Below are 113,385 nucleotides of genomic sequence, written 5' to 3'. Positions count from 1 at the left end.
GCCGTGACAACGGGCGAGGTTTTCGTCCTCTACTTTGCCGGCCGGAGCCTCAGCGGCCGAAAAAAGGCCCGGATGTCCTCGACCAGGAGTTCGGGTTGCTCAATCGCCGCGAAATGTCCTCCTTTCGGCATGTCGGTCCAGCGCTCGACACGGAAGACTCGTTCGACCCAGGAGCGAGGTGGCATAGGGAGCTCTCGGGGGAAGACTGCAACGCCGAGGGGCGGTGTTATTCGCTCCCTTGGCCCGAAGATCAGGGGGCAGAGCCGGTTCTCTTTGTAAATCCGGAGCGAGGCCTCGATCGTGTTACCGAACCAGTAGAGCGAGATGTCGGTAAGCAGCGTGTCTAGAGGGATGGCGCGTTCGAGTTCGCCTTCGCAGTCGCTCCAACTGCGGAACTTCTCGGCAATCCATGCGGCTAGCCCGATTGGGGAATCTGTCAGTGCAAAGGCTAGCGTCTGGGGCTTGGTCCCCTGCAGAAAAGCGTAGGCCCCCTCCGTCGCGACGAAATTCGCCGCACTGTCGAGGAATGCCTTCTCCTCCGGCGTGACAGGTGGGTCGCCGCGACCGAGGGTCGGGCGGAAACTGCCCGGAATGTAATTCAGGTGCAATCCGATAAGGTCCTCCGGGTAAAGCTGAGCGAGCCAGGTCGAGACGCCGGCGCCGATGTCGCCACCTTGTGCGGCGAAGCGATCATGTCCCAGTTCGCGCATCAGCCCCCGCCACAGCTTCGCGACATGCTTTGAGCTAACGCCGGCTTGACGCGGCGGGGACGAGAAGCCGAAACCCGGAAGCGACGGTGCTACGACATCGAAGGCGTCATCGGCATCCCCGCCGTATTTGGCAGGATCCGTGAGCAGCGGAATGACATGCTCGAACTCGGCGAAGGAGCCGGGCCAGCCATGAGTGAGGATCAACGGCAAGGGCGCTGACCCCTTTCCTTTCTGGTGAACGAAATGGATGTCGCACCCGTCTATCGTGACCCTAAACTGAGGCAACAGGTTCAGACGTTTTTCGTGATCGCGCCACCTGAAATCGTATCCCCAGTAACGTGAAAGCTTTCTGAGGAAATCAACGTCAGTACCGTCCTCCCATCCGTATGCGAAGATCGACGACGGCCATCTTGTCGCTTGGATACGACGCTGGAGGTACTCGATCTGTTCATCCGGGATGTGGATGTGGAAGGAATGCATGGCCACGGGTGTTGCTCCGATCAGCGGCGAAGAATTGTCCCATCAAGGCACAGAACGCAGGAAAACTCACTGAGCGACAGCTTTGTCCGCTACTTGCTGGTTCCCATCTACGAGACGAAGGTAACATTCCACCCTTGGTGGCAATTCGTTTAAGTTACCTGGCGTCAGATTTTCACCGCTACCAGCCAAGCGTCGACACGGAGCTTCCATCCCTCGACCATGTCCGCGAACGCGTCCTCCGTCAGTTCGGACAGATACGATGCTCCTGCCGGGCTCAAGGCCGTGAACGCATAGGCAATCGACGCCTCCGTGCCCCCGTTAGTGGTCGGTCGGCAGGCCACCTCGACAAATCCGAAACGCGAATCCGGCGTAACGCGAACATAACGGATGCGGTGCGCCAGCCGTCCACCCAGGCTCATGTCGCGATGCTCAGCCAAGGCCTTGAGCACCTTCACCAATCGTTTCCAGGCGCACCCGGTCTGCACGCGTTCTATGGTCATAGATCTTCGTGGTACATTGGTACACGCAATGACCAGAGATAAGACGGTTTCGGCATATCGCCGGGAGGGTTGCCAGCGACCCCCATTGCACTGCCAGAACAGCAATCCCATCTGCGCCGGGCGTATCAGGCCTTTTCCTGCCCGGAAAAACCGATTAGACAGCCCAAAACACATGCGGACAGATTCCGCCCGCAATCGAAGGAAAAGCCCTTGTCCACCACGTTCGACAAAGTCGCCAAGATCATCGCCGATACCAGCGAGATCGACATCGAGACGATCACGCCCGAAAGCCACACCATCGACGATCTCGGCATCGACAGCCTCGACTTCCTCGACATCGTCTTTGCCATCGACAAGGAATTCGGCATCAAGGTGCCGCTGGAAAAGTGGACGCAGGAGGTCAATGACGGCAAGGCGTCGACCGACGACTATTTCGTCATGAAGAACCTGTGCGCCAAGATCGACGCGCTCGTCGCCGCCAAGAACGCCACGTAAGCACAGCTCTTGACGCGCCTTCACCCGAACAGCCGCCCATGAACCCCCACGACGTCGTCATATCAGGCATCGGCCTAGTCTCGTCGCTGGGCGAGGGTCCGGATGCGCATTGGCAAAAGCTCGTCCAGCCGCGCCTTGAGCCGGTTCTGGAGGCCTCGCGCTTCTCGCCCTATACAGTCCACCCGCTGCCGGAGGTCGACTGGAACCTGCAGATCTCCAAGCGTGGCGACCAGCGGCAGATGGAGACCTGGCAGAGGCTCGGCACCTATGCAGCCGGCCTTGCTCTCGACGATGCCGGCATCAAGGGCAATGACGAACTCTGCGCGACCATGGACATGGTGGTGGCCGCCGGCGGCGGCGAGCGCGACGAGGCGGTTGACGCGGCCATTCTTGCGGCATCGGAAAGCCGCAATGACCGCGACGTGCTGCTCAACGAGAAGCTGACCACGGAATTGCGCCCGACGCTGTTTCTGGCACAGCTTTCCAACCTGCTCGCCGGCAACATCTCGATTGTCCACAAGGTGACGGGGTCGTCGCGCACCTTCATGGGCGAGGAAGGTGCGGGCGTCGCCGCCGTCGAGACCGCGGCCGCGCGCATCCGTTCCGGTCAGTCGACGCATATACTGGTCGGCGGCGCTTTCCAGACCGAACATTCCGACATGCTGCTCGGCTATGAACTGGCCGGCTACCTGCATCGCGGTCCGTGGCGGCCCGTCTGGCAGAGGCAAGGTGCCGAGGGCGGCGGCGTGGTGACCGGATCGGGCGGCGCGTTCCTCGTCCTGGAGCAGCGCGAGCACGCGACAAGCCGTGGCCGGAAGATCTATGCGGAACTTGGCCCAGTCCTGTCCGGTCGCGCCAGGCGCCGGCGGGGCGAACTCGATGATGAGATCGCCATGCTGCTGAAGCAGGCCGCATTGCCGGACGGCGAGTTGCTGGCGATCTCCGGCGCTTCGGGCGCCCATGACGCGACCGCCGCCGAGAAATCGGCGCTCGAGGCCAATCCGGCGATCGCCGCACGCGGCTTTTCGACGCTGACCGGCCACATGAAGGAAGCGCAGTTCCCCTTCGCCGTGGCGCTGGCGGCACTGGCTGTCGACCGCAAGGCCGCCTACCCTGTCTTCGACGCCACAGTCGAAAAACCGTTTGCCGGCGTCCCGAAGACCGTCCTTGCAACGGCGATCGGCTATCACCAATTCGAGGGCATGGCGCTGATCAAAGCCGCCTAGAGCATCGAACCGAAAAGCGTGACGCGGTTTTCGGGCGATCCGATGCTGCAAGAGAAACAGGTTTTTGGACAACAAATGGCCAATCTGAACGACCACATGGGCAGGCCGATCGTCGCGGTCACCGGCATCGGCGTGGTGACCTCGCTCGGTGTCGGCAAGGCCGATAATTGGGCGGCGCTGACATCCGGCAAGTCCGGCATCCATCCGATCACCCGCTTCCCGGTCGATCATCTCAACACCCGCATCTCCGGCATGGTCGATTTCCTGCCGTCGAGTTCCAAGGGCGCCAGTCTCCTCACCTATGACCTTGCCGAAACCGCGGCCCAGGAAGCGATGTCGGAGGCGGGCCTCGATGCCGGCGATTTCGGCGGACCGCTTTTCCTCGCTTCGCCGCCGGTCGAACTCGACTGGAGCGAGCGCTTTTCGCTCTACAATTCCGACACGCACAATACCGGTGCAGAGAGGCTCCTGCGGGTGGCGCGCGGCCTGAGGGAACTCGACATTTTCGAGACCACCCAGTTCGGTTCGATCGCCGACCGGCTTGCCGATCGTTTCGGCACGCGCGGCCTGCCGATCACGCTGTCGACCGCCTGCGCCTCGGGCGCCACGGCGATCCAGCTCGGCGTCGAGGCGATCCGCCGCGGCGAATGCGACCGGGCGCTGTCGATCGGCGCCGACGGATCGGCAACCGCGGAGGCGCTGATCCGCTTCTCGCTTCTGTCGGCGCTCTCCACCCATAACGACATCCCCGAAAAGGCATCCAAGCCGTTCTCCAAGGATCGCGACGGCTTCGTGCTGGCCGAAGGCTCGGGCGCCCTTGTGCTGGAATCGCTGGAGGCAGCACTTGCCCGCGGCGCCACCATTCTCGGCATATTGCGCGGCTGCGGCGAAAAGGCCGACGACTTCCATCGCACCCGCTCCAAGCCGGACGGTTCGCCGGCGATCGCGGCGGTGCGCGCCGCCCTTGCCGATGCCGGCCTGAGCGAGGACGGGATCGATTATGTCAACGCCCATGGCACCTCGACGCCCGAAAACGACAAGATGGAGCATTTGTCGCTGTCGACGGTGTTCGGCGAGCGTATCTCGTCAATGCCGGTCTCGTCGAACAAGTCGATGATCGGCCATACCCTATCGGCAGCCGGTGCCGTCGAGGCTGCATTTTCGCTGATGACGATGCGCGAAAGCGTCATTCCGCCGACCATCAACTACGACAATCCCGACCCGGCGATCGTGCTCGACGTGGTGCCGAACACCAAGCGCAACGCCGAGGTCGGCACGGTCCTGTCGAACTCCTTCGGCTTCGGCGGCCAGAACACCTGCCTTGTCATGGCGCGGGAACCGGTCTAAGCGACCGTTCCGCTCTAGCACTGTTGTCGTGCGCATGGTCCTTTCCGAAACGGTTCTCGGGTCATGCGCAACCTGGGATCTGGCATGCGCGCATTGCAACTTATCGAGGATCGCCGGCTTGAAACGGTGGACCTGCCACCACCGCCGCCGCCTTCGCTCGGCGAGGTGACGCTGCGCATCAAGGCCGTGGCGCTGAACCACATCGACGTCTGGGGCTGGCGCGGCATGGCTTTTGCCAAGCGCAAGCTGCCGCTGGTCGTCGGCGCCGAGGCTTCCGGCGAGGTCGAGGCGGTCGGCCCCGGCGTTTCCAGCCTTGTGCCCGGGCAATTGGTATCGATCTACGGTGCCCGCACCTGCGGTCTTTGCCGCGCCTGCCGCGAAGGCCGCGACAATCTCTGCGAGCATGTTTCGGGCGTGCACGGCTTCCATCTCGACGGCTTTGCGCAGGAAAAGATCAACCTGCCGGCGCGCCTTCTGGTCCCCGCCCCGCCAGGCGTGAGCGAGATCGGCGCGGCGGTGGCGCCGGTTACCTTCGGCACGGTCGAGCATATGCTGTTCGACAATGCCCGGCTGCAGCCCGGCGAGACGATACTGGTCCATGCCGGCGGCTCCGGCATCGGCTCAGCCGCCATTCAGCTGGCCAAGAAGATGGGCTGCACGGTCATCACCACCGTCGGCTCGAACGAAAAGATCGACAAGGCCAAGGCGCTCGGCGCCGACCACGTCATCAATTACCGCGACGACCGCTTCGAAGGCGTCGTGCGCAAGCTGACGAAGAAGAGGGGCGTTGACGTGGTGTTCGAGCATGTCGGCGCCGACACCTTTGCCGCTTCGATGCTGTGCCTGAAACGCGGCGGACGGCTCGTCACCTGCGGCTCGACCTCCGGCGTGTCGACGCAGATCAATTTGATGCAATTGTTCCAGCAGCAGCTGAAGCTGCTCGGCTCGTTCGGCTGCCGCATGGAAAACATGGCCGACGCCATGCAGAAGATGGCGGCAGGTCTGGTGGCGCCGGTGATCGACACCGAGGTCGGTTTCGACGGCATCGATGCCGCGCTGAAGCGCATGGAGGGCCGCGACGTGTTCGGCAAGATCATCCTGCGCGTCGGCTGAGAATGATCGGCAACGCTTTCAGGAAGATCCGCAGGGACCTGGGATTCCGCTATGGCAGGCGGCTTCGCCAGTTCAACTACTGGCTGGTCGCGCGGGTTGCGATGATCATCATCTCCGCGCTGCGGCTGCTGCCGCCCGACCGGGCGCTCAATTTCGCCGACCGCGCCGCCCGCCGCATCGGCCCTTGGGTGCAGCGCCATCAAGTTGCTGTCGACAATCTGCGCAAGGCCTATCCGGAAAAAAGCGATGCCGAGATCGAGGCGATCGCTTCCGATATGTGGGGCAACATGGCTCGCCTCGCCGCCGAATATATCTTCCTCGATGCCCTATTCGACTATGATCCCGCTGCGACAAAGCCGGGCCGCGTCGAGGTCAAGGGCGAGCAGCATTTCGTGCGCATCGCCGGCGAGGACAAGCCGCATATCGTCTTTACCGGGCATCTCGGCAATTTCGAGCTGCTGCCTGTCGCGGCCGCCACTTTCGGCATGAACATCACGGCACTGTTTCGCCCGCCCAACAATCCTTACCTAGCCGATTACATCCTCTCGACCCGCCGCTCGAGCATGGGATCGCTGCTGCCGTCTTCGACCGGCGCCTCGTTCGCGCTTGCGGCCGTCCTCGAGAAAGGCGGCAATATCGGCGTGCTGGTCGACCAGAAATTCACGGGCGGGCTCGAAACGACGTTCTTCGGCCGCCCCTGCGAGAGCAACCGGGTTCTCGGCACCCTGGCGCGGCACTATGACTGCGATGTCTATCCGGCGCGCTGCGTGCGCCTGCCGAACAATCGTTTCCGGCTCGAGATCGAGGACAAGCTCACCTTGCCGCGCACCGCAGGCGGCAATGTCGACGTCCCCGCCACCACTCAGCTTCTCAACGATGTGGTCGAGCGCTGGGTGCGCGAAGACCCTGGCCAGTGGATGTGGTTCCACAAGCGCTGGGAGATCAGCAAGCGCAGAAAGCGGCGGCCGTTGAAATTGCGCGACAAAGCCGCCTGAGCGGAAATCATAGCAAACATTTTCCGCTACTGACGTATTTTGTTCTTGCTTTGTGCCGGCAGCTATGCTACTAACTTCGGTATGGTGCTACTTGGCGCCGACGAACCTGCCGCTCCGGCGGGTTTTTTATTTTCGGGCCCAGTGACAGGCCTAATTCGTCACCAGGATCCGCGTGTTGCCGAAGCCGGCTTTGCGCACCATCGAATAGAAGGCCGCGGCGTTGCTGGGGTGGAGGCGCACACAGCCATGCGATGCCGGGCGCCCCAATTGCCGGACGGCACCGGTGCCGTGGATGGCATAGCCGCCGCGGAAGAACACCGAATAGGGCATCGGCGACATATCGTATTTGCGCGAATACCACATCCTGGCCGTCCGCTGCGGACGATAGCTGCCGCGCGGCGTGATGTAGCCTTTGCGGGCGGTGGAAACGCTCCACCGGTAATACGAAAGCCCGTATCTTACCGTCATCGTCTGTGAGGAAATATCAATGTTCGCGACCAGGCTGGCCGCCCGGCCCTCGAACGACGAACCGAACAGCATCGCTACCAATGCTGCTGCCATGAGAACAGTGTTTTTCATGCGATCAAACCCCTTTGATGCCCCTTGCCTGCCTGCCCTCACGCTGTTCTCCAGCATTTTGATGGCAAGCCAGCGAGCTAACACCTACTCCCTGACGATTTCACCAATCCAAAGCAGCGAATTTGAACGATTTCCCGCAATAGTTGCCGTAACGACACGCAATCGCCTCGCAATTCGCCATCGGGCTTGCAAAACCGCCTCATCCGCTGCTCAATTCGCCGAATGAACGAACCGAACGAACGGCTCCTCAAGGCGATCGATGACCGAGCCGATGATCTGGTTGCGCTGGCCGCGGATCTGATCCGCTTTCCGACCATCAACCCGCCCGGCGAAGCCTATCAGCCGTGTGCCGAATTTATCGGCGCGCGGCTGAAGAAGCGCGGTTTTGAGATCGAATTCATCCGTGCCGAAGGCACGCCCGGCGACACTGACCGTTATCCGCGCGTCAACGTCGTCGCCCGCTTCGATGGCCGCGCGCCGGGTGCTTGCGTGCACTTCAATTCGCATATCGACGTGGTCGAGCCCGGCGACGGCTGGAGCCTCGATCCGTTCGCCGGCATCGTCAGGGATGGCAAGGTCTATGGCCGCGGTGCCTGCGACATGAAAGGTGGGCTTGCCGCCTCGATCATCGCCGCTGAAGCCTTCATGGAGGTCTTTCCCGATTTTCCCGGCGCCATCGAGATTTCGGGGACGGTCGACGAGGAGTCCGGCGGCTTTGGCGGCGTCGCCCATCTGGCCAAGCTCGGCTATTTCTCCAGGCCGAAGGTCGACCACGTCATCATTCCCGAGCCGCTCAACAAGGACCGCATCTGCCTCGGCCATCGCGGCGTCTGGTGGGCGGAGATCGAGACCAAAGGCGAGATCGCGCACGGCTCGATGCCGTTCCTCGGCGACAATGCGGTACGCCATATGGGCGCCGTGCTGCGGGCCTTCGAGGACGAATTGTTTCCGGTGCTCGACCGCAAAATGACGCGCATGCCGGTCGTGCCCGAAGGCGCAAAACGCTCGACCATGAACATCAACTCGATCCATGGCGGCCAGACGGAGGATTTCCGGCCCGGCCTGCCCTCGCCCAACGTGCCTGATTCCTGCCGGCTGACCATCGACCGCCGTTTCCTGCTCGAAGAGGATCTCGGCACGGTCAAAAGCGAAGTGATCGATATCCTCGAGCGGCTGAAGCGCGAGCGCAAGAAATTCGATTACGAAATCCGCGATCTGATGGAAGTGCTGCCGCTGATGACCGAGCGCGACGCACCGGTGGTGAAGGCGGTCGCGCAAGGCATCATGGAGATATTCGACCGCGAGCCGGATTACGTGATCTCGCCCGGCACCTACGACCAGAAACACGTCGCCCGCATCGGCCACATCTATGACTGCATCGCTTATGGGCCGGGCATTCTCGACCTTGCCCACCGACCCGACGAATGGGTCGGCATTGCCGATATGTTGGACTCGGCAAAGGTGATGGCCATCGGCCTCGGCGTTCTGCTGAGGGGGGCCGGCCCGCAATGATCCGGCCATGGGCGGAAAAACATTCCTCCCGGCGGCGGCGGACGGTACGAAACGCAATTTACTCGGCGGCGAATTCACGCTTCTATCCGCCGGGTTTCAGCACGTGTTTTAGCATATGGGGAGTTGCACGATGAAATTGTGGAAAACCATTCTGGCCGCAGCGGCGCTGGCGTTGGCCGCCGGAACCTCGGCGATGGCCGCGCGAACTGACCTGGTCATCGGCATTCCGCTCGAACCCCCGCATCTCGATCCGACCGCGGGTGCCGCGGCTGCGATCGACGAGGTGCTCTACGCCAATGTCTTCGAGGGCCTGACCCGCATCGGACCGAACGGCGAAGTGCTGCCCGATCTCGCCGAAGGCTGGAGCATTTCCGACGACGGCAAGGTCTACACTTTCAAGCTGCATACAGGCGTGAAATTCCATGACGGCAGCGACTTCAACGCCGACGACGTGAAATTCTCGCTCGATCGTGCCCGCGCCGACAATTCCGTCAACGCGCAAAAGGGCCTGTTCGCCGCCATCGGCAAGGTCGAGGTCGTCGATCCCGCGACGGTGACGGTCACGCTGAAGAACCCGCAAGGCTCGTTCCTCTACAATATGGGCTGGGGCGACGCGGTGATCGTCGCGCCTGAGACAGCCGACACCAACAAGGAAAAACCGATCGGCACCGGCCCGTTCACGTTCCAGAACTGGGCCAAGGGCTCATCGATCACGCTGGTCAAGTCGGACAATTACTGGGGCGCCCCGGTGTTCCTCGACAAGGCCGAGTTCCGCATCGTTCCGGACGCCGCCGCCGCCGTTCCGGCGCTGCTTTCCGGCGACATCCAGGCCTTTCCGTTCTTCGATCCTGACAGTGTCGCCCAGGTCAAGGACGACCCGCGCTTCAAGGTGGTGATCGGCTCGACCGAGGGCGAAACCATCCTGTCGATCAACAACAAGAAGCCGCCCTTCGACAAGCTGCAGGTCAGGCAGGCGATTTCCTTTGCGCTCGATCGCAAGGCGATCATCGACGGCGCCTCGGCCGGCCTCGGCGTGCCGATCGGCTCGCACATGTCGCCCGCCAGCAAAGCCTATGTCGACCTCACCGGCCTCTATCCGCACAATGTGGAGAAGGCCAAGGAGTTGCTGAAGGAAGCCGGCCTGGAGAATGGCTTCAAGGCGACGCTGAAGCTGCCGCCGCCCTCCTATGCGCGGCTTGGCGGCGAGATCATCGCCTCCGAGCTTCGCGAAATCGGCATCGATCTCGAGATCATCCCGGTCGAATGGGCGCAGTGGCTGGACCAGGTCTTCACCAAGAAGGATTACGACCTGACCATCGTTTCCCATACCGAGCCCAACGACATCGATATCTATTCGCGCAAGGACTATTATTTCAACTACGACAACCCGGCCTTCGACAAGATCATCGAGGAGCTGAACCTTACCTCCGACGAGGCCAAGCGCATGACGCTGCTCGGCGAGGCGCAGAAGGTCCTGGCCGACGACGCCGTGGTCGGCTTCCTCTACGAATTGCCGAAGGTCGGCGTCTGGGACGCCAAACTGCAAGGCCTATGGGAAAACGCCCCCATCCAGGCCAACGACCTGACCAAGGTGAAGTGGACGGATTGAGCCGCTGACAGAAGGGCGAAAGTTGCACTCCGTCACACCCCCCTCTGTCCTGCCGGACATCTCCCCCTCAAGGGGGGAGATTGAGCCCTCATCGCGGCTTTCGCTAACCACTAGCGTTGCAAGGACAGTGTCAGCGTGGAAACTGCCAATCTTCCCCCTTGAGGGGGAGATGTCCGGCAGGACAGAGGGGGGTGGGCGGGAACGACACCCTAGCCCGATCTTTGCGTCCGCACTGGTCCCCTCATGACCGCCTATCTCCTCAAGCGCCTCGCCATCGCCGTCGTCACGCTGGTTCTGGCCTCGATGGTGGTCTTTGCCGTGCTGGAGATCATTCCCGGCGACCCGGCACGGCTGATGCTTGGCCTGAACGCCAGCGCCGACCAGATCGAATTGCTGCGCAACCAGATGGGCCTCAACGCTCCCGTCGTGCTGCGCTATCTGCATTGGGCCGGCGGGCTGCTGAGCCTCGATTTCGGCCGTTCCTATACCTATTCGGTGCCGGTCATCGATCTGGTCCGCGAGCGCCTCGTCGTGTCGCTGCCGCTAGCGTTGATGGCGCTGGCGCTGTCCACCGTCATTGCCATCCCGGTCGGGCTGTTTTCCGCCAGCCGTAGCGGCCGGGCCGGCGACACGATCGCTATGGGCGCCGCCCAGCTTGGCGTCGCCGTGCCCAATTTCTGGTTTGCGCTGATGCTGATCTATCTTTTCGCCGTCTGGCTGCGGCTGGTGCCTGGCGGCGGCTTTCCCGGCTGGAGCGCCGGCGTCTGGCCGGCGCTGAAATCGCTGCTCCTGCCGGCAATCGCACTCGCTCTGCCGCAGGCGGCGATCCTTGCCCGGGTCACCCGTTCAGCGCTGATCGAAGTGCTGAGCGAGGACTACATCCGCACCGCCCGCGCCAAGGGCCTGCCCTATCGTATTGTCTTGTGGCGGCACGCACTGCGCAACGCCATGCTCCCGGTGGTCACCATTCTAGGCCTGCAATTCGCCTTCCTGCTCGCCGGCACCATCATCATCGAGAACGTCTTCTACTTGCCCGGCCTCGGCCGGCTGGTGTTCCAGGCGATCAACCAGCGTGACTTGATCGTGGTCGAGAGCGTCGTCATGCTGCTGGTCGCCGCCGTCATCGTCGTCAATTTCGTTGTCGATCTCTCCTATGCGGTGGTCGATCCGCGCCTGAGAGGCCGGCAATGACGCTGCACATCGACATCCCCGACGAGAACCTTGCCGGCATCCTGGCCAAGGCGTTTCGAAACCGTTCGTTCCTCGCCGGCTTCGTCATCACCGCGCTGGTGGCTGCGGTCGCGATCCTCTCCTTCTTCTGGACGCCTTACGATGTCACCAGGCTGGTCATTTCCGACAAGACCCAGGCGCCATCGCTGGCGCACTGGTTCGGCACCGACCATTTCGGTCGCGACATCCTGTCGATGATCATGGTCGGCGCCCGCAACTCGATCGCCGTGGCGCTGGTGGCGGTCGGCATCGGCATGGGCATCGGCGTGCCGCTCGGCGCCTTTGCCGCGGCGCGCGGCGGCATCGCCGACGACGTGCTGATGCGGCTGAACGACCTGGTCTTCGCCTTTCCGGCGCTGCTTTCGGCAATCATGATCACCGCCATCTTCGGGCCGGGCGCGTTCAACGCCATCATCGCCATCGGCATCTTCAACGTCCCGGTGTTCGCGCGCGTCGCCCGGGCCGGCGCCCTGGCGATCTGGCCGCGCGAATTCATCCTCGCCGCCCGCGCCGCCGGCAAAAGCAGGACGCTGATCAGCATCGAACATGTGCTGCCCAACATCGCCACGCTGCTGCTGGTGCAAGGCACCATCCAGTTCGCGCTGGGCATATTGGCCGAAGCCGGGCTTTCCTATGTCGGGCTGGGCACCCAGCCGCCGATGCCGAGCTGGGGCCGCATGCTGTTCGACGCCCAAACCCGCATGGTGGTGGCGCCCTGGATGGCGATCTTTCCGGGCATGGCGATCGTCGTCACCGTGCTTGGCCTGAACCTGCTTGGCGACGGCATTGCCGACATTCTCGATCCGAAATCGCGGCGGCAGCGATGAGCCTGCTCGAAATCGACAAGCTGTCGCTGACCATCGGCAGCACCCGTATCCTCAGAGACATCGAACTTTCCGTCGCGCCGGGCGAAGTGATGGGGCTCGTTGGCGAATCCGGCTCCGGCAAGTCGATGACGGCGCTCACCGTCATGCAGCTTCTGCCCTGGGCGGCGCACACCAGCGGACGCATCACCTTCGACGGCATCGACATCCTTGCCGCCAGCGAGGACCAGATGTGCGCGCTGCGCGGCGACGATATCGGCATGGTGTTCCAGGAGCCGATGACGGCGCTCAATCCGGTCAAGACCATCGGCGAGCAGGTCGCCGAGGGTATTCGCTGGCACACCAGGACAAGCCGCGCCGACGCCGAGGAACGGGCGCGAAAAATGCTCGACCGGGTCGGCCTGCCGGCAGCACAATTCCCGCTGTCGCGTTATCCGCACGAACTCTCCGGCGGCCAGCGCCAACGCGTCGTCATTGCCATTGCCTGTGCGCTGAAACCCAAGCTGCTGATTGCCGACGAGCCGACGACCGCGCTCGACGTGGTGCTGCAGGCGCAGATCCTCGACCTTCTGCGCGACCTCGTAGCGGAAAACCGCATGGGTCTTCTGCTCATCTCGCACGACCTCGCCGTGGTGACGGAGATGGCGGACCGCATCACCATCCTGCGCCATGGCGAGGTGATGGAGGCCGGCGACACGGCCCGCACGCTATCCGAACAGCTTCACCCCTACACGCGCCAACTGGCGCAGGCCTCGATGCATTTGCCGGCGCGAGCCCGCACGCATGACAGCGGATCAGCCAAACCGCTGCTTCAGGTAGCGAACGTAACGCGGGACTATCCCGGACGGCGCATATCGCTGTTGAAACCGGCAGCTCCCATCCGCGCCGTCGACGATGTCTCCTTCTCGATGGCGCCCGGCCAGTCGGTGGCGCTCGTGGGGCGCTCCGGCTGCGGCAAGTCGACGCTCGCCCGCATGGTCCTGGCGCTGGACAAGCCGACGGCCGGTAGGATCCGCTTCCGTGGCGACACCCTCACCGGCAAGAGCGAGGCGGAGCTGAAGCCGGCGCGGCGCGACATGCAGGTCGTGTTCCAGGACCCGTATGGTTCGTTCGACCCACGCCAGAAGGTCGAGAGATTGGTGGCCGAGCCGCTGCATGTGCTGGAGAAGAAGCCGGCGCCCGCCGCGCGGCGCGAAATGGTGGCGCATGCGCTGCACGAGGTCGGCCTGTCGCCTAAAGACATGGACAAATATCCGCACGAGTTTTCGGGCGGCCAGCGCCAGCGCCTGTCGATCGCCCGCGCCATCATCACCCGGCCGAAGCTGATCGTCGCCGACGAGCCGGTCTCGGCGCTCGATGTCTCGATCCGCGCCCAGATCCTCGATCTGTTCGCCGAGCTCAACCAGAAGCTCGGCATCGCCTATCTGTTCATCACCCATGATCTGACCGTCGCCCGCGCCATCACCGACGAAGTGATGGTCATGCATGACGGCAAGATCGTCGAGCGCGGCAGGACGAGCGAAGTGCTCGACCACCCGCAATCCGAAGCCGCCAAGGCGTTGGTCGCCGCCGCTCCCGATTTGCATCGGGCAATTGCGAAACGGCTGCAAGAACAGGGGTGAGCAGCTTCGTGGCACGGCTAATTCGTTGGGCGCACGGGCGGGAGAACGGCTATTGACAGCCAACAGTTCTGAAACGCGCGAAGGGCCTGAGCCTCCTCCACTGGGCCTGGGCGGCTCTGCTGCGCTGTTCGGGGCGGGTGCTCTGCTGCTGTTCCTGGTCACGCGGGTAGCCGTCCCAGCGTTTGTCTCCGCTAGCGGGCTGAGACTGTGGTGATGTGGTTCTTGGCCGCAAGCATCATCCTTTTTGGCCCCCTGATTCTCACGGCTGCCCTGCTATTGCATCGAGAGCGGCGTCAAGGAAGGCTGGTGCCGTGGGGCGCGCGGCTGTGGCTTCGCACTATGAATGGCGGCGACTGGCTATGGGCTGTTGGAGGGCTGGCGGCCGTCGGCGTGCTGACCGGCGGCATCAGCGCCGCGCTCCGGATGCTGCAAGACGGGAAGACTCTTCATCCCTCGTTCATGGCTTTCGAGCCACTAGGTCCTGGGCGGTACTGGATTCTCGGCGCGTGGCTGCCGTTTTTTGCACTGAACATCGCTGGGGAAGAGTTTGTCTGGCGGGGTGTCGCACTGCCGCGGCAAGAGGTTGCCTTCGGGGGGTGGGCGTGGCTGGTCAACGGGATAATGTGGTTGCTGTTCCACGCTGCCTTCCCCTGGCAAGTCCTGTCGACCCTTGTGCCGATCACGTTGCTGCTGCCCTACATCGTCCAGCGGCGTCGCAGCACATGGGCCGGGATCGTCATCCACGCCGGGGTTCGGAGCGATGGGCTTCCTTGTCCTGGCATTCGGGCTTGCATGAATGCCGCACGAAGTGAAGCGCTTGACGCAACGCGGAGCAAAGCTGCCGGACCAAGGAAACGACGAATCTGAGAATGATGAACGCGACAAACCCGGGCAATTCAAGTCCTGCCAGACAATCTCGAACCCTTACACCGGGGCCAACTTTTGGTACCTCCCGGGGGGCGAGTTCAAGGGAACATCAATTCGCACATATTCCAAACTGAACGCGATAGGATAAACGTCATATGGACTACCTAAAGGAAAATCTCATTGGAAAAGAATTTCGATCCATTAAGTACCAAAACGGCAGTATCATGATCGCATTTGAGAGAGGTTCCATCGCAGTAAACACCAAAATTTCATGCTCTATCCGAGCATACATGGAGTCTATCAATATTATTGACGTTGTCACCGACTCCCAGTGGGTTTCCATTATATTCTCTGACAGATCTGAGATTCGCATATCAAGAGTAGTTGAGCACGGCCCTTCTCCGGAGAGCTTTGTCTATGATGGCGCGGACAACATAATCATAGTAGACAATGCTATAGAATAAGGTGATTAACTAATTGGCGCCGACGGTGTCAGAATAGTGGATAGTTTAACTTAAAACAAAAGATTGCGGGCGCATACCGGCTGTCGGCCCCGATCCTGACCTCGGCACCTCGTCCTATATCTATGACGGAGTAGCGGAATAGCAGTGACAGTGCACTTTTATCCTGTTCACTGTCCTCTTCGGCGAAGGGTTCGTCAACCAATGATGAAACCGGCCCCGCGCACAGACTCCTGACAGTCCCTTCCGGTAATCTTGAAACGGAGATAGGCGTCGATGCTGCGAGTGGGCAGCAGGATGCAACCATCGGCTCAGACAAAATGACGTTCAGAACGTCGGCAATCGTAGTCAGCCGATGCCTCAGCCTTGCGGCTTTACCACATCGGCAGGGCTGATTTCGAGCAGGTCGAGGGTGCGGCGTAACAGCTGCATCTCGCTCCCGGCAAGTTGCGAATCGGCCTTGGCGATCTCGGCCATATGGCGGGCGAGCAGCTTGCGCCGTTCGATGTCGAGGTCGCGAAACTGAGCGATGGCCTGCGAGCTGTTGGTCTCGTAGCCGAACTCGTTGAGATATTCGATAACGCTGTCGATGCTGGTTTCGGGAATGCCGAAGGCTTCCCGGCAGATACGCCTGAAGGCTGTCATTTCGCTTTCGCTGACCGATCCGTCGGCCAGGATCATGCGGAACAGCATCAGCAGTTCCGCCGACAGCACCGGATCGTCTGCGACCTTGCGCACGCCGGGATCGCCGTCGAAGATCGAGCGTATCTGGTCCAGCAATCCCATCGCCATCAGCCCCTTCCGATTCGTCGGGAAGGTAGCGCGGAATCGGCTTTGCGCAAACGGGGTGCGAAGGGTGGAACTGGGCAATCGCTTCAGGTTTTGAATTCGTCTCCTCACCCCTTTAGGGCGTTGGCGCTGCCCCTCACCTGCCTGCCGGCATCCTCTCCCCGTTTAGTGACGGGGAGAGGGCGCTCTCGTCACCGGTTTCGCCAATCGCAGACGCTGCAAGAAAAGGCGCCGACGTTGCGACCAGCCCTTTCTCCCCGTCACTATACGGGGAGAAATGCCCGGCAGGGCAATGAGGGGCGGCGGCGACATCGACAATTGGTGGTCTCCGCCACAATTTGGAAACTGTCATTCGTCTGAAGCGATTGCCCTTCGTGATCGAACTCGCGGCACCGTTCTGGCCACTCCCATAAAACTGCCGGCCAATCCGGCAAGCCCGCTGCGCTCATTGGTGTGTGACCGCGCGACTGATAGTATGCCGTTGTACGAATCATGTTGAGGAGGGACCGAACATGAATCTCAGTGCGCCTACCCAGCTTATTTTCATCATATCCCTTGTCATCGCCATCATCGGCGTTCTCGCCGCGCTTGGCGTTCTTGCGTTCATCCCTTTGAATGCCGCGTGGATTGTCGTCATCGCCTACATCGTGCTGGCCGCCGGCTGCCTGATGCGCGGCGCTTAAACACGTCCAGACAATTCAGAATCTCAGGCAACTCGGAGCGCCCGGCCACACGCGGGGCGCTTTTGATTCTGCAGGATGGTCTGTTAGAATTCCTGGACGAGGGAAAGCACATGCCCGCCAGCGAAGACGGCAGCCGCCACGACGGCCCAGGGCTCGATCGGTTCGAGATGGTGCGGCGCGCGCCCAGTCATCGGCTTCAGGGCGCCGTCACCGACATATGCGGCTTTCGCGAAACCATGCCAGGCCATTTCCGCGCCATCGAATATGCCTCGCTGACCGTGCCGCTGGTCATCAGCTTTGCCGAACCCTTTGCCATCGGGCTCGGCAGGGACCCCGGCGACAATGACCGCTTCGCCAGTTTTGCCGCCGGCCTCTACGCCGGGCCGGTGGTGATCGAATCCTTCGGCGGCGCCTGTTGTGTGCAGATCAATTTCACCCCGCTTGGCGCTCGTCGCTTCTTCGGCCGGCCGATGAGCGAACTGACCGACCGCATGGTCGGCCTGGATGACGTGCTCGGCGCTGGAGGCGTCGCGCTTCGCGAAAGGCTTGGCAATGCGCCGGATTGGAGCTCACGCTTTGCCATCGCCGAGGCCTTCGTCGCCGACCGGTTGGCAACCACAGACGGCACTCAAGCCGAAATTGTCTGGGCCTATGAGACGATCGTCTCGACGAGTGGTCGGACCCGCATCTCGACGCTGGCCGAAAAGCTTGGCTGGAGCCGCAAGCATCTCGCCGGAAAATTTTCGGACGCGGTCGGCGTTGGACCCAAGACGCTCTCGCGCATCGTCCGCTTCAACCACGCGCTTTGCCTGTCGAGAAAGGCCAACAGCGATTGGGCCGACATCGCCGCCGACTGCGGCTATGCCGACCAGGCGCATCTGGTGCGCGAGTTTCGCGACCTCGCAGGCGTCACGCCGACGACTGTCGCCGTGAGGTAACATTTCTTCAAGACGCGCGACCGGCCTTCGCCCAGACTGGGTTGATCGACCAACACAGCGAAGGAGATCAGCCATGCCGAACACCACCGAAGCACCGCGGCTTTACCCGGCGCTGCGCTACAGAAATGCCGGCAAAATGATCGACTGGCTATGCGAGGCCTTCGGCTTCAGCGTCCGCGCCCGCTATGGCGAAGGCGACGTGGTGCACCATGCCGAACTCGCATTCGGCTCCTCGATCATCATGCTCGGCACGGCCCGCGACGATGCCTATGGAAAGATGGTCGGCGCGCCCGGCTCGGGCGGCGGCAAGTCGATCTATGTCGCGGTCGCTGACGCCGACGCGGCATACGCTCGGGCAAAAACCGCCGGCGCCGAGATTCTGGAAGAGCTCACCGACCGCGACTATGGCAGCCGCGAATTCATCTGCCGCGATCCGGAAGGCAATGTCTGGTCGTTCGGCACCTACTGGCCGAAGGCTGACGAAGCCGCCAGCTAACGCGCCAGCCCGAAAATCGCGTCGCAGTCGAGGTGGGTTTCCAGTTCGGCTGCGATCTCGTCCAGTGCCCGTTCGACCTCGGCGCGGTAGTCGATGCCGCCGCCCTTGACGCCGAGGCTTTCGAGGAATTTCGCCCGGAAGGCGTCGGCGGAAAACAGCCCGTGCATGTAGGTGCCTGACACCTTGCCGTCGGCGGAGATGGCGCCGTCATCGACGCCGTTGATAACGGCGGATGGCCGCAGCGTGTCCGGACCGGTGGTGCGGCCGAGATGGATTTCATAGCCCTCGAGCGGCAGATCGAACGGCACCGAGCGCGCGCTGACATTGCGCACTGTCTTTTCCGGCTCCATCACCGTTTCGACGTTGAGCAGGCCGAGGCCTTGCGTCTCGGTAACGCTGCCCTCGATGCCGTCTGGATCGCGCACGCTATGGCCGAGCATCTGGAAGCCGCCGCAAATGCCGACGATGTGGCCACCGCGTTTCCTGTGCGCGGCAAGGTCGCGGTCCCAGCCGTTCTCGCGGAATTTCACGAGATCGCCGATCGTCGACTTCGAGCCGGGAATGACCACCAGACCCGCATCCTGCGGCCAGCGCTGGCCAGGCGGCACGAACACCACCTCGACCTGCGGTTCGGCCTTGAGCGGGTCGAGGTCGTCGAAATTGGCGATGCGCGAGAGCATCGGCACGGCGATCTTCAGCGCGCGCTTCTCGCCGGACGCCAACCGATCGAGCACGACGGAATCCTCCGACGGCAGCCGCGCCGCCGCCTTCAGCCACGGCACGACGCCAAAACAGCGCCAGCCGGTGAACTTTTCGATCGCCTCGATGCCGTCATCGAACAGCGAGACATCGCCACGGAACTTATTGATGAGATAGCCGACGATCATTCGCCGATCCTCGTCCGGCAGGATCAGATGGGTGCCGGCGATCGAGGCGATGACGCCGCCGCGATCGATATCGCCGACCAGGATCACCGGCACGCCGGCGCGCGTCGCAAAGCCCATATTGGCAATGTCACGGCTCCTGAGATTGATCTCGGCCGGCGAGCCGGCGCCCTCGACAATGACCAGATCGGCGCCCTCGCCGACCTTTGCCCAAGAGTCCAGCACCGCATCCATAAGCCGGCCCTTCAGCGCCTGGTAGTCGCGCGCCCGCGCCTCGCCGAACACCTTGCCCTGCACGACGATTTGAGCGCCGACATCGGTCTGCGGCTTGAGCAGCACCGGGTTCATGTGGATGGTGGGCGGCACGCCGCAGGCGATCGCCTGCAGCCATTGGGCGCGGCCGATCTCACCGCCACCTGAAACGCCTGGAATATCGGCGACAGCCGCGTTGTTCGACATGTTCTGCGGCTTGAACGGCCGCACTTTCAAGCCGCGCTTCTTCGCCGCGCGGCAAAGACCGGCGACGAGCACCGTCTTGCCGACATCCGAACCCGTGCCCTGCAGCATGATCGCCTTGGCCATATCAGTCCCTGCCCTGCGCAACGGTTCCGGTGATCGTCGACTTGGCTGCCAGTGGCCCGCCGCGCCAGAGATAGAGCGCCATCAGTGGCTCCTTGCCGGTGCGCATGGCGTGGCTGACGTCAGAGGCATGGTGGATCACCTCGCCCGCCGCTCGAAGGCGAAAACCGCCATCGCCCATGCGCCATTCGGTGCCGCCGGTAAGCGGGACGTAGATCTCCTCCGCGACATGGTGGTGATCGGGGTAGACGATGTCGGGCCCAAGGATCAGCAGGCCGGCCGCGACCTCTTCATTGACGAAATGACCGCGCGTGCCGAATACCTCCAGCCAGCCGTAGTTGTCGATGAATGTCTTGCCGAAATCCGCCTCGCTGTAGGTCTGGCCCCAGTGCAGATCGCCGCGACGCTCCGCAACCAGCCGAACCAGCGGCTTGGCCGCAGCGGGAGCGAGTTCGACGATACGGTCGAGCAGGACGAGACAAGGCAGTGCATGCGGTTCGAGCGGCCGGCTTGGCATGTCCCAGCCGATTCGGGCCACGGCGTCGCGCACCAGCGCATCATCGAACGTCTGGAGATAGGCATGGAAGCGTCCAAGCAGTTCGTCGAAATTTGTCGTCACACTTTGCTCCAAAGCGCATTCGCACACAGCGGCTGCCCAGATAGTTGGATCGAGACGGTCGGGTTGCGCGGCGGCATCATTGGTCTAGATTGGACGGCGCGCAAAGCCAAAAACGACAGGCCAGCAGGCCGGAAACATCAGGGAGCACGCCATGGACGCCGCTGTCGATGCGGGCACCAGCCAGTTCGAACTCAACGAGGACCAGCGCGCCATCCAAGAGATGGCCGAGGCCTTCGCCGCCGATCGTGTGGCGCCGAACGCACTCGACTGGGATCGCAACAAATATTTCCCCGCCGACGTGATCCGCGAGACCGGCCCGCTCGGCCTTGGCGGCATCTATGTCCGCGACGATGTCGGCGGCTCGGGGCTCGGCCGGCTCGACGCCGTGCTGATCTTCGAGGCGCTTTCGCGTGCCGATCCGGCGTTTTCCGCCTTCATCTCGATCCACAACATGGCAGCATCGATGATCGACCGCTTCGGCAGCGACGAGCAGCGCCGGCGCTTCCTGCCCAAACTGACCTCGATGGAATGGCTGGCAAGCTACTGCCTGACCGAGCCGGGCTCGGGCTCGGATGCGGCGGCGCTGAAGACGCGCGCGGTCAAAAGCGGCAGTGACTATGTGCTGAACGGCGCCAAGCAGTTCATCTCCGGTGCCGGCGACAGCGACCTCTATGTCGTCATGGCGCGCACCGGCGCCGACGGGCCGAAAGGCATTTCCACCTTCGTCGTGTCGAACGATGCGCCCGGCCTTTCCTTCGGCGCCAACGAACACAAGATGGGCTGGCACATGCAGTCGACCCGCCAGGTCGTCTTCGAGGACTGCAAGGTGCCGGCGGAAAACCTTTTGTCGGCAGAAGGCGCCGGCTTCGGCATCGCCATGGCCGGGCTCGACGGCGGCCGCTTGAACATCGCCGCCTGTTCGCTCGGCGGCGCGCAATCGGCGCTCGACAAGGCTCTCGCCTACACCGCCGAGCGCAAGGCCTTCGGCTCGAAGATCAACCAATTCCAGGCGCTGCAGTTCAAACTCGCCGACATGGAGACCGAACTGCAGGCAGCGCGCATCTTCCTCTACACCGCCGCCTCGAAGCTCGACCGCAAGGCGCCGGATGCCGGAAAATGGTCGGCAATGGCCAAGCGCTTCGTCACCGACACCGGCTTCAACGTCGCCAATGACGCCCTGCAGTTGCATGGCGGCTATGGCTATCTGCACGATTACGGCATCGAGAAGCTGGTACGGGATCTGCGCGTCCACCAGATCCTCGAAGGCACCAACGAGATCATGCGCGTCATCATCGCTCGCGCGCTGATCGTACGGTAAGGCAGTAGGCAGTAGGCAGTAGGCAGTAGGCAGGAAGATGACCGGCAAGATCAATTCGTACAAGGATCTTATCGTATGGCAGCAGGCGATGGATCTGGCCGTCACCACCTACTCCTTGACCAAGGCATGGCCAAAAGAAGAATTGTATGGGTTGACCAGCCAAATTCGCCGCTCAGCAACCTCTATTCCTGCAAACATCGCGGAAGGTCATGGTCGAGACAACAGAGGCTCCTATCAGCAATTTCTCAGGATAGCCCAAGGATCGTTGAAGGAGTTCGAGACACACCTTGAGATCGCTGAACGCATTGGCCTTGCCACGCATGACCAAGCTTATCACGTACTGTTAGCGACCGAGGGCATCGGAAAAATGCTTCGCCAACTTATTAGCAAACTTGCGCCCGAGTAGGTCGCCTACTGCCTACTGCCTACTGCCTGCCTTACCCAAACCGCGGAGTGCCATTATGACCACCATCGCCTTCATCGGCCTCGGCAATATGGGAAATCCGATGGCCGCCAACCTGGTCAAGGCCGGGTATGCCGTGCACGGCTTCGACCTGGTGCCGGAAAACCTCGTCATCGCCAGGGAGCACGGCGTCGTCATCATGGCCAATGCCGTTGCGGCGGTAAAGGATGCCGATGCGGTCATCACCATGCTGCCGGCCGGCAAGCATGTGCTGTCGGTTTACGCAGACATCGCGGCCAAGGCGAAAAAAGGCGCGTTGTTCATCGATTCCTCGACCATCGACGTCGAGTCGGCGCGAAAGGCCCATGCCACCGCGGCCAAGCACGGATTGCTGACGATCGACGCGCCGGTCTCCGGCGGGACGGGCGGTGCGGCGGCCGGCACGCTGACCTTCATGGCCGGCGGTTCGAAGGACGCCTTCGCCAAGGCCGAACCGATCCTCAAGCCAATGGCCGGCCGCATCGTTCATTGCGGCGACGACGGCGCCGGGCAGGCGGCGAAGATCTGCAACAACATGATTTTGGGCATTTCGATGATCGGCGTTGCCGAGGCCTTCGTGCTGGCGGAAAAGCTCGGCCTGTCGCACCAGGCGCTGTTCGACGTCGCCTCGACCTCGTCCGGCCAGTGCTGGTCGCTGACCACTTACTGCCCGGTGCCCGGCCCTGTGCCGACATCGCCCGCCAACAATGGCTATAAGCCCGGGTTTGCAGCGGCACTGATGCTGAAGGACCTGAAACTGTCGCAGGAGGCCGCACAGAGCGTCGGTGCGGCAACGCCGCTCGGCGCCGAGGCAGCCCAGCTTTATGCGCTGTTCAACGCACAAGGCAATGCCGGCGCGGATTTTTCCGGCATCATCAATTTCCTGCGCGGTGACCCTGCGTAAGGTCAAATTTCATAGTTTTCGATCTGCCCAAAGCGGAAAGTCGGCAAATTTAGGTTTGCTTAAGCTCTTGCTAACCCTGCAGTAACGATGTGCGTTTAAAACGGATTGCGAGGCGGACATCCGCCCGGCGCTCCGGATCAGGTCTCGCGTACCGGAGCCCGTAAGTTTCGCCGTAAGTTTCGCAAGTGTATTGTTGGCGAAGCACCATGCGTATCTGGCAAAGCCGCGTTCCGATGGAGCGCGGTTTTTGCGTTTTCGCCATGTCGTCGGAGCTATATTCCGATTGCCGCGTCGCTGATGCGGCCCTTCGGTGCTGTCTCAGTTTGAATTTCCGCTCACGACCCCCACATGAATTTCGGCTCGCTACCATTTCCACCGAGCGGGCTCGAAAGCTTGAAGGCAACCCAGTTGCAGACATAGTCGCGAAGACTATTTCATTAGAGGCTATACGGCCGCACGAATCTCTTCACATATTGAGGTCCCGCAATGGCGCACGAGCCTCGAAAAAGACCATTATTCCGCAAGCTCGATAATCATCTATTGCGGGTGAGCGACCTCGATGCAGCCGTATCGTTCTATGGGGATCGTCTCGGTCATGCGCTCGTTTGGCGGGACGATGAAGCCGCCGGCTTTGCGCTGCCTGAAACCGATGCGGAGCTGGTTGTCCATCTTCATATCGGTCCCGAGACCGACATCCTGGTCGATAACGTGGACGACGCGTTTGAGGAATTCTTGGCCGCCGGCGGTGAGGCTGTGCAACCGCCATTCGAGATCGCGGTCGGGCGGTGCGCCCGTGTCCGCGATCCTTTCGGCAACATTGTTGTGATCTTGGACCAATCGAAAGGGATGTTGGTCACTGACGCGAAGGGGCACGTCATCGGTGTCAAGGCGGGCCAGTGATCACGCGTGGTCGTCGATACTGCCAACAGCCTCGCCTGGCGAACTCTTCGCCATAAAGCGGCATTCAAACTCCGGGCGCCCGATTACCGGACGCCCGGCGATCGTTCCATCTTACCGCTTGCGCAAATCTGCTTCGGCCAGGTCGAGCGCCCTGGCGATGCGGTCGCAGGCCATGTCGATCGTCTCGCGCGTCCAGATCAGCGGCGGCGACAGGATCATCGTGTCGCCGGTGGCGCGCAGCATCATGCCTTGGGCAAGGGCGTGGTCGCGAACCATCACCGCCGCGCTGCCGGCCGGCAGGAAGCGCTCCTTGGTCACCTTGTCCTTGACGATCTCGATCGCCCCCATCAGCCCGAACGAGCGCACCTCGCCAACCAGATCATGCCCACCGAAACGTTCCTGCAGCGCCCTGGCGAAGTAAGGCCCGGTGTCGTTCCTGACGCGCTCGACCAGGCCCTCGCGCTCGATGATCTCGAGGTTCTTCAGTGCCACCGCGCAGGCCACCGGATGCCCGGCATAGGTGTAGCCGTGATAGAATTCGCCGCCCTTTTCGACCAGCGTCGCCGCGATGCGGTCGCCGACAAGCAGCGCCGACAGCGGCTGATAGCCGGAGGTCAGCGCCTTGGCCGTGGTGATGGTGTCGGGCTCGACACCGAAGGCTTGTGCGGCGAACCACTCGCCGGTGCGGCCATAGCCGGTGATAACCTCGTCCAGCATCAGCAGGACATCGTATTTGCGGCAAATGCGCTGCACCTCCGGCCAGTAGCTCATCGGCGGGATCTTCACCCCGCCTGCCCCCATCACCGGCTCGCCGATGAAGGCGGCGACCTTATCGGCGCCAGCTTCGAGGATCGCGTCCTCGACCGCTTTTGCCGCGCGCAGGCCGAAATCATGGTCGCTTTCGCCGGGCAGTGCGAGCTCGTACGCATAGGGCATCATCACGTGGACGATGTTGGGCACGGCGCCGCCGAGCTGGTTGTGCATCAAATCCATGCCGCCGAGCGAGGCACCGGCTATGGTCGAGCCGTGGTAGCCCATCTTGCGCGAGATGATGCGGTTCTTCTCGGGGCTGCCTTCCAGCACCCAATAGTGGCGGACGAGGCGCAGCGCCGTGTCGTTGGCCTCCGAACCGGATGAGCCGTAGAACACCTGGTTGATGTGCCTTGGCGCGATCTCCGCCAGCTTTTTCGACAGCAGAACCGGCGTCGGCGTCGAGCATTTGAAGAAGGAGTTGTAGTAGGGCAATTCCTTCATCTGGGCGTAGGCGGCGTCGGCAAGCTCGTCGCGGCCGTAGCCGACATTGACGCACCATAGCCCGGCCATGCCGTCGAGGATTTCCGTCCCTTCGGCATCGTAGATGAACGGACCGTTGGCGTGAGTGATGATGCGCGAGCCGGTCTCGCGCATCTCCTTGTGGTCGGTGAACGGATGAAGGTGATGCGCGGCATCGATCTGCTGAAGCTGCTTCAGCGAATAATTCTGGTAGGTCATGTCTGGTCTTTCCTCTTGAACCAATCCGGCAGCTTTCGCGCCGGGGCGGATTCGTTAGAGGACAGCGGGCGGCGAATAGCCGATACGGGCGCACAGCCGCAACAGCTCGGCGCGAAGCGTGCGCGGCGACGGCGTCACCGCCACCCCAAATGCGCACCCCGATTTCGCCAGCCGAGCCATGCATGTACCTTAGGCTGCCTCCAGCCCTCAGTTCAAGCCGTACCGGTCAAGCGATGTCGGTCAATTGGTGCCAGTCAGGGCCCGCTGCAGGAAGACGTACTTCATCGCCGCCTGTGCGGCCTGCGGCCGCCGATCGCCGCGCCCGCCATGCCCGCCCTCGGTCTCTTCGAAGAACAGCGTCTTGCCATGGCCCGCCGCCTGCAGCCGCGCCGCCATCTTGCGGGCATGGCCGGGATGGACGCGGTCGTCGGCAGTCGAGGTCGTCAGCAGTACCGGCGGATAGGCTGCATCCGTGTCTACATGCTGGTAGGGCGAATAGGAGGCGAGCCAAGCTGCCTCTTCCGGCTTCGCCGGATCGCCATACTCGGCCATCCATGACGCGCCGGGCGGCAGCTCGGTGTAACGCAGCATGTCGAGCAGCGGCACGTCGATGATCACCGCGCCGAACAATTCCGGGCGTTGCGTCAGCGAGACGCCAGTCAGCAAGCCCCCGTTCGAACCGCCCTGGATGCCCAGCGTGGCCGGTGTGGCGATGCCGCGTTTGACCAGATCTTGCGCCACCGCTGCGAAATCGTCGAATGCATTCTGGCGATTGGCCTTGAGCGCCGCCTGGTGCCAGTTCGGGCCGAACTCGCCGCCGCCGCGGATGTTGGCCTGCACATAGGCATTGCCCTTCTCCAGCCACAGCCTGCCGCGCACGCCGGCATAGCCGGGCAGCAGCGGCACTTCGAAGCCGCCATAGCCGTAAAGCAATGTCGGCACCGGCCCGTCCTGGTCGCGCCGCCTGACGACGAAGTACGGGATCATCGTGCCGTCCTTCGAGCGCGCCTCGAACTGTTCGGAGACCAGGGACGACGCATCGAAGCGCGCCGGCTGCGACTTCACCGTTGCCAGCGCCGCGGCATTGTCGTCCGACCAGATGATCGAGCTCGGCGTCAGGAAATCGGTGAAGGAGAAGGAGACGCTGGAGCCGAAATGCTCGGCATGGCTGATGCCGACATTGCCGTTTTCGGGCAATGCAACGGGCTTGAACTCCCAGCCGCTGTCGCTGCGCTCGCCGGCGATGACCTTGCCGCGCACATTGTCCATCAAATTGATGAACAGCCGGGCCTGCGTGCGGGCGATGCCGGCGATCGAGACACGGTGCGCCGGCTCGAGCACGATATCGATGGATCCGAACAGACCGGTTTCGATCCAGCGCTCGAAATCGAGTGAATAGAGCCCGTCGGGCTTGCACAGCGTGCCGTCCGGCGCCGTCCACGGGGTACGCACGCCGAAGACAAGCTGGCCCTTGAACAGCGCCGTATCGGTGACGTCGTCCGGCAACGGGATGCGCCGGTTCTCGCCAGAAGGCAGCCGCAGGAAACTGTGCGAGGCGAAGAAGTCGAGCGTCCGGGCCAGGAAGACGTGGCGCCTGTCACCGTCGAATTCGACGGATCCGCCGGCGGCGAGATCCTGCTTCAGCGCCTCGAAGATCGGCATCGCCGCTTCCAGTGGCGTGCCGCGCCGCCAGAGCTTGACCACGCGCGGATAGCCGGACTGGGTCTTGTCGTCCTCCTCGAAGGCGGCGGAAACGATGACCGTGTCCTCGTCCAGCCAGCTGAAGTTCGATTTCGAGGCGGGAGCACGAAAGCCACCCTCGACGAAGGACCTGCTTTCGATATCGAATTCGCGCATCTCGCTGGCATCGCCGCCATCCGGCGACAGGCTGAGCAGGCAGCGGCTGAAATCGGGGTAAAGCCGGCTGGCGCCGCTGAACACCCATTTCACCCCCTCTTCCGCCGCCAGACTGTCGAAGTCAATGATCGTCTGCCAATCCGGCTTGTCGGTCTTGTAGGACGCGACGGTGGTGCGCCGCCAGAGGCCGAGTACGTTCGTGCGGTCCTGCCAGAAATTATAGACATGGCCGTTGATAGCGGCCCCGACGGCGATGTTATCCTCGGCCGTCATCAGGTCGAGCGCGGTCTGGAACGTTGCCTGGTAGGACGGGTCACCCTGCAATTCGGCGACAGTGATTTCATTCTGGCGATGAACCCAGTCGAGCGCTCGCTGGTCAGTCCTGCCCTCCAGCCAGAGGAAGGGATCTTCGGCCGCCGGATCCGGTTGGGCCTGGCTGTTCAATTTGGTCATGAGGTCTCCGGTTGAGTCGGGCGTCGGCATCGCCAAGATCGACACGGGGCCGCTAATATTCAAGTCATTGCGTCAGAACGGCGACTTCAGGCATTCACACCATCCGCCTTCGAATGACCGTTACAAGCGCCAGCGCCAGGCAAATGGCGCCAAGCGTGAGCGGCAGGCCGCCTGCGCCAACAACATCCATGGCGCCGCCCGCCAGCGGCGGCACGGCGATGCCGCCGACGCCCCACATCAGCGAAAAGGCGGCGTTGCCGGCGACCAGCGCCGAGCCGGTGAACCGCTCGCCGAGCTCGATGATCGACATCGTGTAGATGCCGTAGGAAACCGCACCCCAGATGAAGACGCATGGCCATATGAGCGGCGTCTCGATGAGAACCGGCAACAGCACGCATCCGAGCACCGTCACCGCCACACAGATGAACCGCACCAGCCGCGCCGTCAGTCGTTCCGCCAACAGGCCGAGCGGCACCTGCATAGCGATGTTGCCGGCGATCATCACCGACAGCAGCGCCGACATGCGCGCTTCGGCGATGCCGTAATGCGTTCCGTAGACCGGCAGCAAGGCGAGCACTGCCTGTTCGAAACCAGCGGCCACCACGACCGCCGACAACAGCAGCCACGCCTGCGGCACGAATCCCAGCACCGAAACCCGGTGCCCGCTCTCGTCGACCCTCGGCAGCCGTGCCAGCACCGAGGCAAGGCAGGCGCCGCAAAACAGGAATGCGCCGATGCCGACCAGAAACGGCGGCCATCCCACGGTGCCGACCGCAAGCAGGCACAGCGGCCCCGCCGCAAAGCCCGCCGAAATGATCGTCGAATAGATGCCCATGACGCGGCCGCGGCGTGCTGGCGGCGCCAGTGCGATCACCCAGACTTCGCTCAGCACGTAGAGCGGGTTGGTGACCCCACCGATCAAAAAGCGCAGCGGAAACCACAGATAGACATTTTGCGTCCAGCCGATCAGCGCCAGCACCAGCGCGGAAAGTGCCGCGCAAGTAAGCGCGGTGCGCCCGGCCCCGAAACGGCGCGACAGAGCCGGGACCAGCGGCGAGGAGACGATGAAGCCGATCGGCGTCATTGCCGCCGACAGGCCTATCATGGCCGGCGAGACGCCCTGGCGCTGCAGGATGAAGCTCAACAGCGGATAGCTCAGCCCTTGCGCAATGGCGAACACCGAGACGGTTGCGATCACGCCGGTGATGGCCGCCCATTGCACTGTCTCGCCGCTGTTCTGTTCCGCCCGGTCCATGATGCAGGATTAGCGTTTCGGTTCCGTCGCAGTAAGCACCGGCAACGAAAACCGCTTGCGCCAGCCGGAACGCGATCAAGAGGCTGACGATCCCGCCGGCTGCCCCCAGGGCATGTCGCTTCCCTCGTCCTAGTGGTCGCCGCCTCCGCAATGGCCGGAGGGCCGGCAGTCCATTATGCCGCCGCATTGCCGCAGCGTACGAGGACTATCATGACCGCCGCCCTTCAGCCCGCCGAACCGGCACTGGCAAACGACCGCGCCCGTCGCGGCGGCCGCGCGGGGAAGCGTGCCGGCGGATCGGCGGCGTTCGACCAGCCGCCGTTTCGCCAGTTGAAGAACCCGCTGACGCCGACCCGGCTGGTTTCCGAGGACGAGCTGGAATCCATCCACCTCGCCTCTCTGCGCGTGCTGCGGGAAATCGGCGTCGACGTGCTGCATGACGAAGCGCGGCGCATCATGAAGGCGCATGGCGCCAATGTCCGCGAAGGCAGCGAGCGGGTGCGCTTCGACAGCGACATGATCCTGGAACTGGTTGCGCACTGCCCGCCGGAATTCACCATCCACGCCCGCAACCCGGCGCACAATGTGCGCTTCGGTGGCGATAATCTGATCATCTCGATGATGGCGTCGGCACCCAATTGCTCCGACGTCGACCGCGGCCGCCGGCCGGGCAACCAGCAGGACTATCGCAACTTTCTCAAGCTTGCGCAGATGCACAACATATTGAATTGCACGGGCGGTTATCCGGTGGAGCCGATCGACATCCATCCGTCCGTGCGCCACCTCGAATGCATCCGTGACCTCGCCACGCTGACCGACAAGATGTTCCACATCTATTCGCTCGGCAAAGAGCGCAACGTCGACGGCATCGAGATCACCAGAATCGCACGTGGCATCAGCCACGAGCAGTTGCTTGCGGAGCCGTCGGTGTTCACCATCATCAACACCAATTCGCCGCTCAAGCTCGACGTGCCGATGATGGAAGGCATCATCCAGATGTCGAGCAAGGGCCAGGTGGTCATCGTGACGCCGTTCACCCTGTCGGGCGCCATGGCGCCGGTGACGATTGCCGGCGCGCTGGTGCAACAGAATGCCGAGGCGCTGTCCGGCATCGCCTTCGCACAGATGGTGCGCAAGGGCGCGCCTGTCGGCTACGGCGGCTTCACCTCGAATGTCGACATGAAGTCCGGCGCGCCGGCCTTCGGCACGCCGGAATATATGAAGGCGCAGCTGGTCGGCGGCCAGCTCGCCCGCCGCTACAACATCCCCTACCGCACCTCCAACACCTGCGCCGCCAACACCGTCGACGCGCAAGCCGCCTATGAAAGCGTGTTCTCGCTGTGGGGTGCCATCCAGGGCGGCGGTAATCTGATGATGCATGCCGCCGGCTGGCTCGAAGGCGGCCTGCGCTGCTCCTATGAGAAGACCATCCTCGACATAGACCTGTTGCAGATGGTCGCCGAGTTCCTGACGCCGCTCGATCTTTCCGACGAGGCGCTCGGTTTCGACGCCATCCAGTCGGTCGGCCCCGGCGGCCATTTCTTCGGCACCCAGCACACGCAGGACCGCTACAAGACCGCCTTCTATGCGCCGATCATTTCGGACTGGCGCAATTTCGAGAGTTGGGCGGAGGCTGGGTCACCGACCGCGCTCGAAAAAGCCAATCGCGTCTGGAAGGAGCGGCTGGCCTCCTATGAAGAGCCTTATATGGACCCGGCGATCCGCGAGGAGCTCAATGCTTTCGTCGACAAGCGCCGGGCCGAAGGCGGCGCCCCGACCGATTTCTGATCATCTGATGAGTAGTCGACCCCCACTCCGTCGAGCTTCGCTCGACACCTCTCCCCCGATCGACGGGGTAGAGGAAGGGCGCGAAACGATTCCAGTTGGCGCCCTTCCTTTCCCCCCGGAGGGGGGAGAGGTGGCGCCGCGAAGCGGCGACGGAGTGGGGGAAGCCGTTCATGAAACGCGCAGCCGCCGCAAAACAGGCACAACCCAGCGAGCGCGTAGCCTGCGGCAAGCAGGCAATCAGGCCGAAGCACTGCTTTGGCCTGAACTAAAGGCGCGCAAGCTTGGCGGCTATCGCTTTACGCGTCAGTTCTCCATCGGCGCCTTTTTTGCAGACTTTGTCTGCCGCGAAAAATGGCTTGTTGTTGAAGTCGACGGACAACAGCACGCCGGCAGTTCATATGACCGCCGCCGCGATGATTTCATGCGCGCCCAAGGCTACTCGATCCTGCGTCTTTGGAGCCATGACGTCCTGAAACATCGTACTTCCGTCCGTGAAACCATTCTTGCCGCGCTTGATGGCAGGCTGGCCGAAAACATCGCTGTATTCGATCTCCGCTTTGTTTTCGCGCCCCGCTCACTCGATTCAATCTCTTCAAAAACGGAACTATCTTCATGAAATCTCATGCAAAAGCGGTTGTTATCGGCGGCGGCGTCGTTGGCTGCTCGGTGCTCTATCATCTGGCCAAGGCCGGCTGGACCGACATCATGCTGATCGAGCGTTCGGAGCTCACCTCCGGCTCGTCCTGGCATGCGGCGGGCGGCTTTCATACGCTGAACGGCGATCCCAACGTCGCCAAGCTGCAGGCCTATACGGTGCAGCTTTACAAGGAGATCGAGGAGATTTCCGGCCAATCCTGCTCGCTGCACCTGACCGGCGGCGTCATGATGGCCGACACGCCAGAGCGCATGGACTTCCTTCGCCTCGCCCATGCCAAGGGCCGCTATCTCGGCATGGACACCGAACTGATCACGCCGTCCGAAGCCAAGGCGATGTTCCCGCTGATGGACGAGACGAATTTCGTCGGCGCTATGTGGGATCCAGTCGAGGGCCACCTCGACCCTTCCGGCACCACCCACGCCTATGCCAAAGCCGCCCGGAAGCTCGGCGCCGAGATCGTGCTGCGCAACCGCGTCGTCGAACTGACGCAGGAGGTCGACGGCACCTGGAACGTCGTCACCGAGCAAGGCACGATCAAAGCCGAGCATGTCGTCAACTGCGGCGGCCTTTGGGCGCGCGAGATCGGTCGCATGGTCGGCGTCGAGCTGCCGGTGCTGGCGATGGAGCACATGTATCTCCTGACCGAGCCGATGCCGGAGGTCGAGGAATTCAACAAGTCGACCGGGCGCGAGATGATCGGCGTGCTCGACTTCAAGGGCGAGATCTATACCCGCCAGGAACGCAACGGCATCCTGCTCGGCACCTATGAAAAAGCCTGCAAGCCGTGGTCGCCGGTCAACACGCCATGGGATTTCGGCCACGAGCTGCTGCAGCCCGACATCGACCGCATCGCGCCGTCGCTCGAGATCGGCTTCAAGCATTTTCCCGGCATCGAGAAAGCCGGCATCAAGCAGATCATCAACGGCCCCTTCACCTTCGCGCTCGACGGCAACCCGCTCGTTGGCCCTGTGCAGGGCCTGACCAATTTCTGGTGCGCCTGCGCCGTCATGGCCGGCTTCAGCCAAGGCGGCGGCGTCGGCTTGGCGCTGTCGAACTGGATGGTCCATGGCGACCCCGGCTTCGACGTCTGGGGCATGGACGTTGCGCGCTTCGGCGAATGGGCAACGCTGCGCTATACCAACGCAAAGGTGCGCGAAAATTATTCGCGCCGTTTCTCCATCCGCTTTCCCAACGAGGAATTGCCGGCGGCAAGACCGGCGCAGACGACCCCGCTTTACGACACCATGCTCGCCAACAACGCCGTCATGGGCGACAGCTGGGGTCTCGAAACCCCGCTCTGGTTCGCGCCGAAAGGCTCGGAGCCGAAGGACATCGTGTCCTTCCACCGCTCGAATGATTTCGGCGCGATCGGCGAGGAAGTGTGCGCCACCCGCGAGAGGGTCGGCGTCACCGAGATCGCCAACTTCGCCAAATACGAAGTCTCCGGACCTGGGGCCGAGGATTTCCTCAACCGGCTGATGACCAACCGCATGCCGAAGACCGGCCGCATCGTGCTGACGCCGATGCTGAACGAGTTCGGCAGACTGATCGGCGACTTCACCATCGCCAAGGCGGGCGAAGAACGCTTCATGATCTGGGGTTCTTCGGCCGCGCAAAAATATCACATGCGCTGGTTCGAGAAGCATCTGCCGAAGGACGGTCCAAGGGCGTCGGAGGTGCGCATCCACCGCTTCGACCAGACGCTGGTTGGCCTCTCCATCGCCGGGCCGAAATCGCGCGACCTGCTGCAGAAACTGGTCGACGTCGACATCTCGACCAAGGCCTTCCGCTTCATGGATTTCCGCGAGATGGCGGTCGGCGGCGCGCCCTGCATGGTCAACCGCATCACCTACACCGGCGATCTCGGCTATGAGATCTGGATGGCGCCGGCCTATCAGCGTCTGGTCTACAAGGCGATCAAGGAGGCCGGCGAAGAGTTCGGACTTGTTGATTTCGGCATGCGCGCCCTGCTCTCGATGCGGCTTGAAAAGAACTTTCCGACCTGGTTCCGCGAGCTACGTCCGATCTACGGACCGTTCGAAGGTTCGATGGACCGCTTTATCAAGCTGGAGAAGAACGATTTCATCGGCCGCGAGGCAGCGGCCAAGGAACAGGCGGCAGGGCCGAAGCTGCGCCGCGTTTCCTTTATCGTCGATGCTGCGGATGCCGACGTCATGGGCGACGAGCCGATCTGGGCCAAGGTCGGCGACAAGGATTTCGGCACGGTAGAAAAGCCGCATGGCTATGGCGCGCCGCGCTTCGACGCGGGCGGCAAGGAAGTGCGCGGCTCGAACGCCGCTGAAGGCGCGTCTGCCGTGCGCGGTATTGTCGACGGCAACTGGCGCGTGGTCGGCTGGGTCACCTCCGGCGGCTATGCGCATTATGTCGAGAAGTCGATGGCGCAAGGCTACGTACCGGCAGTGCTTGCCGAAAACGAGAGCGCCGGGCTGTTCGAGATCGAGATCCTTGGACACCGGCGGTCGGCGCGCATCAACGTCGAGCCGCCCTTCGATCCGAGTGGCGAAAAGATGCGAACGTAGGTGCAGCCAGCCGGTCGCATTGTGCGGAGCACGCTCTTCATGCTAGCCCAGCCGGCAACTGTGCCGGCAGGGGCGATGAGACTTCCTTGAAGTACGACATGAAATGGGCCGAGTGGCTGGCCGAGGGACGGATCGGCCCCTTCCCGGCGGCGATCGTCATGGTCGCGGCTTATTTTGCCTTGCAGACCATCATACTGTCCCTGTTGAGCTCTTGGGCGGGAACCGGCGTCGGCATCGACGATGCGGAGCAGCTGATCTATGTACCGTATCTCTGGGCTGGATATGGCGGCTCGCAACCACCTCTCTACACCTGGATCAATTGGCTGGCCGCGCATGTTTTCGGCACCAGTATCTTCACGCTGAAGCTCGTCAAATACTCAGTGCTGTTCCTCGCCGCCTGCAGCGTGTTCGCCGCCATGCGGCGGTTCGGCTACACCAAGGCGACAGCGGCGGCGGCCATGTTCGGCCTGTTTACGATCCCGCAGGTCGTCTGGGAATCGCAGCGCGCTTTGTCGCATTCCGTCGCCGTCGTCGGCTTCTGCTCGCTGCTCCTGCTCACCATGGCCTATCTTCTCGAGCGGCGTAGCATGATTGCCTATGCGGCGTTTGGCCTGGCCACGGCGGCGGCAATTCTTGCCAAGTATAACGACGTCTTCCTCGTGGTGGCCCTTGTTGCGGCAGCGCTGTCGCTGCGCGAATTGCGCAGCGCCATCCTTGATCCAAAGTTCGCAATCAGCATAGCGGTCGCGATATTGGTGCTGGCACCAACCACCTATTGGAGCCTCATGCATCCCGCCGATTTATTGTCGAGAGGCGAGAAGTTCGGAATAGACCCGCAACAAGGGCGCATCGCGGCGGCCTTTGTCGGCGCCGGCAAGTTTGTCATGGGGACCTTCAATTTCGCGGTCTTGCCGGTGCTCGTTTCCGCGCTGGCCTTCGGGGTGGCGAAGTTCCGTTTCTCCGAGCGGCACCCGAAACGTCCGGCCAGGGAAATTCTGTTGTGGCGTAGCTTGGCGCTCGGCTTGGCTATGCTGGCAATACTTGTGCTGGCCACCGGCGTGACGGTTGTCAAGGACCGCTGGCTGCTGCCGGTCCTGTTCATGTTGCCGCTGGCCATCGTCGCCACTATGGAACGGCTGGCGCCGCGCGGCAGGAATGCGCAGCTCCTGGTGATCGCGGCTGGAGCGATCATCGCCGTGTTGCTCGCGCCCGCCACTTGGTACGTCCAGATAAACGGGACCAGTGGCCTCTCCCGCATGATCCGCTTGGATTACCCGGCCCTCTATCGCCAACTGACCGCGGACGGACCGGTGAAAACTGCAATATCCGACGGTGCATGGGTCGGCAACCTGCGGCTGGTCGACGAAAAACTGGTCGCACTTGACCAGGAAGTGCCTAATTTCGAAACGCTGATGCGGGGGCCGGCCGTACTCGTCTGGCTTGATCACGACGATCCGCGGCCGGTCATTTTGGACCAGCTCAAAGCGGCCGGCTATGAGCCGGACGGCCAACCGCGGCAAATCATGGTTCCGCTGTTGCGTGGCACCGACAAGTCCGCCCGGCCCGGCGCATTCGTCCGACTGAAGAGAATGGAAGGAGCCATGGCGCCCAAGGAAGGCGCTGGCGAAGGAGTCGAGGGTGGACAGGAATCCGACTGACCGGCCCCGTCATCATCGCAAGATCATGCCGTTCGAGCCGGAGGACTCGATCGATGCGCTGCGCAAAAAATCGCGCCTGAAGGCCGCTGAACTCAACCAGCATCTGCTGGGCTATGGTGCGCTGGCGGAAGCCGAGTGGCAGGCGGCGGGTATTGACGCTCCTGACTTGCCCGCCATGCGCCGATACCGGCTCGAGCGCATCCGCGCCGAGCTGAAGCGCCGCGACTATGCGGGAGCCCTGCTCTACGATCCGGTCAACATCCGCTACGCGACCGATGCGACCAACATGCAGCTCTGGGTCGCGCACAATCCGACCAGGCATTGTTTCGTCGCCACCGATGGGCCGGTGGTACTGTTCGACTATTTTTCCTGTGAGCACCTTTCCGACCATTCCGGCGTCGTCGACGAGGTGCGGCCGGCGGTGTCGTGGGCGTATCTCTACAGCGGCGAGTTGACCGGGCAAAAAGTCCGCCGCTGGGCAGCCGGCATCGCCGAGCTGGTACTGGAACATGGCGGCGGCAATCGCCGTATCGCGGTCGATCACATCAATCCCGAGGGCATCGAGGAACTCGCCCGTCTCGGCATTTCGACCGGCAATGGCGAGGCGGTGATGGAAAATGCGCGGCTGATCAAATCGCCCGACGAGATCCTTGCCATGCGCCGGGCGATCGTCGCTTGCGAGGCGGCGATGGGCGAGATGGAGCAGGCGCTGAGACCTGGTATTTCCGAGAACGAATTGTGGGCCGAACTCCATCGCGGCAACATCGCGCGCGGCGGCGAATGGATCGAAACCCGGCTCCTGTCGTCGGGTCCGCGCACCAATCCGTGGTTCCAGGAGTGTTCGTCGCGGACGATCGAGGCCGGCGATCTCGTCGCCTTCGACACCGACCTGATCGGTCCTTACGGCTTCTGCGCCGACCTGTCGCGCACCTGGCTTTGCGGTGACGCGCCGCCGTCGCAGGAACAGCGTGACCTGTTTCAGATCGCTGCCGACCAGATCGCCCACAACACCGAACTGATGCGGCCGGGCATATCCTTCCGCGATCTCGTCGAGGGCTCGTCGGTGCCGCCGGGAGACTGCTTCCCGGCGCGCTACGGGGTGCTCTATCACGGCGTCGGCCTGGCCGACGAATACCCGACATTGCCGCATGCCGGCGACTGGACCGACGACACGCCGGACGGCGTGCTTGTGTCAGGCATGGTGCTGTGCGTCGAGAGCTACATCGGCAGGCTTGGCGCCTACGAAGGCGTCAAGATCGAGGAACAGATCCTGATCACCGACACCGGCAACGAGAAGCTTTCGACCTATCCGCTCGACAATCGGCTGCTTGGGGGCTGAGCGAACCTAATGCATGTCGCGCAAAAGTGTGCAGCGGTTTTGCGATAACGACATGCGTAAAACAAGAATTTAAAGCGTCGCATGAGGCCGACCGGACGCGACGCGCTTTATGTGAGCGCCTCGATCGCCTCGCGCATCATGGCGACGATCGTTTCCGGCGTCCTGCTGGCCGTGATGAACGGCAATCCTTTGCGCCGCCTTGTCCAGCCGACGACCGTCATCTTCTGCGCTGCAGGCTCGAAACGCTGCGCCAGCGCCCAGCTCTCGCAGTCGATCGCCGCGACGTCGGCCCTGCCCTCGGCAACAGCAACAATCGAAGCGCGGTGCCCCCAGCTTTCGCTCAGCGCGGAAAAGATATCCAAACTCTCGCCCAGTGCTTGCAGGTCGCGTGTCGGCGCGATGATGCCCGACATGGAATCGAGGCTGTTGAAGGTGAAACGTTTGCCGCGAAGCTGATCGAGCGGAATGACGGCGCCGCCGTCGGCCGGCGACCTTGCCGGCGGTGCCTCGCCCGCCCTCATGACGATGGCGCTCGAATAGAGTTCGCCCTGTCCGCCCTCAAAGGCGTCGTAGCGCGGCTGGCCGACGAGGTGGACACGCTGCGACAGGCCGAGTTCCATCGGTCCCCAGCAGGTTTGCGCAAAGAGCAGCGCCGGGTGCAGCCAGAGCCGGTGAAAATCCAGTTCGTCCAGCGGCAATGTCGCCGGATCGGGCGCGATGAGTTTTCCCTTATCGTCGCGAATACCGCCAGGCACCGGGGGCAAATCGCCATTGCGGCGGATAATCGTCTCCGGCGCATCGATGCCTTTTTGTCTGAAAGCATCGCGCAGCCGCGCCCATTCTGCGTCGACCTCGTCCCGCGCTTCCGGCCAGTCGTACATCGGCAAAGCCGCAATGAATTCGCTCATGCCGGGATTTGACCGTTATGCAGGGAAATTGACAAGGTCAGGAAAGCGTTGCCCGCGCGGCAGCGCCTGCAATGCCGCGAGGATCATTCCTTCGGCGGCTCGGCGGGTACCGGTGCGCTGCCAAGCCCATTGAGGCTGCGTGCCCTGACGCGCGGCTTGAACGCGCGTCCTGGTTCCGGCATGCGCCGCAGCACGGGATGGACGATCGGTTCCTTCGCCTTGAAGGCATAGGCCTTGAGCAGCGCGAAATAGTTCGGATAGGCGTAGCCATTGTTCATCCGCAGCCACTCGTCGCGGCGGTCGCGAAACAGCTTCGGCAGCCTGTACCAGGCCACCGTCGGGCTCTTGTGATGGACGAAATGCAGATTGTTGTTGAGGAACAGGAAGGACAGCGGCGAGCGCTCGACGATGATCGTGCGGCCTTCCGGATGTTCAGACCATTGATGCTCGGCGTAGGTGCGGATCGAAATCAGCGACTGCCCAAGCCACACCGGCACCAGTATGTAGAGCCACAACGGCATGCCGAAGCCGAACTGCACGACAGGCAACACTACGGCGAGGCCGATCGCATGCAGCAGCCATGCCTTGCAGATGGAATTGTCGCCCGCGGCAACCTGCCTGGCGTCGTCGATGAAGAAGCCGATGCAGGAGAGCCACGGACCGAGCACCAAACGCCCGAGCATCGTGTTGTTGACCTTCAGCAGGAACTTCATAGCCGACGGCAGCTCTTCGTGCTGCCAGAGCGCCTTGTAATAGCTTTCGGGATCGTCGAGCGGATCGGTCAGGCGCTCGTCTGCATGGTGGCGCAGATGAATGGTCTTGAACCGGCGAAACGGCCAGACAAGGCCAATCGGCAGGAACACAACGGCTTCGTTGAGCCGCGCGTTCCGGGTTGGGTGGCCGTGCAGGGCCTCGTGCATCAGCGAGGATTGCAGCGCCGCAATCAGGGCCAGAAGGGCGAGCGCCAACAGCGGGTAGGATGGCCAGAGCAGAAAGCCGGTAGCGAGCCAGCCGCCGTAGCAGAAAAGTGCGAGAAACACCGTCGGCCATTCGATGGTCGCCGCGCCATGTCGCCTGTTGCCCATGCTCGTCATGCTATCGACCACTGCCTTCCAGTCGCCGGAACCCGTTTGATCCCTGACAGCGTTGTGTCAGGAGCGTTGCATTGCTGCAACGCGATAAAGCGCACAAACTGTTGCGATTGCGCATTTTCAGCTGCATATGTTATGCATTGTAAACAACGCACCGGATTCATTTACGCCTGAAGCTCCGCGTTCGCGGCTTCAGCGCAAATTTTTCCTCCTATCGGGTGGGGTGGCGATTTGGACAAGCGCGACCTGTCGACGATCTTTCGCGAGCGCCTGAAAATGCTCTTGACAAGGTCCGATCTGAACCAGTCGGCCTTCGCCGCCGCGGTTGGCATCGACCGTTCGGCGCTGTCGCAGCTGCTCTCCGGCGCCTCGACCCGCCTTCCCCGCGCCGAAACGCTGCTCAACATCGCCGCCGAATTCAAAGTCTCGCTCGACTGGCTGCTCGGCCTCAGCCAGGACGAGGGCGTCACCGGTGAAATCCGCGAGAGCCTTGAGATCGAGGAGGCGCCGGACGGCTTCGACCGCACGCTGCTGGCTCGCTGGCATGCCGAGGCGGCGGGAACGAAAATCCGCTACGTCCCGGCCGGCATTCCCGATCTTCTGCGCACCGAGGCGCTTGTCGACTATGAAGCCGTCATCGCCAACAAGAGCCGCGAGGCACAGGCCGGCGAAACGCAGTACCGCATCGACTACAACCGACGGCCCGAAACCGACATGGAAGTCTGTATGCCGCGCCACACGCTGGAGATCTTCGCGCGCGGGCTGGGCGTGTGGGACCGCTTTCCGGAGGCCGACCGCCACCAGCAGCTCCTGCACATGGCGACGCTACTCGACGACCTCTATCCCACCTTCCGCCTGTTTCTCTATGACGGGCGGATGCGCTATTCGATCCCGTACACCATCTTCGGGCCCTATCGCGCAGCCATTTACGTCGGCGACATGTATCTGGTGCTGAACGCCACGCAGCCGATCCGCATCCTGACCAGCCATTTCGACAATCTGATCCGTGCCGCGGACGTCAACGCGCATGAAGCGGCCAGCTTCACACGAAAGCTGGCGGAGATGCGATTTTGACCGGTTGCTCTCCGTGTCGACATTGACGGCACATAAAGAATTCTTTATATCCTTATCTCAGTTATTCTTCCGGGAAGGCGTATTTCACATGACCAATCCGATCGACGCTCTGCTTGCCGAAAAGGGCGTCCTGCTCGCCGATGGCGCCACCGGCACCAATCTGTTCGCGATGGGCCTTGAGGCCGGAGAGGCTCCTGAGCTCTTGAACGAGACCGCGCCCGACACCATCACCAGCCTGCACCAGAACTTTGTCGATGCCGGCGCCGACATCATCCTGACCAACTCTTTTGGCGGGACCCGCCATCGGCTCAAGCTGCACCATGCGCAGGACCGCGTCCACGCACTGAACAAGCGCGCCGCCGAGATCGCAAGCGCCGTCGCCGGCAAGGCCGGCCGCAAGGTGATCGTGGCCGGCTCAGTCGGCCCGACCGGCGAATTGCTGGTGCCGCTCGGCGCCATGACCTATGACGAGGCGGTCGAGGCCTTTGCCGAGCAGATCGAGGGCCTGAAGGCCGGCGGCGCCGAAGTCGCCTGGATCGAAACCATGTCGGCGCCGGACGAGATCCGTGCCGCCGCCGAAGCCGCCATCCGCGTCGGCTTGCCCTATACCTATACCGGCTCCTTCGACACCGCCGGCCGCACCATGATGGGGCTGCTGCCGAAGGACATCCACGGTGTCGTCGACGGCCTGTCGCAGACGCCGCTCGGTGTCGGCGCAAATTGCGGTGTCGGCGCCTCCGATATTCTCGCTTCGCTGCTCGACATGACCGAGGCGAAGCCCGAGGCAACGGTGATCGTCAAGGGCAATTGCGGCATCCCCGAATTTCGCGGTGCCGAGATCTACTATTCGGGCACGCCCGAGCTGATGGCCGATTATGTGCGCCTGGCCGTCGATGCCGGCGCCAAGATCGTCGGCGGCTGCTGCGGTACCTCGTTCCAGCACCTTGCCGCCATGCGCAAGGCGCTCGATGCGCACACCAGGTCGGATCGCCCGACCGTCGAGCAGATCGTCGAACGCATCGGCCCGATGCGCAACAAGCAGGCGACGGTCAACGTCGCCGAGACCAGCGAAGCCCGCCGCGAACGGCGCCGCGGACGCGCCTGACGCTTTCGGCTGCGACGCGGTCCGCGAAGCGGTGCAGCCACGAAAAAAGGCCGGCAAGGTTTCCCTCGCCGGCCTGCCTCACCCGCCCGTAGGCCGGTTCCCCCTGTCAGAACGATCCGATCTGAAAGAAACCGGCCATCATTGCCACTACCGGTTACCGCCGAGCGCCGAGGCAAGGCGCACAAGCGAGAGGAACTCGGACCGGTACCCAAACGGGTCGGCTCCTCTGGCGGCGGTGGCAATCTCCATGATCTTGTCGTAGCCGAACTTCGCGGTCGCATCCTCGTCGCGCAGCTTCTGGCCGAAGGCAGCGACGGCAACGGAGAAACGCTGGTCGGTGCTGGCCTGGTCGAACGACGCCACCTCGTTGGCTGACGTCACCGGCGTGGTGATCAGCTTCGAAGTGTCCTCGTTCGGCAGCTTGTAGCGGATTTTGACGAAGGCATATTCGTCGGCATTGGCGACACCGCCATTGTTCACCGAGGCCTGGCCATAGCGCAGCTGATCGATCTGTTCGCCGCCGCTGCCCTTAGGCGTGATCTCGTAGATCGCGGTGACCGAATGGCCTGAGCCGATCTCGCCGGCGTCGACGCGGTCGTTGTTGAAATCCTCGCGGTTCAAGGCGCGGGTCTCGTAGCCGATCAGCCGGTATTCCGAGACCTTGTTCGGGTTGAACTCGACCTGGATCTTCACGTCCTTGGCAATGGTGAACAGTGTCGAGGAGGCATCCTCGACCAGCACCTTCTCGGCCTCCGCCAAAGTGTCGATATAGGCGGCGGTGCCGTTGCCGTTCTGGGCGATGGTCTGCATCATCTGGTCGTTCAGGTTGCCGCGGCCGAAGCCGAACACCGACAGGAACACACCTGTCTTGCGCTCCTTTTCGATCAGCCGCTTCAGGTCGTCGTCGTCGGTCTGGCCGACATTGAAATCACCATCGGTGGCGAGCATCACCCGGTTGATACCGTCCTTGACGAAGGATTTCTGCGCCAGCCTGTAGGCTTCCTTGATGCCCGCCTCGCCTGCCGTCGAGCCGCCGGATGTCAGGTTGTCGATGGCAGCGAGGATCTTGTCCTTTTCCGAAGCCTTGGTGGGCTCCAGCACGGTACCGGCATCGCCCGCATAGGTGACGATCGAGACGGTATCGTCGGGTCTCAGCTTGTTGACCAGCAGCCGAAAGGCCGACTGCAGGAGCGGCAGCTTGTCCTGCTCGTTCATCGAGCCCGACACATCGATCAGAAAGACCAGATTGGCCTTGGGCTGCTCGGCCGGCTTCACGTCGAAACCCTTGATGGCGACATGCATCAGCCTGGTGTGCTCGTTCCACGGAGTCGGCATGACGCTGACGGTCGAGTTGAACGGCGTCGAGGCGGAGTCCGGGCCTTTCCAGTCATAGGGGAAGTAGTTGACCATCTCCTCGACGCGCACCGTATCGGCCTGCGGGATAAAACCTTCCTTCAGCGAGCGCCGGACGAAGGAATAGGAAGCGGTGTCGACATCGATAGAGAACGTCGAGACCGGGTCTTCGAGTGCGGCATGCACCGGATTGGTCTTGAAATCCTCGACCCGGTCACGGTTTTCCTCTCGCGGCAGCATCTGGTCGGCCGGCGCAGCGGCAGGCTGCTGTGCCATCAGCTTGGACTCGGCAACCGTGCCAGGCATGCGTCCGACCCGCGCGCCACCATCGACTGCCGGAGCCACGGAGTTTGCACCGCCATCCAGCGCAAACTCGCCGCTCTGCGCCGGTTCGGGTGCATTGCGGGTGAGCACATCCTGCTGCGTCAACCCGCCGACCGCGGTCGATTCCGCTTTCGGCGGCGATGTCGGCGCCACAAGCGCCTCGCCGGCGTCGCGGCTTTCGCTGTCGGCGTCCGCCTTCTTCTGCTTATCTGCTTCGGCAACAACCGGCGGTTTGACGGTCGCCGGCTTGTCAGCCAGCGTTTCGGTGATCTTATCGTCGCCGCCGAATTCGGGCCCGCCGAATTTGGATTCCCCAAGCATATAGATGGTGGCGTATCCGGCGATCGGCAGGGCAACGAGCCCGGCAATGGCCGGCGTGGCGAAGAGTTTCTTTTGCATGATTTCGCTCCAGAGCCTTTGTGCTCGCTCTGTGAGACGAAGCCCGCCTGCCGATCCTTGGGCGGCCGGTAAAGTTTTTTCTTCCATGTCATAGGCGCGCAGCGCGGCCTGGAGGGCACGCGCCTTTGCATCCGCGTCAGGCGCCGGTGCTGCGATATCGCGCAGCCTGTTCAGTTGCTTGTCGTCGACCATGGTCACACTTCCCCGGCTGAACGCATCAGCGTCTTCAACCGTTTCTTCGCCTCATGGATGTGCCAGGAAACCGTCGTCTCCGAGATCGCCATCGCCTCGGCGGCGGCTGCGTGGCTCAGCCCTTCGCCATAGACCAGCAGCACCGCGTCGCGCTGCTTGTCCGGCAGCTTGCGCACCGCTGCCCAGAGCGCCTCGACCGGGTCTTCCGCCTCGGACGAGGTTTCCCCCGAAATCAGCGCATAGGCGCCATAGGCCTCGGTCTTGGCCGTATCGCGGGCGGTCTTGCGCATCATGTCGCGCGCCGCATTCAGCGTCATGGTGTAGAGCCACGTCGTGAAGGCGCCGCTGCCGTGATAGTCGCGGATCGCCCGGCCGAGCCGAACGCACACTTCCTGGGCGATATCCTCGGCGTCGGCCTTTTTCCCGCACCAGCGATAGGCGGCGCGATAGACGAAACCGTAGTGCCTTTCGAGCAACTTGCCGAAAGCACCCCTGTCTCCGCCCTTCGCCCGCCCGATCAGTTCGGCGTCGGAGGCTTCGCTTTCGTCCAGCATCATCGCCATCATTTGCCTGTTGGACGAAGGCTAATGGCGATTCCTTGGGTGATGGGAAGAATTTTTTGGCGGGCAGTCACGTCGTAATGGTTGGCGCGCCTTGGCCGAGCGTCTCCGCAAACAGCATCGTCAGCCGCTCCCAGTGGCGTTCGGCGCCGGCTGCATCGAAGGCACTATGTGGAGCCGCCACGTTCACAAATGCGTATCGGGGTTGCTTTACGCTGGCTTTGTGCACAATTTCGCCGACTGCCTGCCATGCTATGGCGGCCTGAAGTGAACGGCGCGCTTCAATTTGCCAAGGGACGGAGCTCATATGTGGCTGACGGCATTCCTTGCTTTTTTCGCGGGTGTTTTTGGCGCCAATGGCGTCCCACATTTCGTGAGTGGGATAACCAAGGGTTCCTACCCGTGCGTCTTCGGTAACTCCGCCGTGCCCAATCTGATAGCCGGCTGGGCGAGCTTCGTGGTGGCCCTCTTCGCGTACGGGGCCAACTTCGCACAGTATCCCATCGTCTCGTTGGTCTCTGGTGCCATCGGGGTGCTGCTGATGGGTCTCTTTCACGCGGCGGGGCTGGCTTTCGGCCAAAAATCCTGAGATCGGAACGGTCGACGTCTTTGCGTGCAGCGGGGTCTTGTCTGGCTAGCGCGCGAATGCTGCCATGTGAAAGGCCTGAACCTCGGCCGGATAGCGATAATCGATGCCGTAAGGACAGGCGTTGCGATCAAGGCAGCCGCCGGTCCGGCAAGGTCCGCCGTTTTGCCCACGCACATGCGCCAGACAGGTTTCATGCACAAAACCATCCGCAGAATAAGCCGCGACCGGACAGGATTTCAGGCAAGGTTTTTCCAAACATGTGTCGCAAAGGTGAATCACGTCGCGACGTTCGTGGAGCGCAATCTCGTTCTCGAACAACAGCGCGCCGCGATAGGCATGCCAGAGCCCGTATTGCGGATGCATGAGGATGCCGAGCGGCGACGGCTTCAGCCCCTCCGCCTGCATCGCCCATTGCTGGAACGGCAGATAAGGCCTGTCGGACGGTGACACCGCGCGTGCCCCGAATTTTTCGGCCACAGCGCCGATCACTCCGCGCGACCATCTGTCGAGCGAATCGTCGATCGGCTGTGACTGTTTCTCCAACCAGCGCAGGAAGTGCGGCCAAGGTGCGGCGCCTGCCTGCCCCACCAGCAGGACGGATCTGGCGGCGGCGCCGGAGAGACCGGAAGGTGTCCCCTCACCGCCCGCAAAATTGAAGCCGCCGCGCGGGATGAGGCCGTGGGCGGAAAGCGCGGCCGCGATGGTTTCGACCATGCCGCGCTCGAGAATCATCCCTTCTTGTCCGGGTCGGAGAAGGCGCTCCGCCAGACTTCCTTGTGGATGATGTTGGCGACTTTAGCCCCGCCTGATTCGGGCTCCTTTCAGGTGAAGGCGTCGGCCATCGACGCCTTCTTCCTGGCGATGAAGTCCTTCAGCCCGTCGTCGATGCCCTGGTCGAGATAAGGCGCCTCGTAGCTCTCCAGCCAGCGGCGGGCGAGCTCGTTGGCGCGCTGCGGCGCGGTTTTTTCGCCTTCGGCCAGCCACTGCTCGTAGGAATTGTTATCGGCGATGTTGGAGCGGTAGAACGCGGTCTGGAAATTGGCCTGGGTGTGATCGCAGCCGAGGTAATGGCTGCCCGGACCCACCTGGCGGATGGCATCCATCGCCTGACCGTTTTCCGACAGGTCGACACCCTCGGAGAACTTCTGCGTCATGCCGAGTTGGTCGATATCCATCATGAACTTTTCGTAGCAGGAGGCGAGCCCGCCCTCGAGCCAGCCGGCCGAATGCAGCACGAAATTGGTGCCGGCGAGGATCGTCGAATTCAGCGTGTTGGCGCTCTCATAGGCCGCCTGCGCATCGGGGATTTTCGAAGCACAAAGCGAGCCGCCGGTGCGGAACGGCAGCCCGAGCCTGCGAGCAAGCTGGGCGGCGCCATAGGAGACCAGCGACGGCTCCGGCGTGCCGAAGGTCGGCGCGCCCGACTGCATTGAGATCGACGAGGCGAAGGTGCCGAACAGTACCGGCGCACCCGGCCGGATCAGCTGTGTGAACGACGCCCCGGCCAGAACCTCGGCCAAAACCTGGGTCAGTGTGCCGGCGACCGTCACCGGGCTCATCGCCCCGGCAAGGATGAACGGCGTGACGATGCACGCCTGGTTATGGCGCGAGTAAACTTTCAGCGCTCCCAGCATGGTCTCGTCGAAGACCATCGGCGAGTTGGCGTTGATCAGGCTGGTCAACACCGTGTTGTTCTCGACGAAATCGTCACCAAACACGATCTTGGCCATCGCCACCGTATCTTCGGCGCGCTCGGGCGCGGTCACCGAGCCCATGAACGGCTTGTCCGAATATTTGATATGGCTGTAGACCATGTCGAGATGGCGCTTGTTGACCGGCACGTCGACCGGCTCGCAAACCGTGCCGCCCGAATGGTGGATCGATGGCGCCATATAGGCAAGTTTTACGAAATTCCGGAAATCCTCGATCGTCGCGTAGCGCCTGACGCCGTCGAGATCGCGCACGAAGGGCGGTCCATAGACCGGCGCGAACACGGTCGCGTTGCCGCCGATCTGCACCGAGCGCTCGCCGTTGCGGGCGTGCTGGGTATAGACGGACGGAGCGGTCTTCAACAGCGAGCGGCAGAGGCCCTTGGGGAAATGCACCCGCTCGCCCTTGACGTCGGCGCCCGCCTCTTTCCAAAGCTGCAGTGCCTCGGCGTCGTCGCGGAAGATGATGCCGATCTCTTCCAGCACCGTGTCGGTGTTCTTTTCGATCAGCGCCAGGCCTTCCTCGTCCAGCACTTCATAGACGTTGATCTTGCGCTTGATATAGGTGAGCTGTGTACCGGGGCCGCCGCCCGAACGTGCAGCCCGGCGCGCTGCGGCGCCACCGCTGGCAGCGCGCCCGCGCCGTGCGTTTGACGCTTCCTGATCGACCGGCGCGTTCTCACTCATAATCGTTCTTCCCTGGCTTTCGTTCTGGCCTGATTTGCTTTGGCCGGGCTCTTGTTCCGGCCTGAAATCCATTTGCAGCCGCATATTGCGGTCTCTGGCCGGATCGTAGCCATGCACCTTATTCGAAACGGCCCGCCAGCGCCAACGCCTGTCGCAAAATCGACAAGAATTCCAAGAGATTTACGGTCGCTTTCGTTTTGCGGGAAGTCGCAAATCAGCTATGGACAACCGGCCCGCGCGGGTTAGGTAATGGCGCGATATTTTTAAGCTGCCGCGATAGTTGTAGCCGGCAAGGAGCCTGAGAAAAAATGGCCGACGACGAGATCATCCTTTCGGAACTCTCCGACGACGAGTTGGTGCAGCAGATGCACGACGACCTTTATGATGGGTTGAAGGAAGAAATCGAGGAAGGCACCAACATCCTTCTCGAGCGCGGCTGGGCGCCTTACAAGGTGCTGACCGAGGCTCTGGTCGAAGGCATGCGCATCGTCGGCGAGGATTTTCGCGACGGCATTCTGTTCGTTCCGGAAGTGCTGCTGTCGGCCAACGCGATGAAGGCCGGCATGTTCATCCTGCGTCCGTTGCTTGTCGCCACCGGCGCGCCGAAGCAGGGCAAGATGGTGATCGGCACCGTTAAGGGCGACATCCACGACATCGGCAAGAACCTCGTCGGCATGATGATGGAAGGCGCCGGCTTCGATGTCATCGACCTCGGCATCAACAATGCGGTCGAAAAATATCTCGATGCCATCGAAAAGCATCAGCCCGACATCATCGGCATGTCGGCCCTGCTGACGACGACCATGCCTTACATGAAGGTCGTCATCGATACGATGAAGGAAAAAGGCATTCGCGATGATTATGTCGTGCTGGTCGGCGGCGCGCCGCTCAACGAGGAATTCGGCAAAGCCGTCGGCGCCGACGCCTATTGCCGCGACGCCGCGGTGGCGGTCGAGACCGCCAAGGACTTCATGAAGCGCAAGCACAACGTCCGCGCTTCGGCCTGAGTCAATAAATTCGGCACCGACGAGAAAAGCCGCGCCTTGCAGTGCGGCTTTTTTATTCCCAAATGTTTGAAATCGTGCAGATCAGGGTTTCTTGACGGTATCGTCAACCGCCTTCGCAGTGGATTTGATATCCTTACCGACGCCGCGCACCGTGTTGGCGCAGGCCGAAACAGCCAGGGCGCAGGCGAGAATAGCGATTGGCGCAACGCGGAACAATTTCATGATTGGTGTCTCCCTCAGAATATAAATTCGCTGGACAGCAACGAAGATGGATTAGACTGGTTCCATGACTACCGCGCGAAAACAACAATCCGATCAAGGCGACAGGCTGCTCGTCATCGCCTGCGGGATGATTGCGCGCGAAGTTCTGGCGGTCAAGGAGCAGCTCGGGCTCGACCATCTCGACCTGACCTGCCTCCCGGCGGAGTTCCATTTCTATCCGGACCGCATTGCGCCGGCCATGGACAAGGCAATCGCCAAGGCCAGGGCTGACGGCTACAAACACATCTTCGTCGGCTATGCCGATTGCGGCACGGGTGGCCTGCTCGACCGGATCTGCGAGAAGCATGGCGTCGAGCGCATGGCCGGGCCGCATTGCTTTGCCTTCTACCAAGGCATGGATGCCTATGCGAAGGTTGCCGATGACGACATGATGTCGTTCTACATGACCGATTTCCTCTGCCGGCAATTCGATGCCTTCTTCATGAAGCCGCTCGGCCTCGACAAGCACCCGGAGCTGATCAAGGACTATTTCGGCAATTACGAGAAGCTGATCTACATCGCCCAGACCGACGACCCGGAACTCGACAAGGTCGCCGAAAAGGCGGCGAAAATGCTCGGCCTCGCCTATGAGCGCCGCTCGACCGGCTACGGCGACCTGACGAAGGAACTGGCTGGGGCCTCAGCCCTGGCCTGACACTTTAGGCACCGTTTTCTTCAGCTTCGAGCCCAGCGAGCACATCGGCAAAGCTCGTCTTGCAGACGAAATCCAGCCGGTCCCTCGCCCGGGACGCATCGTAGACCCGGTTGATCGACGAAAACATCGTCCAGCCTTTCTTCAAGTAGAGTGCCGGATAATCCGGAAAATAGCGCGCGACGATCGACGGTGCGTCGGCGATCAATGCCGCGCAATCGTCGGGCTGGAAAGGTGTCGGTGCCGAGATGATGAAGGTGTCGAAGCCCAATTGCGGCGCTTTCTCCAAGGCAGCGATGTGGGCGTCGGCAGCATCCTCCACCGTCAGCCGGCGAAACAACAGCTCATTGGCCTTGGTGTTGGCGTCCGACTGTTCGATCACATGCGCCATATCGTCTGCTTCGGGAAAGAAGCGGGCGGTGCGCAGTACGATCACCGGCAGGCCGAACTGGATATGGTAGAGCCGACAAAGATGTTCCGCCGCAAGCTTTGTCACGCCGTAGATGTTGCGCGGTTCAGGCGACATGTCTTCCGTTAGCCAAGCCGCCCTGCCGGGCAAGCCGGCGCGGATGGCCTGGGTAATCATCAGCGATGTCGTCGACGTGAAGATGAAGCGCTGAACGCCGAAAGTTGCCGCCGCATCGAGCAGGTTGAGCGTGCCGCGCACATTCGTCTCGACGAAATTCTCGTTGCGATGATGTTCGATGTCAGGCTTGTGCAGCGCGCCACTATGGATGATGGCCTCGATGCGGTTCTCCTCGACCGCCCTCATGACCAGGTCGCGATCGGCGACTGAGCCGACGATTCGCGTTTCCGAGGATGGGACGGGATCGAGGCCAGTGACGTCATGGCCGAGAGTCCGCAGGCGTGGCGCCAAGGCCCTGCCCAGCCAACCCGACGATCCCGTCAGCAAGATCCGCATTCTTTCCACCTCGTTTCTGCTGTCGATGCTCAAGCAAGGATGACAGAGCGCGGCGAAACATTAAGGTATGCGCCAGACAAGAAAACAGGCTGCTCCAGTCATCAAAAGGGAAACGCCACCAATGATCGCTCGCCTTATGTTTGCCGTAGCAGCTGTCCTCTGCTTGACGTTGCCCGCGTTCGCCGATGGCGAAGTGCAGAAGCTGATCACCGCTGCCGACAAGGCGCGCCTCGACAAATATGGCGAGACGCGCAAGGCAGCGCTTGACGAGGCGAAGGCCGGCGATCCCGCCGAGGTCAAGCAGCTCGACGCCTTGCTGGCAAAGCCGCTGGTTTCCTTCTCCGACAAGGACCTGACCGGCAATTGGCAATGCCGCACCATCAAGGCCGGCGGATTGAGCCCGCTCGTCATCTATGGCTGGTTCAAATGCAAGGTGAGCGACGACGGTTCCGGCTGGAGACTGGAAAAGATCACCGGTTCGCAGCGCACCAAGGGCCGCTTCTTCGACGATGGCGAGAAACGCGCGATCTATCTAGGTTCCTTCTACGTCAACGACGATCCGGCAAAGCCCTACGGCAGCGGCCCGGAAAGCGATCAGGTCGGCTATGCCTTCCGCCACAGCGCCAGCGAATGGCGCATCGAGTTCCCGGCGCCCCACTACGAATCGAAGCTCGACATCCTCGAATTCAAGCGCTGAGCCCGCCCCCGATCACCAAGGGTTAACCCGGTCAACCTAGCATTCGCGCACAAAGAACAGCTCTTTGCGGGGGTCGCGAAGCATGGCACGGTCGAAAACAAACCAACGGCCGATCGTCGTCGTCACCGAAGGCGGCCCGCATATCTGGGCGATCGTCAACGCCATCGCCGACCACCTCGCGCCTGTCAGCGTCATCCTCGAAACCCCTGAATCCAAAAGGCAATTGCTTCTCGGGCGGGCGCGGCGGCAAGGCTGGACCTCGGCCATCGGTCAACTCGGCACGATGATGCTGACCCGGCTCGGCAAGCGCTTCTTCGCCGGCCACGCAGCACGGCTCGCCGCCGAGCAAAAGCTGCAAACCGAACCGAAGCCTGGGCAAAAGATCGTCCAGGTCTCGTCGGCCAACGCGCCGGAGTGCCTGCAGGCGATCGAGAAAATCCAGCCGGGTGTCGTGCTGCTCGCCGGCTGCCGCTTGCTGTCGCGGCAGACGCTGGCGAAAATCCCTTGCCCGGTCCTCAACTACCATGCCGGCATCGCCCCGAAATATCGTGGCATGAACGGCGGCTATTGGGCGCTGGCTTCAGGCGATGCGGAAAACTTCGGCACCACCGTGCATCTGGTCGACGCCGGCGTCGACACTGGCGGGGTGTTGCGGCAGGCACGCGGCAAACCCCAACCTAGCGACACTATTTCAAGCTACGCGTTGCGGCAGGCGGCATTCTCGCGCGACATCTGCGTCGAGGCGGTCAGGGATGCGCTGGCCGGCAAGCTCGGCACGGTCGATCCCGGTCTGCCTTCGAGACAATGGTATCATCCGACGGTCTGGTTCTATCTCTGGACCGGGATAAGAAACGGCGTCTGGTGACACGCGCGCCGATTTACCCGACAGCCACCCGCCGCTAACATTGCATCATGAGCGACATCGACCACCGCACCATCATTGCCGGTCTTTCGGTTGAGGAACGTCGCGACCTCACCGCCCGGGTCGACGGGCCAGGCATTGTCCGGCTGGCCGTCCATGGCGGGCTGGTTGTCGTGCTGGGCGCACTGATCGCCGCCCGCATCCCGTTCTGGCCGCTTCTCGTCTTGCCGCAGGGGATCCTGATCGTCTTCTTCTTCACGCTGTTGCACGAGACCATCCATGAAACGGCGTTCAGAACGGCGTGGCTCAATCGCGCTGTTGCCGCCGTGGCCGGCTTCTTGATCCTGCTGCCGCCCGCATGGTTCCGCTATTTCCATTTCGCCCATCACCGCCACACCCACGACCCGGACAACGACCCCGAACTGATGGCGCCGAAGCCGGAGACCATCAGCCAATATCTGCGCTATCTGTCCGGCGGCCCCTATTGGATAGGCATGGCTCGTGTGATCGCAACCAATGCGGCGGGCCGCAACCGCGACGGCTTTGTGCCGGAAAAGGGCCGCGGCAAGGTGGTTATTGAAGCGCGGCTGTTCCTGATCGGCTATGCGGTGTTGCTGGCCGCATCGCTCGCCGCACAGTCGGCGCTGCTGTTGTGGGTCTGGATCGTGCCGGTGCTGGTCGCACAGCCGTTTTTGCGGGCCTACCTGCTGGCCGAGCACGCATTGTGCCCGCATGTCGCCAACATGCTCGAGAACACCCGCACCACCTTCACCACAAGGCTGGTGCGCTTCGTGGCTTGGAACATGCCGTACCATTCCGAGCACCATTCCTATCCGGCCGTTCCCTTCCATCGCCTGCCGCGCTTCCATGAGATCATCGCGGAGCATTTACGCACGACCGAACGAGGTTACGTGCGCTTCCACAGGAAACTGGTCGGCAGCTTCGATGGCCGCGCCGGCTGACCAGTGCTGGAAGAGACTCCGCTTTCAGCCGCAGCCGTCGATTGCGTCGCTTTTGAAGGCCCCCGCGTCGTCCCATAACAAGCAGCCCAACAGCGCTTCCGGCAATGCTCGAAACCACTGCATCGGCCCAAAGGATCGGAATCGATCTTCGGAGGGCACGATGCAGCGGAGTTAGGTGGTAGAGCATCGTTTGTGCGTTCGATTGGACGCGCGGCGCTCTCCAGGAGCAGGAATTCATGGCCGATCTGATCGTCGTCTACTGGCGCGACATCCCCGCCCAGGTCATCATCAAGAAGGGCCGGCAGAACGCCAAGCGCGAACTGCCGCTGCGCTTCACCGAGGCGATCGACATGTGCGCCATGCGCACCGGCGCCGGCGGCACCGACGACTATCTTGCCGAATGGCGCAAGGCAGAGCCCGTCCCAGTCAGTGACGATCTTGAAGTCGAGGCCGAGAAGGCTCTTCAGGAGCTCGATGCGAAATACGACCGTGAGCGGCTGGTCGCTCTGGTCAAGGCGGGCGGCAAAGAAAATGTCTGATCCCCAATCAATGCCGGCGACGACGGCTCAAGGCGGCGTGACCCAGGCGACAATCGTCAAGAAGGCGGCGCCGAAATCCGACTACAAGCCGGCTGACGTGTCGCCGCAGCGGCGCGTGCAGCGCTCGTTTGCGGTGCGGCTTTGGTCGGTGCGGCATTCGCGGCTGCTCGAGTGGTTCTACGCCAAATTCGCCGACATGTTCCTGACTCTCCACCCGCTATGGAAAGGCATCGGCTACAGCCGTGTCGAAGGGCCGGTGAAATTCGTCGAGAAGCGCGTCAAGGGCTTCATGTTCGACTGCCGCATGTGCGGTCAGTGCATTCTTTCCTCGACCGGCATGTCGTGCCCGATGAACTGCCCTAAGCAATTGCGCAACGGCCCTTGCGGCGGTGTGCGCGCCAACGGCAATTGCGAGGTCGAGCCTGATATGCCTTGCGTCTGGGTCAAGGCCTGGGAAGGCTCGCAGAACATGGTGCATGGCGACAAGATTTTGGACGTGCAGAAGCCGGTGGATCAGTCCTTGCGCGAAACCTCCGCCTGGCTGCGGGTGACCGCGCAGGCCGCGGCCGCCCGCAATGCGGCCCAGAATACTACGAACACCGGAGCGTCGGCATGATCGGCCGTCAGCCAGACGAGAATCCGGCCGGCATCCATTTGCCGCTCGATCCCCTGCCCGGTCACACCTCGCGCGGCCGGCTTGAGCGGGTCCTGCGGCGCGGCGAGTTCGCAGTGACGACCGAGCTCAATCCGCCCGACAGCGCCGATCCGGAAGACGTCTACAACCGCGCCAGGATTTTCGACGGCTGGGTCGACGCGATCAATGCCGTCGACGCTTCCGGGGCCAACTGCCACATGTCGTCGGTCGGTATTTGCGCGCTGCTGACCCGCATGGGTTATGCCCCGATCATGCAAATCGCCTGCCGCGACCGGAACCGCATCGCCATCCAGGGCGACGTGCTGGGGGGTGCCGCGATGGGTGTTGCCAACATGCTGTGCCTGACTGGCGACGGCGTGCAGGCCGGCGACCAGCCCGGCGCCAAGCCGGTGTTCGATCTCGACTGCATGTCGCTGCTCGAAACCTGCCGCATCATGCGCGATAACGGCAAATTCCTGTCCGGCCGCAAACTCACCACGCCGCCGCAGCTTTTCCTTGGCGCGGCCATCAACCCGTTCGCGCCGCCGATCGATTTCCGGCCGTATCGGCTGGGCAAGAAGATCGCCGCCGGCGCGCAGTTCGTGCAGAGCCAGTACTGCTTCGACGTACCGATGTTCCGCACCTACATGCAGAAGGTCCGCGACCTCGGTTATACCGAGAAATGCTTCATCCTGTGCGGAGTCGGGCCGCTGGCCTCGGCCAAGACGGCCAGATGGGTCCGCTCCAACGTGCCGGGCATTCACATTCCCGATCAGATCGTCAAGCGCCTGGAAGGCGCTCAGGATCAGAAGAAGGAAGGCAAGCAGCTCTGCATCGACATCATCAATGAGGTGAAGGAAATTCCAGGTGTGTCCGGCGTCCATGTGATGGCCTATCGCCAGGAAGAGTATGTCGCCGAGATCGTCGACGAGTCCGGCGTGCTGAAGGGCCGCCGGCCGTGGAAGCGCGAAATCCGCCGCGACGACCAGCTCGTTGCCGACCGGCTCGACCACATACTGCATGACGACCTCACCGAAACCCAGGTCGACATGGTCAAGACCGCGCATTGACAGCGCGAATCGTCAGCATTCGCTTGATCAGAAACAGATAACGATATAAAGAACTCTTTATATCACGATGGAGAGATTTCATGACCCGGACCATCGTCGCCTCGGCGACACGAGAAATCATCATCGGCTTCGATCAGCCCTTCTGCGTGATCGGCGAGCGCATCAACCCGACCGGCCGCAAAAAGCTGGCCGCCGAAATGATCGCGGGCAATTTTGAGACCGTCATCAGGGATGCGCTGGAACAGGCCGCCTGCGGCGCAACCATGCTCGACGTCAATGCCGGCGTCACCTCGGTCAACCCGAACGAGACCGAACCCGGCCTGCTGGTGCAGACCCTGGAGATCGTGCAGGGCCTGGTCGACCTGCCGCTGTCGATCGACTCCTCGGTGACCGCGGCGATCGAAGCGGCGCTGAAAGTCGCCAAGGGCCGACCGCTGGTCAACTCCGTCACTGGTGAGGAGGAAAAGCTCGAGGCCATCCTGCCTCTGGTCAAGAAATACAACGTTCCGGTCGTCGCCATTTCCAACGACGAGACCGGTATTTCGATGGACCCCGACGTGCGCTTTGCCGTCGCCAAGAAGATCGTTCAGCGCTGCGCAGACTTCGGTATTCCGGCGCATGACGTGGTCGTCGACCCGCTGGTCATGCCGATCGGCGCGTTGGGCGATGCCGGCCGCCAGGTGTTTGCACTGCTACGCCGCCTGCGCGAGGAGCTCAAGGTCAACACCACCTGCGGCCTCTCTAACATCTCGTTCGGCCTGCCGCACCGTCATGGCATCAACGCCGCCTTCATTCCGATGGTGATCGGCGCCGGCATGACCTCGGCGATCATGAACCCGGTGCGGCCGCAGGAAATGGAAGCGGTGCGTGGCGCCAATGTGCTGAACGGCACCGATGAGAACTGCACCAACTGGATCAGGACCTACAAGGATTACAAGCCTGCCGAAGGCGGCCAGGCCGTTGCCGCCCGGACGCAGGTCAACGCGCCGGGCGATGGCAATGGCAATGGCGGACGCAGGCGCGGCGGCCGCGAAGCGCGGATGGCCCGGGGTTGAGCCATGGCTTGGCCGACACGATATGGGGCTTAGGACTGGGGAGGAACCGAAACACTGCGGCATCGCTGCCGCGGCCAAGACCTGAGCAGCGTAGAAAGTAAAGTCTGGAACGTATGAACTCTCCCGTCAACATCACCGATCCGCTCGTGCTGTTCATGCCGTCTGGCAAGCGGGGGCGGTTTCCGGTCGGCACGCCGGTGCTGGATGCCGCGCGCCAGCTCGGTGTCTATGTCGAGAGCGTGTGCGGCGGGCGTGCCACTTGTGGGCGTTGCCAGATTGAGGTGCAGGAAGGCAATTTCGCCAAGCACAAGATCGTTTCCTCCAACGACCACATCTCGCCCAAGGGCGCAAAGGAAGAGCGCTACGAGCGCGTTCGTGGGCTGCCCGAACGCCGCCGCCTGTCCTGCTCGGCGCAGATTCTCGGCGATCTCGTCGTCGACGTGCCGCAGGACACCGTCATCAACGCGCAAACCATCCGCAAAGACGCCGACACCAGGGTCATCGCCCGCGATGCGGCAATCCGCATGTGCTATGTCGAGATCGAAGAACCCGACATGCACAAGCCGCTCGGCGACCTCGACCGCCTGAAAATCGCGCTGATGAAGGACTGGGGCCTCAAGAGCCTCGATTTCGATTTCCATCTGTTGCCGCAGGTGCAAGGCATTTTGCGCAAAGGCAACTGGGCAGCGACCGCCGCCATCCACAAGGACACCGACAGCGAGACCGCACGGGTCATCGCCTTGTGGCCAGGCCTCAAGAACGAGGCGTACGGGCTTGCCTGCGATATCGGCTCGACCACGATCGCCATGCATCTGGTGTCGTTGCTATCGGGCCGCGTCGCCGCCTCGTCGGGTACATCCAATCCGCAGATCCGCTTCGGCGAGGATCTGATGAGCCGCGTCTCTTACGTGATGATGAACCCGGACGGCCGCGAAGGCATGACAGTCGCCGTGCGCGAGGCCATTTCGGGCCTCGTCGACAAGGTCTGCGCCGAAGGCAGCGTCCAGCGCAACGACATACTGGATTCCATTTTCGTCGGTAATCCGATCATGCACCATCTGTTCCTCGGCATCGATCCGACCGAGCTCGGCGGCGCTCCCTTCGCGCTAGCGATCTCCGGCGCCGTCCACATCAAGGCATCGGATATCGGCCTGAAGCTCAACCAGGGCGCCAGGCTTTATATGCTGCCTTGCATTGCCGGCCATGTCGGCGCCGATGCGGCGGCGGTGACGCTGTCGGAGGGGCCGCACCGCCAGGACGAAATGATGCTGATCGTCGATGTCGGCACTAATGCCGAGATCGTGCTCGGCAATCGCCAGCGGGTCGTGGCGGCATCCTCGCCGACCGGCCCGGCCTTTGAGGGCGCGGAAATCTCCGGCGGCCAGCGCGCCGCACCGGGTGCCATCGAGCGCGTCCGTATCGATCCCGAAACGCTGGAGCCCAAATATCGCGTCATCGGCTCGGAACTCTGGTCCGACGAGCCGGGCTTCCTCGACAGCGTGCAGGCGACCGGCGTCACCGGCATCTGCGGCTCCGGCATCATCGAGGTAGTCGCCGAGATGTATCTCGCCGGCGTCATCTCCGAGGACGGTGTCGTCGACGGATCGCTGAGCGCCCGCTCGCCGCGCGTCGTCGCCAACGGCCGCACCTTCTCCTATGTGCTGAAGGAAGGCGGGCCCAAGATCACCATCACCCAGACCGACGTGCGCGCTATCCAGCTTGCCAAGGCCGCCCTTTATGCCGGCACCAAGCTTTTGATGGAAAAGCAGCACACTGATCATGTCGACCGCATCCACTTCGCCGGTGCATTCGGCTCGTTCATCGACCCGAAATACGCAATGGTGCTGGGCCTGATCCCGGATTGCGACCTCGACAAGGTCTCGGCCGTTGGCAATGCGGCCGGCGCCGGTGCCCGCATGGCGCTGTTGAACCGCGGCTATCGCCGCGAGATCGAGGAAACCGTCAGCAGGATCGAGAAGATTGAGACGGCCCTGGAGCCGAAATTCCAGGAGCATTTCGTCTACGCCATGGCGCTGCCGAACAAGATCGACCCGTTCCCCAAGCTTTCGGCGGCGGTCAAACTGCCGCCGCGCAAGACGGTGAGCGAAGACGGCATTGCCGGCGACGCCGCCCCGCGGCGGCGTTCGCGCGAAGGCCACGCCGCGCGGCGCGGGCGGGGATGACTCGCCCCCGCTAGGCCTGTCATACCTTCCATTTTCATTTGTATGCAAATGTTTCCAGATCGCGCCGATCTGGAAACGAAATCGCGTTTTCGTGAAATCCGCCAGATACATAGGCGGTGCATTTAACCGGCATCGAACGGCAGGCAGAACCAGTTTCCGGCCACCGCAACGCTCCAAAGGAGATCAAGATGTCGATGTTCGAAAGCCTCGGCCGCTATGGTGCGGCCTTCAAGAAAGCACGCGAAGCGCGCAAGTCACTGCGCATCCTGAACAGCCTGCCGCCTGAGATCCAGAAGGACATTGGCTGGCCGGTGTCGCCGCGATCGAGCAAAAAGCAGCTTTCGGTCGGCTGGGGCATGCAGCGCGGATGAAATTCACCGACAAATGCAAGCTGCTCGGTATTCGCCGGGGCCGCAATGCGGCTCCGGCTGCACCCAGCAATTGGCTGCGCGCCGCATTACTGCCCCGGCGTTGAGCTGCGCCGCTGGGCCAGGGACTCCATAGGCCGGACACTTTGTCGCCGGCCGGGATCAAACCACCGTGTTGAGATCGCATAAATCTTGACTTTTTTGGTGGCGACACAATCTTCGAAATAGTCGGGGGTTCTCTTAGTCGGCTCAGCCGAAGTCCGTGTATCTGTATGCCCAGCCTCAAAAGCCACGTCGTGTCGTTCGTCCTCAGGTACAGCCGCAAGAAGGCGTTTTCCAGCCCGGAGAACCTGCAGCGCTGGATCGCCTATGCGCGCAAGACTGAAAACCATCAGCCGCCTGCGTCGCTGCAGTCGCGCCTGGAGATCACAACCCGCACGATCAGCGGCTTCCCCGTCTACGAGATCGCGCCCAAGGCTGGCGAGCGGAGGCGGATTCTCTACCTGCACGGCGGCGCTTACGTCTTTGAAATCACACCCTATCATTGGCGGCTGATCGCGGACATGGCCGACCGTCTCGGGTTCGGCATCACTGTGCCGATCTATCCCATTGCTCCCGAACACGATTTCCACGCCATGTTCGGCATGGTCGGCGCCGTCTACCGCCAGATGTTCGGCGAAACCGGGGCGAATGACATCATCTTCATGGGCGATTCCGCCGGCGGAAACATGGCCGTCGTGCTGACCATGATGGCTGCGCAAGACGGCCTGCCCTTGCCATCACGCCACGTGCTGATTTCGCCCGGCCTCGACGTGTCGCTCGCCAACCCAGAAATGTATGAGGCTGAACGCAACGATCCGTGGCTGGGCATTGCTGGCGGCCGCGAGGCGATCCGGCTTTACAGCGCCGGTATAGATCCCACCGACTGGCGCATCAGCCCGGTTTACGGCGACCTGTCGGTGCTGCCCAAAACGTTGCTGCTGACCGGTTCACGCGATCTGCTCACCCCCGACAATCTGATCTTCGCTGAAAAGGCACGCGCGGCCGGCGTCGAAATTGAGGTCGTCCACGAGCAAGGCATGTTCCATGTCTGGCCGTTGATCGACATGCCGGAGGCGCGACGCGCGCGGGACAGTATAGTGGCCTTCTTGACCAACGAAACTGACAGTTATCATGCCACGGCAGGCGTGTTGTCGCTGCAGAGGACAGACCGCGACGGAACCCCTCGCGATCTGGTTGCGCCGCTCAGGTCGTAGTTTGGGTCAGAACTTCCCAGTTTCCCTGAACATCTCAAACGTCGCGCGGATATGGTCGGCGACTGCCTTCACCGGCGCGCTGGCGTCTGGCGTCACCACCATGGCGAGATTGTAGGTGCCGATGTCAGGCATACCGTCCTTCGGGCACAACTCGACCATGTCACTGCCGAGGAACGATTTCGGCAGCGGCGCGACTGCAAGATCCGCCATGATCGCGGCGCGCTGGCCGGCCGTGTGTGCGCTCATATAGGCGATGCGGTAGTTGCGGCCCTCGCGGCCAAGCGCCTCCAATGCCCCTGCCCGCCAGGCACAGCCCTCTTCCCACAATGAGACCGGCAGCGGCTCGCGCAGATGCGCGCAACCGCCCTTGGCACCGGCCCAGACGATCGGCTCTGTGAGCAGCACTTCGGCGCCGATCGCGCTGGTCTTGTAGGAGTTGGTGAGCAGCGTGATGTCGAGCGCCCGGTCGTCCATGCGCCGGCGCAAATTGACGCTCTGGTCGATGGTGACGTCGACTGCGATCGATGGATGCGATTGTGCGAACCGCTTCAGCACATGCGGCAGCACACGTTCGCCGTAATCGTCCGGCGAGCCGAGCCGCACCACCCCGACAATGTCTGGAATGATGAACTTCGACACCACCTCGCGATTGATCGACAGCAGCCGGCGCGCATAGCCGAGCAGCATCTCGCCATCGGTGGTCAGCGTCACCGAACGGGCGTCGCGCGCGAACACCGAGCGGCCGAGAATGTCCTCCAGCTTCTTGATCTGCATGGAGACGGCCGACGGCGTGCGGAAGACCGCATTGGCCGCAGTGGTGAAACTGCCGGTCTCGGCGATTGCGACGAAAGTGCGCAGAACATCGAGATCGAGCAGCGGCAGTGGATGATTGAGTGGGGCGTTCATGGGGAGCGACCTTCAATTTTTCTGATGCAAACCATCATTCCATTTCGTTTGATTGAACATCAGTTTGGGAGGATAGTCAACTCCATCGAAGGCAAGACACGTAGAAGTGGTCCCGAAACAACCATGACACGGACCTGCAATCGACACGAAATGAAGCTGAAACAAACCCGGTGTACCGCCTGACGCTGCAAGCGCCGGGACAATCCCGGCCCAACGCGAAGGAGAATGAGATGTCTATCCTGTCATCCATCGGTCGGATCGCGACCGAGTTCAGCGAGGCCCGTGCCCGCTACCAGACGGAACGCGCCATCCGCGCGCTGCCGATTGAACTGCAGAAGGATATCGGCTGGCCCGAAGCTGCCGATGCCAAGACTGGCACTCGCCATGGTGTGGGATCTTGGGCCGGAGCAAAGTAACCGTGTGTATCAACAGCTGAAGGCCTGCCGCGCAGATCAGCCCGGCAGGCCTTTTTGTTTGTATTCAAATGATTTCCCCGAGCCATGTCGCCGCCGCATGACGCATATGAGCAAGTCGCATAGCAGCCCGCGCCGGCAATCAACACGTTGTAAATAATCGTAAATCCTGGGCAGAATGCCCAAATTTGTCGCATTCCGTGTCGCTTTTCATATCAAGTGCTTCGCTTTTGCGATTTAGTTTCCCCTCACCTAAGCCTATATCATCATCAACAAACGAGCTGCCCCACTCCATCAAGCGAAGGCGACCCGTCTGAGCAACCGAATGGAGATGATCATGAAGCTTTTTGCCCGCCTCTTTGCCCGCCGCGAAATGAACCTGACGACCGCGCTCGAGCGCCAGCGCCTGGCTAACACCATGCCTGGCCAGACCGGTGCCATGGCCGCCGCGCGCCTCGGCTTTGTCGCCTGAAACAGCAAATCTTGGCAGAAGCAGCCTAGCGCTGCTTCGAAGTCGATCCAGCGCCGCTTCGGCTTTGCCGAGGCGGCGTTTTCGTGTGCGCAGACTGTTCGGCTCGTTTGGACAATCCGGCGGCACGTTGTGCCCTTCGCCGCATAGCGATTGCCCATTTGCGACCCATGTCGCAAATAAAGTCTTTCCGTTGCCATCTAGCCAATTGACAGGAAACGTTTTTCCTGATGTCGCTATGCTGATCGCGACATCCTGTTCGCGCCATTGCAGCGTGAGGATCTACCCGTGAACGTCGTAAAGCACCCGATCCGGCGATCGTTTGTATTCTTCCTGATCCCCGATTTCACCATGATCGCCTTCGCGACGGCGCTTGATCCGTTGCGTTCGGCCAACCGCATGCTCGGCTATGAAGCCTATCGCTGGCGGCTCGCCAGCATCGACGGCAAGCCGGTGCGCGCCTCGAATGGCGTCGAATGCGCCGTCAACACCTCGCTGGAGGAAGAGCGCAAGAAAATGTCCGGACCGGACCGGCCGAACATGGCCATCGTCTGCAGCGGCATCAATGTCGAGCGCTACCAGAACAAATCGGCCTTTGCCTGGCTGCGCGAGGAGTACAATCGCGGCGTTGCCGTCGGTGGCCTGTGCACCGGCGCGCATATCCTGGCCGCCGCCGGCCTGCTGTCCAACAAGCGCTGCGCCATCCATTGGGAGAACCTGCCGGGCTTTTCCGAGGCGTTCCCCAAGGCCAATGTCTTCGCCGACCTCTTCGAGATCGACCAGAACATCTACACCTGCGCCGGCGGCACCGCCGCGCTCGACATGATGCTGAAGCTGATCGGCGACGATTTCGACGAGAGCCTCGTCAACCGCGTCTGCGAGCAGGTGCTGACCGATCGCGTGCGCAGCCCGACCGACCGCCAGCGCCTGCCGCTACGCGCCCGTCTCGGCGTGCAGAATTCCAAGGTTCTGACCATTATCGAGCTGATGGAGGCCAATCTCTCCGAGCCGCTCTCGCTGATCGAGATCGCTGACCATGTCGACCTGTCGCGCCGGCAGATCGAGCGCCTGTTCCGCACCGAGATGGGGCGCTCCCCTGCCCGTTACTATCTGGAAATCCGCCTCGACCGCGCCCGGCACCTGCTGATCCAGTCGTCGTTGCCGGTGGTCGAAGTGGCAGTCGCCTGCGGCTTTGTTTCCGCCTCGCATTTCTCCAAATGCTATCGCGAACTCTATGCCCGCTCGCCGCAACAAGAACGCGTCGACCGCAAGCAGCTTCTGGCGGCTTGATCCGAGCCATCAGCTGAAGAAAGCCCACTGAGTTAATGCGCTTCGGCCGTGCGCATTGCCTCGACGCGGATGTCTTCCGTCAGCCGCGCCTTCAGTGCCGAAAACTCCGGGCTGGTCTTCAGCGTATAGTGGCGCGGATGCGGCAGGTCGACGGCAACGTCCGACTTGATGCGGCCGGGCCGCGCCGTCATCACCACCACGCGCGACGCCATGAAGATCGCCTCCTCGATGTCGTGGGTGACGAACAGCACCGTCTTTTGCCGGCGCTCCCAGATGCCGAGAAGCAGTTCCTGCATCAGCCCGCGGGTCTGGTTGTCGAGTGCGCCGAACGGCTCGTCGAGCAGCAGGATCTCCGGATCGTTGGCCAGTGCCCGGGCAATCGCCGTGCGTTGCTGCATGCCGCCGGAAAGCTGCTTCGGCCAATGGTTCTCAAAACCTTTCAGACCGACCAGATCGACATAGGACGCGACGATGTCGCTGCGCTCGCGCTCGGCCATTCCACGTTCGCGCAGGCCGAAGGCGATGTTCTCGGCGACCGTCAGCCACGGGAACAGCGTATAGGACTGGAAAACCATGCCACGGTCTGGACCCGGCCGGTCCACCGCCTTGCCGTCGAGCAACACGCGGCCCTCACTCGGCGCTTCGAGGCCGGCGACGATCCTGAGCAGCGTCGATTTTCCACAGCCGGACGGCCCGAGGATGGTGATGAAGTCGTTGGCGGCGACCGCCAGATCGATCGGCATCAGCGCCTGGGCCGGTTGCCCGCCGCCGACACCGGCAAACGTGCGCGAGACGCCTTCAATAAGAAGCTTGCTCACGCCAGGCTCCATGGAAACAGCCAACGGTTGAGCGCCTTGAAGGCGAAATCGGACAACAGCCCAATCAGGCCGATGACGATGATGCCGAAGATGATCTGCCCCGTCGCCAGCCGCGATTGGCTGTTGATGATCATGTAACCGATGCCCGACGACGAGCCGATCAGCTCGGCGACGATGACATAGGTCCAGGCCCAGCCGAGCACCAGGCGCAGGGTCTCGGCAATCTCCGGCGCATTGGCCGGCATGATCACGCGCCGCACGATGCCGTTGTCGGACGAGCCCAGCGTGTAGGCCGCCTCGACCAGGTCGCGCCGTGTGCCGCCGACCTTGACCGCGATGATCAGAATGATCTGGAACACCGAGCCGACGAAGATCACCAGCAGTTTTTCGAGTTCGCCGACGCCCGCCCACAGGATGAGCAGCGGGATGAAGGCCGATGCCGGCAGATAGCGGGCGAAGGAGACGAACGGCTCCAGGAACGCCTCCACGGGCTTCCAGGCGCCCATCACGATGCCGAGCGGGACGGCAACGATGGCTGCCATCAGAAACCCGCCGAAGACGCGCCAGATGGTGATGAGGATGTCGAGCCAGAAGCGGTCCTCGACCAGCAGCCGCCAGCCGTCTCTCAGCATCGAAAGCGGATCGGCAAGGAAGATGCGATTGACGTGGCCGCCAAGCGTGATCCACGCCCAGAACGCCACGAACAGCACGAAGAACGAGATGCCGAGCACGGTTCGAATGCCGGGCGAGACCGGATGCAAGGGGCGCGGCATCGTCAACCGTCCTTTGATCTGAATGAAAAAGCGGCGGCGCAGGGCACCGCCGCCGGGCGACAATCCTGCCGGTCAGTCGGCGACGGCGCTGGTGTCGGCCAATGTCGAGACGTCGGGCGCTTCCTTGATCAGGCCCATCTGCAGCAGAAGCTCGCCGGCGGTCTTGGAAAAGTCCTGGAACTCCTTGGTGAAGAACTGCTTGTTTTCAGCCTTGTCGGCCCATTTCAGGTATTTGGCCGACTCTTCGAACTCCTTGGCCGACTGCTTCACGTCGGCGCCCATCGTCTCATAGGATTTCGCCGGATCGCTCTTGATCAGGTCGAGCGCCTCGAAATAGCTGTCGGCAAGCGCCTTGGCCGCATCCGGATTGGCCTTGAGGAACTCCGGCGTGCAGCCGACGGTGTCGAGCACCATCGGATAGTCGAGAGTGGTCACGAGGATATGCCCCTGCTCGGATTTTTCGCGCACCGCCGAGATGAACGGCTCATAGGTGACTGCCGCATCGTTCTGTCCGGCAAGAAACGCCTGCGCCGCGGCATCCGGCTCCAGATTGACGACCGTCACGTCCTTGGTCGACATGCCATTCTTGTTGAGCACCCAGGCCAGCATGAAATAGGGTGACGTGCCCGGCGCCGAAGACGCGACCGACTTACCCTTGAGATCGGCAACGGTCTTGATGTCGTTGCGGGCGACGATGCCGTCGGCGCCGTAGGATTTGTCGAGCTGGAATATCTGCTTGGTCGTCACGCCGTTGGCGTTCCAGACCAGCCAGGTCTCGACCGTGGTGGCGGCGCATTGCAAGTCGCCGCTGGCGATGGCGAGCGGCCGGCTGGCTTGCGGCACCTTCTTCAAGGTGACGTCGAGGCCATGCTTTTCGAAGATGCCGGCCTGCTTGGCGAGCGTCAGCGGCGCAAAGCCCGTCCATCCGCTGATGCCGATGCTGACCGATGTGGCGGCCATCGCCGGCGCGCACAACCCAGCGACAAGCGTCAAGCCTGTGGCAAGAATTCCGATCCTGTTCATGTCGGTTCCCCTTTTTTGTTCGGATCGGAATTGTGTCACAGACGCCCGCAGGCTTGTCAATGAAGCCGATGCTGCACTGCGGTATCTCACCGCCGGCAGCAAACTTCGCCATTAGCGCGTGTTGTACATCCAGCTGCGGTCGCGCCACATTTTTTCGCCGACCAGGCAGTCGGTGACGGGGCTGTCCTGTGCCAAGACCAATGGCGGATGCGCCGCCTCTTCCGCCGCTCGCTGCGGCGAGGCCGGACCGGCAAGCTCAAGCACCAGCTTGCGGCGGATGGCCTCCGGAAACTGCGTCCAGTCATTGACCGGGATCATGAAGGAACCCGGCCCACCGATGACGCAATCGCTGTAGTAACGGTCGAGATTGTTGACATCGTAAGCGCTGCTGAACCCGCCGCCCTTGGTCATCAGCGGCAGGCCGTTGACAGTGATGCCCTGCTTGATCACGGCGTCGCGGGTGATGTCGACAGGTGCGCCCTGGTTGTTGGGGCCGTCGCCCGAAATGTCGATCACCCGCTTGACGCCCTGGAAGCCGCTTTCGGCGAACAGATCGCTGGCGAATTCCAGCGCGCCGGAGATGGAGGTGCGCCTGGCACTGGCCGGCGGATGAGCGGAAAGCTGCGCTGCCAGCCGCTCGGCGTCGGCACGGTTGGCGATTACCGTCCACGGCACAACGACCTGCTGCCAGGTCGCGCCTGCCCATTCGACGTAGGTGACGGCAATCTTGCCGTGAGCGCCGTCGCCGATTGCCTGCAGCACGTCGTCGTGCGTCAGCGCCGCCGCATAGCCGTGGCGCTGGATTTCGAGCTCGTCGGGCGACATGGACAAGGACACGTCGACTGCCAGCACCAGTTCGACGTCAACCGGCTCGGCGGCGCGGGAGATTGCCGCCGGCCATAGCACCGACGCCAGCGCGGCGGCACCCGAGACGAGATGTCTTGCACAGGCAAAAGCAGACATGCCGCACGGTAAGCTAAAATCGACGACCGACAAAGAGGAAAGCCCGGCCGAGAGCGCGGCTGTTCCAGTCACGTTTTTGCGAGCACGTCTCTAAGTTCAGCTGCGCGGATTGAGGTTCTCCGGGTCGTAGAGCGGCCTGTAGCCGACGGCGGCCACTTCGACCGGGTATTTCTCGCCGAAATATTCGACGCTCAACTTGCGGCTCTCCTGGCAATAAGCCCAGGGCAGGTAGGCGAGCGCGATATTCTTGCCGAGGGTCGGACCATAGGCCACCGAGGTCGTGAACGACCGACGGCCGAGCTCGTCGACCAGCGTCTCACCGGTTTGCGGGTCCATCACCGGCATCGTGCCGACCGGATAGCGGGGAACGCCGTTGGAATCGGTATTGTCCGTCATCACAAGGGTGCAAAGCATGGCCGGCTGATGCGCCCGGGCGCGATATTCCAGATGCTTTGCCTTGCCGCAGAAATCGGCCTCCTTGACCTTCGGCCGGGCAAGATCAGCCTCCAGCAGATTGTACTCGGTCAAGAGATCCGCGTTCTGCAGGCGCAGGCTCTTCTCCATGCGGCGGCTGTTGGCATAGGTCTCGACGCCAAAGGCCATTACGCCGGTCGACCGCAGGGCGTCCCAGACGGCCAGGCCGTCCTCGTAGCGCATATGCAGTTCCCAGCCTTGCTCGCCGACATAGGAGATGCGGAAGGCGGTCACGTCCTTGCCGGCGATCCTGACAGGCTTGATGGCGGCAAAGGGAAAATTCTCCGGCGTCAGTCCGTCGGGATTTTCCACGACCTTGCTCAATGCCGCCCGCGCATTCGGACCCCAGATGCCGACGGTCACGTACTTCTCGGTCACGTCGGTGACGGTAACGTCGAAGCCTTTGTCTTCTGCCGTCCGGCGCATGTACTGGAAGTCGCGCGGTCCGGCATCGGCGCCGTCGATCACGCGGCAGCGGTCGGCCATGCGGATGACGGTCAGGTCGGCGCGCACCATGCCTTCCTCATCGAGGAAATGGGTATAGATGCCCTTGCCGATATTGCCGTCGCCGCCGATCTTTGCCGCGCACAGCCATTCCATCAGCGCGACGTGATCGGGGCCTTCGACGTCGTACATGGCGAAATGCGACAGGTTGACGATGCCGCAATCCTCGCTCATGGCGAGATGCTCGGCATTCGAGACGCGCCAGAAATGGCGGTTGTCCCACTCGTTTTGACGCATCGGCACCCGGTTGCCGTATTTCTCGAGCAAATGCTCGTTGGCGGCGTAGCCATGGGCGCGTTCCCAGCCGCCGAGCTCCATGAAATAGCCGCCGAGTTCCTTCTCGCGCTCCCAGAAGGGCGAGCGGCGGACATTGCGGGCCTTGGAGAAGGGTTCGCGCGGATGCACCGCCGGGTTGTAGACCTTCATCGCCGTTTCGGTGCAGCGGTCCCAGATGAACTGCTCTTTCGTCTGGTGCGGATAGAAGCGCGAATAGTCGATGGCGTGGTGGTCGATCGCCGTGCGGCCGTCCGTCATCCAGTCGGCGATGAGCTTGCCCATGCCCGGGCCATCCTTGACCCAGATGGCAACGGCATACCAGAGGCCCCTGACCTTCTGGCTTTCGCCCATCGACGGGCCGCCGTCCGCCGTCACCTGCAGCAGGCCGTTGAAGGAATGGCTCTCATTGTAGCCCAACTCGCCCAGGATCGGCGTCAGTTCCATGGCGCGCTCGAGCGGCGCCATGATCTGCTCCATGTCGAGATCGCGCTGCGACGGCGAAAGCCGTGCCTCGTTTTTCTCGAGAATGTCGCGCGGATGGCAAAGGCGCGGATTGGTCTCTTCGTAGTAGCCCCACTCGATCTGCCCGCCTTCGGCCGTCTTGGGATCGCCGGTATCGCGCATGTAAGCCGAGTTGCCCTGGTCGCGCAGCAGCGGCCAGCCGATCTCCTTGCCGGTGCCGGCGAACTCGGTGTACGGCCCGAAGAAGGTAAGCGGATGGTCGATCGGCATCACGGGCAGGTCCTCGCCCGCCATTTCCGCAATAAGCCGTCCCCAGATTCCGGTGCAGACCACGACATAGTCGGCTTCGATAGTGCCGCGGTCGGTCACCACGGCCTTGATGCGGCCGTTCTCGATGACGAGCGACTTGGCGGAGGTATTGGCAAACGCCCTGACTTTGCCGGAGGCTTCCGCCTGGTCGACCAGCTTGCCGGCGACCGTCTGCGAGCGCGGGATGACGAGGCCGGCGTCGGGATCCCACAGGCCGCCCTGTACCATCTGTTCTTCGATCAGCGGGAATTTTTCCTTGATCTCGGCGGGATCGATCAGGCGGGCGCGTGTGCCGAAGGCCTTCGCCGAGGCGATCTTGCGCTTGATCTCCGCCATGCGGGCGTCGTCGCCGACGCGGGCGACCTCGAGGCCGCCGATGCGCGCGTAATGGCCCATCTTTTCGTAGAAATCGATGGAATAGAGCGTCGTCCAGCACGACAGGAAATCGTGGCTGGTCGTGTAGCAGAAGTCGGAGGCATGCGCCGTCGAGCCGATATCCGTCGGGATGCCTGATTTGTCGATGCCGACAATATCGTCCCATCCGCGCTCGATCAGGTGATGGGCGACCGATGCGCCGACGATGCCGCCAAGCCCGACGATGACGACCTTCGCCTTTTCCGGAAACCCTGCCATTGCCCGCGACTCCAAGATGCTATTGCGCCAGACTATAGGGCGGCGCCGCGCCGCGCTTGCAGCCTGTTTGCGACATCGCCAAAAAAGCCCGCGCCACCAGCCCGTCGAATGCAGTTAGACCTACGCCTTCGCCCTGCTCAGTACGAAGGCGCTGCTAGAGCCCGTCCTGCGCAGCTTCGAAGAAAAGTGCATACCTTCATCGCCGATTACCGGAAGCAAATAAAAGGCCGGGCGTTTGCCCGGCCTTCAAAAAATCATGGCGTCGACTTTACTTGATGCGCGCGACGCCGCCCGAGATCTCAATGGTCTCCGAACCGGTCAGCGCCTCGAGGTCGCCATTCGGCAAGGTAACAAAACAGCCGCTCGGGCAAAATTCCACGGTTTCGCCGGCGGCCAGCGCCAGCTCGGTCTTGCCGCCGCCTTCGGTCACGATCAGCGTGCGGGTCTCAGCGTCCTTGTTGACCGCGCTGGCGGCATGGGCCGAACCGCCCACGGCCAGAAAAGCGATGGCGGCGACGAGAGACTTCCACATTTTGCAGTATCGGTGTTGCCACCGCCTCTGTTGCATTTTGCAAGGCATTCTCGCCGTTTGCAGGTGAGCTTATATGCAATGCAAGCTGAACGGCAACTGAATGCCGCATTCATGCCGCAATTGGTTTCCGAAGGCTTGAAGGCAAGCTCCAAACAGCTAGTCAGGATCAGGCTTCCGCACCTTGCGTCCCGACTTGGCGAGACGTTTCGCCTCCGCCACTGCCAGTGCTTTTGCTTGCTCTCGCTCGGCGAATTCGACTTCGATCTTGTCGTCGTCGATCGGCCACGCCTCGTGCTTTTTGGTCTCGACGACGGCGCGCGGCGCCGACGGAATTTCGATATGCTGGTCGGCGAACACATCGAAGATTGCAAAGCGGATGTCGTTCTGGACGATATTGCCACTAAGAACGTCTGCCAGGAACACGCGAATCTCGAATTCGAGCGCGGCCGGGCCGAAATTGGAAAACAGCACAAAGGGTTCCGGGTTCTTCAGCACCAGCGGATGGCTGCGTGCGATCTCCAAAAGGACGCCATGCACGTGCTTGACGTCGCTACCATAGGCAACGCCGACCTTGATGTCGACGCGGCCGAGCTTGTTGCGGTGCGTCCAGTTGCCGACCGCATTGTTGATCAGGTTTGAATTGGGCAGGATCACCGATTGCCGTTGGAACGTCTCGATCTCGGTGGCGCGCACGCTGATCTTCTTGACAGTGCCGCTGATGTCGCCGGCGACGATCCAGTCGCCGACCTTGAACGGCCGCTCGGCCAACAGGATCAGGCCCGAGACGAAGTTCGAGACGACATTCTGCAGGCCGAAGCCGATGCCGAGGGACAGCGCACCGGCGACCAGCGCGAGGCTGGAGAGGTCGATGCCGGCGGCCGAGATGCCGACCAGTGCCGCGACGGCGACGCCGGCATAGCCGACCGCCAGCCGGATCGAATTGCGCACGCCGGTGTCGACGCGGCCGCGCGCCATCACCGAGCCGTCCAGCCATCCCTGGAACCAGCGCGTCAGGAAATAGCCGATGATGAAGACAACGACGCCTGAGAGGATGCCGGTGATCGAGATCGTCACCGAGCCGATGGTCAGCCCCGTTGCCAGCTTGTAGGCCCAAGCCTGGATGTCGCCGGGCTGGAAGCCCCACGTCAACAGGATCAGCGGCAGGAACACCAGCACGATCATCACGTTGATGGCGACGCTGACGACCAGGCCGAGCTGGTCGAGCGCGGTCGGCTCATAGCTTGAATTGGCGGATAGCCAACGGCCGATCGAGCTATTGGCGAAGCCGCCTTCCTCGCCGATCGCCCGCGCCGACAGGAAGCCGATATAGGCGGTGACCAGGATGGTGCCGGTGATCACGACCTGCACCGAGACGAACATGGCAAGGCCGATATAGCCGAACAGCGCCGACGCGATGGTGAACAGCCCCAGCGCCACGGCGGTGTAACGCAGCCACGCCGGCCACGGCCGCCAGATCCCGTCGGCGGCCTTGAACGGCTTCAGCAGGCCCATCAGGATCAGGATGACGCCGACGATGATGGTGGCGACAAAGCTTCTGGCGATGGTCAGCGACAGCGGCGAGCCCATCTTGTCGTTCACGACCGACAGGAAATAATTGATGCCGATGGCGACGGCCATGGCCGTCGTCAGCCGCACCAGCCAGCGCGCCGGGCCGGTTTCGACAGGGATCAGACGCCAGTTCGGCAGTCGCGGCTCAAGCGCCGCATTGGTCAGCCGGTTGACGCAGAACACACCCGCGACAACGGCAGCCAGCGCATTCAGGAAGATGCCGATATCGCCGCGCAAGACGTTGTAATAATTGAAAAAGAAAATGGTCGAGGCAAGGAAGACGCCGACTGCCAGCGTCGGCAGCAATGTCGACCAGAACGCCACCGACAGCCGGCTGAGATAGGAGGGATCCTCCACCGAGGGGTCCGCTTCGAACACACGGCCGAACAGGCGCCGCCCGCCGACGAAAAGCACGGCGGCCAAGGCAAGCGCCATCAAGGCCGCGGCAAGAACGGCCTGGAACTTGAACTTGAAGGCAAAGCTCAGCCAGGACGACACCGCCTTGTAGAAACTGGTAAATTCGTTGTTGGCATCGGAAATGACCTCCGGGCTCAATGCATCGGACAGCACGTAGCGCTTGGTGAGCTGGTTGCGGAAAAGCTCGCTGCGCATATTGCCGATCTTCTCGATCAGCCCGCTGATGCGGATCGACAGGTTTTGCGCCGTGGCGATGACGGCATTGATCTCGGCTTTTTCGGAGGCCAGCGCCTGGCGTTCGCCGGTCACGATATCGGGCTCGGCCGGCTGGCCCGCGGCCGGCGGCGGGCCTAGCTGCTCTAGCCGGCTGTTGATCTCGCTCAGCCGCGGCCGGAAAGCGAGCGCGCTGTTGAGCGAGGCACGCGACATTTCTTCCAGCTGCAGCCGAATATCGACAAGGCTGGCGTCATCGTCGCCGTCCTGCTGGAACTTCGTTTCGAGATTGTCGGTCTTCGTCGTCAGGTCCTGGAGGATTTTCTGCTGATCACTGACCAGTCCCGCGGGCGCCTGGCCAAGCCCTTGCGCCACCGCTCGCAACGAAAGCGGCGCCGAGGCGACAAGCATCAGGACCAGAACGAAGCGGAGCAGTCGGAAAAACATGATTGTCTGGCGACTCACGGGCGATAAGGCGTTCTAAAGGCCCGCTCTTGATAAAGACCGACATATCTGGGGGCAAGCCGTCCCTGACGGCCCGCTTTCGAAGTCGGCCATATCCAATCGAAGTCGGGGAGTCGAAAAGCGATGGCGCAATCTTGGCTTTGCGTTGGCCGCCTGCTCTATAGTCTGCCGCCAAGCCTGAAATGGATGACAATAAGAATGGCGGAATATTCGGCCTTTTCGCTTCTCAAGAACGCGCTGACCGGAAACAAGGACTGGAGGCCGGCCTGGCGCAAGCCCGACCCGAAGGCGTCCTACGATGTCATCGTCATCGGCGGCGGCGGCCATGGCCTGTCGACCGCTTACTATCTCGCCAAGGAGCACGGCATCACCAATGTCGCGGTGCTGGAGAAGGGCTGGCTCGGTTCCGGCAATGTCGGCCGCAACACGACGGCCGTCCGCTCCAACTACCTGCTGCCCGCCAACACGCGCTTCTACGAACATTCGATGAAGCTGTGGGAGAACCTGTCGCATGACCTCAACTATAACGTCATGTTCTCGCAGCGCGGCTGCCTGAACCTCGCCCACACACCTGCTCAGCTCGACGACTATGCCCGGCGCGGCAACGCCATGCGCCATCTCGGCGTCGACGCGGAACTGATGACCACGGCGGAGATCGCCCGCCTGGTGCCGGCGCTGGACGTCTCCGCCACGGCGCGTTTCCCGATCGTCGGCGGCCTGATGCAGCGACGCGCCGGCACCGCCCGCCACGATGCGGTCGCCTGGGGATATGCGCGTGGCGCAGATCGCCGCGGCGTCGACATCGTCGAAAACTGCGAGGTCACCGGCTTCCTGCGCGACGGCGACCGCATCACCGGCGTCACGACGACCCGCGGCGAAATCCGCGCTAAAAAGGTAGCGGTCGCGGTGGCCGGCAGCACCGGGCGGGTCATGCGGCTTGCCGGCATCGAGACAATGCCGATCGAGAGCCACGTGCTGCAGGCCTTCGTTACGGAATCGCTGAAACCGTTTATCGATACGGTCCTGACCTTCGGCATGGGCCATTTCTATATGTCGCAATCGGACAAGGGCGGCCTTGTCTATGGCGGCGACCTCGACGGCTACAACAGCTACGCCCAGCGCGGCAGCCTGCCGATCGTCGATGAGGTGATGAGCGAGATGCTGGCGCTGTTCCCGGGGCTCGCCCGCGTCCGCATGCTGCGCTCATGGGGCGGCGTCTGCGACATGTCGATGGACGGCTCGCCAATCATCACCACCGGTCCGCTGCCGGGCATGTATCTCAACTGCGGCTGGTGCTATGGCGGCTTCAAGGCGACGCCGGCTTCCGGCTGGTGCTTTGCCTGGACCATTGCCAAGGACGAGCCGCACGATCTCAACGCGGCCTTCACGCTCGACCGCTTTTACCGTGGCATGGTGATCGACGACAAGGGCCAGGGCGCCACGCCCCGGCTGCATTAGGCCATGATCCCGAACCGCAGGTCCGCGTCAGCGAAAAGTGGAAACCGGTTTTCGGACAAGATCATGGTCAAACGAGAAGTTTAAGAGATCCATGCTCATCACCTGCCCCTATTGCGGCCCGCGCGACGTTATCGAATTCACCTATCAGGGCGACGGCAATCGCCAGCGCCCACAGCCCGCGTCGCAAAACCTCGACGCCTGGAACGCTTATGTCTACGACCGGCTGAACCCCGCCGGCGACCACAATGAGATCTGGCAGCATTCCGGCGGCTGCCGCGCTCATCTCAGGGTGGTGCGCAACACGCTGACGCACGAGATCTCCAGCACTGCCTTCGCGCGCGGCGACCACAACTCGGTTGCGCGGCACAGGGCCGAGGACAAGTCATGAGCCCGCGCCGTACCGAGACCGGCGGCCGCATCGACCGGCTGCGGACCATCCGCTTCACCTTCGACGGCGCGCCTTATACCGGCCATGCCGGCGACACGCTGGCTTCGGCGCTGCTGGCCAACGGCGTCACCCTGTTTGGGCGTTCGTTCAAATATCACCGCCCGCGCGGCGTGCTGACTGCCGGCGTCGAGGAGCCAAACGCGCTCGTGACTGTGTTGAGGGGCGAGGTTCGCGAGCCGAACATTCCCGCCACCATGGTCGAGATCTATGACGGGCTGGCCGCAATGAGCCAGAACCGCTTCCCCTCGCTTGCCTGGGACGTCAATGCCATCAACCAGCTCGGCGGCAAGCTTTTGTCGGCCGGCTTCTACTACAAGACCTTCATGGGACCGGTGGTCGGTCCGCTGAAGGGCACGCGCTTCTGGATGTTCTGCGAGCATTTCATCCGCCGTGCCGCCGGCCTGGGCAAGGCAGGCACGGCTCCCGATACGGCGCGCTACGAACGCATGAACGCGTTTTGCGACGTGCTGGTGGTCGGTTCCGGCCCGGCCGGGCTGATGGCCGCCAGGGCGGCCGCCGATCAGGGTGCACGCGTCATCCTGGCCGAGCTCGAGCCGCATTTCGGCGGCTCGGCCAATTGGTCGGGCGAGACGATCGATGGCATGCCGGCCGCCGATTGGGCGGCGCGCGCCGCCGGCCAGCTTGAAGGCCATGACAATGTTCGCCTGCTGCCGCGCACCACCGTCTGGGGCTATTACGACGGCAACACGCTTGCCGCGATCGAACGCGTCACCGACCATAAGGAAACGCCGGACAAAGGCGAGCCGCGCCATCGCTACTGGACCATCCGCGCCAAATCGGTGGTGCTGGCCACCGGCTCCCTGGAGCGTCCCTTGGTCTTTCCTGGCAATGATCGGCCAGGCGTGATGCTGGCGCATGCGGCCGAGCGCTATGCCAATGAATATGGCGTGCTGCCGGGTCACAGGGTCGCGCTGTTCACCAACAATGACAGCGCCTATCGCGCAGCACTGGCGTTGAAGAAGGCCGGTGCCGCGGTCGTCGCCATCGTCGACGCGCGCCCGGAGCTTTCGAGCGAAATGCGCAAGCTGGCCGGCGAGACCGAAGCCGAGATCTTTTCTGGCCACGCGGTGATAGCCACCGAGGGCGGCAAGGCGCTTTCCGGCTTCAAGGTGCAGCGCTTCGACATGGCCAGTGGTGCGCTTTCCGGCGATGCGCGCAGCATCCACGCCGATTGCCTGCTGATGTCGGGCGGCTGGTCGCCGACCATCCATCTGGCCAGCCAGGCCGGAGCCAAAGCGGAATGGAACGAAGCGTTACAAGCGTTCCTGCCGCCGAAACCGACAACACGGCAATGGATCGGCGCCGGCGCCTTCACCGGCAGTTTCTCCACCGCCGAGGCGATCGCCGAAGGTCGCGCCGCCGGCCTTTCCGCTGCGGGCGCAACAGCCACGCCGGCGGCCTTGCCTGCCGTCGGGGCAGCACCTGGCGATCCCGATCCGGCACCGGTGTTCGAGATCAAGGCCGCAGGAAAAAGCTTCGTCGACTTCCAGCATGACGTGACGGCCGACGACGTGCGGCTGGCGCATCGCGAAGGCTTCGTCTCGGTCGAGCATCTGAAGCGCTACACCACGCTCGGCATGGCGACCGACCAGGGCAAGAGTTCCAACATACCAGGCCTCGCCATCATGGCCGAGGCGCTGGGCAAGCCGATCCCGCAGGTCGGCACGACGCGCTTTCGTCCGCCTTTTTCGGCGGTGTCGATCGGCTCGCTTGCCGCCGAACGCTTCGGCGATCTGAAGCCCGAGCGGCTGACGCCGATGCATGACTGGCACGTCGCCAACGGCGCCACCATGTATTCGGCCGGCCTCTGGTACCGGCCGATGATCTACGGCCATCCCGGTGAAACGATCGAGCAGGCCTATGTGCGCGAGGCGAGAGCCACGCGCGAGAGCGCCGGCATTGTCGACGTCTCGACACTGGGCAAGATCGCGGTGCAAGGCCCGGACGCGGCGGAATTCCTCGACCGCGTCTACACCAACATGTTTTCGACGCTGGCCGTCGGCAAGGCGCGTTATGGGCTAATGCTGCGCGAGGACGGCCTCGCCTTCGACGACGGCACCACCTGGCGGCTTGGCGAGCAGGATTTCCTGATGACCACCACCACCGCCAATGCCGGCAAGGTAATGCAGCATCTGGAGTATTTTCTCGACGTGATCTGGCCGGAGCTGAAGGTCCACGTCACCTCGGTCACCGACCAATGGGCCGGTGCCGCCATCGGCGGGCCGAACGCCAGGCAGATATTGGCTGCTTGCGTCAGCGGCACCGCTGTCGACAATGCCGCCCTGCCCTTCATGGGCATCGTCCACGGCGAAATCGCCGGCGTGCCGGTGATGATCTGCCGGCTGTCCTTCTCCGGCGAAATGGCCTTCGAGGTCTATTCCGGCGCCGGTTACGGCACCCATGTCTGGGAGGCGCTGATCGAAGCCGGCAAGCCGTTCGGGCTGGTGACCTACGGACTGGAGGCGCTGGGCACCCTGCGCATCGAGAAGGGCCACGTCACCGGCGCCGAGATCGACGGTCGTACCACGGGGCGCGACCTGCATCTCGACTGGATGCTGTCGAAGAAGAAGCCGTTTATCGGTTCGGCGATGATGGATCGCGAGGGGCTGATCGCGCCCGACCGCCTGGAACTCGTCGGTATTGTTTCGCTCGACAACCAGCCGCTAAACGGCGGCGCACACATCGTCGAGGAGCTTGACGAAGCCAATCCGCACGGCTCGCTCGGTCACATCACCGCTTGCTGCTATTCGCCGGCGCTCGGCAAATATATAGCGCTTGCCTTGGTCAAGGGCGGCAAGGCGCGGCGCGGCACGCGCGCTTATGTCTCCGACCCGTTGCGCAACCGGTTCGGGCCGGTCGAGATCGTCTCCAACCATTTCTTCGATCCGGACGGGAGCCGCATGCATGGTTGAGCGCCAATCACCGCTTGAGCCGGTGCTGCATCCAGGCTCGCATGGCAATTTCGAGCACGGTGTCGAAATCATCCTCTCCGAAACCAGGCCGGGTTCGATCCTGCAGCTCGCCGCCTGGCCCGGCCAGGAGAAGGCGTTGATGGCCGGCATCCGCACTGTTACCGGCCTGGCTTTGCCCGACGGCGCCGGCGGCGGTGTCACGGACGGCGTCAGGTCGGTGTTCGGCTTTGCGCCGGGAAAGTTCACAATGGTCGATGAGGCCGAGGGATTGGCATCGGCCTTTGCCGACGTCGTCACTCCGTCCATCGGTACGGTGACCGACCTTTCGCACGGCCGCACCGCGATCCGTATCGCCGGGCCAAAGGCCGAGTGGGTCCTGGCAAAATTCTTCGCCATCGACTTCGCGCTGCCGGCCTTCCCGATCGGCGCCGGCCGCTCAACCATGCATCACGACGTCTTCGCCCAGATCCAGCGCACCGGCGCCGATCAGTTCGACATCTATGTGTTCCGCTCGTTCGCACGCTCGTTCTGGAAGGCACTCTGCCACGCCAGCGAGGAAGTCGGCTACGAAGTGCAGTAGCTAGACGGCGCGTCGTCACCTTACTCGGCGAACGTCACCCACTCTTCCAGCGGCGCGCGATCGGTGCGGAAGGCATTTTCAGGCTTGGACGTATCCTCGTGGCCGAGCGCCATGCCGCACACGACGATCTCCTCGTCGGGAATGTCGAGCACGGGCCTGATCTGCCGGTGATAGGGCGCGAAGGCGGCCTGCGGGCAGGTGTGTAGGCCCCTGCCCCGCGCCGCGACCATGATGTTCTGCAGGAACATGCCGTAGTCGATCCACGACCCCTTGTTCAGCCGCCGGTCGACGGTGAAGATCAAGCCGACCGGCGCATCGAAGAAGACGAAATTGCGGTCGTGTTGCGCACGCATCCTGTCGACCTCGCGCCGGCCGATGCCGAGCACGCCGTAGAGGCCGAAGCCGTTGGCCCGCCGTCGCGTCAGATAGGGTTCGAAGAACTGGTCAGGATAGTAGCGGTACTCGTCCCACTCCGCCTTTTCGGCGCGGATGCCCGAACTGAGAATGGCGTCGGTGATGCGCTGCTTGACCTCGCCCTTGGTCACATAGACCTTCCAGGGTTGCATGTTGGTGCCTGAAGGCGCGCGCGCGGCAACGGCGAGAATATCGCGGATGGTGTCGTCATCGACCATGTCAGGCAAGAAGGCGCGTACGGACCGGCGCGAGGTGATCGCGTCATCGACGATCGCCGCCGCAATCCGGGAGTTGTTTTCCAGCATGGGCCGTCCCTTTGCGCATAATCCTGGAACCCGGCTTTTCCGGAAAGGATCATGCGCCGACTAGAAGTGATGGAGCATCCTTGCGAGTTTCTATGAACGCTCGACGCCCTATCCGCCTCGACCGGACGCCCCACTCGCCGCTCGTGTGCCGAGCCTTTGCCTGAACCGTCAAAATGGCGCAAGTAAATCTTGTGGGTTCATGAAAATCATCTTGATTTTTTCACAGACCTGCGGTCACATGAAATTTGCTGGGAATTTTTCATCGAGACAGGGATGGCTTTGCCCTCAACCGCCGCAACACCGGAACAAGATAACGGCGAACGGCTGCTGGCCGGCGACATTCGCGCGTTGCGCAAGGCGCGCGGCCTGACGCTTGCCGAAATCGGGCTGAAGCTCGGCCGTTCCGTCGGCTGGGTCAGTCAGGTCGAGCGCGGCCTGTCGATCCCGTCGCTCGGCGATCTCAGGGCCTTCGCCGAATTGTTCGGCGTGCCGGTCAGCCTGTTCTTCAGCCATGACGTGCCTGTCGAGACCGAACGCGGCGTGGTCGTGCGCGCCGGCAACCGGCGCACCCTTGGCACAAGCGATTCCGGCCTGGTGGAGGAGCTTCTGTCGCCGGATCTCGGCGGTAGCTTCGAGATGCTGCGTTCGGTCTTCGCCCCCGGTGCCGAGCTGAAGACCGAGGCCCGCCGGCCGACCGAGGAAGCCGGCTACGTCGCGTCCGGCAGCTTCGACATCGAAATTGCCGGCGTCTGGCACCGGCTTGGAGCAGGCGACTCCTTCCGCTTTGACGGCAAGCCGTTCCGCTGGCGCAATCCTGGAGCGGAACCGGCTGTGGTGATCTGGGTGGTTTCGCCGCCCGTCTATTGATCTGGAGAAGAACATGGCCAGTTTGCCGACCACGGCACGCGTGGTGATCATCGGAGGCGGTGCCGTCGGCGCCTCCTCGCTCTATCATCTCGCCAAGGCGGGCTGGACCGACTGCGTGCTTCTGGAGAAGAACGAGCTGACTTCCGGCTCGACCTGGCATGCCGCCGGCAACGTGCCGACGTTCTCCTCGTCATGGTCGCTGATGAACATGCAGCGCTATTCGACCGAGCTCTATCGCCGGTTGGCCAACGAGGTCGGCTATCCCATGAACTATCATGCCACCGGCTCGCTCAGGCTCGCCCATACGATCGAGCGTATGCAGGAATTCCAGCGCGCCAAGGGCATGGGCCGCTATCAGGGCATGGACATCAATGTCGTCGGCCCCGACGAGATCAAGCGCCGCTACCCCTTCATCGAAACGCATGAGCTGAAGGGCGCGCTCTACGATCCGAGCGACGGCGACATCGACCCGGCGCAATTGACCCAGGCGCTGGCCAAGGGCGCGCGCGACATGGGTGCGAAGATCATCCGCTTCTGCCCGGTCACCGGCGTGCGCCGCGAGAACGACGAGTGGGTGGTCGAGACGCCGCAAGGCGAGATTCGCTGCGAGATTGTCGTCAACGCCGCCGGCTACCGCGCCGCCGAAGTCGGCAGGATGTTCGGCCGCGAGGTGCCGATGATGGTGATGAGCCATCAATACATCCTGTTTGAGGAAATCCCCGAACTGGCGGCGTGGTCGAAGGAACAAGGCAAGAAGCTGCCGCTGCTGCGCGACGTCGATACGTCCTATTATCTGCGCCAGGAAAAGAACGGCATGAACCTCGGCCCCTATGAGCGCAATTGCCGCGCCCATTGGGTCGGCCACAACGACCCGATGCCGGACGACTTTTCGTTCCAGCTGTTTCCCGACGACCTCGACCGGCTGGAACATTACCTGGCCGATGCCGTCGCCCGCGTGCCGATCCTCGGCACCGCCGGGCTGTCCAAGGTCATCAACGGGCCGATCCCCTATGCGCCGGACGGCAACCCGCTGATCGGCCCGATGCCTGGCGTGCCCAACGCCTTCGAGGCCTGCGTCTTCACCTTCGGCATCGCCCAGGGCGGCGGCGCCGGCAAGGTGCTGGCCGAATGGGTGACCGAGGGCCAGACTGAATGGGACATGTGGTCGTGCGATCCACGCCGTTTCACCGCCTTTGCGTCGGCGCCGGATTACTGCGTCGCCAAGGGCATGGAGATCTACGGCAACGAGTATGCCATCCAATTCCCGCGCCACGCCTGGCCGGCTGGGCGCGACCGCAAGCTGTCGCCGCTCCACGGCCGCATCAAGGCGCTCGGCGCCCAGTTCGACGCCTATAATGGCTGGGAACGCGCCACCTGGTATGCGAAGCCAGGCGACGACATCTCCGAACAATCCACGCTGACCTTCCGCCGTGACGGCCCCTGGCAGCATCGTGTGCGCGAGGAATGCCTCGCCGTCCGCGATGCCGCCGGCATTCTGGACCTGCCGGGATTTTCCCGGTTCAATCTAGACGGTCCGGGTGCCGCCGAATGGCTGAGCCTCCAGGTGACAGGCCTGGTGCCGAAACCCGGCCGCATCGGCCTCGTCTACTTTGCCGACGACAAGGGCCGCGTCGTCACCGAGATGTCGGTGGTGCGTCACGACGAAGATCACATGACGCTGATCACCGCCGCGGTGGCGCAGTGGCACGATTTCGAATGGCTGAAATCGCGCATGCCGAAGGACGCGACGTTCAAGTTGACTGACCGGACAGAAGAGTATTCGACCCAGATCCTCGCCGGACCCAACTCGCGAAACATCCTCGCCGAACTCTGCGCGGCCGACCTCACCCTGCCCTGGCTGACGCATCAGGAAACATCGATCGCCGGGCGCTGGGCCAAGCTGGTGCGCGTATCCTTCGCTGGCGAGCTCGGCTGGGAAATCCACAGCAAGGTCGACGATACCGCAGTCATCTTCGACGCTGTCTGGGCGGCCGGCCAGAGGCACGGCCTGAAACCATTCGGCATGTACGCGCTGGATTCGCTGCGGCTCGAAAAAGGCTACCGTACGTGGAAGGGCGATCTGTCGACCGACTACTCGATCCTGCAGGGCGGGCTGGAGCGCTTCGTCAGATGGGACAAGCCCGACTTCCGCGGTAAGGCGGCGTTGCAGAGCGAAAAGCAGCAAGGCGTCAAGAAACGCTTCGTCACGCTGGTCGTCGAAAATCCCGGCGACTGCGACACACCTTACATGTCGACGCTTTGGCATGACGGCCGGATCGTCGGCGAGACGACATCCGGCGGCTGGGGTCATCGCATCGACAAGTCGATCGCGCTCGGCATGCTGCGCGCCGACCTCACCGAGCCGGGAACCGCGGTCGAGGTCGATATCTTCGGCGAACGTTTTCGGGCGATCGTGCAGAAGGATGAGCCGTTATGGGATCCGAAGAACGAGAGGCTCAAAGCATGAAGAAAGTCATCCTCACCGATGGCGGCATGGGCCAGGAGCTGGTCCGCCGCAGCAGCTCCGAGCCGACGCCGCTCTGGTCGGCCAGGGTGCTGATCGACGAACCGGATCTGGTGCGCGACCTGCATGCGGAATTCATCCGCGCCGGAGCCCGCGTCATCACCATCAACACTTATTCCGCAACGCCGGAGCGGCTGGCGCGCGAGGGCGCGGAAGAGCTGTTCAAGCCTTTGCAGAAGCGCGGCATCGAACTGGCAAGGCAAGCACGCGACCAGACCGGCGACGCGGCGATCGCCGGCTGCCTATCGCCGCTGTTCGGCAGCTATGCGCCGGCGCTGACGATATCCTTCCAGGATACGCTCGACATCTATCGCCGTATAGTTGCCGAGCAGGCGGACGGCGTCGATCTGTTTCTGTGCGAAACCATGGCGTCGGCCGAAGAGGCGCGCGCCGCCGTCACCGCGGCATCGGAAAGCGGCAAGCCTGTCTGGGTGTCGTGGACGCTCGCGGATCACGGCATGCCGCGCCTGCGCAGCGGCGAAGCCATTGCGGCGGCGTCGGGCGCTCTTGACGGCCTACCCGTCGCGGCCCGGCTGATCAATTGCTGTCGGCCCGAAGCGATCGCTGCAGCGCTGCCCGGACTGATCGCTCTCGGCGGTGCGGTCGGCGCCTATGCCAATGGCTTCACCTCGGTCGAGGCGCTCAAGCATGGCGGCACCGTCGAAGTGCTGCACGCCCGCCACGACCTCGATCCGGACGCCTATGCCGGCCAGGCGATCGGCTGGGTCGAGGCCGGCGCCGGCATCGTCGGCGGCTGCTGCGAAGTCGGACCGGCCCACATCGCCGCCTTGCGCGACCGGCTCGAACAGGCCGGCTACGAATTTCGGGAGTAGCATAATGCCCAGGCCATCATCGCGCATTTCCGGCATCGTGCCTTCGGGCAAGGATGGCTGGGAGGTTCATTCCGCTGCCTGGGCGCGCAAGCAGGCCGGCGAGGACATCATCATGCTGTCGGTCGGCGACCATGATTTCGACACGCCGAGCGAGACGATCGAAGCCTGCGTGACGGCGGTCCGCGCCAGCAATCACCACTACACCCCACTTGCCGGCGTTCCGCGGCTGCGCAAGGCGATGGCGGCGGCCTCGACGCTCTGCACCGGTGTTGCGACCAGCCCCGACCAGGTCATCGCCACGCCGGGCGGGCAGGCCGCGCTTTACGCAGCTATTCAAGCTGTTCTCGACCAGGGCGACCATGCCATCGTCGTCGCGCCCTATTACGCCACCTATCCCAATACCTTCAGCGCGGCGGGCGCCGCGTTCAGCGTCGTCGAGACACCCGCCGAGGATGGCTTTCAGCCGCGCGCCGCCGAGATCCGCGCCGCCCTACGGCCGAACACCCGCGCCATTCTGATCAACACGCCGAACAACCCGACCGGTGCCGTCTATTTGCGCGAGCGCCTGGAAGAGCTGGCGCAGATCTGCCGCGAGCATGACCTATGGCTGCTGTCGGACGAGGTCTACTGGACGCTGGGTGGCGGCGAGCACGTCTCACCACGCTCGCTGCCCGGCATGGCCGAACGTACGCTGGTCATCAATTCGATGTCCAAGAGCCACGGCATGACCGGCTGGCGCATGGGCTGGCTGACCGGGCCCGAACCAATGGTCTCGCTGCTGACCGACCTCAATCTGGTGATGACCTACGGCCTGCCGGCCTTCATCAGCCTCGCCTGCGCCGAGGCGCTCGAAAACGGCTACGGCGTCAAGGAGATCGCCGAGCGCTATGCCGCAAGGCGCGCCGTCGTTCTCGATGCCATGCGCGGCATGAACAACATCACCGTGCGCGGCTCCGAGGGCGGCATGTACGTGATGCTCGACATATCGGCGATCGAGCCGGACGATGAGAAATTCGCCTGGGCGTTCCTCGACCAGGAGAAGGTCGGCGTCATGCCCGGCTCGAGCTTCGGCGAAGCTGCAGCCGGCCACATCCGCTTCAGCCTCTGCCAGCCTGAGCCGGTGCTGATGGAGGCTGCCACGCGCCTGCGCCGCTTCGCCTCCAGCTACCGCCGCGAAGCCGCATGAACTCGCCGCCCGCCAAAACCATACCGACCAAGGCCATTCCTCCCAAAGCAAGGGCGGTCATCATCGGTGGCGGCGTCTCCGGCTGCTCGGTCGCCTATCATCTGGCCAAGCTCGGCTGGACCGACATCGTTCTGCTCGAGCGCAAGCAGCTGACATCGGGCACGACATGGCACGCTGCCGGCCTGATCGGCCAGCTGCGCGGCTCGCAGAACATGACCCGGCTGGCGAAGTATTCGGCCGATCTCTACGTCAAGCTCGAGGCCGAGACCGATGTCGGCACCGGCATGCGCCAGGTTGGCTCGATCACGGTGGCGCTTACCGAGGAGCGCAAGCACGAGATCTATCGGCAGGCGTCTCTCGCCCGCGCCTTCGATGTCGACGTGCGCGAGATTTCGCCAGGTGAAGTCAAGGAGATGTACCCGCATCTCAATGTTTCGGATGTTGTCGGCGCCGTGCATCTGCCGCTCGACGGCCAGTGCGATCCGGCCAACATCGCCATGGCCTTGGCCAAGGGCGCACGTCAGCGCGGTGCGACCATCCTGGAGAACGTGAAGGTCACCAAGGTTCATACCAGGGCCGGCCGCGTCACCGGCGTCTCCTGGGCGCAAGGCGACGAGCAAGGCACGATCGAAGCCGATATCGTCGTCAACTGTGCCGGCATGTGGGCACGCGAACTTGGCGCCCAGAACGGCGTCACCATCCCGCTGCACGCCTGCGAGCATTTCTATCTCGTCACCGAGCCGATCCCGGGGCTCTCCCGCCTGCCGGTGCTGCGCGTGCCGGACGAATGCGCCTACTACAAGGAAGATGCCGGCAAGATGATGCTCGGCGCTTTCGAGCCGGTGGCCAAGCCGTGGGGCATGAACGGCATAAGCGAGGAGTTCTGCTTCGACCAGTTGCCGCAGGACATGGACCATTTCGAGCCGATCCTCGAAATGGGCGTCAACCGCATGCCGATGCTGGCCACCGCCGGCATCCACACCTTCTTCAACGGCCCAGAGAGTTTTACCCCCGACGACCGTTATTATCTCGGCGAGGCGCCGGAGCTTTCCGGCTACTGGATGGCGACCGGCTACAATTCGATCGGCATCGTCTCCTCCGGCGGCGCCGGCATGGCGCTGGCGCAATGGATCAATGACGGCGAGGCGCCGTTCGATCTCTGGGAGGTCGACATCCGCCGCGCCCAGCCGTTCCAGAAGAACCGCCGCTATCTCAAGGAGCGCGTCTCCGAAACGCTCGGCCTGCTCTACGCCGATCATTTTCCTTACCGGCAGATGGCAACCTCGCGGAACGTGAGGCGTTCGCCGCTGCACGAGCACCTGAAGACGCGCGGCGCGGTGTTCGGCGAGGTCGCCGGCTGGGAGCGCGCCAACTGGTTCGCTAGGCCCGGCCAGGAGCGCGAATACCGCTATTCGTGGAAACGGCAGAACTGGTTCGACAACCAGCGCGAGGAGCATCTGGCGGTCCGGAACGGCGTCGGCCTGTTCGACATGACCTCGTTCGGCAAGATCCGCGTCGAAGGCCGCGACGCCTGCGCCTTCCTGCAAAGGCTCTGCGCCAACGACATGGACGTGGCGCCGGGCAAGATCGTCTACACCCAGATGCTCAACCAGCGCGGCGGTATCGAGAGCGATCTGACCGTCTCGCGATTGTCCGAAACAGCCTTCTTCCTCGTCGTGCCGGGCGCCACGCTGCAGCGCGATCTGGCCTGGCTGAAAAAACATCTTGCCGACGAGTTCGTCGTCATTACCGAGGTGACCGCTGCCGAAGCGGTGCTTTGCCTGATGGGCCCGGATTCGAGGAAGCTGATCCAAAAGGTCAGCCCGAATGATTTCTCCAATGACAACAATCCGTTCGGAACGTTTCAGGAGATCGAGATCGGCATGGGCCTGGCCCGCGCCCACCGCGTCACCTATGTCGGCGAGCTCGGCTGGGAGCTTTATGTCTCGACCGATCAGGCCGCCCACGTCTTCGAGGCGATAGAAGAGGCCGGCGCCGATGTCGGTCTGAAGCTATGCGGCCTGCACACGCTGGACTCCTGCCGCATCGAAAAGGCGTTCCGGCATTTCGGCCACGACATCACCGACGAAGACAATGTGCTGGAGGCCGGCCTTGGCTTCGCCGTGAAGACGGCCAAGAGCTATTTCCTCGGCCGCGATGCGGTGCTGAAGAAGAAAGAAACCGGCCTGTCACGCCGGCTGGTGCAGTTCCGCCTGAACGACCCCGAGCCGCTGCTCTTCCACAACGAGGCGATCCTGCGCGACGGCAAGATCGTCGGTCCGATCACCTCGGGCAATTACGGCCATCATCTCGGCGGCGCAATCGGGCTTGGCTACGTGCCTTGCAAGGGTGAGAGCGAGGCGGATGTGCTGTCGTCGTCCTACGAGATCGAGATCGCCGGCGAGCGCTTTGCCGCCGAGGCCTCGCTCAAGCCGATGTACGATCCGAAGGCCGAGCGAGTGCGGATGTAGCTCAGAACGCATCCATCTCGGCCGCGACCTTCGCCACGAACCTCGTCCGCCTCTCGTCGGTCGATAGGTTCATCGAGTACTGCGCGAGGTAGGAAACCGAGCCGCCAGGCTTGATGGTCGCACGCAGCACCCGCTTGACCAGCTTGCGCGGCGGGTCGCCCATCAGCATGGCGCGGAACCGACTGCCGCCATAGGTGGCGACCGCGGCGACCTTGCGAATGTTGTGCAGCGACGGCTGCACCTTGCCGTCAACCAATTTGAACGACACGCCGGGCAGGAAGACGCGATCGAAAAAGCCTTTCAGAATGGCCGGATAGCCGAAGTTCCACACCGGAAATGACAGCACCAGCGCCTCGGCCCACAGCAAGCGCTCGACATAAGGCGACGCCGGATCGCCGTCGCTGCGTTCGTCGTGATAGGACAGCCGTTCGGCCCGCGTCAGCCTGGGATCGAAACCCTCGGCATAGAGATCGCAGTCGTCCACGACATGGCCGGCGGCCTTCAGGCGCTCGACGATGGTCCGGTGCAGGCCGGCATTGAAGCTGGTCTCGACCGGATGAGCGTAGAGGACGAGGACGTTCAACCCGCCTTCTCCAGCCCCTTGAACAGGAACGACTTGCCTGAGCGATAATCATAGTCCGGGTTTTCCCAGGCGATCATCTTGCCCGGATTGAGTAGCCCTTGCGGGTCGGTCTCACGCTTGAAAGCCAGTTGCACTTCATCCGTCCGCTTCATGCCGCCTTCTTCCAGCGTGTAGCGGTGCGGGTTGAAGATCCAGCAGCCATTGTCCTCGTGGATGCGGATGATCTCGTCCAGCCGCTCCGCCGTGGTGAAGCGCACCAGCGGCAGCCCTGCGATGCCGATGGCGCCGTCGAAGCGGATGAATTCGAGATGCGCCGGCACCTCGTCGCCGAAGCGTTCGACCATTGCCTTGACGTGGCCGAGGTGGTCCGGCGACGGGTAGCGGGTCTGCAGATAGGTGATCGTCGGGTCGACCCGGATGGCGCGCAGCGTGGTGTGGTTCCAGGTCAGCTCATAGGCCGGCGGCAGCCCCTTGAGATCGGCCTCCTTATCGGCGCGAAAGACGATCTCGCCCTTACTGCGCGCAGTGAAGGCGAGGAAGGCATCCATCGCATGCGGCGCGATCATCAGGACGACGATGCTTTGGCCGCGCCGGAAAAACCGCTGGTGGCGCTTGAAGTAATCGTAGGGGATGGGTGCTGCTATCGGCGTGATCAGCTTCGCCAGGATGCCGTCCTGGATGGCGAGATCGTTGCCGAAGCCGGCCGCATCCATGAAATCGTCGAAGCCGACGATGACGTCGATCCAGTCATAACTGGCGGTTAGCGGCATCTCGACTTCGGTGATGATGCCGTTGGTGCCGTAGGCGTGCATCACTTTCAGCACGTCCTCGCCGGTGAGCTCCATGACGCGGGGCTGTGCCTCCATCGTCACGGTCCTCAGCCGGATGACGTTGCCGAGGTCGCGCAAGCCGCCCCAGCGGATCGAGCCAATACCGCCGGAGCCGCCGGCGACGAAGCCGCCGATCGATGCCGTGTTGTAGGTCGACGGCGACATGCGGAGCTCCTGGCCGGAATGCGCCCGAGTCGCCTTGTCGATGTCGGCGAGCACGGCGCCGGGACCGGTGACGACACGACCGGGCGCGATCGCCTTGATCGCGTTCATCTCGGCGAGATTGAGCACGACGCCGCCGGACAGGGGCATCGCCTGCCCGTAATTGCCGGTGCCGCTGCCGCGCGGCGTCACCGGCACGCCATGCCGGTGGCAGGCGGCGAGCACGCGGACGACCTCGTCTTCCGTTTTCGGCGTCACGATCAGGTCGCCGGTGACATGCTCGAGCTGCTGCTTCAGCACCGGGCTGTACCAGTAGAAGTCGCGGCTCTTCTGCTGGACGATCGCCGGATGGTCGTCGACCTTGAGGCCGTCCAGGTCGCGCTTGAGCGCCGCAATATCCATCATTCCACCATCAGATCATCGAGTTCGGCATAATCGGGCAGCTGGCGTTCGATCGCCTGGCCGTCGCGCACCACGATGCGATCCGATTCGGGCCGCGACAGCAATTCCGTCCAGCTTCGCCCCTTGAAGACGACGAAATCGGCCGGCCCTCCGGCGGCAAGCGTGCCGAAACCATCGAGCCGCATCACCTTGGCCGGCGTCGCTGTCACCGCTTGCGGCCAGTCAGCGACGGGATGGTCGAGATGCAGGATGCGCGTCGCCGTGCGATAGACCTCCAGCATGTCCAGATCGCCATAGGCGTAGAACGGGTCGCGCGTATTATCGGAGGCGACGACGACGGCAATGCCGCGCGCCTTCATCTCGTGCAGCAGCGTCACCCCGCGCCAGCGCGGCGTGGTGTTATCGCCGCGCCGGTCCTGCAAATAGAGATTGCACATCGGCAGCGACACCACCGCCAGGCCGGCCTTGGCGACCTTGTCCAGCGTGTCGAGCACCTCGAGATCGGGCTGGCGCGCCAGCGAGCAGCAATGGCCGACCAGGATGTTCCCGTCAAAACCGTTCCAGAGGGCGGCTTCGGCAATCTTCTTGAGCGAGATCGCCGAGACATCGTCGGTCTCGTCGGCATGGAAATCGAGGTCGAGGCCATGCTTGATCGCCTGCGCAAACACCTGGTCAAGCAGTTCCTCGAGGTCCGGCACCATATAGGTGACGACGCCGAGCACGCCCTTGGCGGCAGCCACCCGCTTGGCCAGCCTCTCGAACCATTTCCTGTCGCGCACGCCTTCGATGCCGAGCAGGCAGGCCGCCTGCATCTCGATGCGGCCGCGCCATTTCTCCCGCATCGTCTCGAACACCGGCCAGGAGATCTCTTCCTGCGGCGCAACGCTGTCGAGATGCGTACGCAGCGCCTTGGTGCCATGCGCATAGGCAGAGCGCAGCGAAAAATCCATGCGGCGGGCAACGTCGTCGGCGCTCCAGTGCGCCGCGCGGTCGGCGCCCGTTGCGTTCAGCGCGCCCATGAAGGTGCCGTCCGGGTTCGGCTTTCGAGGCCAGATGTGGCCCTTGTCGATATGGGTGTGGCAATCGACGAAGCACGGCAGCACGATGCGGCCGCCGAGGTCGACGGCGTCCGCCGGTGCGTTGGATCGATGCGCCGTAATCCCGGAGATCTTGCCATCGGCGACGGCAACGTCCGCGAGCGCAAATCCGTCGGTGTCGGAAGGAGCGGCAAGGCCGAGCGTCAGGGAGGCGTGAAGCCGGACCTTGGAGAGGACGAATTGGCCGGATTTGGGGATCATCGCAGAGGTCATCGCTGCCCCTCATCCGGCTGCCGCCACCTTCTCCCCGTATAGAGACGGGGAGAAGGGGCTGACCGCGACCGCGGCGCACTTTCAGCAACTCTGGTGATGGGCGAGATCGTCGAGGAAGGCGTCCTTCTCCCCGTCACTATACGGGGAGAAGTGCCCGGCAGGGCGATGAGGGGCAGCGCTGACGCCGGGATGGGCGACAGGCAGCTTTTGCCTACAAAACACGGTACCATCACCGCTCCTGCCTCAGCGCGCTCTCGTGCCAGCGCCGCAAAATGAGATGCGAAATCAGCGACAGCACCAGGAAGATCAGGATGCCCGTGAGCGAGATCAGGATCAGCGCCGCGAACAGCCTTGGTGCGTTGAGCCGGTAGCCGGCCTCGATGATGCGCGAGGCGAGGCCGGACGACTGGCCGGTGGCGCCGGCGACGAACTCGGCCACCACCGCGCCGATCAGCGACAGGCCGCCGGCGATCTTCAGCCCGCCGAGGAAATAAGGCATCGCCGCCGGCAGCCGCAGATAGCGCAATTGCTGCCAGCGGGTGGCACCGTTGAGCTTGAACAAATCGCGCAGATTGCGGTCGACGGAATTGAGGCCGAGCGTGGTGTTGGAGAGGATCGGGAAGAAGGCGACGATCCAGGCGCAAAGCAGCAGCTTTGTCGTCTGGTTGCCGACATAGATGTTGATCAGCGGAAAAATCGCGACGATCGGCGTCACCTGCAGCACGATGGCGAACGGAAAGAACGACATCTCCACCCATTTCGACTGCGCGAACAGCACTGCCAGCCCGACGCCGCCGACCGCGGCGAGAAGCAGGCTCAAGAAGGTGATCCTGAGCGTCACCAGCAGCGAGGAGAACAGCAGCCCGGCATCGTCGTGCAGCGTCTGCAGCACCACGCCGGGACGCGGCAGGATATATTTCGGGATGTCGTTCCAGACGCAGACGCGGTCCCACAGCCAGATCGCCAGGATCATGATCGCCAGCGGCAGCAGCCACCTGCCGATGCGCTCGAAGCGCTCCTGGCGAACGCGACGCGCCTCCTCCGGGTCGAGCGCCAGGACTTGTTCTTCAATGGCCGTCATGATGCGGTCCGGCAGTTGAGTTGATGGCGCCGATCAGCACGTCGGATGCCTGGCGGCAGAGCGCGGCATAATCGGGCGAGGTGCGAAACGCCTCGTCGCGCGGATAGGATGCATCGACGGCAAGCTCGGCAAACACCCGGCCCGGCCGCGCCGCCATGACGACGACGCGGTTGGAGAGGAAAACGCTTTCGAAGACGCTGTGGGTGACGAAAACGACGGTAAAACGCTCATCCTGCCATAGCTCCAGAAGATCGTTGTTGAGCTTGAAGCGGGTGATCTCGTCGAGTGCGGCGAATGGCTCGTCCATCAACAGAATGCGCGGCTTGGTCACCATGGCGCGGGCAATCGAGACGCGCATCTTCATGCCGCCTGATAATTCGCGCGGCACGGCATTCTCGAAGCCGGTCAGGTGAACCCGCGCCAGCATCTCCATCACCGCCGGCGCCGCCTTGGCCCGCGACACACCCTTCAGCCGCAGCGGCAGCCAGACATTGTCGAAGACATCGGCCCAGGGCAGCAGCGTCGGCTCCTGGAAGACGAAGCCGATATTCGAGCGGTCGCCGATATTTGAACGATCGAGGGCGCCGCTGCCGCGCCAGTCGAGCACACCCGAGGTCGGCGTCGACAGGCCGGCAATCAGCCGCAGCGCCGTCGACTTGCCGCAGCCCGACGGTCCGAGCAGGCTGAGGAAATCGCCTTCCCGGATCGTCAGCTCGACATTGCTGAGCGCGGTGACGCCGTTGGAAAACACCTTGCCGACGCCACGCAGCGCCAACAGCGTCGGCCCCGATACGCTTCCTGGCTGTTGCGCCACTTTCTCCAGCTTCACGGCCTACTTCTTCAGGTCGAGCCCGACGCTCTTGTTGACGAAGGCCAGCGTGTAGGCCTTCTTGATGTCGATGCCCGCCGGTGTTACCTTGGCCTTGACCATCTTGTCGTAAAAACTCTGGATGCGCGCATCGGTCATGGCGCCGATGCCGAGCTTTTCGCTGTCGCCGGAATCGACCACGCCGAACTTCTTCAGCTGCTCGATCGAGAAGGCGATCTGCTCATCCGTCATGTCCGGATTTTCCTTCTTGATCATCTCGTTGGCGGCCTTGTTGTCGCCGTAGAGATAATTGTACCAGCCCTTGGCCGAGCCATCGACGAAGCACTGGACCACCTCGGGCCGCTTGTCGACCGTCTCCTGCATGGTTTCGACCGTCGTTGCATATGTGTCCCAGCCATAGTCGGCCAGCAGGAACTGGTTCGGCGTGAAACCGCCCTGCTTCTGGACGGCGAATGGCTCCGAGGTGACGTAGCCCTGCTGGATCGACTTCTTGTTGGCGATGAACGGAGCCGGGTTGAAAGTGTAGGGCACGCGTTTTGCGGCATCGAAGCCGAGGTCGGTGACCATCCACTGGAAGAAGGTCTGCGCACCTTCGTCGCCGAGGATGTACTGGTCGGCGTTCTTCAGGTCTTCCCATTTGTCCAGCCCCTGGCCGGGATGGGACATGATGACCTGCGGGTCCTTCTGGAAGTCGGCGGCCACGACGCGCATCGGTATGCCTTGCTGCACGGCATCGAAGGCCGACAGCAGATTGCCGCCCATGTAGAAATCGATCTTACCTGCGAGCAGCAGCGGCCGGCCGCTGACCTGTGGGCCGCCCTGCATGATCGTCACGTCGATGCCGCATGCGGCATAGGTACCATCCACCACGGCTTGGTAGTAACCGCCATGTTCCGGCTCGGCCAGCCAGTTGGTGCCGAAGGTGACTTTTTCGTTCGCTGCCGCGGCAAGCGTACCTGCGCCAAGCAGCACGATCACGCCCGCCGAAATCTTGAGTCTTCCGTACATCCACACCACCCTTTGTTCGCTCCGGCGCATCACGCGCCGGGCTCGACACCATTGTTTCAAGAAGCAAGACACATGCCACCGGCGCGTTGCGTCGGGACCGCCCGCTTGTGCAATGCCCGCCTGTGCAATGGCGGCGCGAAGGCCGGACGGGTCATGCTGTACGGAAGGCATCGTGCCTATTTTTTGATCGCCTGTCCACAATCGCCCTCGTGACATGCACCGCCATCTTGATGCCCGCCTACATCCAGCTTTACGCTGCCGTGAACGGAGATTGCCATGTTCAAATTTCTCACGCCGAAGTCGATCAAGCCGCCCTTCGCCCGCTACAGCCATGGCGTCGAGCTGCCGCCCGGCAAGCGGCTGGTGCTGTGTTCGGGCCAGGTCGCGATCACAGCGGACGACCAGATCCCCGAGGAGGCCGGCGCACAGGCCGAGCTCTGTTTCCAGAACATAGCGGCGATTCTCGGCGAGGCCGGGCTCGGCCTGTCCGACATCGTCCGCATCAACGCCTACGTCACCGACCGCGCCTTCCTGCGGCCCTATATGGAGGTTCGCGACCGGCTGTTCGCCAGTCCGGCGCCGGCCTCGACGCTGATGATCGTGTCCGGCTTTGCCCGGCCGGAGTTTAAGGTCGAGATCGAGGTCATCGCGGCGGGTTGAGGAGCGCTGGCCAGCGGCTGGAATCGACAGGCCGATGATCTCAAGTTACACGACAAAGGTTGGTGCCGCCCCTCATCAAGCGCGCATCCAGTCTCTTCGAGGTAAAAAATGGCCGGAACAAAAAAACGCGTATGGTGGGGTGACTACCGGACCACCGAATACGCGACCGTCGATCCTGAGGCGACCATTGCCGTTCTGCCGCTGGCGGCGATCGAGCAGCACGGGCCCCATCTGCCGGTTTCGACCGACACCTCGATCATGAACGGCATGCTGGAAACGGTGATCGCGCGCCTGCCCGGCGATCTCGACATCCGCATCCTGCCGGTTCAGGCGGTGGGCAAGTCGAACGAGCATTTGCATGCGCCCGGCACCCTCACTCTGCCGGCGACGACCCTGGTCGAGGCGTGGACCGAACTTGGCCTGTCGGTCGCACGCGCCGGCGTCCGAAAACTGATTGTCGTCAACTCGCATGGCGGCAATGAGGAGATCATGGGCATCGTCACCCGCGAATTGCGCGTGCGGGCAAAGATGCTGGCGGTAAAGACCAGCTGGCAACGGTTTGGCCGGCCGGCCGGCATGTACACCGACCTCGAAGACCGCCACGGCATTCATGGCGGCGACGTCGAGACCTCGCTGATGCTGCACTTCCGGCCCGACCTCGTCGACATGGCCAAGGCCGATAATTTCGTGTCCAAGGTCGCCCGCGCCGAAAAGGAATTTTCGCTGCTGCGCCACACCGGAACACACGCCTTCGCCTGGATCGCCAGCGACCTCAACCCGAATGGCGTGGTCGGCGACGCCAGCATTGCAACCGCCGAAAAAGGCCGGCTCACCGCCGAGCATCAAGCCGACGGCTTCATCAGCTTGCTGAAGGACGTGCGCAAGGCAAAGCTGGCGGATTGGCTGGCGTAACTAGCCCTCGATCCTCAGCGCAAACGGCGTGCCCTCAAACGCTTCGGCGCCGCGCCCGATCGCCTCGATGGCGCGGCTCATGCGGCCGTCGCGCTCGAGCAGTGCGTCGGCAATTGCGATCAGCCGCGGATTGGGTGTCGCCGTGGGCGACAGCGCGCGCAGCGTCTTGGCCAGTTCGGCTTCATCGCGCTTCGGCGCCAGCGCTGCCGCGATAATGTAGGCCGAGGCGGTCGACCGGCTGATGCCGGCATAGCAATGCACCACCAGCGGCCGCGAGCGATCCCATTGGCGGGCGAAATCGAGCAGGTTCAAGACATGCTCCTCGCCCGGCATGGTCATGCCCTCCTGCGCTACCGCAATGTCGTGCATGACCAGGTGCAGATGGTTTTCCCTGGTGATCGAGGCCGGCCGCATCACCTCCGTGCCGGCAGCGAGCAGCGAAAGCAGCCGCCCGGCCCCGGTCTTCGTCACCGTTTCCTCGACTTTGGACAGCGAGCAGACATGGATCATTGGATCGTTTCTCCCTTGGCATCATCGTCGCGCCGCGAGGCCCAGCCGGCAAGCGCTGATTCGAGCCGCCGCCATTCTTCGTCGGCTCCCGGTAGGCCGGCGCGCAACACATCCGGCCGGTCGGCGAAATGCCGAAGCAGGATGCCGCGCTGGCCGAGCACCGAAAACAGGCGGGCGGCGTTCGCCAGCCTGATATAGCGGAACAGCGCGGTGCCAGCGGCGACAGGCACGCCGAACCGGCCGAACAGCGCATCGAGCCGTGCGGCATCCTCGGCCAATCGGCGCCGCATCCCGGCCTGCCAGCCGGTATCGGCAAGCGCCCTTATGCCATATTCGAGCGCCGGCCCGGAAATCGCCCATGGCCCGAATTGCGCCTGCAGCCGCTCGACCGTCAGCGCGTCGGTCAATGCAAAGCCAAGCCGCAGGCCGGCCAGGCCGAAGAACTTGCCGAACGAGCGCAGCACGACGATGCCGCCCTGGTCGACGTCGCCAGCGAGACTTTCGCTGCGTGGGCCGACATCCATGAAGGCCTCGTCGACGACCAGCAGCCCGCCTCTGGCGCGCAATTTTGCGGCAAGTCGAAGCAATCTTTCGCGCTCGACGACGCGCCCGTCCGGGTTGTTGGGATTGACGACGACGGCAAGGTCGGCCGCCGCCAAGGCTTCGAAATCATCGACTTCAGCCGCCGCATGGCCGGCGATCGCCGCTGCCCGCCGATGCTCGGCATAAGTCGGCCCGAGCACCAGCGCCCTGCCCGGGCTGACCAGCGAAGCGACGCGCGGCAACAGGATCTGCGTGCCGGGCGCCGCTGCGACATTCGCCGCCGATGGAGCGCCATAGGCGCTTGCCGCGACTTCGGCCAATTCGCGGGCACGCGCTGCTTCCGGCAATCGCGACAGGGCGGTGGCGGGCAAATCGAAAAGCGGGTAGGAGTGCGGATTGATCCCGGTCGAGAGGTCGACGAAAGGCAGCGGCGCGTGAGGGAAAAGCGCCCTCGCCCGGCCAAGGCTTCCGCCGTGGTCCACTGCCGCCGTCACTCCATCAAGAGACTTCATGTCGATCCTGATCACTTTCCTGTCGCTGGCCATCGAACTTGTACTCGGCTACCCGGCCCAGCTCTTCGATGCCATTGGCCATCCCGTCACCTGGTTCGGCAGGCTGATATCCTTTCTCGACGGCAGGCTCAACCGCGCCACTGATTCCGACGCCCACCGTCGCCGCTGGGGCGTGCTCGCGCTGCTGGTCATCGTGCTGGTGCCGGCCGCCCTCGCCTTCTGGATCGAAGCCATGCTTTGGAGCATTCCCCTCGGCTTGTTGGTCATCGCAATCCTGGCGACGTCGCTGCTGTCGCAGAAGAGCCTGGCCGAGCATGTCGAAGCGGTGGCCGACGCCCTCGACAGCGGCGGACTGGATATGGGCCGCATTGCCGTCTCGCGGATCGTCGGCCGCGACCCGGAAAAGCTCGACAGGGCCGCTGTCTGCCGCGCCGCGATCGAAAGCCTGGCCGAGAACTTCTCCGACGGCGTCGTCGCGCCGGCGTTCTGGATCGGCGTTGGCGGGCTCGCCGGCGGCGTCGCCTACAAGGCCGCCAACACCGCCGATTCGATGATCGGCCACCGCACCCCGCGCCACGAGGCCTTCGGCTGGGCGGCGGCGCGCTTCGACGATTGGATCAACCTGCCGGCATCACGGCTGACGGCGCTGCTGATCGTGCTTGCCGCTTTCCTGGTCAAGGGCGCCGATGCCAAAGCCGCCTGGCATGCTGTGCGGCGCGATGCGAAAAAACACCGCTCGCCCAATGCCGGCTGGCCGGAAGCAGCGATGGCCGGTGCGCTCGGCCTGGCGCTCGCCGGCCCCCGTTCCTATGACGGCGTCATGGTCGAAGACGCGTTGATGGGCGAAGGCGGCCGCCGCGACGATATCGAGAGCACCGACATCCGACGGGCGCTGAAACTTTACCGGGTCGCCGACTTACTGCTGATCGCGCTGTTCGGGGTGGTCGCAGTGGTTGTTGTCTTGGCGTGACCTGCGCCCGAGATCGAGCGGAAACAAAAAACCCGCCAAGCGGCGGGTCGTTGGAGCCAGTTAGCACCATAGCGAGATTAGTACCATAGCTGCCGGCACAAAGCAAGAACAAAATTGCTGTGCCCAAAGAATAATCGCCCCAGCTTTGCGCTTCTCATTCCCTGCCTTTGACGTTCGAGGTTGGCGAAATCCGAAGCGCCATCCAATCTCCCCCCTCGCGGGGGAGATGTCCGGCAGGACAGAGGGGGGCGCGAAGGATCGCCAGCCTCTTGACCGTTCACCTGCTAATGACGGTCTGACGACGTAGTTGTCTCCGACTGACAGGCCGAGGGACAGTGCCCCCCTTTGCCCTGCCGGGCATCTCCCCCACAAGGGGGGAGATCGGCAGCTTCGCCGGCGCCGCCTGCTCCGAAACGCCCTTCCCCGATCGCCAAACCCCTCAGAACTCTATCCCTTGCTGCGCCTTCACGCCGGCGGAGAAGTGGTGCTTGGTCACTCCCATCTCGGTGACCAGATCGGCTGCCTCGACCAATACCGGCTTGGCATTGCGGCCGGTGACGACGACATGCAGGCCCTCGCGACGCGCCTTCAGCGCTGCGACCACCTTTTCGAGGTCGAGATAATCGTAGCGCAACGCGATGTTGAGTTCGTCGAGCACCACGAGGCTGATCGACGGCTCGGCCATCAGCTCGAGCGCCTTGGCCCAGGCGGCCTCAGCGGCCGCGATGTCGCGCTTCAGGTCCTGCGTTTCCCAGGTAAAGCCCTCGCCCATGGCGTGCCAGACGACGCGGTCGCCGAAGCAGGCAAAAGCATCCTTCTCGCCGGTGTGCCATTTGCCTTTGATGAACTGGACGACGCCGACGCGCTTGCCGTAGCCGAGCATTCTGAGCGCCAGCCCGAAGGCGGCCGTGGTCTTGCCCTTGCCCGGACCGGTGTTGACGATCAACAGCCCTTTCTCGACCGTCTTGGCTGCAACCTCGGCGTCCTGCACCGCCTTGCGCTTGGCCATCTTCGCGCGGTGGCGTTCCTCGTCCTTGGGATCGATGTGGTCGGTATCAGCCATGTCATTTCACCCTGAGCGGCAGCCCCGCCACCATCAAAAGCACGGTGTCAGCGACGGCGGCAACGTCCTGGTTCAACCGGCCGGCCGCGTCGCGAAACCGTCTTGCCAGCGCATTCTCCGGCACGATGCCCTGGCCGACCTCGTTGGACACCACGAACCAGGGTCCACGCGGCCGCGACAGCACATCTGCCAGCCTTCGGCATTCGGCCTCGACATCATGTTCGGCCAGCATATGGTTGGTCAGCCACAGCGTCAGGCAATCGATCAGCACCGGCTGGCCGTCAGGCAGTGCCTCGATCGCGCCGGCAAGGTCGAGCGGCGCCTCGATGGTCGTCCAGCCGGCGCTGCGGCGCGAGCGGTGCAGCGCGATCCGTTCGCGCATCTCCTCGTCATAGGCTTGCGCCGTCGCGATATAGCTCCATGGCGCCGGACAGGCACTCACCAGCCTCTCGGCATGCACGCTCTTGCCGGAGCGCGCACCGCCGATGATCAGGGTCAGCGCCCCGGCAGCGCGGTCAGGCAAAGCTGTCGCGCAGGCTGGTCGCCGTGCCGGTGAAGCGGCCGCGCACCACGCCGACGACCGCGCCGAGCACCAGCCAGAACACCAGATTGGTCAGCGTCACCGCCACCACGAACTGATGATGCAGGCCTTCCGGGATTGTCGTCTCGAAGCTGTCGGGCTGCGGCGCGCCGACAATATGCGGCGCCACCATCAACGCCACCGCAAGGACCGCCAGCGGCAGCGATCTGCGGAAGGCGAGCAGGCCGAGACCGGCGGCGGTCGCCACCACCGTTGCCCACCACCAGATCTGGCGTTGGACAAGGTCGGCCGCCGGCATTGCCGGCAATTCCGGCGGCAGGCCGAGGCCCGGCGCCAGCGTGAACACGGCAAAGCCGGCAAGCCCCCAGAACAGGCCCTGGCGCCAATTGCCGATGCCGCCGGCGAACTCCGAAACCGCAACCAGGACCAACGCGAAGCCGATGCCGGTGACGATATTGGCAACGACGCTGAAGGCAAAACGTTCGAAACCGTCGGCCGGCGCCCAGCCTTCGTCCTCCGCCGGAGCCATTGCTTCAGCCGGTGCCGGCGCGGCGCTGCTTATAGCCATCGTGCCCCCGGCGTTTTCGACCGGTGCCGCAGGTGCCGCGGCATGGTCATGGCCGCCGCCGGCCTGTTCGTAGACTTCCGCCTTCAGGATCAGCGGCACCGTGGCATAGGCCTGCATGCAGGCGAGAACGACGCCGGCCACGAGCCCTGCGATCGCCGCGATGAACACGACGTTGCGAAACAGTGTCATGATGTCAGCCCCTTGTCAGTGGCAGGGAAAGCCCATCGAGTGGCGATAGTCGTGGGCGGCATTGTGGACCGCATCGATGTGCGAGAAGCCGACAAAGCCCATGACGAAAATGCCGAGGAATGCAGCAAGCGCCAGCTGCATGAAACGCGACTGCGAGGAGACGGAAGCGCCGAGCGAGACGGAAGCGGTATTCATGTCTTGTCCTTTCGCCCTCCACCCGAGGGCATAGAAGTCAGTTTCCTGTCGCCGGCAGGTCTCCTGGCTCGCGGATCAGCGCCCTTCCCCACCTTCCCGAAGAAAATCTTCAGTGGCATATGGAGAGGACTACCGCACACAGTTGCGGGGGCAGCCACGGCATTGGGCAAGAATTTCGCCCGCACCGCATTCCCTCTTGGTTCCAAACGGAACCGACGACATCAGCGACTATAGGCAGAATCGCCGCGCCCGGCAAACCAAATTCCGCCGGATCGTGTGGCGAATGCGCCGCCTCGCCAAGCTCGCCGGCCGGCGCCGCAATTGACAATTCTCACAGCCGGGTGTCGGCTGGCGGATGGGGAGGAAGCCGGCATGCAACCCAGCCCGAATGAGCGCGGTCCCTATAACGGCCTGACGCGGGCCGAGCCGACGCTGCCGTCATCGGCCTATTGGGACATCGCAGGCTATCAGCGCGATCTCGAGGCCATCTGGTATCGCAATTGGCTGCTGGTCTGCCGCGAGGCCGACCTTGCCCATCCGCTGGCTTTCAGGACGTTTCGCATAGGCACGCAGGAGGTCGTCGTGCTGCGCGACGAGACCGGCGAATTGCGCGCCTTTCACAACACCTGCCGGCATCGCGGCTCGCAGCTTTGCCAGCAGAGCGAAGGACGGCTGAAGGCGCGGCTCATCACCTGCCCCTACCACGCCTGGTCCTATTCGCTGCGCGGCGATCTGGTGCGCGTGCCGTCGAAATCGCTGCCGGACGGTTTCGACAAGGCCGATCATCCGCTCTACCGCGTCGCGCTTTCGGTGTGGCGCGGTTTCGTTTTAGTCAACCTCGCGCAAGACGCTGCCGGTTCGGCTGAAACATCCTTCGATCCGGCATCCGGCAACCTCGCCAACTGGCCGCTGGAAACGCTGCTGAGCGGCCATGTGCTGCGCAAGGTTATGAACTGCAACTGGAAGATATTTTGGGAGAACTTCAACGAGTGCCTGCACTGCCCTGGCGTCCACAAGGACCTGTCGCGGCTGGTGCCGATCTATGGCCGCGGCCTGATGGGCCGGCACGACGACCCCGAATGGGCGCGCCACGCCGACAATGACGCGCCGGAATTTGCCGGCGGCTTGCGGGCCGGGGCCGAAACCTGGTCGCGCGACGGGCGCGTCCACGGCTCGGTCTTTTCGAGCCTGACGCCGGCCGAGCGTGCTGCCGGGCAGACCTATGCCACCAACTTGCCGTCGATGTTCGTCGTCGGCCATGTCGACTATGTCAGGACCGTGCGGCTGGTGCCGCTTGGGCCGGAGCAGACCGAACTCACCGCCGAATGGCTTTTTTCGCCCGAAGCGCTCGTCGATCCGGCTGCGGATATCGACAACATCGTCGCCTTCGGTACCCAGGTGCTGGAGGAAGACGCTGATATCTGCGAGGTCAACCAGAAGGGCCTGCGCTCGATGCGCCATAAGGCCGGCGTGCTGATGCCCGAGGAATATGATTTGCACCGCTTCCACAACTGGGTGCGCGAGCGGCATGCGGCGCTTGAACATCAAAGCGATTTGGGCAGATAGCGCCAAGTGACGAAGCCGCAGACCGCCGCCAGCAGGCCGAGCGTCGCGAAAACCGCGCCCAGGCCGAAGAACGCCAGCACCACTGAATAGACCAGCGGCGGCGTCAGCTCGGAAAAGTCGAGATAGGTGCGGTAGACCGCCGCCATCTGCGCCCGCTCATACGAGCGCACCGAGCGCATGAACGCGGTCGAGCCCAGCGCATCGAGCGCGATGGTGAAGAAGGCACCGCAAAGCAGCAACGCGCCGGTGACGAGCGGCGCGGCCTCGCCGACGGCGCCGGCCGCCAGCAGCGTCGCCGACATGGCGAAATAGGCAAACGTCATGGTGCGCCGGCCGCCGAAACGCTTTCCCGCCCTGCCCCAGAAGATGGCCATGAACAAAAGCGCATTGCCGGCCGAAACCAAGAGGCCACCGGCGAGCTCGCCCTCGCCGGTGATCACCATGAACAGCGGCCCATAGACAAAGAACGTCGTCCAGAAGCAGGAACGGCCGAAGGCGATCAGCCAGGCCAGCCTCAGCCTTGGCTGCGCGACGAAGCGGCCGATATTGGCCAGCGGATTGACCGGCCGCGTCTTGCCCGGGCGGATCGACGGGTTGTCGCCAAGCCGGCAGGTCCAGAACAGCGCCAGCAGGGCCATGGCGAAGACGGCCACCGCGCTATGCGCGGCATAGATGCCGAAACGCGTGTAGAGGAAAATGCCGAGCGTCGGCCCGGCGGTCCAGGCAAGCATCGACCACGCCATGCGCAGCGACTCGGCCTGCATGAAATCGGTCTTGCGGATGTGGTCCATGATGTAGAGGTTGAGCGTGATCGCCAGCGCGCTGGCGCCGATGACGCGGCAGAGCATGCCGACCGTTTGGCCAGCAAGCGTATGAGTGACGAAGAACAGCGAGCCGACGGCCAGCAGGCAGGCACCGGCGGTATAGACCCAGCGCCGGGCAAAGCGCCGGATCAACATCGGCATGAACAGCGTCGCCGAGAGGCCGAGCATTGCCACGACCGTGTAGAGGATCGAGACGATCTGCTCGTTGTGCAGGATCTCATAGGCCTGGATCGGGATGACGCTGGAGACGGTGGCGCGCGCGAACGATTCGACCGCATAAAGCGAGGCGAAGGTGCGTGCATCCGCCGGCCGCAAGTCCGCAAGCCAGATAGGATGGCGCACATGGGTAGCCATTGCTTTCCCCGAAGCAGAATCGCCTAAAGCAGGGTTTGGAGCACAAATCTGCCGCGGCGATTCCTGGCCGGGTAACAGGAAACCGACGCCTTCACGGCAAAAAGCGAAGCCGGCCAAAGGCTTTCCGGCTCTGGCCTAAAGCGAGTTCTAATGCTGACCCGCGCCAACGCGACGCGAGGACTGCTTCTTTTGACGGTGGCAACCGTGATAGTCGTCTTGCCGGGGCTGAACCAAGACAGCGAGACCGATGAGCATCGCCACGCCGACCACCGCCGTTCAGGATCAACCGAAGGCGAAGCGCATCGCCGCCATCGACATCGCACGCGGCATCGCTTTGCTTGCCATGGCGAGCTATCATTTCACCTGGGATCTCGAATTTTTCGGCTACACCGATCCCGGCCTCACCGCCTTCGGCTGGTGGAAAATCTACGCGCGCTGCATCGCCTCGAGCTTCCTGTTCCTGGTCGGCGTCAGCCTCTATCTCGCCCATGGCAAGAAAATCCGCTGGACAGGCTTCTGGAAGCGCTTCGCCATGGTTGCCGGGGCGGCTCTCGCAATATCGCTGGTCACCCGAATCGCCACGCCCGACGGCTTCATTTTTTTCGGCATATTGCACGAGATCGCGCTCGCCAGCCTGCTCGGCCTGGCGTTCCCGCGGCTGCCGGCGCTGCTGACGCTGCTTGTCGCGGCGTTTGTCATCGCGGCGCCCTTCTACCTCAGATCCGAGGCCTTCGATCATCCGGCTTTGTGGTGGGTCGGTCTATCGGCGACCAATCCGCATTCCAACGACTATGTTCCGCTGCTGCCCTGGTTCGGCGCCGTGCTTGCCGGCATCGCGGTTACCAAACTCGCCGCCACCTCCGGCGTGCTGACCCGGCTGTCGGCCATGACGCCCGGCCGCTGGGCAAACCCGCTGGTCTTCATCGGCCGGCACAGCCTTGCCTTCTATCTGATCCATCAGCCGCTGCTGATCGGCTCGGTCTGGCTGTTTTCGCAATTCATGCCTGCGCAGGTCGAAAGCAGGGAGATGAACTTTCTGAAATCCTGCCAAATATCCTGCGAGCAGGCGCGCGACACCGAGTTCTGCTCCAGCTATTGTGCCTGCATGCTGGATACTCTCCAGGGCGAAGCCTCGCTTGACCGGCTCTACAGCAACGACCAGTCTCCGGAGTGGAAGGCGCATATTGGCGAGCTCGCCAGCACCTGCACCGCCCAAACCGAGGCGGCGGAACCGAGAACGCGCTAATCGAGGGAGGACAGCAATGAGCGACAGTCACCCGAAACCCGTGCAGCAAAATCCTGGGCAGCCGAAGCTGGGGCACATCCCATGGCCGCCGCTGATCTATATCGCCGCCATCATCGTCAGCGTCGCGCTAGGGTTTCTCTATCCACTGCCGTGGATCGGCGATCTTCTCGGCGACATCCTGTTCGCCGCCGGGCTTGTGGGGCTGTTGGCGGTCGCCGCGCTCTGGTTCACGGCAATCCGCACCATGATCCGCGCCAAGACGACGCTCAACCCGAACGGCGTGCCGGACCATCTGGTGACCACCGGACCCTTCGCCGTCAGCCGCAATCCGATCTACCTCGCCAACACATTGCTGCTGGTCAGCCTCGCCTTTGTCTCGGGGATCGCCTGGTTCCTGCCGCTGGCGGTCATCGCGGCGTTCCTGACGCAGAAGCTGACGATCGAGAGCGAGGAGAAGGTGCTGACGGCCAAATTCGGCAAGAAGTACCGGGACTACGCCAAAAGGGTGCGGCGCTGGATTTGAGCCGAGGCTGACACCGCGCTTACGTGGTGACGCCGAGTTCAACCAGCCGCTCGACGCAGGATTCCTCGGCCTGGTCGAGCTCGGCCAGGGTCTCCTCGAGGTCGCGGCGTTTCTGGCGAAGATCCTCGCGCTTTTCCTCGATGCGCTTGATCATCAGCTTGAGTTGCCCAACCTCGCCGGGCGGCTCCCTGTACATCTGGATGATTTCGCGGATCTCGTTGATCGAGAAGCCGAGCCTCTTGCCGCGCATGATCTGCCGGATGAGATGCCGGTCCGACGGACGGAACAGCCGGGTGCGGCCGCGCCTTACCGGCTGCACCAGCCCTTCGTCCTCGTAGAAGCGTAACGTCCGCGTCGACACGTCGAATTCGCGGGTCAGCTCCGTGATCGAATAATATTCCCGCATCGTCACTCCAATGCCCCGGCCACGCCGCGAGTTCCAACTGGCCGGCGCCGCCGGCGCCCAGGCGCGTACCAGAATCGGCGGACAAGGCACCTTTCAAAGCCTCGCATGGCATTTACGTAAAAGTCAATTGAGGTGCCGTTCAGCCTACGCCGAACCACCATGTGGCAAGCCCGAGAAAGGCAAAGAAACCGACGACATCGGTGACCGTAGTGACGAAAACCGCCGAAGCCACAGCCGGGTCGATCTTGAAGCGGTCGAGCAGCAGCGGGATCAGGATGCCCGCCAGAGCCGCGACGAACATGTTGATGATCATCGCCGCCGCGATGATGCCGCCGAGATTGCGATCGTGGAACCAGGCAGCCGCGACGATGCCGATCAGAATGGCGAAGATGATGCCGTTGATGAAGCCCACCCCGATTTCGCGGCGGATGATGCGGCCGGCATTGTAGATGTCGAGGTCCCTCGTCGCCAGCGCCCGCACCGTGACGGTCATGGTCTGCGAGCCGGCATTGCCGCCCATGCCGGCGACGATAGGCATCAGCACCGCCAACGCCACGATATGCTCGATGGTGCGGTCGAACAGGCCGATCACCGAAGCCGCGAGGAAGGCCGTCAAAAGGTTGATCAGCAGCCACGGCACACGCGAGCGCGAAGTCGAAAGGATGCTGTCCGAGAGTTCTTCGTCGCCGACGCCGCCCATGCGCAGCAGATCTTCCTCGGCCTCCTGCTGGATGACGTCGACGACGTCGTCGATGGTCAGCACGCCGACCAGCCGCTCGTTCTCGTCGACGACGGCAGCGGACAGAAGATCGTATTGTTCGAATTCGCGTGCCGCCTCCTCCTGGTCCATGGTGGCCGGGATGGCATGCCTGGTCTCATGCATGACCTCTTCGACCTTGACCGAGCGCTTGGTGCGCAGGATCTGGTCGAGGTCGATGGCGCCGAGCAGCTTGAAGCTCGGATCGATGACGAAGATCTGGCTGAAACGGTCGGGAAGGTTGTTGTCCTCGCGCATGTAGTCGATGGTCTGGCCGATCGTCCAGAATGGCGGCACCGCGACGAACTCCGTCTGCATGCGGCGGCCGGCGGTCTCTTCGGGATAGTCGAGCGAGCGCCGCAGCCTGATCCGCTCGGTGAACGGCAGTTGCGACAGGATCTCGTCCTGGTCCTCCTGGTCGAGGTCCTCGAGGATGTAGACGGCATCGTCGGAATCGAGCTCCTGCACGGCCTGGGCGATCTGCGCATTGGGCAGATTGTCGACGATGTCGCGCCTGATCGCCTCGTCGACCTCGGTCAGCGCGGAAAAATCGAAATCCTTGCCCAGCAATTCGACCAGGGCGCGGCGCTGTTCCGGGTGCAGCGCCTCGAGCAGGTGGCCGAGTTCCGACTGGTGCAGATCGTCGACTTCGCGCTTCAGCGTCAGCGTATCGCGATCGGCGATCGCGGCACCGATCTGGGTGAGAAACGACGACAGGATGACGCCGTCCTCGTCATAGATGTCGGCGCGGCGCTCCTCAGCGGCCCTGGCGCCGGTCATGTGTTCGTCCTGGCCTTCCACCAGCGCCTCCCGCCATCGGATTTCCGGATAAGGTGCCTGTCAGGTCTAGACCATGATCCTGAAAAGTGGAAACCGGTTTTCCGAAAAGATCATGGTCAAACACAAGGATGGAGCGGCGGCGCGACTTGGCTTGAGCATCGGCCTCTCTGTGCGCAACCGACGGATATCAGGCGACCTTGCGAGCTGCCGGTTGCCCAAGATTGATAATTCAAGATTGATAATTAGAGGATTCTAATTTAGCATCTCTATAATTACCGGTAATAAAGGGAGGGTGTTTATGGGGAAGTATCTATTTACCAGTCTTGCGTTGGTTTGTTCGGGAATACTTTTGAACCCGATTACCGCCGATGCAAAGGCCTTCAAATCTTTTCAGGGCAAGGAATGCAAGCCTGACTACAAACGGCTTTGCCCAATGACACCGATCGGCAAATGCGACCTTCAGAGCATGATCGAGCAGTTGTCACCCGCCTGCAAGGCTTTCGTCGAGAAGCACCGGTAATCCAGCTCTGCCATCGCCGCCGACCAACCGCCGGGTAGTCCGCGACAACGCCAGGTGTGGTGTGCCCCGGTCGGGGAATCGGTCGCCCAACAACAACAGTCCCGGTGGTCGGGCACAACGGCATATGCTGCACCGGGAATGAGGCGAGGCCGACGGTGCGACGGCCTCGCTGGATATCGGGCTTAGAGGCCTGCCGATCAGGCAGCGTAGCGTTTGGCCTCAGCCGCGTAGGCGCCAAGGACACCGCTCCAGCCACGCTCCGATTCGAAGGCCTGGCGCGCTGCTTCTGCGGTCTCGCCCATGTTCTCCAGAAGCCGGTGCTCGAGTTCCACCCGCGTCGAATTCTCGCCGAGCGCGACAAAGCGGATGTCGACCTCGGTCAGCAATGCCGGATCGTAGCGCCAGTCGGCCCCGATACGCCAGGCGCGCGTCAGCCTCGACGGCGGATCCCAGGCGAGAACCTCGCCCCAATCGCATTCTGACCCATCCTCGCCGATCTCGTACCAGCGGCCGCCGGCTTTCGGTTCGATCACCGCGGTCGTCAGGGCGGATTTGCCGATCGAGTGCGAAGCCGGCCACCACCGTCCGAACCCTGTCGTGAACACATCGAATGCCTTGTCGCGCGGCACCTCCACGGTCACCGACTTCCTGACCGGTGCGGGCTTGATCATGGTCGTCATTTCCTCTTCTCCTTGCTGTTGTCGACTTCCCGTTTGAAGACGTCGAGCGCATCGCCCCACATGCGATCGAGCCAGGCGCGCATCTCGCCGAGCCCATGCGGGTCGAGATGATAGATATTGCTGGCGCCCTTGGGCTCGGCACGGACCAGTCGGGCTTCCTTCAGCACTTTGAGGTGCTGCGATACCGCCGGCTGCGAGACCGGAAGCACCCGCGTCAGATCGATGACCGAGCGCGGCCGATCGGCGATGAGCTCGAACACCTTGCGGCGTGTCGGATCGGCCAAGGCCACCATTCCTGCGTAATCATAAACCATGACTTATGATAAGCTAAAACTTATGATAGGTCAACCGAGGGAGTGGCGGGCCTGTGTTTAAGCAACGGGCCGGTTCGGCCCGAGGCTCCGGGGTAATTCCTTCGCGCGGGGCATGGGCAGCAATGCGGATGCAAGATTGCTCAGGGAATCAATCCACCGCATGCGAGCCGGCAGGTATCGACCACCGGGGAAAAGTAAACCTGACGGCAAGGTTTTTACCTTATCGGTGTATATGTCTCTGCGGCGAAACATTAAGAACGGGTAAATTGGCTTGGCCCTAACTACGGAAGCCTCTCGCCACAGGCCCTCAGCCATATGGCAATTGCGCCTCTCCTTGTTTATGGCAATGTACGTGTTAGGTGCATCTGCACTATATCCAGAAGTATTCCGTACATCAGCCCTAATCTATTCTCACAAGTTTCTTATTGGCATGCCGGTCTTGTTTATCGGTGGCGTCTGTTGTGCCGCGCTCATCCATGGCCGACGGCAACCGGTTCGCTACGCCCTGGAATTGGTTCAAGGGCGCTGGCGCGGCTGTCTGTTGGTGCTGCTGTTCTTCTTTGCCAGCTTGACCGCGTTCTCCACCTACAAGATCGCCATCCCGTCCGTCGTCCCATACTATGCCGACCACTGGTTAGCCGACGCTGATGAATGGTTGCACGGGATGCCGCCGTGGGAGATCGCCCATAAGCTCGACAGCAACGGGTGGTCGCTCGTCGTCTTCAACAGCTATGAAGTCATTTGGTTCTACCAGTGGTTCGGCACCATCCTTTTCGTGGCGCTCTGGTCGGACGAGATTGCGCGCATCCGCTATCTCAGCGCGGCAGCGCTGACGTTGTGCATCCTCGGAACTGTCTTGGCTTTGGCGCTGGCATCGGTCGGGCCGGTTTACTACCACCAGTTTGTTGGCGTGGATCGCTTCCACGGATTGAATGCCGCCTTGGACAGACTGGACCATAGTTACATGGTGCGGGAACCCGCAGCATATCTCCTGATGGCTTACCGGAGTGGCCGGCCAAGCCTTGGCGGCGGCATCTCGGCCATGCCAAGCATGCATGTCGCCTTTGCCGCACTGAACGCCTATTTGCTGTCCTCGATCAATCTCTGGCTGGGCGCTCTGGGTTGGGCGTTTGCAGCCCTGATCCTGTACGGATCGGTGTACACTGGATGGCACTATGCCCTGGACGGCTACGTATCGATCGCTGCTGTATCTGTGATCTGGTGGGCAACCGGACGCCTGGTGCGCGAATAATTATCCACGCAAACCGCATATATGCTACGCGCCGATGGCGTTTTCGCATCGGCCAAACTCGCGATCGCAGTCAGGCAAAAAAGCCTCGCGCCTGACAAAGACGCTCTTTGCCGTGCTCGAACTCAACGGGGCGCTTTCGAATTAAATGGTGCGGTCGAGAAGACTCGAACTTCCACGGGTTGCCCCACAGCGACCTCAACGCTGCGCGTCTACCAATTCCGCCACGACCGCACGTGGTAGGAGCCAGAACGAACCGGCCCGCGGCGTGTAGCAAATCGTTTCCGGTGAAACAAGTGCGCGGCCAGCAATAATCGGCCGGATCGGCTTAACTCTGCAAAGCGCCGAACGTGCCCGGAACTGGACGTTTGTACCGATTGCCGCCATATGAGGGGCGAGACGACATATCATGACAGAACGCAGCCAGATCGCCACGTCGTTCCTGCCCTCGCCCGGCTCGGCGCCGGTCGAATGGCGCATTGAGCCCGGGCTCACCGCCTATCCCGATGCGCTCGCCGTGATGGAGGCGCGCGCCGAAGCAATCCGCAGCGGCGCGGCTGGCGAGATGGTCTGGCTGGTCGAGCATCCGCCGCTCTATACCGCCGGCACCAGCGCCCGTTTCGAGGACCTGATCGAGCCGGACCGCTTCCCGGTCTTTGCCGCCGGGCGCGGCGGCGAATACACCTATCATGGGCCGGGCCAGCGCGTCGCCTATGTCATGCTCGACCTCAAGCGGCGGCGCGAGGATGTCCGCGCCTTCGTCGCGGCACTCGAACAATGGATCATCGGCACGCTGGCCGCCTTCAACGTACGCGGCGAACGCCGCGAGGACCGCGTCGGCGTCTGGGTGGTGCGGCCGGATCGCCCCGCTTTGCCCGACGGCTCGGTCGCCGAGGACAAGATCGCTGCCATCGGCATCAGGCTGAGGCGCTGGGTGAGCTTTCACGGCATTGCCATCAATGTCGAGCCGGATCTCGGCCATTTCAGCGGCATCGTGCCGTGCGGCGTCCAGGATCACGGCGTCACCAGCCTCATCGATCTCGGCCTTCCCGTAACAATGGCCGATCTCGACCTGGCGCTGAAATCAGCCTTCGAAGATGTCTTCGGCCCGGCAGCGCCTTTGCAGGTCGAGGCGGCCCGCAAAGTCGGCTGACAGAACCTCACTGAAGACCGTAGTCCTACGCTGCGCCCCTCGCCTCCGCGAAGAACGGGTCGTCAGCGTTCGAGCCATGTCTTTCAGCGCATCCTCACATCGCGCCGATCCAGATTGCCATGGAAATGAGGAACGTGCTCATGCACACCAGCGAAACGACATCCTGAACAAGATCGGTCATAACTCTCTCCTGTTGTTAGTATGTTCGTATTTTGTTCTAATTTTGTTCGAATGTCAACGATCGCAATCCCGGCATGGCCGGAATTGCGTGCGGTCAATTTCGGCAGGGTTAAGAAAGGGTTGAGAGGCAGATTGCCGACGGTTTCGGGCCGAGAGCGCGCACGAAAAATAGCGGACGGCGCACGCCAGTTCGCAGGCCGGCATCACCTCGGTCTTAGCACACCCTAAAGCGGGACGACCTTGCCGTCGGCAAGCGTCACGCGGCGATCCATGCGCGAGGCAAGCTCGTGATTATGGGTGGCGATCAGCGCCGCCAGGCCGGATTGCCGGACCAGCGCTGCCAGCGCCTCGAACACATAGGAAGCAGTCACCGGGTCGAGGTTGCCGGTCGGCTCGTCGGCCAAAAGCACCAGCGGTGCGTTGGCGACGGCGCGCGCAATGGCGACGCGCTGCTGCTCGCCGCCGGAGAGCTCGGAAGGGCGATGCTGCGCCCGCTTGCCGATCTGCATGTAGTCGAGCAATTGCGCCGCCCGCTCGGCCGCCTCCTTGCGCGCCAGCCCTTTTATCAGCTGCGGCATCATGATGTTTTCCAGCGCCGAGAATTCAGGCAGCAAATGATGGAACTGGTAGACGAAGCCGACATCGTTGCGGCGGATCGCCGTGCGCTCGTCGTCGGAAAGCCGGCCGCAGGCGCGCCCCGCCAGGATCACGTCGCCGGCGTCCGGCCGCTCCAGCAGCCCGGCGGTGTGGAGCAGCGTCGACTTGCCGGTGCCCGACGGCGCCACCAGCGCCACCATCTCGCCACGCTTAAGCGAAAAATCGGCGCCGTTCAGGATGGTCAGCTTGCGCGGCCCCTGCACATAGTGCCGTTCGACGCTCTTCAGCTCGATAATGGCCTCGGCCATCATTCGTACCTCAGCGCTTCGACCGGATCGAGCCTGGCCGCCCGCCACGCCGGAAACAGTGTCGCCAGGAACGACAGCGCCAAAGCCATGAGAACGACCGAGATCGTCTCGCTGGCATCCATGCGGGCCGGCAGCTGGCTTAGGAAATAAAGCTCGGGATTGAACAGCCGCTCGTCGGCCAGCCAGGAGAAGAACTGGCGGATGCGCTCGACGTTGAGGCAGATCAAGATACCGAGCAGCACGCCGGCGATGGTGCCGACAACGCCGATCGCAGCGCCTGTCATCAGGAAGATGCGCAGGATCGCGCCGCGCGTCGCTCCCATGGTGCGCAGGATGGCGATGTCGTGGCCCTTGTCCTTCACCAGCATGATCAGGCCCGAAATGATGTTGAGGGCCGCCACCAGCACGATCAGCGTCAGGATCATGAACATGACGTTGCGCTCGACCTGCAGCGCGTCGAAGAACGTCTTGTTGCGTTGCCGCCAATCGACAAGGCTGATCGGCCGCTGCGCCGCCTCTTCGACCTTCGGCTTCAGCGCGTCGATATTGTCGGGATTGTCGGTGTAGATCTCGATCGTCTGCGCCCGGCCGTCCATGTTGAAATAAAGCTGCGATTCCGAGAACGGCATGTAAACGATGGAGCTGTCATATTCCGACATGCCGACCTCGAAGATCGCGGTGACCGGATAGCCCTTCATGCGCGGCGTCGTGCCGAGCGGCGTGACGTCGCCCTCGGGCGAGATCAGCGTGATCGTATCGCCAAGCACAAGGCCGAGATTCTCGGCCATGCGGCTGCCGATGGCGACGCCCTCGCCGGTGTCGAAGCCGACGATCGAGCCCTCCTTGATGTTGTTGGCGACGATGGTGATCTTGCCGAGGTCCTCGCCGCGTATGCCGCGCACCAGCGCGCCGGTGCCGCCGCCGACATTGCCTTGCGCCAGCACCTGCCCGTCGATCAGCGGAATGGCGTATTTGACGCCGGGCACGCCGTTGATGCGGCCGGCGACCTGGGCATAGTCCTCCAGCGGCATGTCGAGCGGCTGCACGATCAGGTGCCCGTTGACGCCGAGGATGCGCGTCAGCAGTTCGGCGCGAAAGCCGTTCATGACCGCCATGACGACGATCAGCGTGGCAACGCCCAGCATGATGCCGAGGAAGGAGATCGAGGCGATGACCGAGATCACCGTCTCCTTGCGGCGCGAGCGCAGATAGCGCCACGCAACCATACGCTCAAAGCCGGAAAAGGGTCCTGCCCCCGAAGGTTTGGCTGCTGCCGCTTCGTTCATGCGGCGGCACCGAAACGCTTTTTCACGTCGCCGATCGGCAGCGTCTCGCGCTCGCCGGTCCTGCGGTTCTTGATCTCGACCTCGCCGGCTGCGACGCCGCGCGGCCCCACGATCACCTGCCACGGAAGTCCGATCAGGTCGGCGGTAGCGAACTTGCCTCCCGGCCGCTGGTCGGTGTCATCGTAGAGCACCTCCTTGCCGGCGGCGGCAAAGGCGGCATGCATCTCACCGCAGACGCAGTCGCATTCGGCATCGCCAGCCTTCATGTTGATCAGGCCGATGTCGAACGGCGCCACCGCTTCCGGCCAGATGATGCCGTTATCGTCATGGCTGGCCTCGATAATCGCCGCGACCAGCCGCGACGGACCGATGCCGTAGGAACCGCCAGAGACGAAATGATCCTTGCCGTCCGGCCCGGTCACCTTGGCGCCCATCGGCTTGGAATATTTGTCGCCGAAATGGAAGATATGGCCAACCTCGATGCCGCGCGCCGAGACCTTGTCGGCTTCGGAGAGCTTTTCCCATGCCGCCTCGTCATGCATTTCGTCGGTGGCGGCATAGGGCGTCGTCCATGTCTTGACGATCTCGGCGATCTCGGCGTCATTCGAAAAGTCGGTATTCGCCCCTGGTACATCAAGCGAGAGATAGTCGCGATGGCAAAACACCTGGCTCTCGCCGGTGTCGGCCAGGATGATGAACTCATGGCTGAGGTCGCCGCCGATCGGCCCGGTGTCGGCGCGCATCGGGATCGCCTGCAGCCCCATGCGCGTGAACGTCCTGAGATAGGACACGAACATACGGTTATAAGCGGCCTTGGCGCCTTCATAATCGAGGTCGAAGGAATAGGCGTCCTTCATTAGGAATTCGCGCGAACGCATGACGCCAAAGCGCGGGCGCACCTCGTCGCGAAACTTCCACTGGATATGATAGAGGTTGAGCGGCAGGTCCTTGTAGGACTTGACGTAGGAGCGGAAGATCTCGGTGACCATCTCCTCGTTGGTCGGGCCGTAGAGCATGTCGCGATCTTGCCGGTCCTTGATGCGCAGCATCTCCTTGCCGTAGTCTTCGTAGCGGCCGCTTTCGCGCCACAGCTCGGCCGATTGGATGGTCGGCATCAGGATTTCGAGCGCGCCGGCGCGATTCTGCTCCTCGCGAATGATCCGGCAGACCTTGTCCAGTACCCGCTTGCCGAGCGGCAGCCAGGAGAAGCTGCCTTGCCCCTGCTGGCGGATCATGCCGGCGCGCAGCATCAGCCGATGCGAGACGATCTCGGCCTCGCGCGGATTTTCTTTGAGGATGGGCAGGAAATAGCGCGACAAACGCATGAACTGGTCCGTGAGAGAGGATGGCGGCGCCGGAATCGGCGCAGCGCAGGCTTGCTTGCCCCGGCTTCATAGCCATTTCATGGCGGAATGGAAACCCGGCCCAGGCGCTGCACAGACGCCGCAATTGCCGCACACGGCTTGCTGGGCGTTTCGCAAGCAACGCCTGCCGTACTATTGTGCACTGCAGCACGAGATTGCCTGTTTCCGGGCAAAATTCTTCGTGACATTTTCACCCGCCTTAGGCTAGTGTGCCCCGATAACCGAGAGGGCGGAGAAAAATCTGCCCTCCTACGCGGTCAAA

Annotated in this window: 105 protein-coding genes, 1 tRNA gene and 1 riboswitch; of the genes, 59 read left to right on the top strand and 47 right to left on the bottom strand. The window is 62.9% G+C overall.

Annotation, left to right across the window (positions count from 1 at the left end):
* Positions 1–29: 29 nt before the first annotated feature.
* Positions 30–1,190 (bottom strand): epoxide hydrolase family protein, encoded by a 1,161-nt coding sequence (locus tag NKH29_RS01865; protein ID WP_352998974.1) that lies wholly within the window; start codon positions 1,188–1,190, stop codon positions 30–32.
* A gap of 164 nt (positions 1,191–1,354) precedes the next feature.
* The gene (locus tag NKH29_RS01860; protein WP_352998888.1) at positions 1,355–1,690 is read right to left on the bottom strand and encodes a hypothetical protein; all 336 of its coding nucleotides are present in this window, start codon (positions 1,688–1,690) and stop codon (positions 1,355–1,357) included.
* Positions 1,691–1,900: 210 nt separating this feature from the next.
* Here NKH29_RS01860 and NKH29_RS01855 point away from each other — a divergent pair, with 210 nt between their 5' ends.
* The 5 genes from NKH29_RS01855 (at position 1,901) to NKH29_RS01835 (ending at position 6,866) form a co-directional block, all read left to right on the top strand.
* A complete protein-coding gene (locus tag NKH29_RS01855) occupies positions 1,901–2,185 on the top strand; it encodes an acyl carrier protein (RefSeq protein ID WP_023719977.1) in 285 nt (94 codons plus the stop codon).
* 38 nt (positions 2,186–2,223) lie between these two features.
* Entirely contained in the window at positions 2,224–3,411 is a 1,188-nt protein-coding gene (locus NKH29_RS01850) for a beta-ketoacyl-ACP synthase (RefSeq protein WP_352998886.1), read from the top strand.
* Positions 3,412–3,486: 75 nt separating this feature from the next.
* Complete coding sequence (locus tag NKH29_RS01845; RefSeq protein ID WP_352998884.1) at positions 3,487–4,758, top strand: beta-ketoacyl-ACP synthase; 1,272 nt, start codon at positions 3,487–3,489, stop codon at positions 4,756–4,758.
* A gap of 84 nt (positions 4,759–4,842) precedes the next feature.
* Positions 4,843–5,871, top strand: a complete 1,029-nt coding sequence (locus NKH29_RS01840; protein WP_352640462.1) for a zinc-binding dehydrogenase — start codon at positions 4,843–4,845, stop codon at positions 5,869–5,871.
* A 2-nt stretch (positions 5,872–5,873) separates the two neighbouring features.
* A complete protein-coding gene (locus NKH29_RS01835) occupies positions 5,874–6,866 on the top strand; it encodes a lipid A biosynthesis lauroyl acyltransferase (RefSeq protein ID WP_352640463.1) in 993 nt (330 codons plus the stop codon).
* A gap of 150 nt (positions 6,867–7,016) precedes the next feature.
* On the opposite strand, the gene NKH29_RS01830 is transcribed toward NKH29_RS01835, so the two are convergent.
* A complete protein-coding gene (locus tag NKH29_RS01830) occupies positions 7,017–7,445 on the bottom strand; it encodes a L,D-transpeptidase (RefSeq protein ID WP_023719972.1) in 429 nt (142 codons plus the stop codon).
* A gap of 222 nt (positions 7,446–7,667) precedes the next feature.
* Here NKH29_RS01830 and NKH29_RS01825 point away from each other — a divergent pair, with 222 nt between their 5' ends.
* From NKH29_RS01825 to NKH29_RS01800, 6 genes are all read left to right on the top strand, one after another.
* Complete coding sequence (locus NKH29_RS01825; RefSeq protein WP_352640464.1) at positions 7,668–8,957, top strand: acetylornithine deacetylase/succinyl-diaminopimelate desuccinylase family protein; 1,290 nt, start codon at positions 7,668–7,670, stop codon at positions 8,955–8,957.
* A gap of 130 nt (positions 8,958–9,087) precedes the next feature.
* Entirely contained in the window at positions 9,088–10,566 is a 1,479-nt protein-coding gene (locus NKH29_RS01820; protein WP_352998882.1) for an ABC transporter substrate-binding protein, read from the top strand.
* 243 nt (positions 10,567–10,809) lie between these two features.
* Positions 10,810–11,757: an ABC transporter permease gene (locus NKH29_RS01815; RefSeq protein ID WP_352961663.1), complete on the top strand. Its 948-nt coding sequence runs from the start codon at positions 10,810–10,812 to the stop codon at positions 11,755–11,757.
* Positions 11,754–12,623 (top strand): ABC transporter permease, encoded by an 870-nt coding sequence (locus tag NKH29_RS01810; protein WP_352998880.1) that lies wholly within the window; start codon positions 11,754–11,756, stop codon positions 12,621–12,623. Before NKH29_RS01815 ends, NKH29_RS01810 begins: the two co-directional genes overlap by 4 nt.
* Entirely contained in the window at positions 12,620–14,242 is a 1,623-nt protein-coding gene (locus NKH29_RS01805) for an ABC transporter ATP-binding protein (protein WP_352998878.1), read from the top strand. Before NKH29_RS01810 ends, NKH29_RS01805 begins: the two co-directional genes overlap by 4 nt.
* A gap of 222 nt (positions 14,243–14,464) precedes the next feature.
* Positions 14,465–15,109 carry a CPBP family intramembrane glutamic endopeptidase gene (locus tag NKH29_RS01800; protein ID WP_352998877.1) on the top strand — a complete coding sequence of 215 codons (645 nt, stop codon included), beginning with the start codon at positions 14,465–14,467 and terminating at the stop codon, positions 15,107–15,109.
* A gap of 821 nt (positions 15,110–15,930) precedes the next feature.
* Here NKH29_RS01800 and NKH29_RS01795 read toward each other — a convergent pair.
* Positions 15,931–16,362, bottom strand: a complete 432-nt coding sequence (locus NKH29_RS01795; RefSeq protein WP_023719964.1) for a tellurite resistance TerB family protein — start codon at positions 16,360–16,362, stop codon at positions 15,931–15,933.
* A gap of 509 nt (positions 16,363–16,871) precedes the next feature.
* Between NKH29_RS01795 and NKH29_RS01790 the strand changes: the two genes are divergently transcribed.
* From NKH29_RS01790 to NKH29_RS01780, 3 genes are all read left to right on the top strand, one after another.
* Complete coding sequence (locus NKH29_RS01790) at positions 16,872–17,042, top strand: hypothetical protein (RefSeq protein WP_023676480.1); 171 nt, start codon at positions 16,872–16,874, stop codon at positions 17,040–17,042.
* Between the two features lie 110 nt (positions 17,043–17,152).
* Positions 17,153–17,980 (top strand): helix-turn-helix domain-containing protein, encoded by an 828-nt coding sequence (locus tag NKH29_RS01785; protein ID WP_352640467.1) that lies wholly within the window; start codon positions 17,153–17,155, stop codon positions 17,978–17,980.
* Positions 17,981–18,053: 73 nt separating this feature from the next.
* On the top strand, positions 18,054–18,476 hold the full coding sequence (locus tag NKH29_RS01780; protein ID WP_352640468.1) for a VOC family protein: 423 nt from the start codon (positions 18,054–18,056) through the stop codon (positions 18,474–18,476).
* Here NKH29_RS01780 and NKH29_RS01775 read toward each other — a convergent pair.
* Together NKH29_RS01775 and NKH29_RS01770 are read right to left on the bottom strand one after the other, a co-directional pair.
* Positions 18,473–19,942 carry a cobyric acid synthase gene (locus NKH29_RS01775; protein ID WP_352998875.1) on the bottom strand — a complete coding sequence of 490 codons (1,470 nt, stop codon included), beginning with the start codon at positions 19,940–19,942 and terminating at the stop codon, positions 18,473–18,475. The two genes, NKH29_RS01780 and NKH29_RS01775, sit on opposite strands and share 4 nt — an antisense overlap.
* Before the next feature lies 1 nt (position 19,943).
* Positions 19,944–20,558: a dimethylsulfonioproprionate lyase family protein gene (locus tag NKH29_RS01770; RefSeq protein ID WP_023719960.1), complete on the bottom strand. Its 615-nt coding sequence runs from the start codon at positions 20,556–20,558 to the stop codon at positions 19,944–19,946.
* A 151-nt stretch (positions 20,559–20,709) separates the two neighbouring features.
* On the opposite strand from NKH29_RS01770, the gene NKH29_RS01765 reads away from it, so the two are divergent.
* The 4 genes from NKH29_RS01765 (at position 20,710) to NKH29_RS01750 (ending at position 24,122) form a co-directional block, all read left to right on the top strand.
* Positions 20,710–21,876: an isobutyryl-CoA dehydrogenase gene (locus NKH29_RS01765; RefSeq protein ID WP_352484186.1), complete on the top strand. Its 1,167-nt coding sequence runs from the start codon at positions 20,710–20,712 to the stop codon at positions 21,874–21,876.
* A gap of 37 nt (positions 21,877–21,913) precedes the next feature.
* Positions 21,914–22,282, top strand: coding sequence for a four helix bundle protein (locus NKH29_RS01760; RefSeq protein WP_352484537.1), 369 nt, complete (start codon positions 21,914–21,916; stop codon positions 22,280–22,282).
* Positions 22,283–22,337: 55 nt separating this feature from the next.
* Positions 22,338–23,222, top strand: a complete 885-nt coding sequence (gene mmsB, locus NKH29_RS01755) for a 3-hydroxyisobutyrate dehydrogenase (protein WP_352484536.1) — start codon at positions 22,338–22,340, stop codon at positions 23,220–23,222.
* Between the two features lie 486 nt (positions 23,223–23,708).
* On the top strand, positions 23,709–24,122 hold the full coding sequence (locus tag NKH29_RS01750; protein ID WP_156948098.1) for a VOC family protein: 414 nt from the start codon (positions 23,709–23,711) through the stop codon (positions 24,120–24,122).
* A 111-nt stretch (positions 24,123–24,233) separates the two neighbouring features.
* Here NKH29_RS01750 and NKH29_RS01745 read toward each other — a convergent pair whose 3' ends face one another.
* The 3 genes from NKH29_RS01745 to NKH29_RS01735 form a co-directional block, all read right to left on the bottom strand.
* Positions 24,234–25,613 carry an aspartate aminotransferase family protein gene (locus NKH29_RS01745; protein WP_352998872.1) on the bottom strand — a complete coding sequence of 460 codons (1,380 nt, stop codon included), beginning with the start codon at positions 25,611–25,613 and terminating at the stop codon, positions 24,234–24,236.
* 240 nt (positions 25,614–25,853) lie between these two features.
* Positions 25,854–27,923: a prolyl oligopeptidase family serine peptidase gene (locus NKH29_RS01740; protein WP_352484534.1), complete on the bottom strand. Its 2,070-nt coding sequence runs from the start codon at positions 27,921–27,923 to the stop codon at positions 25,854–25,856.
* A gap of 94 nt (positions 27,924–28,017) precedes the next feature.
* Complete coding sequence (locus tag NKH29_RS01735; protein ID WP_352484533.1) at positions 28,018–29,178, bottom strand: MFS transporter; 1,161 nt, start codon at positions 29,176–29,178, stop codon at positions 28,018–28,020.
* Positions 29,179–29,388: 210 nt separating this feature from the next.
* On the opposite strand from NKH29_RS01735, the gene NKH29_RS01730 reads away from it, so the two are divergent.
* From NKH29_RS01730 to NKH29_RS01710, 5 genes are all read left to right on the top strand, one after another.
* Complete coding sequence (locus NKH29_RS01730; RefSeq protein ID WP_352998871.1) at positions 29,389–30,966, top strand: trimethylamine methyltransferase family protein; 1,578 nt, start codon at positions 29,389–29,391, stop codon at positions 30,964–30,966.
* 130 nt (positions 30,967–31,096) lie between these two features.
* Positions 31,097–31,582 (top strand): endonuclease domain-containing protein, encoded by a 486-nt coding sequence (locus NKH29_RS01725; RefSeq protein ID WP_352998869.1) that lies wholly within the window; start codon positions 31,097–31,099, stop codon positions 31,580–31,582.
* The gene (locus tag NKH29_RS01720; RefSeq protein WP_352547270.1) at positions 31,579–34,164 is read left to right on the top strand and encodes a GcvT family protein; all 2,586 of its coding nucleotides are present in this window, start codon (positions 31,579–31,581) and stop codon (positions 34,162–34,164) included. The genes NKH29_RS01725 and NKH29_RS01720 overlap by 4 nt, the downstream gene beginning before the upstream one ends.
* An 86-nt stretch (positions 34,165–34,250) precedes the next feature.
* Positions 34,251–35,822, top strand: a complete 1,572-nt coding sequence (locus NKH29_RS01715) for a glycosyltransferase family 39 protein (RefSeq protein ID WP_352495951.1) — start codon at positions 34,251–34,253, stop codon at positions 35,820–35,822.
* A gap of 25 nt (positions 35,823–35,847) precedes the next feature.
* Positions 35,848–37,161: a M24 family metallopeptidase gene (locus NKH29_RS01710; RefSeq protein ID WP_023719948.1), complete on the top strand. Its 1,314-nt coding sequence runs from the start codon at positions 35,848–35,850 to the stop codon at positions 37,159–37,161.
* A gap of 107 nt (positions 37,162–37,268) precedes the next feature.
* On the opposite strand, the gene NKH29_RS01705 is transcribed toward NKH29_RS01710, so the two are convergent.
* Positions 37,269–38,069 carry a phosphate/phosphite/phosphonate ABC transporter substrate-binding protein gene (locus NKH29_RS01705; protein WP_023719947.1) on the bottom strand — a complete coding sequence of 267 codons (801 nt, stop codon included), beginning with the start codon at positions 38,067–38,069 and terminating at the stop codon, positions 37,269–37,271.
* 83 nt (positions 38,070–38,152) lie between these two features.
* Complete coding sequence (locus NKH29_RS01700) at positions 38,153–39,163, bottom strand: fatty acid desaturase (RefSeq protein ID WP_031194273.1); 1,011 nt, start codon at positions 39,161–39,163, stop codon at positions 38,153–38,155.
* Positions 39,164–39,391: 228 nt separating this feature from the next.
* Here NKH29_RS01700 and NKH29_RS01695 point away from each other — a divergent pair, with 228 nt between their 5' ends.
* Positions 39,392–40,234: a helix-turn-helix domain-containing protein gene (locus tag NKH29_RS01695; RefSeq protein WP_023719945.1), complete on the top strand. Its 843-nt coding sequence runs from the start codon at positions 39,392–39,394 to the stop codon at positions 40,232–40,234.
* A gap of 88 nt (positions 40,235–40,322) precedes the next feature.
* Positions 40,323–41,339, top strand: a complete 1,017-nt coding sequence (gene bmt / locus NKH29_RS01690) for a betaine--homocysteine S-methyltransferase (RefSeq protein WP_023719944.1) — start codon at positions 40,323–40,325, stop codon at positions 41,337–41,339.
* A gap of 147 nt (positions 41,340–41,486) precedes the next feature.
* On the opposite strand, the gene NKH29_RS01685 is transcribed toward bmt, so the two are convergent.
* Both NKH29_RS01685 and NKH29_RS01680 read right to left on the bottom strand, forming a co-directional pair.
* Positions 41,487–43,607, bottom strand: coding sequence for a vWA domain-containing protein (locus tag NKH29_RS01685; RefSeq protein ID WP_352495950.1), 2,121 nt, complete (start codon positions 43,605–43,607; stop codon positions 41,487–41,489).
* Between the two features lie 2 nt (positions 43,608–43,609).
* Positions 43,610–44,170 carry an RNA polymerase sigma factor gene (locus NKH29_RS01680; RefSeq protein ID WP_023719942.1) on the bottom strand — a complete coding sequence of 187 codons (561 nt, stop codon included), beginning with the start codon at positions 44,168–44,170 and terminating at the stop codon, positions 43,610–43,612.
* A gap of 304 nt (positions 44,171–44,474) precedes the next feature.
* Between NKH29_RS01680 and NKH29_RS01675 the strand changes: the two genes are divergently transcribed.
* Positions 44,475–44,756: a hypothetical protein gene (locus tag NKH29_RS01675; protein ID WP_031194271.1), complete on the top strand. Its 282-nt coding sequence runs from the start codon at positions 44,475–44,477 to the stop codon at positions 44,754–44,756.
* A 45-nt stretch (positions 44,757–44,801) separates the two neighbouring features.
* Here NKH29_RS01675 and NKH29_RS01670 read toward each other — a convergent pair whose 3' ends face one another.
* Both NKH29_RS01670 and NKH29_RS01665 read right to left on the bottom strand, forming a co-directional pair.
* Positions 44,802–45,488, bottom strand: a complete 687-nt coding sequence (locus NKH29_RS01670; RefSeq protein ID WP_352998867.1) for a hypothetical protein — start codon at positions 45,486–45,488, stop codon at positions 44,802–44,804.
* A gap of 89 nt (positions 45,489–45,577) precedes the next feature.
* A complete protein-coding gene (locus NKH29_RS01665; protein WP_023719938.1) occupies positions 45,578–47,152 on the bottom strand; it encodes a trimethylamine methyltransferase family protein in 1,575 nt (524 codons plus the stop codon).
* 308 nt (positions 47,153–47,460) lie between these two features.
* On the opposite strand from NKH29_RS01665, the gene NKH29_RS01660 reads away from it, so the two are divergent.
* Entirely contained in the window at positions 47,461–48,159 is a 699-nt protein-coding gene (locus tag NKH29_RS01660; protein WP_023676506.1) for a cobalamin B12-binding domain-containing protein, read from the top strand.
* An 81-nt stretch (positions 48,160–48,240) separates the two neighbouring features.
* Here NKH29_RS01660 and NKH29_RS01655 read toward each other — a convergent pair whose 3' ends face one another.
* A complete protein-coding gene (locus NKH29_RS01655; RefSeq protein WP_023676507.1) occupies positions 48,241–48,381 on the bottom strand; it encodes an entericidin A/B family lipoprotein in 141 nt (46 codons plus the stop codon).
* Positions 48,382–48,445: 64 nt separating this feature from the next.
* On the opposite strand from NKH29_RS01655, the gene NKH29_RS01650 reads away from it, so the two are divergent.
* On the top strand, positions 48,446–49,075 hold the full coding sequence (locus NKH29_RS01650; protein WP_023719937.1) for a DUF1638 domain-containing protein: 630 nt from the start codon (positions 48,446–48,448) through the stop codon (positions 49,073–49,075).
* A 4-nt stretch (positions 49,076–49,079) separates the two neighbouring features.
* On the opposite strand, the gene NKH29_RS01645 is transcribed toward NKH29_RS01650, so the two are convergent.
* Positions 49,080–49,994, bottom strand: a complete 915-nt coding sequence (locus tag NKH29_RS01645) for an NAD-dependent epimerase/dehydratase family protein (protein WP_023719936.1) — start codon at positions 49,992–49,994, stop codon at positions 49,080–49,082.
* A gap of 121 nt (positions 49,995–50,115) precedes the next feature.
* Here NKH29_RS01645 and NKH29_RS01640 point away from each other — a divergent pair, with 121 nt between their 5' ends.
* From NKH29_RS01640 to NKH29_RS01595, 10 genes are all read left to right on the top strand, one after another.
* Complete coding sequence (locus tag NKH29_RS01640; protein ID WP_023719935.1) at positions 50,116–50,691, top strand: DUF4893 domain-containing protein; 576 nt, start codon at positions 50,116–50,118, stop codon at positions 50,689–50,691.
* 82 nt (positions 50,692–50,773) lie between these two features.
* Positions 50,774–51,556: a formyl transferase gene (locus NKH29_RS01635; protein WP_023719934.1), complete on the top strand. Its 783-nt coding sequence runs from the start codon at positions 50,774–50,776 to the stop codon at positions 51,554–51,556.
* Positions 51,557–51,603: 47 nt separating this feature from the next.
* The gene (locus NKH29_RS01630; protein ID WP_245278621.1) at positions 51,604–52,515 is read left to right on the top strand and encodes a fatty acid desaturase; all 912 of its coding nucleotides are present in this window, start codon (positions 51,604–51,606) and stop codon (positions 52,513–52,515) included.
* Positions 52,516–52,751: 236 nt separating this feature from the next.
* Entirely contained in the window at positions 52,752–53,054 is a 303-nt protein-coding gene (locus NKH29_RS01625; RefSeq protein ID WP_023719932.1) for a virulence factor, read from the top strand.
* On the top strand, positions 53,047–53,670 hold the full coding sequence (locus NKH29_RS01620; RefSeq protein ID WP_023719931.1) for a methylenetetrahydrofolate reductase C-terminal domain-containing protein: 624 nt from the start codon (positions 53,047–53,049) through the stop codon (positions 53,668–53,670). Before NKH29_RS01625 ends, NKH29_RS01620 begins: the two co-directional genes overlap by 8 nt.
* The gene (locus tag NKH29_RS01615; RefSeq protein ID WP_023719930.1) at positions 53,667–54,758 is read left to right on the top strand and encodes a methylenetetrahydrofolate reductase; all 1,092 of its coding nucleotides are present in this window, start codon (positions 53,667–53,669) and stop codon (positions 54,756–54,758) included. The genes NKH29_RS01620 and NKH29_RS01615 overlap by 4 nt, the downstream gene beginning before the upstream one ends.
* Positions 54,759–54,838: 80 nt before the next feature.
* The gene (locus tag NKH29_RS01610) at positions 54,839–55,813 is read left to right on the top strand and encodes a methyltetrahydrofolate cobalamin methyltransferase (protein WP_023719929.1); all 975 of its coding nucleotides are present in this window, start codon (positions 54,839–54,841) and stop codon (positions 55,811–55,813) included.
* 113 nt (positions 55,814–55,926) lie between these two features.
* Complete coding sequence (locus NKH29_RS01605; RefSeq protein ID WP_023719928.1) at positions 55,927–57,996, top strand: ASKHA domain-containing protein; 2,070 nt, start codon at positions 55,927–55,929, stop codon at positions 57,994–57,996.
* Positions 57,997–58,184: 188 nt separating this feature from the next.
* Positions 58,185–58,367 carry a hypothetical protein gene (locus tag NKH29_RS01600; RefSeq protein WP_023719927.1) on the top strand — a complete coding sequence of 61 codons (183 nt, stop codon included), beginning with the start codon at positions 58,185–58,187 and terminating at the stop codon, positions 58,365–58,367.
* Between the two features lie 269 nt (positions 58,368–58,636).
* Entirely contained in the window at positions 58,637–59,620 is a 984-nt protein-coding gene (locus NKH29_RS01595) for an alpha/beta hydrolase (protein ID WP_023719926.1), read from the top strand.
* 6 nt (positions 59,621–59,626) lie between these two features.
* Here the strand turns inward: NKH29_RS01595 and NKH29_RS01590 are convergent, their stop codons facing one another.
* On the bottom strand, positions 59,627–60,526 hold the full coding sequence (locus NKH29_RS01590; protein ID WP_023676521.1) for a LysR substrate-binding domain-containing protein: 900 nt from the start codon (positions 60,524–60,526) through the stop codon (positions 59,627–59,629).
* Between the two features lie 230 nt (positions 60,527–60,756).
* On the opposite strand from NKH29_RS01590, the gene NKH29_RS01585 reads away from it, so the two are divergent.
* The 3 genes from NKH29_RS01585 to NKH29_RS01575 all read left to right on the top strand — a co-directional run bounded on the left by NKH29_RS01585 (position 60,757) and on the right by NKH29_RS01575 (position 62,698).
* Complete coding sequence (locus tag NKH29_RS01585) at positions 60,757–60,942, top strand: hypothetical protein (protein WP_023719925.1); 186 nt, start codon at positions 60,757–60,759, stop codon at positions 60,940–60,942.
* A 322-nt stretch (positions 60,943–61,264) separates the two neighbouring features.
* On the top strand, positions 61,265–61,411 hold the full coding sequence (locus NKH29_RS01580; RefSeq protein ID WP_198030510.1) for a hypothetical protein: 147 nt from the start codon (positions 61,265–61,267) through the stop codon (positions 61,409–61,411).
* A 348-nt stretch (positions 61,412–61,759) separates the two neighbouring features.
* Positions 61,760–62,698, top strand: coding sequence for a GlxA family transcriptional regulator (locus NKH29_RS01575; protein WP_302895626.1), 939 nt, complete (start codon positions 61,760–61,762; stop codon positions 62,696–62,698).
* A gap of 32 nt (positions 62,699–62,730) precedes the next feature.
* Here NKH29_RS01575 and NKH29_RS01570 read toward each other — a convergent pair whose 3' ends face one another.
* From NKH29_RS01570 to NKH29_RS01540, 7 genes are all read right to left on the bottom strand, one after another.
* Entirely contained in the window at positions 62,731–63,516 is a 786-nt protein-coding gene (locus NKH29_RS01570; RefSeq protein WP_023719923.1) for an ABC transporter ATP-binding protein, read from the bottom strand.
* Positions 63,513–64,289, bottom strand: coding sequence for an ABC transporter permease (locus tag NKH29_RS01565; protein WP_352484520.1), 777 nt, complete (start codon positions 64,287–64,289; stop codon positions 63,513–63,515). The genes NKH29_RS01570 and NKH29_RS01565 overlap by 4 nt, the downstream gene beginning before the upstream one ends.
* A gap of 72 nt (positions 64,290–64,361) precedes the next feature.
* Entirely contained in the window at positions 64,362–65,312 is a 951-nt protein-coding gene (locus tag NKH29_RS01560; protein WP_023719922.1) for an ABC transporter substrate-binding protein, read from the bottom strand.
* A 111-nt stretch (positions 65,313–65,423) separates the two neighbouring features.
* Positions 65,424–66,275, bottom strand: a complete 852-nt coding sequence (locus tag NKH29_RS01555) for a DUF1194 domain-containing protein (protein ID WP_023719921.1) — start codon at positions 66,273–66,275, stop codon at positions 65,424–65,426.
* Between the two features lie 96 nt (positions 66,276–66,371).
* Complete coding sequence (locus NKH29_RS01550) at positions 66,372–68,933, bottom strand: GcvT family protein (RefSeq protein ID WP_023719920.1); 2,562 nt, start codon at positions 68,931–68,933, stop codon at positions 66,372–66,374.
* A gap of 268 nt (positions 68,934–69,201) precedes the next feature.
* On the bottom strand, positions 69,202–69,465 hold the full coding sequence (locus NKH29_RS01545; protein WP_023676533.1) for a hypothetical protein: 264 nt from the start codon (positions 69,463–69,465) through the stop codon (positions 69,202–69,204).
* A gap of 156 nt (positions 69,466–69,621) precedes the next feature.
* Positions 69,622–72,111 carry a mechanosensitive ion channel family protein gene (locus NKH29_RS01540; RefSeq protein WP_352484517.1) on the bottom strand — a complete coding sequence of 830 codons (2,490 nt, stop codon included), beginning with the start codon at positions 72,109–72,111 and terminating at the stop codon, positions 69,622–69,624.
* A 216-nt stretch (positions 72,112–72,327) separates the two neighbouring features.
* Here NKH29_RS01540 and NKH29_RS01535 point away from each other — a divergent pair, with 216 nt between their 5' ends.
* From NKH29_RS01535 to NKH29_RS01520, 4 genes are all read left to right on the top strand, one after another.
* Positions 72,328–73,587 carry a sarcosine oxidase subunit beta gene (locus NKH29_RS01535; protein WP_023719918.1) on the top strand — a complete coding sequence of 420 codons (1,260 nt, stop codon included), beginning with the start codon at positions 72,328–72,330 and terminating at the stop codon, positions 73,585–73,587.
* A 91-nt stretch (positions 73,588–73,678) separates the two neighbouring features.
* On the top strand, positions 73,679–73,975 hold the full coding sequence (locus NKH29_RS01530; protein WP_023719917.1) for a sarcosine oxidase subunit delta: 297 nt from the start codon (positions 73,679–73,681) through the stop codon (positions 73,973–73,975).
* Positions 73,972–76,968 (top strand): sarcosine oxidase subunit alpha, encoded by a 2,997-nt coding sequence (locus NKH29_RS01525; protein WP_023719916.1) that lies wholly within the window; start codon positions 73,972–73,974, stop codon positions 76,966–76,968. Before NKH29_RS01530 ends, NKH29_RS01525 begins: the two co-directional genes overlap by 4 nt.
* The gene (locus NKH29_RS01520) at positions 76,961–77,548 is read left to right on the top strand and encodes a sarcosine oxidase subunit gamma (RefSeq protein ID WP_023719915.1); all 588 of its coding nucleotides are present in this window, start codon (positions 76,961–76,963) and stop codon (positions 77,546–77,548) included. Before NKH29_RS01525 ends, NKH29_RS01520 begins: the two co-directional genes overlap by 8 nt.
* A 20-nt stretch (positions 77,549–77,568) precedes the next feature.
* Here NKH29_RS01520 and NKH29_RS01515 read toward each other — a convergent pair whose 3' ends face one another.
* Positions 77,569–78,267 (bottom strand): nitroreductase, encoded by a 699-nt coding sequence (locus NKH29_RS01515; RefSeq protein ID WP_023719914.1) that lies wholly within the window; start codon positions 78,265–78,267, stop codon positions 77,569–77,571.
* A 273-nt stretch (positions 78,268–78,540) separates the two neighbouring features.
* Between NKH29_RS01515 and NKH29_RS01510 the strand changes: the two genes are divergently transcribed.
* The 5 genes from NKH29_RS01510 to NKH29_RS01490 are packed head-to-tail and all read left to right on the top strand — an operon-like array spanning position 78,541 to position 86,148.
* Positions 78,541–79,134, top strand: a complete 594-nt coding sequence (locus NKH29_RS01510; RefSeq protein WP_352484512.1) for a helix-turn-helix domain-containing protein — start codon at positions 78,541–78,543, stop codon at positions 79,132–79,134.
* A gap of 13 nt (positions 79,135–79,147) precedes the next feature.
* Positions 79,148–81,601: a GcvT family protein gene (locus NKH29_RS01505; RefSeq protein ID WP_352998864.1), complete on the top strand. Its 2,454-nt coding sequence runs from the start codon at positions 79,148–79,150 to the stop codon at positions 81,599–81,601.
* Entirely contained in the window at positions 81,598–82,491 is an 894-nt protein-coding gene (locus NKH29_RS01500) for a homocysteine S-methyltransferase family protein (RefSeq protein ID WP_352998863.1), read from the top strand. Before NKH29_RS01505 ends, NKH29_RS01500 begins: the two co-directional genes overlap by 4 nt.
* 4 nt (positions 82,492–82,495) lie before the next feature.
* Positions 82,496–83,677 carry a pyridoxal phosphate-dependent aminotransferase gene (locus NKH29_RS01495; protein ID WP_023719911.1) on the top strand — a complete coding sequence of 394 codons (1,182 nt, stop codon included), beginning with the start codon at positions 82,496–82,498 and terminating at the stop codon, positions 83,675–83,677.
* Entirely contained in the window at positions 83,674–86,148 is a 2,475-nt protein-coding gene (locus tag NKH29_RS01490) for a GcvT family protein (RefSeq protein ID WP_352484509.1), read from the top strand. The genes NKH29_RS01495 and NKH29_RS01490 overlap by 4 nt, the downstream gene beginning before the upstream one ends.
* 1 nt (position 86,149) lies before the next feature.
* Here the strand turns inward: NKH29_RS01490 and NKH29_RS01485 are convergent, their stop codons facing one another.
* The 6 genes from NKH29_RS01485 to NKH29_RS01460 form a co-directional block, all read right to left on the bottom strand.
* Positions 86,150–86,731: an NAD(P)H-dependent oxidoreductase gene (locus tag NKH29_RS01485; protein WP_352484508.1), complete on the bottom strand. Its 582-nt coding sequence runs from the start codon at positions 86,729–86,731 to the stop codon at positions 86,150–86,152.
* On the bottom strand, positions 86,728–88,125 hold the full coding sequence (locus tag NKH29_RS01480) for an FAD-binding oxidoreductase (RefSeq protein ID WP_352484539.1): 1,398 nt from the start codon (positions 88,123–88,125) through the stop codon (positions 86,728–86,730). Before NKH29_RS01480 ends, NKH29_RS01485 begins: the two co-directional genes overlap by 4 nt.
* Positions 88,125–89,423, bottom strand: coding sequence for a cytosine deaminase (locus NKH29_RS01475; RefSeq protein ID WP_352998972.1), 1,299 nt, complete (start codon positions 89,421–89,423; stop codon positions 88,125–88,127). The genes NKH29_RS01480 and NKH29_RS01475 overlap by 1 nt, the downstream gene beginning before the upstream one ends.
* Before the next feature lie 241 nt (positions 89,424–89,664).
* Entirely contained in the window at positions 89,665–90,516 is an 852-nt protein-coding gene (locus NKH29_RS01470) for an ABC transporter permease (protein ID WP_352998861.1), read from the bottom strand.
* Positions 90,503–91,345, bottom strand: a complete 843-nt coding sequence (locus NKH29_RS01465) for an ABC transporter ATP-binding protein (RefSeq protein ID WP_023719906.1) — start codon at positions 91,343–91,345, stop codon at positions 90,503–90,505. Before NKH29_RS01465 ends, NKH29_RS01470 begins: the two co-directional genes overlap by 14 nt.
* 3 nt (positions 91,346–91,348) lie before the next feature.
* A complete protein-coding gene (locus NKH29_RS01460; protein ID WP_023719905.1) occupies positions 91,349–92,353 on the bottom strand; it encodes an ABC transporter substrate-binding protein in 1,005 nt (334 codons plus the stop codon).
* 276 nt (positions 92,354–92,629) lie between these two features.
* Between NKH29_RS01460 and NKH29_RS01455 the strand changes: the two genes are divergently transcribed.
* Together NKH29_RS01455 and NKH29_RS01450 are read left to right on the top strand one after the other, a co-directional pair.
* On the top strand, positions 92,630–93,013 hold the full coding sequence (locus tag NKH29_RS01455) for a RidA family protein (protein ID WP_352640494.1): 384 nt from the start codon (positions 92,630–92,632) through the stop codon (positions 93,011–93,013).
* Positions 93,014–93,121: 108 nt separating this feature from the next.
* Positions 93,122–93,925, top strand: a complete 804-nt coding sequence (locus NKH29_RS01450) for a creatininase family protein (protein ID WP_023719903.1) — start codon at positions 93,122–93,124, stop codon at positions 93,923–93,925.
* Here the strand turns inward: NKH29_RS01450 and NKH29_RS01445 are convergent, their stop codons facing one another.
* Together NKH29_RS01445 and cobD are read right to left on the bottom strand one after the other, a co-directional pair.
* Positions 93,926–94,435: a tyrosine phosphatase family protein gene (locus NKH29_RS01445; protein WP_023719902.1), complete on the bottom strand. Its 510-nt coding sequence runs from the start codon at positions 94,433–94,435 to the stop codon at positions 93,926–93,928.
* The gene (gene cobD / locus NKH29_RS01440; RefSeq protein WP_352844392.1) at positions 94,432–95,490 is read right to left on the bottom strand and encodes a threonine-phosphate decarboxylase CobD; all 1,059 of its coding nucleotides are present in this window, start codon (positions 95,488–95,490) and stop codon (positions 94,432–94,434) included. The genes NKH29_RS01445 and cobD overlap by 4 nt, the downstream gene beginning before the upstream one ends.
* On the opposite strand from cobD, the gene cbiB reads away from it, so the two are divergent.
* Positions 95,489–96,460 carry an adenosylcobinamide-phosphate synthase CbiB gene (gene cbiB, locus NKH29_RS01435; protein ID WP_352998859.1) on the top strand — a complete coding sequence of 324 codons (972 nt, stop codon included), beginning with the start codon at positions 95,489–95,491 and terminating at the stop codon, positions 96,458–96,460. The genes cobD and cbiB overlap by 2 nt on opposite strands.
* Positions 96,461–96,899: 439 nt before the next feature.
* Here cbiB and cobO read toward each other — a convergent pair whose 3' ends face one another.
* The 4 genes from cobO to NKH29_RS01415 are packed head-to-tail and all read right to left on the bottom strand — an operon-like array spanning position 96,900 to position 99,016.
* Positions 96,900–97,523 (bottom strand): cob(I)yrinic acid a,c-diamide adenosyltransferase, encoded by a 624-nt coding sequence (gene cobO / locus NKH29_RS01430; protein ID WP_352483070.1) that lies wholly within the window; start codon positions 97,521–97,523, stop codon positions 96,900–96,902.
* Between the two features lies 1 nt (position 97,524).
* Positions 97,525–98,046, bottom strand: a complete 522-nt coding sequence (gene cobU / locus NKH29_RS01425) for a bifunctional adenosylcobinamide kinase/adenosylcobinamide-phosphate guanylyltransferase (RefSeq protein WP_352483069.1) — start codon at positions 98,044–98,046, stop codon at positions 97,525–97,527.
* Positions 98,039–98,821, bottom strand: a complete 783-nt coding sequence (locus tag NKH29_RS01420) for a CbtA family protein (RefSeq protein ID WP_023720717.1) — start codon at positions 98,819–98,821, stop codon at positions 98,039–98,041. The genes cobU and NKH29_RS01420 overlap by 8 nt, the downstream gene beginning before the upstream one ends.
* 15 nt (positions 98,822–98,836) lie before the next feature.
* Positions 98,837–99,016 (bottom strand): CbtB domain-containing protein, encoded by a 180-nt coding sequence (locus NKH29_RS01415; protein WP_023720718.1) that lies wholly within the window; start codon positions 99,014–99,016, stop codon positions 98,837–98,839.
* A 36-nt stretch (positions 99,017–99,052) separates the two neighbouring features.
* A riboswitch (cobalamin riboswitch) is annotated at positions 99,053–99,248 on the bottom strand.
* Positions 99,249–99,388: 140 nt separating this feature from the next.
* Between NKH29_RS01415 and NKH29_RS01410 the strand changes: the two genes are divergently transcribed.
* Positions 99,389–100,582, top strand: coding sequence for an aromatic ring-hydroxylating oxygenase subunit alpha (locus NKH29_RS01410; RefSeq protein ID WP_352998857.1), 1,194 nt, complete (start codon positions 99,389–99,391; stop codon positions 100,580–100,582).
* On the opposite strand, the gene NKH29_RS01405 is transcribed toward NKH29_RS01410, so the two are convergent.
* Positions 100,561–101,760 (bottom strand): MFS transporter, encoded by a 1,200-nt coding sequence (locus tag NKH29_RS01405; protein ID WP_352998855.1) that lies wholly within the window; start codon positions 101,758–101,760, stop codon positions 100,561–100,563. The genes NKH29_RS01410 and NKH29_RS01405 overlap by 22 nt on opposite strands.
* A 247-nt stretch (positions 101,761–102,007) precedes the next feature.
* Here NKH29_RS01405 and NKH29_RS01400 point away from each other — a divergent pair, with 247 nt between their 5' ends.
* Both NKH29_RS01400 and NKH29_RS01395 read left to right on the top strand, forming a co-directional pair.
* On the top strand, positions 102,008–103,006 hold the full coding sequence (locus NKH29_RS01400) for a heparan-alpha-glucosaminide N-acetyltransferase (protein ID WP_352998854.1): 999 nt from the start codon (positions 102,008–102,010) through the stop codon (positions 103,004–103,006).
* 16 nt (positions 103,007–103,022) lie between these two features.
* The gene (locus tag NKH29_RS01395) at positions 103,023–103,529 is read left to right on the top strand and encodes a methyltransferase family protein (RefSeq protein WP_023720723.1); all 507 of its coding nucleotides are present in this window, start codon (positions 103,023–103,025) and stop codon (positions 103,527–103,529) included.
* Between the two features lie 19 nt (positions 103,530–103,548).
* On the opposite strand, the gene NKH29_RS01390 is transcribed toward NKH29_RS01395, so the two are convergent.
* Positions 103,549–103,935 (bottom strand): MerR family transcriptional regulator, encoded by a 387-nt coding sequence (locus tag NKH29_RS01390; RefSeq protein ID WP_023676566.1) that lies wholly within the window; start codon positions 103,933–103,935, stop codon positions 103,549–103,551.
* Positions 103,936–104,074: 139 nt separating this feature from the next.
* Entirely contained in the window at positions 104,075–105,493 is a 1,419-nt protein-coding gene (mgtE, locus tag NKH29_RS01385) for a magnesium transporter (RefSeq protein WP_352998853.1), read from the bottom strand.
* A gap of 277 nt (positions 105,494–105,770) precedes the next feature.
* On the opposite strand from mgtE, the gene NKH29_RS01380 reads away from it, so the two are divergent.
* Entirely contained in the window at positions 105,771–105,992 is a 222-nt protein-coding gene (locus NKH29_RS01380) for a hypothetical protein (RefSeq protein WP_156948157.1), read from the top strand.
* A 197-nt stretch (positions 105,993–106,189) separates the two neighbouring features.
* Here NKH29_RS01380 and NKH29_RS01375 read toward each other — a convergent pair whose 3' ends face one another.
* Together NKH29_RS01375 and NKH29_RS01370 are read right to left on the bottom strand one after the other, a co-directional pair.
* Positions 106,190–106,672 carry an SRPBCC family protein gene (locus NKH29_RS01375; RefSeq protein WP_352998852.1) on the bottom strand — a complete coding sequence of 161 codons (483 nt, stop codon included), beginning with the start codon at positions 106,670–106,672 and terminating at the stop codon, positions 106,190–106,192.
* Positions 106,669–106,986, bottom strand: a complete 318-nt coding sequence (locus NKH29_RS01370; protein ID WP_352998850.1) for an ArsR/SmtB family transcription factor — start codon at positions 106,984–106,986, stop codon at positions 106,669–106,671. The genes NKH29_RS01375 and NKH29_RS01370 overlap by 4 nt, the downstream gene beginning before the upstream one ends.
* 430 nt (positions 106,987–107,416) lie before the next feature.
* On the opposite strand from NKH29_RS01370, the gene NKH29_RS01365 reads away from it, so the two are divergent.
* Positions 107,417–108,238 (top strand): phosphatase PAP2 family protein, encoded by an 822-nt coding sequence (locus NKH29_RS01365; protein ID WP_352998848.1) that lies wholly within the window; start codon positions 107,417–107,419, stop codon positions 108,236–108,238.
* Between the two features lie 146 nt (positions 108,239–108,384).
* On the opposite strand, the gene NKH29_RS01360 is transcribed toward NKH29_RS01365, so the two are convergent.
* Positions 108,385–108,469: transfer RNA gene (locus NKH29_RS01360), tRNA-Leu, on the bottom strand.
* 175 nt (positions 108,470–108,644) lie between these two features.
* On the opposite strand from NKH29_RS01360, the gene lipB reads away from it, so the two are divergent.
* Complete coding sequence (gene lipB / locus NKH29_RS01355; protein ID WP_352483062.1) at positions 108,645–109,388, top strand: lipoyl(octanoyl) transferase LipB; 744 nt, start codon at positions 108,645–108,647, stop codon at positions 109,386–109,388.
* A 404-nt stretch (positions 109,389–109,792) separates the two neighbouring features.
* Here the strand turns inward: lipB and NKH29_RS01350 are convergent, their stop codons facing one another.
* From NKH29_RS01350 to proS, 3 genes are read right to left on the bottom strand one after another with little or no spacing between them, the layout of a single operon-like run.
* On the bottom strand, positions 109,793–110,476 hold the full coding sequence (locus tag NKH29_RS01350; protein WP_023720730.1) for an ABC transporter ATP-binding protein: 684 nt from the start codon (positions 110,474–110,476) through the stop codon (positions 109,793–109,795).
* A complete protein-coding gene (locus tag NKH29_RS01345; RefSeq protein ID WP_352791256.1) occupies positions 110,473–111,759 on the bottom strand; it encodes a lipoprotein-releasing ABC transporter permease subunit in 1,287 nt (428 codons plus the stop codon). Before NKH29_RS01345 ends, NKH29_RS01350 begins: the two co-directional genes overlap by 4 nt.
* Positions 111,756–113,084, bottom strand: coding sequence for a proline--tRNA ligase (gene proS, locus NKH29_RS01340; RefSeq protein ID WP_352791258.1), 1,329 nt, complete (start codon positions 113,082–113,084; stop codon positions 111,756–111,758). Before proS ends, NKH29_RS01345 begins: the two co-directional genes overlap by 4 nt.
* Between the last annotated feature and the right edge of the window lie 301 nt (positions 113,085–113,385).

It is taken from the genome of Mesorhizobium sp. M1295, assembly GCF_040318135.1.
Classification (GTDB): domain Bacteria; phylum Pseudomonadota; class Alphaproteobacteria; order Rhizobiales; family Rhizobiaceae; genus Mesorhizobium.
Note: the sequence above shows the minus strand (reverse complement) of the source record. Positions and strands in the feature narration are given on the sequence as shown.

Bases quoted from the DNA above. Each gene is read 5' to 3' on its own strand.
- NKH29_RS01760 (WP_352484537.1), top strand. From the start codon at position 21,914: ATGACCGGCAAGATCAATTCGTACAAGGATCTTATCGTATGGCAGCAG.
- NKH29_RS01675 (WP_031194271.1), top strand. From the start codon at position 44,475: ATGTGGCTGACGGCATTCCTTGCTTTTTTCGCGGGTGTTTTTGGCGCC.
- NKH29_RS01470 (WP_352998861.1), bottom strand. From the start codon at position 90,516: ATGACGGCCATTGAAGAACAAGTCCTGGCGCTCGACCCGGAGGAGGCG.
- NKH29_RS01850 (WP_352998886.1), top strand. From the start codon at position 2,224: ATGAACCCCCACGACGTCGTCATATCAGGCATCGGCCTAGTCTCGTCG.
- NKH29_RS01345 (WP_352791256.1), bottom strand. From the start codon at position 111,759: ATGAACGAAGCGGCAGCAGCCAAACCTTCGGGGGCAGGACCCTTTTCC.
- NKH29_RS01655 (WP_023676507.1), bottom strand. From the start codon at position 48,381: ATGAAATTGTTCCGCGTTGCGCCAATCGCTATTCTCGCCTGCGCCCTG.
- proS (WP_352791258.1), bottom strand. From the start codon at position 113,084: ATGCGTTTGTCGCGCTATTTCCTGCCCATCCTCAAAGAAAATCCGCGC.
- NKH29_RS01580 (WP_198030510.1), top strand. From the start codon at position 61,265: ATGGAGATGATCATGAAGCTTTTTGCCCGCCTCTTTGCCCGCCGCGAA.
- NKH29_RS01735 (WP_352484533.1), bottom strand. From the start codon at position 29,178: ATGGACCGGGCGGAACAGAACAGCGGCGAGACAGTGCAATGGGCGGCC.
- NKH29_RS01540 (WP_352484517.1), bottom strand. From the start codon at position 72,111: ATGTTTTTCCGACTGCTCCGCTTCGTTCTGGTCCTGATGCTTGTCGCC.
- NKH29_RS01640 (WP_023719935.1), top strand. From the start codon at position 50,116: ATGATCGCTCGCCTTATGTTTGCCGTAGCAGCTGTCCTCTGCTTGACG.
- NKH29_RS01750 (WP_156948098.1), top strand. From the start codon at position 23,709: ATGGCGCACGAGCCTCGAAAAAGACCATTATTCCGCAAGCTCGATAAT.
- NKH29_RS01745 (WP_352998872.1), bottom strand. From the start codon at position 25,613: ATGACCTACCAGAATTATTCGCTGAAGCAGCTTCAGCAGATCGATGCC.
- NKH29_RS01785 (WP_352640467.1), top strand. From the start codon at position 17,153: ATGCCCGCCAGCGAAGACGGCAGCCGCCACGACGGCCCAGGGCTCGAT.
- NKH29_RS01740 (WP_352484534.1), bottom strand. From the start codon at position 27,923: ATGACCAAATTGAACAGCCAGGCCCAACCGGATCCGGCGGCCGAAGAT.
- NKH29_RS01400 (WP_352998854.1), top strand. From the start codon at position 102,008: ATGAGCATCGCCACGCCGACCACCGCCGTTCAGGATCAACCGAAGGCG.
- NKH29_RS01625 (WP_023719932.1), top strand. From the start codon at position 52,752: ATGGCCGATCTGATCGTCGTCTACTGGCGCGACATCCCCGCCCAGGTC.
- NKH29_RS01670 (WP_352998867.1), bottom strand. From the start codon at position 45,488: ATGATTCTCGAGCGCGGCATGGTCGAAACCATCGCGGCCGCGCTTTCC.
- NKH29_RS01805 (WP_352998878.1), top strand. From the start codon at position 12,620: ATGAGCCTGCTCGAAATCGACAAGCTGTCGCTGACCATCGGCAGCACC.
- NKH29_RS01700 (WP_031194273.1), bottom strand. From the start codon at position 39,163: ATGACGAGCATGGGCAACAGGCGACATGGCGCGGCGACCATCGAATGG.
- NKH29_RS01665 (WP_023719938.1), bottom strand. From the start codon at position 47,152: ATGAGTGAGAACGCGCCGGTCGATCAGGAAGCGTCAAACGCACGGCGC.
- NKH29_RS01660 (WP_023676506.1), top strand. From the start codon at position 47,461: ATGGCCGACGACGAGATCATCCTTTCGGAACTCTCCGACGACGAGTTG.
- NKH29_RS01455 (WP_352640494.1), top strand. From the start codon at position 92,630: ATGTTCAAATTTCTCACGCCGAAGTCGATCAAGCCGCCCTTCGCCCGC.
- NKH29_RS01845 (WP_352998884.1), top strand. From the start codon at position 3,487: ATGGCCAATCTGAACGACCACATGGGCAGGCCGATCGTCGCGGTCACC.
- NKH29_RS01765 (WP_352484186.1), top strand. From the start codon at position 20,710: ATGGACGCCGCTGTCGATGCGGGCACCAGCCAGTTCGAACTCAACGAG.
- NKH29_RS01370 (WP_352998850.1), bottom strand. From the start codon at position 106,986: ATGGTTTATGATTACGCAGGAATGGTGGCCTTGGCCGATCCGACACGC.
- NKH29_RS01650 (WP_023719937.1), top strand. From the start codon at position 48,446: ATGACTACCGCGCGAAAACAACAATCCGATCAAGGCGACAGGCTGCTC.
- NKH29_RS01445 (WP_023719902.1), bottom strand. From the start codon at position 94,435: ATGATCCATGTCTGCTCGCTGTCCAAAGTCGAGGAAACGGTGACGAAG.
- bmt (WP_023719944.1), top strand. From the start codon at position 40,323: ATGACCAATCCGATCGACGCTCTGCTTGCCGAAAAGGGCGTCCTGCTC.
- NKH29_RS01555 (WP_023719921.1), bottom strand. From the start codon at position 66,275: ATGTCTGCTTTTGCCTGTGCAAGACATCTCGTCTCGGGTGCCGCCGCG.
- NKH29_RS01395 (WP_023720723.1), top strand. From the start codon at position 103,023: ATGAGCGACAGTCACCCGAAACCCGTGCAGCAAAATCCTGGGCAGCCG.
- NKH29_RS01565 (WP_352484520.1), bottom strand. From the start codon at position 64,289: ATGCCGCGCCCCTTGCATCCGGTCTCGCCCGGCATTCGAACCGTGCTC.
- NKH29_RS01730 (WP_352998871.1), top strand. From the start codon at position 29,389: ATGACCGCCGCCCTTCAGCCCGCCGAACCGGCACTGGCAAACGACCGC.
- cbiB (WP_352998859.1), top strand. From the start codon at position 95,489: ATGTCGATCCTGATCACTTTCCTGTCGCTGGCCATCGAACTTGTACTC.
- NKH29_RS01575 (WP_302895626.1), top strand. From the start codon at position 61,760: ATGATCGCCTTCGCGACGGCGCTTGATCCGTTGCGTTCGGCCAACCGC.
- NKH29_RS01380 (WP_156948157.1), top strand. From the start codon at position 105,771: ATGGGGAAGTATCTATTTACCAGTCTTGCGTTGGTTTGTTCGGGAATA.
- NKH29_RS01510 (WP_352484512.1), top strand. From the start codon at position 78,541: ATGGCTTTGCCCTCAACCGCCGCAACACCGGAACAAGATAACGGCGAA.
- NKH29_RS01365 (WP_352998848.1), top strand. From the start codon at position 107,417: ATGCCGGTCTTGTTTATCGGTGGCGTCTGTTGTGCCGCGCTCATCCAT.
- NKH29_RS01505 (WP_352998864.1), top strand. From the start codon at position 79,148: ATGGCCAGTTTGCCGACCACGGCACGCGTGGTGATCATCGGAGGCGGT.
- NKH29_RS01605 (WP_023719928.1), top strand. From the start codon at position 55,927: ATGAACTCTCCCGTCAACATCACCGATCCGCTCGTGCTGTTCATGCCG.
- mmsB (WP_352484536.1), top strand. From the start codon at position 22,338: ATGACCACCATCGCCTTCATCGGCCTCGGCAATATGGGAAATCCGATG.
- NKH29_RS01720 (WP_352547270.1), top strand. From the start codon at position 31,579: ATGAAATCTCATGCAAAAGCGGTTGTTATCGGCGGCGGCGTCGTTGGC.
- NKH29_RS01840 (WP_352640462.1), top strand. From the start codon at position 4,843: ATGCGCGCATTGCAACTTATCGAGGATCGCCGGCTTGAAACGGTGGAC.
- NKH29_RS01480 (WP_352484539.1), bottom strand. From the start codon at position 88,125: ATGGATATTGCGGCGCTCAAGCGCGACCTGGACGGCCTCAAGGTCGAC.
- NKH29_RS01825 (WP_352640464.1), top strand. From the start codon at position 7,668: ATGAACGAACCGAACGAACGGCTCCTCAAGGCGATCGATGACCGAGCC.
- NKH29_RS01790 (WP_023676480.1), top strand. From the start codon at position 16,872: ATGAATCTCAGTGCGCCTACCCAGCTTATTTTCATCATATCCCTTGTC.
- NKH29_RS01610 (WP_023719929.1), top strand. From the start codon at position 54,839: ATGACCCGGACCATCGTCGCCTCGGCGACACGAGAAATCATCATCGGC.
- cobD (WP_352844392.1), bottom strand. From the start codon at position 95,490: ATGAAGTCTCTTGATGGAGTGACGGCGGCAGTGGACCACGGCGGAAGC.
- NKH29_RS01810 (WP_352998880.1), top strand. From the start codon at position 11,754: ATGACGCTGCACATCGACATCCCCGACGAGAACCTTGCCGGCATCCTG.
- NKH29_RS01535 (WP_023719918.1), top strand. From the start codon at position 72,328: ATGGCGGAATATTCGGCCTTTTCGCTTCTCAAGAACGCGCTGACCGGA.
- NKH29_RS01600 (WP_023719927.1), top strand. From the start codon at position 58,185: ATGTCGATGTTCGAAAGCCTCGGCCGCTATGGTGCGGCCTTCAAGAAA.
- NKH29_RS01815 (WP_352961663.1), top strand. From the start codon at position 10,810: ATGACCGCCTATCTCCTCAAGCGCCTCGCCATCGCCGTCGTCACGCTG.
- NKH29_RS01405 (WP_352998855.1), bottom strand. From the start codon at position 101,760: ATGGCTACCCATGTGCGCCATCCTATCTGGCTTGCGGACTTGCGGCCG.
- NKH29_RS01460 (WP_023719905.1), bottom strand. From the start codon at position 92,353: ATGTACGGAAGACTCAAGATTTCGGCGGGCGTGATCGTGCTGCTTGGC.
- NKH29_RS01680 (WP_023719942.1), bottom strand. From the start codon at position 44,170: ATGGCGATGATGCTGGACGAAAGCGAAGCCTCCGACGCCGAACTGATC.
- NKH29_RS01620 (WP_023719931.1), top strand. From the start codon at position 53,047: ATGTCTGATCCCCAATCAATGCCGGCGACGACGGCTCAAGGCGGCGTG.
- NKH29_RS01375 (WP_352998852.1), bottom strand. From the start codon at position 106,672: ATGACGACCATGATCAAGCCCGCACCGGTCAGGAAGTCGGTGACCGTG.
- NKH29_RS01795 (WP_023719964.1), bottom strand. From the start codon at position 16,362: ATGGCGATGGGATTGCTGGACCAGATACGCTCGATCTTCGACGGCGAT.
- NKH29_RS01350 (WP_023720730.1), bottom strand. From the start codon at position 110,476: ATGATGGCCGAGGCCATTATCGAGCTGAAGAGCGTCGAACGGCACTAT.
- NKH29_RS01775 (WP_352998875.1), bottom strand. From the start codon at position 19,942: ATGGCCAAGGCGATCATGCTGCAGGGCACGGGTTCGGATGTCGGCAAG.
- NKH29_RS01615 (WP_023719930.1), top strand. From the start codon at position 53,667: ATGATCGGCCGTCAGCCAGACGAGAATCCGGCCGGCATCCATTTGCCG.
- NKH29_RS01590 (WP_023676521.1), bottom strand. From the start codon at position 60,526: ATGAACGCCCCACTCAATCATCCACTGCCGCTGCTCGATCTCGATGTT.
- NKH29_RS01500 (WP_352998863.1), top strand. From the start codon at position 81,598: ATGAAGAAAGTCATCCTCACCGATGGCGGCATGGGCCAGGAGCTGGTC.
- NKH29_RS01645 (WP_023719936.1), bottom strand. From the start codon at position 49,994: ATGCGGATCTTGCTGACGGGATCGTCGGGTTGGCTGGGCAGGGCCTTG.
- NKH29_RS01525 (WP_023719916.1), top strand. From the start codon at position 73,972: ATGAGCCCGCGCCGTACCGAGACCGGCGGCCGCATCGACCGGCTGCGG.
- lipB (WP_352483062.1), top strand. From the start codon at position 108,645: ATGACAGAACGCAGCCAGATCGCCACGTCGTTCCTGCCCTCGCCCGGC.
- NKH29_RS01530 (WP_023719917.1), top strand. From the start codon at position 73,679: ATGCTCATCACCTGCCCCTATTGCGGCCCGCGCGACGTTATCGAATTC.
- NKH29_RS01830 (WP_023719972.1), bottom strand. From the start codon at position 7,445: ATGAAAAACACTGTTCTCATGGCAGCAGCATTGGTAGCGATGCTGTTC.
- NKH29_RS01685 (WP_352495950.1), bottom strand. From the start codon at position 43,607: ATGGTCGACGACAAGCAACTGAACAGGCTGCGCGATATCGCAGCACCG.
- NKH29_RS01780 (WP_352640468.1), top strand. From the start codon at position 18,054: ATGCCGAACACCACCGAAGCACCGCGGCTTTACCCGGCGCTGCGCTAC.
- NKH29_RS01585 (WP_023719925.1), top strand. From the start codon at position 60,757: ATGTCTATCCTGTCATCCATCGGTCGGATCGCGACCGAGTTCAGCGAG.
- NKH29_RS01705 (WP_023719947.1), bottom strand. From the start codon at position 38,069: ATGAGCGAATTCATTGCGGCTTTGCCGATGTACGACTGGCCGGAAGCG.
- NKH29_RS01550 (WP_023719920.1), bottom strand. From the start codon at position 68,933: ATGGCAGGGTTTCCGGAAAAGGCGAAGGTCGTCATCGTCGGGCTTGGC.
- NKH29_RS01495 (WP_023719911.1), top strand. From the start codon at position 82,496: ATGCCCAGGCCATCATCGCGCATTTCCGGCATCGTGCCTTCGGGCAAG.
- NKH29_RS01835 (WP_352640463.1), top strand. From the start codon at position 5,874: ATGATCGGCAACGCTTTCAGGAAGATCCGCAGGGACCTGGGATTCCGC.
- NKH29_RS01450 (WP_023719903.1), top strand. From the start codon at position 93,122: ATGGCCGGAACAAAAAAACGCGTATGGTGGGGTGACTACCGGACCACC.
- NKH29_RS01865 (WP_352998974.1), bottom strand. From the start codon at position 1,190: ATGCATTCCTTCCACATCCACATCCCGGATGAACAGATCGAGTACCTC.
- NKH29_RS01420 (WP_023720717.1), bottom strand. From the start codon at position 98,821: ATGACACTGTTTCGCAACGTCGTGTTCATCGCGGCGATCGCAGGGCTC.
- NKH29_RS01475 (WP_352998972.1), bottom strand. From the start codon at position 89,423: ATGATCCCCAAATCCGGCCAATTCGTCCTCTCCAAGGTCCGGCTTCAC.
- NKH29_RS01630 (WP_245278621.1), top strand. From the start codon at position 51,604: ATGAGCGACATCGACCACCGCACCATCATTGCCGGTCTTTCGGTTGAG.
- NKH29_RS01545 (WP_023676533.1), bottom strand. From the start codon at position 69,465: ATGTGGAAGTCTCTCGTCGCCGCCATCGCTTTTCTGGCCGTGGGCGGT.
- NKH29_RS01520 (WP_023719915.1), top strand. From the start codon at position 76,961: ATGGTTGAGCGCCAATCACCGCTTGAGCCGGTGCTGCATCCAGGCTCG.
- NKH29_RS01635 (WP_023719934.1), top strand. From the start codon at position 50,774: ATGGCACGGTCGAAAACAAACCAACGGCCGATCGTCGTCGTCACCGAA.
- NKH29_RS01595 (WP_023719926.1), top strand. From the start codon at position 58,637: ATGCCCAGCCTCAAAAGCCACGTCGTGTCGTTCGTCCTCAGGTACAGC.
- cobO (WP_352483070.1), bottom strand. From the start codon at position 97,523: ATGGCTGATACCGACCACATCGATCCCAAGGACGAGGAACGCCACCGC.
- NKH29_RS01710 (WP_023719948.1), top strand. From the start codon at position 35,848: ATGCCGTTCGAGCCGGAGGACTCGATCGATGCGCTGCGCAAAAAATCG.
- NKH29_RS01820 (WP_352998882.1), top strand. From the start codon at position 9,088: ATGAAATTGTGGAAAACCATTCTGGCCGCAGCGGCGCTGGCGTTGGCC.
- NKH29_RS01390 (WP_023676566.1), bottom strand. From the start codon at position 103,935: ATGCGGGAATATTATTCGATCACGGAGCTGACCCGCGAATTCGACGTG.
- NKH29_RS01490 (WP_352484509.1), top strand. From the start codon at position 83,674: ATGAACTCGCCGCCCGCCAAAACCATACCGACCAAGGCCATTCCTCCC.
- NKH29_RS01415 (WP_023720718.1), bottom strand. From the start codon at position 99,016: ATGAATACCGCTTCCGTCTCGCTCGGCGCTTCCGTCTCCTCGCAGTCG.
- NKH29_RS01860 (WP_352998888.1), bottom strand. From the start codon at position 1,690: ATGACCATAGAACGCGTGCAGACCGGGTGCGCCTGGAAACGATTGGTG.
- NKH29_RS01560 (WP_023719922.1), bottom strand. From the start codon at position 65,312: ATGAACAGGATCGGAATTCTTGCCACAGGCTTGACGCTTGTCGCTGGG.
- NKH29_RS01515 (WP_023719914.1), bottom strand. From the start codon at position 78,267: ATGCTGGAAAACAACTCCCGGATTGCGGCGGCGATCGTCGATGACGCG.
- NKH29_RS01410 (WP_352998857.1), top strand. From the start codon at position 99,389: ATGCAACCCAGCCCGAATGAGCGCGGTCCCTATAACGGCCTGACGCGG.